At 71.9% G+C, this 112,640-nt stretch carries 111 protein-coding genes, 2 pseudogenes and 1 riboswitch (1 of these 114 running past the window's edge); of the genes and pseudogenes, 52 read left to right on the top strand and 61 right to left on the bottom strand.

All coding sequences use genetic code 11. The features are described from left to right. Together KBX08_RS09735 and KBX08_RS09730 are read right to left on the bottom strand one after the other, a co-directional pair. On the bottom strand, window positions 1-598 hold part of the coding region annotated (locus KBX08_RS09735; RefSeq protein ID WP_247669144.1) for an adenylate/guanylate cyclase domain-containing protein (this coding region is incomplete at its 3' end). 2,274 nt of the annotated region lie to the left of the window's left edge; 598 of 2,872 annotated nt are visible. 152 nt (window positions 599-750) lie between these two features. Continuing rightward, window positions 751-969, bottom strand: a complete 219-nt coding sequence (locus KBX08_RS09730) for a zinc ribbon domain-containing protein (protein WP_210782561.1) — start codon at window positions 967-969, stop codon at window positions 751-753. 37 nt (window positions 970-1,006) lie between these two features. On the opposite strand from KBX08_RS09730, the gene KBX08_RS09725 reads away from it, so the two are divergent. The 3 genes from KBX08_RS09725 (at window position 1,007) to KBX08_RS09715 (ending at window position 7,052) form a co-directional block, all read left to right on the top strand. Further along, on the top strand, window positions 1,007-2,569 hold the full coding sequence (locus KBX08_RS09725; protein WP_210782559.1) for a lytic transglycosylase domain-containing protein: 1,563 nt from the start codon (window positions 1,007-1,009) through the stop codon (window positions 2,567-2,569). A 72-nt stretch (window positions 2,570-2,641) separates the two neighbouring features. Further along, entirely contained in the window at window positions 2,642-3,658 is a 1,017-nt protein-coding gene (locus KBX08_RS09720) for a GNAT family N-acetyltransferase (protein ID WP_210782577.1), read from the top strand. Between the two features lie 91 nt (window positions 3,659-3,749). Next, window positions 3,750-7,052 (top strand): lamin tail domain-containing protein, encoded by a 3,303-nt coding sequence (locus KBX08_RS09715; RefSeq protein WP_210782558.1) that lies wholly within the window; start codon window positions 3,750-3,752, stop codon window positions 7,050-7,052. Window positions 7,053-7,118: 66 nt separating this feature from the next. Here KBX08_RS09715 and KBX08_RS09710 read toward each other — a convergent pair whose 3' ends face one another. The 6 genes from KBX08_RS09710 to KBX08_RS09685 form a co-directional block, all read right to left on the bottom strand. Further along, window positions 7,119-7,694 (bottom strand): helix-turn-helix transcriptional regulator, encoded by a 576-nt coding sequence (locus KBX08_RS09710; RefSeq protein WP_210782556.1) that lies wholly within the window; start codon window positions 7,692-7,694, stop codon window positions 7,119-7,121. A gap of 492 nt (window positions 7,695-8,186) precedes the next feature. Further along, window positions 8,187-9,170 (bottom strand): porphobilinogen synthase, encoded by a 984-nt coding sequence (gene hemB, locus KBX08_RS09705; RefSeq protein WP_210782554.1) that lies wholly within the window; start codon window positions 9,168-9,170, stop codon window positions 8,187-8,189. A 20-nt stretch (window positions 9,171-9,190) separates the two neighbouring features. Beyond that, the gene (locus tag KBX08_RS09700; RefSeq protein ID WP_112584249.1) at window positions 9,191-10,771 is read right to left on the bottom strand and encodes a uroporphyrinogen-III synthase; all 1,581 of its coding nucleotides are present in this window, start codon (window positions 10,769-10,771) and stop codon (window positions 9,191-9,193) included. Further along, entirely contained in the window at window positions 10,768-11,736 is a 969-nt protein-coding gene (gene hemC / locus KBX08_RS09695; protein WP_210782552.1) for a hydroxymethylbilane synthase, read from the bottom strand. Before hemC ends, KBX08_RS09700 begins: the two co-directional genes overlap by 4 nt. Then, window positions 11,733-13,130 (bottom strand): glutamyl-tRNA reductase, encoded by a 1,398-nt coding sequence (locus KBX08_RS09690; protein ID WP_210782549.1) that lies wholly within the window; start codon window positions 13,128-13,130, stop codon window positions 11,733-11,735. The genes hemC and KBX08_RS09690 overlap by 4 nt, the downstream gene beginning before the upstream one ends. Beyond that, a complete protein-coding gene (locus KBX08_RS09685) occupies window positions 13,127-13,897 on the bottom strand; it encodes a redox-sensing transcriptional repressor Rex (RefSeq protein ID WP_210782547.1) in 771 nt (256 codons plus the stop codon). The genes KBX08_RS09690 and KBX08_RS09685 overlap by 4 nt, the downstream gene beginning before the upstream one ends. Window positions 13,898-14,268: 371 nt before the next feature. Between KBX08_RS09685 and KBX08_RS09680 the strand changes: the two genes are divergently transcribed. Beyond that, window positions 14,269-15,573, top strand: coding sequence for a sensor histidine kinase (locus KBX08_RS09680; protein WP_210782545.1), 1,305 nt, complete (start codon window positions 14,269-14,271; stop codon window positions 15,571-15,573). Window positions 15,574-15,690: 117 nt separating this feature from the next. Further along, complete coding sequence (locus KBX08_RS09675; RefSeq protein ID WP_030329744.1) at window positions 15,691-16,344, top strand: response regulator transcription factor; 654 nt, start codon at window positions 15,691-15,693, stop codon at window positions 16,342-16,344. Here the strand turns inward: KBX08_RS09675 and KBX08_RS09670 are convergent. Genes KBX08_RS09670 through KBX08_RS09660 form a run of 3 tightly spaced genes read right to left on the bottom strand, consistent with a single transcriptional unit; the run spans window position 16,325 to window position 18,859 of the window. Next, a complete protein-coding gene (locus KBX08_RS09670) occupies window positions 16,325-16,987 on the bottom strand; it encodes an HAD family hydrolase (RefSeq protein WP_210782543.1) in 663 nt (220 codons plus the stop codon). The genes KBX08_RS09675 and KBX08_RS09670 overlap by 20 nt on opposite strands. A 20-nt stretch (window positions 16,988-17,007) precedes the next feature. After that, window positions 17,008-17,262 (bottom strand): glutaredoxin family protein, encoded by a 255-nt coding sequence (locus KBX08_RS09665; protein ID WP_030490173.1) that lies wholly within the window; start codon window positions 17,260-17,262, stop codon window positions 17,008-17,010. Beyond that, window positions 17,252-18,859: an AMP-binding protein gene (locus tag KBX08_RS09660; RefSeq protein WP_307850493.1), complete on the bottom strand. Its 1,608-nt coding sequence runs from the start codon at window positions 18,857-18,859 to the stop codon at window positions 17,252-17,254. Before KBX08_RS09660 ends, KBX08_RS09665 begins: the two co-directional genes overlap by 11 nt. 585 nt (window positions 18,860-19,444) lie before the next feature. Here KBX08_RS09660 and KBX08_RS09655 point away from each other — a divergent pair. The 3 genes from KBX08_RS09655 (at window position 19,445) to KBX08_RS09645 (ending at window position 22,556) form a co-directional block, all read left to right on the top strand. Then, window positions 19,445-20,401: an ECF subfamily RNA polymerase sigma factor, BldN family gene (locus KBX08_RS09655; protein ID WP_210782539.1), complete on the top strand. Its 957-nt coding sequence runs from the start codon at window positions 19,445-19,447 to the stop codon at window positions 20,399-20,401. A 289-nt stretch (window positions 20,402-20,690) separates the two neighbouring features. After that, the gene (locus tag KBX08_RS09650; protein WP_210782537.1) at window positions 20,691-21,560 is read left to right on the top strand and encodes a DUF5667 domain-containing protein; all 870 of its coding nucleotides are present in this window, start codon (window positions 20,691-20,693) and stop codon (window positions 21,558-21,560) included. Window positions 21,561-21,686: 126 nt separating this feature from the next. Continuing rightward, the gene (locus KBX08_RS09645; protein ID WP_210782535.1) at window positions 21,687-22,556 is read left to right on the top strand and encodes an HAD family phosphatase; all 870 of its coding nucleotides are present in this window, start codon (window positions 21,687-21,689) and stop codon (window positions 22,554-22,556) included. Between the two features lie 47 nt (window positions 22,557-22,603). Here KBX08_RS09645 and KBX08_RS09640 read toward each other — a convergent pair whose 3' ends face one another. The 9 genes and pseudogenes from KBX08_RS09640 to KBX08_RS09600 form a co-directional block, all read right to left on the bottom strand. Further along, window positions 22,604-23,464, bottom strand: coding sequence for a lysophospholipid acyltransferase family protein (locus KBX08_RS09640; protein ID WP_210782575.1), 861 nt, complete (start codon window positions 23,462-23,464; stop codon window positions 22,604-22,606). Between the two features lie 298 nt (window positions 23,465-23,762). Further along, entirely contained in the window at window positions 23,763-24,839 is a 1,077-nt protein-coding gene (locus tag KBX08_RS09635; protein WP_210782533.1) for an NAD-dependent epimerase/dehydratase family protein, read from the bottom strand. A 122-nt stretch (window positions 24,840-24,961) separates the two neighbouring features. Next, window positions 24,962-25,063, bottom strand: coding sequence for a 30S ribosomal protein bS22 (locus tag KBX08_RS09630; protein ID WP_007465623.1), 102 nt, complete (start codon window positions 25,061-25,063; stop codon window positions 24,962-24,964). A gap of 270 nt (window positions 25,064-25,333) precedes the next feature. Then, window positions 25,334-25,543 (bottom strand): helix-turn-helix domain-containing protein, encoded by a 210-nt coding sequence (locus KBX08_RS09625; RefSeq protein WP_007465625.1) that lies wholly within the window; start codon window positions 25,541-25,543, stop codon window positions 25,334-25,336. Window positions 25,544-25,755: 212 nt separating this feature from the next. Further along, window positions 25,756-26,940 carry an ABC transporter permease gene (locus KBX08_RS09620; protein ID WP_091402733.1) on the bottom strand — a complete coding sequence of 395 codons (1,185 nt, stop codon included), beginning with the start codon at window positions 26,938-26,940 and terminating at the stop codon, window positions 25,756-25,758. Between the two features lie 92 nt (window positions 26,941-27,032). After that, window positions 27,033-27,932: pseudogene (locus tag KBX08_RS09615) on the bottom strand (ABC transporter ATP-binding protein); the annotation flags it as partial. Then, window positions 27,929-29,275, bottom strand: coding sequence for an efflux RND transporter periplasmic adaptor subunit (locus KBX08_RS09610; RefSeq protein WP_210782573.1), 1,347 nt, complete (start codon window positions 29,273-29,275; stop codon window positions 27,929-27,931). The pseudogene KBX08_RS09615 and the gene KBX08_RS09610, both read right to left, overlap by 4 nt. A 79-nt stretch (window positions 29,276-29,354) precedes the next feature. Then, the gene (locus KBX08_RS09605) at window positions 29,355-30,644 is read right to left on the bottom strand and encodes a hypothetical protein (RefSeq protein WP_210782532.1); all 1,290 of its coding nucleotides are present in this window, start codon (window positions 30,642-30,644) and stop codon (window positions 29,355-29,357) included. Between the two features lie 193 nt (window positions 30,645-30,837). After that, the gene (locus tag KBX08_RS09600; protein ID WP_210782531.1) at window positions 30,838-31,758 is read right to left on the bottom strand and encodes a proline dehydrogenase family protein; all 921 of its coding nucleotides are present in this window, start codon (window positions 31,756-31,758) and stop codon (window positions 30,838-30,840) included. A 106-nt stretch (window positions 31,759-31,864) separates the two neighbouring features. On the opposite strand from KBX08_RS09600, the gene KBX08_RS09595 reads away from it, so the two are divergent. Genes KBX08_RS09595 through KBX08_RS09585 form a run of 3 tightly spaced genes read left to right on the top strand, consistent with a single transcriptional unit; the run spans window position 31,865 to window position 33,911 of the window. Further along, the gene (locus tag KBX08_RS09595; RefSeq protein WP_225855034.1) at window positions 31,865-32,137 is read left to right on the top strand and encodes a hypothetical protein; all 273 of its coding nucleotides are present in this window, start codon (window positions 31,865-31,867) and stop codon (window positions 32,135-32,137) included. Between the two features lies 1 nt (window position 32,138). Beyond that, window positions 32,139-33,305 (top strand): glutathionylspermidine synthase family protein, encoded by a 1,167-nt coding sequence (locus KBX08_RS09590; RefSeq protein ID WP_210782526.1) that lies wholly within the window; start codon window positions 32,139-32,141, stop codon window positions 33,303-33,305. An 18-nt stretch (window positions 33,306-33,323) separates the two neighbouring features. Then, window positions 33,324-33,911: a CGNR zinc finger domain-containing protein gene (locus KBX08_RS09585; protein ID WP_210782524.1), complete on the top strand. Its 588-nt coding sequence runs from the start codon at window positions 33,324-33,326 to the stop codon at window positions 33,909-33,911. A gap of 31 nt (window positions 33,912-33,942) precedes the next feature. Here KBX08_RS09585 and KBX08_RS09580 read toward each other — a convergent pair whose 3' ends face one another. Further along, window positions 33,943-34,749, bottom strand: coding sequence for a sugar phosphate isomerase/epimerase (locus KBX08_RS09580; RefSeq protein ID WP_091402756.1), 807 nt, complete (start codon window positions 34,747-34,749; stop codon window positions 33,943-33,945). Window positions 34,750-34,824: 75 nt separating this feature from the next. After that, window positions 34,825-35,769: a Ppx/GppA phosphatase family protein gene (locus KBX08_RS09575; protein WP_112584229.1), complete on the bottom strand. Its 945-nt coding sequence runs from the start codon at window positions 35,767-35,769 to the stop codon at window positions 34,825-34,827. An 80-nt stretch (window positions 35,770-35,849) separates the two neighbouring features. Between KBX08_RS09575 and KBX08_RS09570 the strand changes: the two genes are divergently transcribed. Continuing rightward, on the top strand, window positions 35,850-36,647 hold the full coding sequence (locus tag KBX08_RS09570; RefSeq protein ID WP_210782571.1) for a hypothetical protein: 798 nt from the start codon (window positions 35,850-35,852) through the stop codon (window positions 36,645-36,647). Between the two features lie 326 nt (window positions 36,648-36,973). Here the strand turns inward: KBX08_RS09570 and KBX08_RS09565 are convergent, their stop codons facing one another. Further along, complete coding sequence (locus tag KBX08_RS09565; protein ID WP_030329696.1) at window positions 36,974-37,657, bottom strand: response regulator transcription factor; 684 nt, start codon at window positions 37,655-37,657, stop codon at window positions 36,974-36,976. 24 nt (window positions 37,658-37,681) lie between these two features. After that, the gene (locus KBX08_RS09560; protein WP_210782521.1) at window positions 37,682-38,965 is read right to left on the bottom strand and encodes a cell wall metabolism sensor histidine kinase WalK; all 1,284 of its coding nucleotides are present in this window, start codon (window positions 38,963-38,965) and stop codon (window positions 37,682-37,684) included. Window positions 38,966-39,170: 205 nt separating this feature from the next. On the opposite strand from KBX08_RS09560, the gene phoU reads away from it, so the two are divergent. Further along, window positions 39,171-39,824 (top strand): phosphate signaling complex protein PhoU, encoded by a 654-nt coding sequence (phoU, locus tag KBX08_RS09555; protein ID WP_151496297.1) that lies wholly within the window; start codon window positions 39,171-39,173, stop codon window positions 39,822-39,824. A gap of 64 nt (window positions 39,825-39,888) precedes the next feature. On the opposite strand, the gene KBX08_RS09550 is transcribed toward phoU, so the two are convergent. Next, window positions 39,889-40,656: a phosphoglyceromutase gene (locus tag KBX08_RS09550; protein ID WP_091403562.1), complete on the bottom strand. Its 768-nt coding sequence runs from the start codon at window positions 40,654-40,656 to the stop codon at window positions 39,889-39,891. A gap of 152 nt (window positions 40,657-40,808) precedes the next feature. Here KBX08_RS09550 and KBX08_RS09545 point away from each other — a divergent pair, with 152 nt between their 5' ends. Together KBX08_RS09545 and KBX08_RS09540 are read left to right on the top strand one after the other, a co-directional pair. Then, the gene (locus KBX08_RS09545) at window positions 40,809-42,089 is read left to right on the top strand and encodes an MFS transporter (RefSeq protein WP_210782518.1); all 1,281 of its coding nucleotides are present in this window, start codon (window positions 40,809-40,811) and stop codon (window positions 42,087-42,089) included. Window positions 42,090-42,163: 74 nt separating this feature from the next. Beyond that, window positions 42,164-43,459 (top strand): MFS transporter, encoded by a 1,296-nt coding sequence (locus KBX08_RS09540; RefSeq protein ID WP_210782515.1) that lies wholly within the window; start codon window positions 42,164-42,166, stop codon window positions 43,457-43,459. Between the two features lie 365 nt (window positions 43,460-43,824). Here the strand turns inward: KBX08_RS09540 and KBX08_RS34660 are convergent, their stop codons facing one another. From KBX08_RS34660 to mshA, 3 genes are all read right to left on the bottom strand, one after another. Beyond that, a complete protein-coding gene (locus KBX08_RS34660) occupies window positions 43,825-44,877 on the bottom strand; it encodes a hypothetical protein (RefSeq protein WP_210782569.1) in 1,053 nt (350 codons plus the stop codon). A 361-nt stretch (window positions 44,878-45,238) separates the two neighbouring features. Continuing rightward, entirely contained in the window at window positions 45,239-45,754 is a 516-nt protein-coding gene (locus tag KBX08_RS09530; RefSeq protein ID WP_112605262.1) for a YbjN domain-containing protein, read from the bottom strand. 57 nt (window positions 45,755-45,811) lie between these two features. Next, window positions 45,812-47,176, bottom strand: coding sequence for a D-inositol-3-phosphate glycosyltransferase (gene mshA, locus KBX08_RS09525; protein WP_210782512.1), 1,365 nt, complete (start codon window positions 47,174-47,176; stop codon window positions 45,812-45,814). A 205-nt stretch (window positions 47,177-47,381) separates the two neighbouring features. Here mshA and KBX08_RS09520 point away from each other — a divergent pair, with 205 nt between their 5' ends. Together KBX08_RS09520 and KBX08_RS09515 are read left to right on the top strand one after the other, a co-directional pair. Next, a complete protein-coding gene (locus tag KBX08_RS09520; protein ID WP_210782508.1) occupies window positions 47,382-48,149 on the top strand; it encodes an SDR family oxidoreductase in 768 nt (255 codons plus the stop codon). Between the two features lie 21 nt (window positions 48,150-48,170). Further along, window positions 48,171-48,959, top strand: coding sequence for a class I SAM-dependent methyltransferase (locus KBX08_RS09515; RefSeq protein ID WP_210782505.1), 789 nt, complete (start codon window positions 48,171-48,173; stop codon window positions 48,957-48,959). A gap of 169 nt (window positions 48,960-49,128) precedes the next feature. Here the strand turns inward: KBX08_RS09515 and KBX08_RS09510 are convergent, their stop codons facing one another. Beyond that, on the bottom strand, window positions 49,129-50,166 hold the full coding sequence (locus KBX08_RS09510) for a UDP-N-acetylmuramate dehydrogenase (RefSeq protein ID WP_307850495.1): 1,038 nt from the start codon (window positions 50,164-50,166) through the stop codon (window positions 49,129-49,131). 114 nt (window positions 50,167-50,280) lie between these two features. On the opposite strand from KBX08_RS09510, the gene KBX08_RS09505 reads away from it, so the two are divergent. The 7 genes from KBX08_RS09505 (at window position 50,281) to KBX08_RS09475 (ending at window position 57,956) form a co-directional block, all read left to right on the top strand. Next, entirely contained in the window at window positions 50,281-51,039 is a 759-nt protein-coding gene (locus tag KBX08_RS09505) for a maleylpyruvate isomerase family mycothiol-dependent enzyme (protein ID WP_210782499.1), read from the top strand. 231 nt (window positions 51,040-51,270) lie between these two features. Beyond that, complete coding sequence (locus KBX08_RS09500) at window positions 51,271-52,575, top strand: ABC transporter substrate-binding protein (protein WP_210782496.1); 1,305 nt, start codon at window positions 51,271-51,273, stop codon at window positions 52,573-52,575. 69 nt (window positions 52,576-52,644) lie between these two features. Continuing rightward, the gene (locus KBX08_RS09495) at window positions 52,645-53,643 is read left to right on the top strand and encodes a carbohydrate ABC transporter permease (RefSeq protein ID WP_210782491.1); all 999 of its coding nucleotides are present in this window, start codon (window positions 52,645-52,647) and stop codon (window positions 53,641-53,643) included. Further along, window positions 53,640-54,473, top strand: a complete 834-nt coding sequence (locus KBX08_RS09490) for a carbohydrate ABC transporter permease (RefSeq protein ID WP_210782488.1) — start codon at window positions 53,640-53,642, stop codon at window positions 54,471-54,473. Before KBX08_RS09495 ends, KBX08_RS09490 begins: the two co-directional genes overlap by 4 nt. Next, window positions 54,470-55,882, top strand: coding sequence for a GH1 family beta-glucosidase (locus tag KBX08_RS09485; protein WP_210782487.1), 1,413 nt, complete (start codon window positions 54,470-54,472; stop codon window positions 55,880-55,882). The genes KBX08_RS09490 and KBX08_RS09485 overlap by 4 nt, the downstream gene beginning before the upstream one ends. 18 nt (window positions 55,883-55,900) lie before the next feature. Beyond that, the gene (locus KBX08_RS09480; RefSeq protein ID WP_091402797.1) at window positions 55,901-56,908 is read left to right on the top strand and encodes a LacI family DNA-binding transcriptional regulator; all 1,008 of its coding nucleotides are present in this window, start codon (window positions 55,901-55,903) and stop codon (window positions 56,906-56,908) included. A gap of 151 nt (window positions 56,909-57,059) precedes the next feature. After that, window positions 57,060-57,956 carry a GNAT family N-acetyltransferase gene (locus KBX08_RS09475; RefSeq protein WP_210782486.1) on the top strand — a complete coding sequence of 299 codons (897 nt, stop codon included), beginning with the start codon at window positions 57,060-57,062 and terminating at the stop codon, window positions 57,954-57,956. Between the two features lie 265 nt (window positions 57,957-58,221). Here KBX08_RS09475 and KBX08_RS09470 read toward each other — a convergent pair whose 3' ends face one another. Together KBX08_RS09470 and KBX08_RS09465 are read right to left on the bottom strand one after the other, a co-directional pair. Continuing rightward, window positions 58,222-58,746 carry an O-acetyl-ADP-ribose deacetylase gene (locus KBX08_RS09470; protein WP_210782485.1) on the bottom strand — a complete coding sequence of 175 codons (525 nt, stop codon included), beginning with the start codon at window positions 58,744-58,746 and terminating at the stop codon, window positions 58,222-58,224. A 1-nt stretch (window position 58,747) separates the two neighbouring features. Continuing rightward, window positions 58,748-59,539 (bottom strand): EI24 domain-containing protein, encoded by a 792-nt coding sequence (locus tag KBX08_RS09465; RefSeq protein WP_210782483.1) that lies wholly within the window; start codon window positions 59,537-59,539, stop codon window positions 58,748-58,750. 200 nt (window positions 59,540-59,739) lie between these two features. Here KBX08_RS09465 and KBX08_RS09460 point away from each other — a divergent pair, with 200 nt between their 5' ends. From KBX08_RS09460 to KBX08_RS09440, 5 genes are read left to right on the top strand one after another with little or no spacing between them, the layout of a single operon-like run. Beyond that, on the top strand, window positions 59,740-60,648 hold the full coding sequence (locus KBX08_RS09460; protein ID WP_210782480.1) for an ABC transporter ATP-binding protein: 909 nt from the start codon (window positions 59,740-59,742) through the stop codon (window positions 60,646-60,648). Window positions 60,649-60,660: 12 nt separating this feature from the next. Further along, entirely contained in the window at window positions 60,661-61,395 is a 735-nt protein-coding gene (locus KBX08_RS09455; RefSeq protein ID WP_210782478.1) for an ABC transporter permease, read from the top strand. Window positions 61,396-61,406: 11 nt separating this feature from the next. Further along, window positions 61,407-62,675: a sensor histidine kinase gene (locus tag KBX08_RS09450; RefSeq protein WP_238689054.1), complete on the top strand. Its 1,269-nt coding sequence runs from the start codon at window positions 61,407-61,409 to the stop codon at window positions 62,673-62,675. Next, entirely contained in the window at window positions 62,672-63,313 is a 642-nt protein-coding gene (locus tag KBX08_RS09445) for a response regulator transcription factor (protein ID WP_210782474.1), read from the top strand. Before KBX08_RS09450 ends, KBX08_RS09445 begins: the two co-directional genes overlap by 4 nt. 23 nt (window positions 63,314-63,336) lie before the next feature. Beyond that, window positions 63,337-64,305 carry a YafY family protein gene (locus KBX08_RS09440; RefSeq protein ID WP_210782472.1) on the top strand — a complete coding sequence of 323 codons (969 nt, stop codon included), beginning with the start codon at window positions 63,337-63,339 and terminating at the stop codon, window positions 64,303-64,305. Here KBX08_RS09440 and KBX08_RS09435 read toward each other — a convergent pair. The 6 genes from KBX08_RS09435 to KBX08_RS09410 form a co-directional block, all read right to left on the bottom strand. After that, window positions 64,296-65,210 carry an SDR family oxidoreductase gene (locus KBX08_RS09435; RefSeq protein ID WP_210782470.1) on the bottom strand — a complete coding sequence of 305 codons (915 nt, stop codon included), beginning with the start codon at window positions 65,208-65,210 and terminating at the stop codon, window positions 64,296-64,298. The two genes, KBX08_RS09440 and KBX08_RS09435, sit on opposite strands and share 10 nt — an antisense overlap. A gap of 55 nt (window positions 65,211-65,265) precedes the next feature. Continuing rightward, the gene (locus KBX08_RS09430) at window positions 65,266-66,003 is read right to left on the bottom strand and encodes an alanyl-tRNA editing protein (RefSeq protein WP_210782468.1); all 738 of its coding nucleotides are present in this window, start codon (window positions 66,001-66,003) and stop codon (window positions 65,266-65,268) included. An 11-nt stretch (window positions 66,004-66,014) separates the two neighbouring features. Next, window positions 66,015-66,902 (bottom strand): alpha/beta fold hydrolase, encoded by an 888-nt coding sequence (locus KBX08_RS09425; protein WP_091402823.1) that lies wholly within the window; start codon window positions 66,900-66,902, stop codon window positions 66,015-66,017. Further along, window positions 66,899-67,213, bottom strand: a complete 315-nt coding sequence (locus tag KBX08_RS09420; RefSeq protein ID WP_210782467.1) for a DUF2516 family protein — start codon at window positions 67,211-67,213, stop codon at window positions 66,899-66,901. Before KBX08_RS09420 ends, KBX08_RS09425 begins: the two co-directional genes overlap by 4 nt. A 71-nt stretch (window positions 67,214-67,284) precedes the next feature. Next, complete coding sequence (locus KBX08_RS09415) at window positions 67,285-67,920, bottom strand: hypothetical protein (RefSeq protein WP_210782464.1); 636 nt, start codon at window positions 67,918-67,920, stop codon at window positions 67,285-67,287. Continuing rightward, window positions 67,917-68,504, bottom strand: a complete 588-nt coding sequence (locus KBX08_RS09410) for a helix-turn-helix transcriptional regulator (protein WP_210782462.1) — start codon at window positions 68,502-68,504, stop codon at window positions 67,917-67,919. The genes KBX08_RS09415 and KBX08_RS09410 overlap by 4 nt, the downstream gene beginning before the upstream one ends. A gap of 112 nt (window positions 68,505-68,616) precedes the next feature. On the opposite strand from KBX08_RS09410, the gene KBX08_RS09405 reads away from it, so the two are divergent. Continuing rightward, window positions 68,617-69,414, top strand: a complete 798-nt coding sequence (locus KBX08_RS09405) for an alpha/beta fold hydrolase (protein WP_210782460.1) — start codon at window positions 68,617-68,619, stop codon at window positions 69,412-69,414. An 84-nt stretch (window positions 69,415-69,498) separates the two neighbouring features. Here KBX08_RS09405 and KBX08_RS09400 read toward each other — a convergent pair whose 3' ends face one another. The 4 genes from KBX08_RS09400 to KBX08_RS09385 form a co-directional block, all read right to left on the bottom strand. Further along, on the bottom strand, window positions 69,499-70,458 hold the full coding sequence (locus KBX08_RS09400) for an asparaginase (RefSeq protein WP_210782458.1): 960 nt from the start codon (window positions 70,456-70,458) through the stop codon (window positions 69,499-69,501). A 94-nt stretch (window positions 70,459-70,552) separates the two neighbouring features. Further along, entirely contained in the window at window positions 70,553-71,380 is an 828-nt protein-coding gene (locus tag KBX08_RS09395; protein WP_210782456.1) for a 3-keto-5-aminohexanoate cleavage protein, read from the bottom strand. Window positions 71,381-71,403: 23 nt separating this feature from the next. Continuing rightward, window positions 71,404-72,516 carry a folate-binding protein YgfZ gene (locus KBX08_RS09390; protein ID WP_210782454.1) on the bottom strand — a complete coding sequence of 371 codons (1,113 nt, stop codon included), beginning with the start codon at window positions 72,514-72,516 and terminating at the stop codon, window positions 71,404-71,406. Next, entirely contained in the window at window positions 72,513-72,917 is a 405-nt protein-coding gene (locus tag KBX08_RS09385; protein ID WP_210782567.1) for a Fur family transcriptional regulator, read from the bottom strand. Before KBX08_RS09385 ends, KBX08_RS09390 begins: the two co-directional genes overlap by 4 nt. Window positions 72,918-73,010: 93 nt before the next feature. Here KBX08_RS09385 and KBX08_RS09380 point away from each other — a divergent pair, with 93 nt between their 5' ends. Beyond that, window positions 73,011-73,889 carry an aminotransferase class IV gene (locus tag KBX08_RS09380; RefSeq protein ID WP_210782452.1) on the top strand — a complete coding sequence of 293 codons (879 nt, stop codon included), beginning with the start codon at window positions 73,011-73,013 and terminating at the stop codon, window positions 73,887-73,889. A 21-nt stretch (window positions 73,890-73,910) separates the two neighbouring features. Here the strand turns inward: KBX08_RS09380 and KBX08_RS09375 are convergent, their stop codons facing one another. Both KBX08_RS09375 and mtfM read right to left on the bottom strand, forming a co-directional pair. Then, a complete protein-coding gene (locus KBX08_RS09375) occupies window positions 73,911-74,501 on the bottom strand; it encodes an FABP family protein (protein WP_112584198.1) in 591 nt (196 codons plus the stop codon). After that, on the bottom strand, window positions 74,495-74,599 hold the full coding sequence (gene mtfM, locus KBX08_RS34405; RefSeq protein ID WP_030327764.1) for a small membrane protein MtfM: 105 nt from the start codon (window positions 74,597-74,599) through the stop codon (window positions 74,495-74,497). Before mtfM ends, KBX08_RS09375 begins: the two co-directional genes overlap by 7 nt. A gap of 12 nt (window positions 74,600-74,611) precedes the next feature. Here mtfM and KBX08_RS09370 point away from each other — a divergent pair, with 12 nt between their 5' ends. The 3 genes from KBX08_RS09370 to KBX08_RS09360 all read left to right on the top strand — a co-directional run bounded on the left by KBX08_RS09370 (window position 74,612) and on the right by KBX08_RS09360 (window position 77,497). Continuing rightward, window positions 74,612-74,986: a DsrE family protein gene (locus KBX08_RS09370; RefSeq protein ID WP_124820325.1), complete on the top strand. Its 375-nt coding sequence runs from the start codon at window positions 74,612-74,614 to the stop codon at window positions 74,984-74,986. 79 nt (window positions 74,987-75,065) lie between these two features. Next, complete coding sequence (locus KBX08_RS09365) at window positions 75,066-75,446, top strand: SCP2 sterol-binding domain-containing protein (protein ID WP_210782450.1); 381 nt, start codon at window positions 75,066-75,068, stop codon at window positions 75,444-75,446. Continuing rightward, the gene (locus KBX08_RS09360) at window positions 75,443-77,497 is read left to right on the top strand and encodes a glycogen debranching N-terminal domain-containing protein (RefSeq protein ID WP_210782448.1); all 2,055 of its coding nucleotides are present in this window, start codon (window positions 75,443-75,445) and stop codon (window positions 77,495-77,497) included. Before KBX08_RS09365 ends, KBX08_RS09360 begins: the two co-directional genes overlap by 4 nt. A 19-nt stretch (window positions 77,498-77,516) precedes the next feature. Here the strand turns inward: KBX08_RS09360 and KBX08_RS09355 are convergent, their stop codons facing one another. After that, complete coding sequence (locus KBX08_RS09355; RefSeq protein ID WP_210782446.1) at window positions 77,517-78,380, bottom strand: hypothetical protein; 864 nt, start codon at window positions 78,378-78,380, stop codon at window positions 77,517-77,519. 71 nt (window positions 78,381-78,451) lie between these two features. Beyond that, window positions 78,452-78,907: a winged helix-turn-helix domain-containing protein gene (locus KBX08_RS09350; RefSeq protein ID WP_247669150.1), complete on the bottom strand. Its 456-nt coding sequence runs from the start codon at window positions 78,905-78,907 to the stop codon at window positions 78,452-78,454. 368 nt (window positions 78,908-79,275) lie between these two features. Between KBX08_RS09350 and KBX08_RS09345 the strand changes: the two genes are divergently transcribed. Together KBX08_RS09345 and KBX08_RS09340 are read left to right on the top strand one after the other, a co-directional pair. Continuing rightward, entirely contained in the window at window positions 79,276-79,461 is a 186-nt protein-coding gene (locus tag KBX08_RS09345) for a hypothetical protein (RefSeq protein WP_196919975.1), read from the top strand. Further along, a complete protein-coding gene (locus KBX08_RS09340) occupies window positions 79,451-80,200 on the top strand; it encodes a hypothetical protein (RefSeq protein ID WP_210782443.1) in 750 nt (249 codons plus the stop codon). The genes KBX08_RS09345 and KBX08_RS09340 overlap by 11 nt, the downstream gene beginning before the upstream one ends. Before the next feature lie 71 nt (window positions 80,201-80,271). Here the strand turns inward: KBX08_RS09340 and KBX08_RS09335 are convergent, their stop codons facing one another. The 5 genes from KBX08_RS09335 to KBX08_RS09320 form a co-directional block, all read right to left on the bottom strand. Further along, a complete protein-coding gene (locus KBX08_RS09335; protein ID WP_210782441.1) occupies window positions 80,272-80,592 on the bottom strand; it encodes a DUF1416 domain-containing protein in 321 nt (106 codons plus the stop codon). A 2-nt stretch (window positions 80,593-80,594) separates the two neighbouring features. Further along, window positions 80,595-81,443 (bottom strand): sulfurtransferase, encoded by an 849-nt coding sequence (locus KBX08_RS09330; RefSeq protein ID WP_112584191.1) that lies wholly within the window; start codon window positions 81,441-81,443, stop codon window positions 80,595-80,597. 206 nt (window positions 81,444-81,649) lie between these two features. Further along, complete coding sequence (locus tag KBX08_RS34870; protein WP_310503780.1) at window positions 81,650-81,727, bottom strand: Ms5788A family Cys-rich leader peptide; 78 nt, start codon at window positions 81,725-81,727, stop codon at window positions 81,650-81,652. A 105-nt stretch (window positions 81,728-81,832) separates the two neighbouring features. Next, window positions 81,833-82,621, bottom strand: coding sequence for a DUF2993 domain-containing protein (locus tag KBX08_RS09325; RefSeq protein ID WP_210782439.1), 789 nt, complete (start codon window positions 82,619-82,621; stop codon window positions 81,833-81,835). 104 nt (window positions 82,622-82,725) lie between these two features. After that, window positions 82,726-83,784 (bottom strand): hypothetical protein, encoded by a 1,059-nt coding sequence (locus KBX08_RS09320; protein WP_210782437.1) that lies wholly within the window; start codon window positions 83,782-83,784, stop codon window positions 82,726-82,728. Window positions 83,785-84,025: 241 nt separating this feature from the next. Between KBX08_RS09320 and KBX08_RS09315 the strand changes: the two genes are divergently transcribed. The 7 genes from KBX08_RS09315 to pstB all read left to right on the top strand — a co-directional run bounded on the left by KBX08_RS09315 (window position 84,026) and on the right by pstB (window position 91,161). Beyond that, complete coding sequence (locus tag KBX08_RS09315) at window positions 84,026-84,745, top strand: response regulator transcription factor (RefSeq protein ID WP_181518701.1); 720 nt, start codon at window positions 84,026-84,028, stop codon at window positions 84,743-84,745. A 154-nt stretch (window positions 84,746-84,899) separates the two neighbouring features. Then, window positions 84,900-85,772, top strand: a complete 873-nt coding sequence (locus KBX08_RS09310; RefSeq protein ID WP_210782435.1) for a polysaccharide deacetylase family protein — start codon at window positions 84,900-84,902, stop codon at window positions 85,770-85,772. 58 nt (window positions 85,773-85,830) lie between these two features. After that, on the top strand, window positions 85,831-86,757 hold the full coding sequence (mshD, locus tag KBX08_RS09305) for a mycothiol synthase (protein ID WP_210782433.1): 927 nt from the start codon (window positions 85,831-85,833) through the stop codon (window positions 86,755-86,757). A gap of 291 nt (window positions 86,758-87,048) precedes the next feature. Further along, the gene (gene pstS, locus KBX08_RS09300) at window positions 87,049-88,155 is read left to right on the top strand and encodes a phosphate ABC transporter substrate-binding protein PstS (protein WP_196919982.1); all 1,107 of its coding nucleotides are present in this window, start codon (window positions 87,049-87,051) and stop codon (window positions 88,153-88,155) included. A 35-nt stretch (window positions 88,156-88,190) separates the two neighbouring features. Then, on the top strand, window positions 88,191-89,282 hold the full coding sequence (gene pstC, locus KBX08_RS09295; protein WP_210782431.1) for a phosphate ABC transporter permease subunit PstC: 1,092 nt from the start codon (window positions 88,191-88,193) through the stop codon (window positions 89,280-89,282). Beyond that, window positions 89,279-90,367, top strand: a complete 1,089-nt coding sequence (gene pstA, locus KBX08_RS09290) for a phosphate ABC transporter permease PstA (protein WP_210782429.1) — start codon at window positions 89,279-89,281, stop codon at window positions 90,365-90,367. The genes pstC and pstA overlap by 4 nt, the downstream gene beginning before the upstream one ends. 17 nt (window positions 90,368-90,384) lie before the next feature. Next, the gene (gene pstB / locus KBX08_RS09285) at window positions 90,385-91,161 is read left to right on the top strand and encodes a phosphate ABC transporter ATP-binding protein PstB (RefSeq protein WP_112584183.1); all 777 of its coding nucleotides are present in this window, start codon (window positions 90,385-90,387) and stop codon (window positions 91,159-91,161) included. A gap of 185 nt (window positions 91,162-91,346) precedes the next feature. Here the strand turns inward: pstB and KBX08_RS09280 are convergent, their stop codons facing one another. Next, window positions 91,347-92,180: an NUDIX domain-containing protein gene (locus KBX08_RS09280; RefSeq protein ID WP_210782427.1), complete on the bottom strand. Its 834-nt coding sequence runs from the start codon at window positions 92,178-92,180 to the stop codon at window positions 91,347-91,349. A gap of 82 nt (window positions 92,181-92,262) precedes the next feature. On the opposite strand from KBX08_RS09280, the gene KBX08_RS09275 reads away from it, so the two are divergent. Beyond that, window positions 92,263-93,231 (top strand): Gfo/Idh/MocA family protein, encoded by a 969-nt coding sequence (locus KBX08_RS09275; RefSeq protein ID WP_210782425.1) that lies wholly within the window; start codon window positions 92,263-92,265, stop codon window positions 93,229-93,231. 56 nt (window positions 93,232-93,287) lie between these two features. Here the strand turns inward: KBX08_RS09275 and KBX08_RS09270 are convergent, their stop codons facing one another. The 3 genes from KBX08_RS09270 to KBX08_RS09260 all read right to left on the bottom strand — a co-directional run bounded on the left by KBX08_RS09270 (window position 93,288) and on the right by KBX08_RS09260 (window position 95,995). Beyond that, a complete protein-coding gene (locus KBX08_RS09270; protein ID WP_210782423.1) occupies window positions 93,288-94,295 on the bottom strand; it encodes an inorganic phosphate transporter in 1,008 nt (335 codons plus the stop codon). A 4-nt stretch (window positions 94,296-94,299) separates the two neighbouring features. Continuing rightward, on the bottom strand, window positions 94,300-94,926 hold the full coding sequence (locus KBX08_RS09265; protein WP_030327784.1) for a DUF47 domain-containing protein: 627 nt from the start codon (window positions 94,924-94,926) through the stop codon (window positions 94,300-94,302). A gap of 127 nt (window positions 94,927-95,053) precedes the next feature. Continuing rightward, the gene (locus tag KBX08_RS09260; protein ID WP_210782421.1) at window positions 95,054-95,995 is read right to left on the bottom strand and encodes a PPK2 family polyphosphate kinase; all 942 of its coding nucleotides are present in this window, start codon (window positions 95,993-95,995) and stop codon (window positions 95,054-95,056) included. A 189-nt stretch (window positions 95,996-96,184) separates the two neighbouring features. On the opposite strand from KBX08_RS09260, the gene sigJ reads away from it, so the two are divergent. Continuing rightward, window positions 96,185-97,150 carry an RNA polymerase sigma factor SigJ gene (gene sigJ / locus KBX08_RS09255; RefSeq protein WP_210782419.1) on the top strand — a complete coding sequence of 322 codons (966 nt, stop codon included), beginning with the start codon at window positions 96,185-96,187 and terminating at the stop codon, window positions 97,148-97,150. Window positions 97,151-97,174: 24 nt separating this feature from the next. On the opposite strand, the gene KBX08_RS09250 is transcribed toward sigJ, so the two are convergent. Continuing rightward, window positions 97,175-97,681, bottom strand: coding sequence for a DUF402 domain-containing protein (locus tag KBX08_RS09250; RefSeq protein WP_210782417.1), 507 nt, complete (start codon window positions 97,679-97,681; stop codon window positions 97,175-97,177). 103 nt (window positions 97,682-97,784) lie between these two features. Here KBX08_RS09250 and KBX08_RS09245 point away from each other — a divergent pair, with 103 nt between their 5' ends. Next, window positions 97,785-99,989 carry an ATP-dependent DNA helicase gene (locus KBX08_RS09245; RefSeq protein WP_210782416.1) on the top strand — a complete coding sequence of 735 codons (2,205 nt, stop codon included), beginning with the start codon at window positions 97,785-97,787 and terminating at the stop codon, window positions 99,987-99,989. Window positions 99,990-100,087: 98 nt separating this feature from the next. Here KBX08_RS09245 and KBX08_RS09240 read toward each other — a convergent pair whose 3' ends face one another. Further along, window positions 100,088-101,452, bottom strand: a complete 1,365-nt coding sequence (locus tag KBX08_RS09240) for an AI-2E family transporter (protein ID WP_238689032.1) — start codon at window positions 101,450-101,452, stop codon at window positions 100,088-100,090. Between the two features lie 105 nt (window positions 101,453-101,557). Here KBX08_RS09240 and KBX08_RS09235 point away from each other — a divergent pair, with 105 nt between their 5' ends. Next, a complete protein-coding gene (locus KBX08_RS09235; protein WP_091402887.1) occupies window positions 101,558-101,896 on the top strand; it encodes a co-chaperone GroES in 339 nt (112 codons plus the stop codon). 93 nt (window positions 101,897-101,989) lie between these two features. Beyond that, on the top strand, window positions 101,990-102,157 hold the full coding sequence (locus tag KBX08_RS09230; protein ID WP_167337262.1) for a hypothetical protein: 168 nt from the start codon (window positions 101,990-101,992) through the stop codon (window positions 102,155-102,157). A 47-nt stretch (window positions 102,158-102,204) separates the two neighbouring features. Here the strand turns inward: KBX08_RS09230 and KBX08_RS09225 are convergent, their stop codons facing one another. Then, window positions 102,205-103,695 carry a PrsW family intramembrane metalloprotease gene (locus KBX08_RS09225; RefSeq protein ID WP_210782412.1) on the bottom strand — a complete coding sequence of 497 codons (1,491 nt, stop codon included), beginning with the start codon at window positions 103,693-103,695 and terminating at the stop codon, window positions 102,205-102,207. A 23-nt stretch (window positions 103,696-103,718) separates the two neighbouring features. Continuing rightward, window positions 103,719-103,839, top strand: a riboswitch (SAM riboswitch). Window positions 103,840-103,885: 46 nt separating this feature from the next. Here KBX08_RS09225 and KBX08_RS09220 point away from each other — a divergent pair. Continuing rightward, on the top strand, window positions 103,886-105,163 hold the full coding sequence (locus KBX08_RS09220; protein WP_374101934.1) for an aminotransferase class V-fold PLP-dependent enzyme: 1,278 nt from the start codon (window positions 103,886-103,888) through the stop codon (window positions 105,161-105,163). A 25-nt stretch (window positions 105,164-105,188) separates the two neighbouring features. Here the strand turns inward: KBX08_RS09220 and KBX08_RS09215 are convergent, their stop codons facing one another. Beyond that, the gene (locus KBX08_RS09215; protein WP_210782410.1) at window positions 105,189-106,424 is read right to left on the bottom strand and encodes an aromatic acid exporter family protein; all 1,236 of its coding nucleotides are present in this window, start codon (window positions 106,422-106,424) and stop codon (window positions 105,189-105,191) included. A gap of 106 nt (window positions 106,425-106,530) precedes the next feature. On the opposite strand from KBX08_RS09215, the gene KBX08_RS09210 reads away from it, so the two are divergent. Continuing rightward, window positions 106,531-107,187, top strand: a complete 657-nt coding sequence (locus KBX08_RS09210) for a metal-dependent phosphohydrolase (RefSeq protein WP_307850491.1) — start codon at window positions 106,531-106,533, stop codon at window positions 107,185-107,187. Here KBX08_RS09210 and KBX08_RS09205 read toward each other — a convergent pair. After that, complete coding sequence (locus tag KBX08_RS09205) at window positions 107,159-107,443, bottom strand: DUF4031 domain-containing protein (RefSeq protein WP_210782406.1); 285 nt, start codon at window positions 107,441-107,443, stop codon at window positions 107,159-107,161. The two genes, KBX08_RS09210 and KBX08_RS09205, sit on opposite strands and share 29 nt — an antisense overlap. Window positions 107,444-107,511: 68 nt before the next feature. On the opposite strand from KBX08_RS09205, the gene KBX08_RS09200 reads away from it, so the two are divergent. Then, window positions 107,512-108,912 (top strand): FAD-binding oxidoreductase, encoded by a 1,401-nt coding sequence (locus KBX08_RS09200; protein WP_210782404.1) that lies wholly within the window; start codon window positions 107,512-107,514, stop codon window positions 108,910-108,912. Window positions 108,913-108,922: 10 nt separating this feature from the next. On the opposite strand, the gene KBX08_RS09195 is transcribed toward KBX08_RS09200, so the two are convergent. Both KBX08_RS09195 and KBX08_RS09190 read right to left on the bottom strand, forming a co-directional pair. Continuing rightward, entirely contained in the window at window positions 108,923-109,459 is a 537-nt protein-coding gene (locus KBX08_RS09195) for a hypothetical protein (RefSeq protein ID WP_210782402.1), read from the bottom strand. Window positions 109,460-109,547: 88 nt separating this feature from the next. After that, window positions 109,548-111,413, bottom strand: coding sequence for a glycerol-3-phosphate dehydrogenase/oxidase (locus tag KBX08_RS09190; RefSeq protein WP_210782400.1), 1,866 nt, complete (start codon window positions 111,411-111,413; stop codon window positions 109,548-109,550). 142 nt (window positions 111,414-111,555) lie between these two features. Here KBX08_RS09190 and KBX08_RS09185 point away from each other — a divergent pair. Then, window positions 111,556-112,640 (top strand): annotated as a pseudogene (locus KBX08_RS09185) (peptidase S8); the annotation flags it as partial.

Genomic DNA, 112,640 nt, shown 5'->3' with positions numbered 1-112,640 from the left:
TCACCTGGGTGGGCAGGTTGTGCGCCACCGCGTCGGCGGTGCGGGGTCGGGGGAACTGCCGCTCCAGACCCGGGGCGACCAGTTGGAACAGTCGTTCCCGGTCGTCGAAGCCGCGCAGTCGATGCAGGCCCAGGTCGAGCAGGGTCGCACCAGGCGGCATCGGCTCCGCCCGACGTGCGGTGGACGCCGTGCAGAGCACCTGCCCGCCGTGGGCGGCGGCCGCCACCCGGGCGGCCCGGTGCACCTCGGGGCTGGCGTACTCGCCGTCGCGTGGCTCGGCATAGCCGGTGTGCAGGCCCATCCGCACCCGGGGCGCGGCTTCTTGGGTGGGCCAGTCGTGGCTGGACAGTGCCCGTTGGGCGGTCAGGCACGCGGTCATCGCCGCTGTCGCTTCCTCGAAGGCCAGGAAGAACGAGTCGCCCTCGGTCAACAGCTCCGCGCCACCCGTGCTGGCCAGCGTGCGGCGTAGCAGCCGTCGATGCTCGGCGAGCACCGGGCGGTAGTCGGGGCCGAGCAGTTGAGCCAGCCGGGTCGAGCCCTCAATATCGGTGAATACGAAGGTCACCCAACCGCTCGGGAGCTGGATCCGTGGCGACATGCGAGGAACCTCCGCCCGTGACGTCGGGTTCATGCTGCCTGAATCCGAACGATCACACATCGTGAGAACGGCCGGGCAAGTGCCGCCTCAACGTGCCACTCGGACCCGCTCCCGGCAAGGCCGGCCCACCAGGCGGCGGCGAATTGGCCCGATCAGCAGCCGCAGGCGCCGCCGCAGCAGCCACCACCAGCGGCGGGTGCCGGGGCACCACCGGCACCGCCACTGCGACCAGTGACCGCGACCGCGGAAAGAAGCTTGACCGTGTCGGCGTGTCCCTGAGGGCAGCTGGCCGGCTCACCGGCCGCCGCCATCGAACGGTTGACCTCGAAGGTGTCGCCGCAGGCGCGGCAGCGGAACTCGTACCGGGGCATGCCACCCAGGGTACGTGGATCTGGCGGTTCGCGGAGGATGGGTGATACTCGACAGGTGGTGGACGGCGAGGACGACAAGCGTGTGCAACCGTTACGACCGGCCGCGCCGCTGGACGGGCCGCTCGAAGGCTCCGGGGCCGCGCCCGACCCGGTGCGCAAGGTGCCCCGGCCCCGCCGCCCCTGGCTGAGCGGGCGTTCCGCTGGCCCGCCGGCCACGCCACCGGCCACCACGCCAGCGGCCACCGCGCCGGCTCCGCCAGCGGCGAAGCCCACCGCGCCCGACTCCGCCGGGTCCGAACCGGACGCGAGCGCCACCGGCACGAACATCCCGGCCGCACCCGTCCCGACCGCAAGTCCAGCAGCCGCCTCCCAGGCCGAGGCCGCGAAGGCCGGGACCGGTAAGACCGAGGACCTCAAGGCCGAGGCTGCTAAACCCGAGGATCAGAAGACCGACATCGTCAAGGCCGATGCCCCCAAGGTCGACGACGCGAAAGCCGACGACGCGAGAGCCGAGGACCCGAAGGCGGACGGCAGCGCCAGTGGCCCGGCCGCGTCGAAGACGGCCGGCGCGTCGAGCGCCGACAAGCCCGCTGACGACGCGAAGACCGGTGCCGCGGATCCGGCCAAGACCACTGTGGATGAGATCCCGGTCGTGCCGGCGCCCGACCCGGCCCGTCGGCGGCGGGTGCAGTTCGCCCACGCGGTACGTCTGCCGCCCCGCCGGGCAGCAGCCGCCGCGGCCCAGGCGACCCGTGCCTGGGCACGCCGGCCGAGTGGTCGGCTGACCCTGCCCGGCGTCTTCCTGCTGGCGCTGGTGGCCGCGACCGCCGCGGCGGGAGCGCTGCTCGTACCGGCCGCGATCCGCTCACCGCGCCCGGTAGCTGTCGACGCCTCGGCCGCGCCGAGCGGGGTCGCCGCGCCTGGGATGCCGACCAGCCCGCTGCCCACCGGGCCGCTGCCGACCCTTCCGCTGCCCACCGGCGGGTTGCCCGGCAACGGGCTGCCGACCGGGTCGGTGATCGGTGGCCGACCGTCGGACGCCCTGGCCGGCTGGGCGCAGCAGGTCGGTGCCAAGGTCGGCGTGCCGGCGGTCGCCATGCAGGCGTACGGCTACGCCGAGCTGGTGCTCGCCCAGACCAACCGCAGCTGTGCGCTGAGCTGGACCACGCTGGCCGCGATCGGGCAGGTCGAATCGGGACACGGCTCGGCCAACGGCGCGCGGTTGGGGCAGGACGGCAAGGCGGTGCCCAACATCATCGGGCTGGCGCTGGACGGGAAGGAGGGTCGGATGCGGATCATCGACACCGACCGTGGGGCGCTCGACGGGGACGCGACCCTCGACCGCGCCATCGGGCCGATGCAGTTCATCCCGACCACCTGGCAGGAGATCGGCGCGGACGCGGACAACGACGGCCGCAAGGACCCGCACGACCTGGACGACGCCGCCCTGGCAGCGGGAAACTACCTCTGCAAGGGCGGCCGAAACCTGAGCATTGCGGGCGACTGGTGGAACGCGATCCTCTCCTACAACGACGTACGGCGGTACGCCCAGGACGTCTACGACACCGCGAACCGGTACGGACGGGCCAGTCGGTCGTGAAGTGATCGTCTCGATACGTTGGAGAACTGGACACTTCCCCCGGGCCTCTGTTAGCGGCAAGCTAGACGGGTGATGGTGCGCGAGTGGGACCCCAGGACCGCGTCGTCCGCCGAGATCGCGTCGCTGTTGGCCACGCTGAACGCGGTCCTGGCGGCCGATCTGCCGCAGGATCCGCCCTGGCGGGTGGCTTCGTTGCGGGAATACCTCGCCGAGGTGATGCCCGGCGAGCGGCGGATCTCCTGGATCGCCCAGGCCGAGCCGACCGCTCCGGGCGACACGGGCGCGGTGCTCGGCCAGGTGCACGTACTCCTTCTGGGTGACATCGGTGTGCTCGAGGTGCTGGTGCACCCGTCCGCGCGGCGCACCGGCCTCGGTCGTGACCTGGTGCTGCGCGCCGCGCGCCGGGTCTACCAGGAGGGCTTCCGGTCGATCGGGGTCGAGGTTGTCGGCGACACGCCGGCGGTCGGGTTCTACGAGTCGCTCGGCTTCAACCGGGAGTACGTGGAGACACGCAGCGTGCTCGATCTGACCTCGGTGGACTGGGCCGAGTTGGCCGAGATGGCCACCGGCATCGGGACGGGCTACCAGCTGGAGTTCTTCCCGGGCGGGCCGCCGGACGACCTGATCGAGGCGTACGCGCGGGCCAAGGCCGAGGTGCGCGACGTCGACGACGGTGAGCTGCGCCCCAGCTCCTACGACCCGGAGCGGCTGCGGGACAGCCTCGACACGCTGCACCGGCGAGGCATGAAGCCGTACATCGTGCTCGCCCGTCACGAGCAGAGCGGCGAGGTGGCCGGCCTGACCGAGGTGGTGGTGCCGGCGCAGCACCCGACCCGCGCCGACCAGTACGACACGATCGTCGCGCAGGATCACCGGGGCTACGGCATCGATCGGGCGATCAAGGCCCGGATGCTGCTGGAGTTGCGCTCCGCCGAGCCGGAGTTGATCGAGGTGCAGACCTGGAACGCGCAGGCCAACGAGGCGATGTTGAAGGTCAACGCGGAGCTGGGCTACCGCCCCGACCGGGACTGGTGCGAATACAGCGTCGACGTCGCTGAGCTGGTGCACCGCCTCGATCCGCCACGCTGAGGAATTCACGAAACTGTCCATTAGGGGATGGACGGTGGACAGCCGCGCACCTTAACGTGCGTTGACCCCATCCACCCATCGTGGAGGCCCTATGCGCCCGCGCCGCTCAATCGCCGCGCTCGCGACCGCCACCGCCGCCGTGACCGTCACGGCGCTCGGCGTCGTACCCACCGCGGCCAGCGCCGCGCCCACCGACCTGTTCATCTCGGAGTACGTCGAGGGTTCGTCGAACAACAAGGCGATCGAGCTGTTCAACGGCACGGGCACCGCCGTCGACCTGGCGGCCGGTGGCTACCAGTTGCAGCTCCACTTCAACGGCTCCACCACGGCCACCACCATCGCCCTGACCGGCAGCGTGGCGGCCGGTGACGCGTTCGTGTTCGCCAGCGCCTCGGCCGGGGCCGCCATCCTCGCCCAGGCCGACCAGACCACCGGGGCGAGCCTCTTCAACGGTGACGACGCGATAGTGCTGCGCCGGGGCAGCACGGTGCTCGACTCGATCGGCCAGGTGGGCGTCGACCCGGGCACCGAGTGGGGCGCCGGCGTCACCAGCACCGCGGACAACACAGTGCGCCGGCTGCCGAGCGTGACGGCCGGTGACACCGACCCGTCGGACGCGTTCGACCCCGCCGCGCAGTGGGCCGGCTTCCCCATCGACACGTTCGACGGGCTGGGCGCGCACACGGTGGACGGCGGTGGCCCGGTCGACGCACCGGCCGCGCTGACGTGTGGCGGGCCGCTGGTCACCGCCGCCGGCACGGCCGCGAGCCGCGAGGTGAGCGCCACCGACCCCGACGACACGATCGTCGACCTGGCGGTGACCGCGATCAGCCCGAGCCCGACCGCCGGCTCGATCAGCCGTACCGCGTTCACTCCCGCCGAAGGGGTGGGCGGCACCGCCCGCGCCACGGTCGGCGTGAGCGCCGACCTCGCCGCCGGGGCGTACACCGTCACCCTCACCTCTACCGACGCGGACGGTGGCACCGCGAGCTGCGCGCTGGCCGTGCAGGTGACCCGGGAGCTGACCGTCGGCGAGGTGCAGGGTCCGACCACCGACAGCGAGTCCGGTCCGAGCGACCGGTCACCGCTCGCACCGGCGAGCGGCAACGGCACGAGCAGCACCCTGTACGACGTACGCGGCGTGATCACCCAGTTGACCCTGGCCCGCACCTCGGCCGGGGCGGAGCAGCACGGCTTCTTCCTGCAGAGCCGCGTCGGTGACACCGACGGCGACCCGACCAGCTCCGACGGCATCTTCGTGTTCATGGGTACGTTCACCTCGCTGATCGGCGGTTACGTGCCGACGGTCGGCGATGAGGTAGTGCTGCGGGCCCGGGTGTCGGAGTACTACAACTTCACCCAGCTCTCCGGCGCGTCGCTGGTCCGCCGGATCGGCGGTGGGCTGGTAGTGGACTCCGCGGTCGCGGTGGCCGACGCGGTGCCGCCGGCCGTTCTGGACGACGCGCAGCGCTTCTGGGAGCGGCACGAGGGCTCCCGGATGCGGGTACGCGCGGGCAGCGGCGCGGTGAGCGGCCGGGACGTCTTCTCCTCCACTGCCGACGCGGAGCTGTGGGTGGTCGACCGCGACGACCCGCTGCTGGACCGCGCCGACCCGTACTCCCGGCGGGTCTTCCGTGATTCGCACCCGCTGGACAACGACCCGACCCGCCGCTTCGACGACGGAAACGGCCAGCGGACGCTGCTCGGCAGCATGGGAGTGAAGGCCACCGCCGGGGACAGCGCCGCGCTGCTCCCGCCGACGCACACCTTCGACACGCTGCGGGCGGACGCGGTGGGCGGGGTCTACTACTCGTTCGAGAAGTACGGCGTCCAGGTCGAGCGGGCGGAGTTCGCCGCCGGGGCCGACCCGTCGAAGAACAACCCGCCCAAGCCGGCCGACCGGTCGCAGGAGGTGGCAGTGGCCACCTACAACGTGGAGAACCTGTACGACTACCGCGACGACCCGTTCGACGGCTGCGACTTCGCCGGGAACGCCGGCTGCGTGGGCGTCACCCCGCCGTTCGACTACGTCCCGCACAGCGAGACGGAATACCGCGAGCAGCTTGCCGCGCTCGCCGACCAGATCGTCACCGACCTGCACGCACCGGACCTGATCCTGGTGCAGGAGGCCGAGGACCAGGACATCTGCGCGGTCTCCGGGGCGACGCTGAGCTGCGGCGACACCAACAACGCCGATGGCGCTCCGGACAGCATCCAGGAGTTGGCGCTCACTGTCGCGGCGGCCGGTGGGCCCGCGTACGCCGCCGCCTATGACCGGACCGGCGCGGACGCCCGCGGTATCACCGCAGCTTTCCTGTATCGCACGGACCGGGTGTCGCTGGCGGCCGCGACGGCGGCGGACCCGCTGTTGGGGTCGGCACCGACCGTTCAGTACCGGGCTGCGGGGCTGCCGGCCAACGCCGACGTGCAGAACCCGAAGGCCCTCAACGCGGTGTTGCCGGCGGATGTGGACACCTCGACCGGTCGGGACGGGAGCAACGTCTTCACCCGTGCCCCGCAGTTGGGCAAGTTCAGCGTGGCCGCGGCGCCCGGCTCGACCGAGCGGTTCACCCTGTACGCCCTCAGCAACCACTACTCCTCCGGCCCGGACAGCCGGGTCGGGCAGCGGCGGGAGCAGGCCCGTTACGGCGCGGCTATCGTCACCGCGATCGAGGCGGCCGACCGGACCGCCCGGGTGGTCTACGGCGGGGACCTGAACGTCTTCCCCCGCCCGGACGATCCGTTGCCCTTTGGGCACCAAGAGCTCAGCGCCACCGGTGACCAGCCCACGCCGTCGGACCAGCTCGCCCCGCTCTACGAGGCGGGCCTGCACAACCTGTGGGACAACCTCGTCGCTGACGTGCCGGCCTCGGCCTACTCGTACAGTTTCGAGGGGCAGGCGCAGACCCTCGACCACCTGTTCGTCAACGACGCGTTCCACGGCGATTTGGTGCAGGTGCGGGCGGCGCACATCAACGCCGACTGGCCGGCGGAGTTCGCCGGTGACGGGTCGCGGGGTTCCAGTGACCACGACCCGCAGGTGGCCCGGTTCCGATCCCGGGCGTCGTTGACAGTGGCCGACTCGGCCGTGGCCGAGGGCAACCAGGGCACTCGGCAGCTCACCTTCACCGCCACCGTGTCTCGGCCGCTCTCTCAGTCAGTGCTGCTCTGCGCCGCCACCGTCGGTCTCACGGCGCAGACGGGTTCGGACTTCGACCCGTACGCCGGCTGCAAGGTCTTGCCCGCCGGGCAGACGTCGGTGGCGTTCCCGGTGTCGGTGCGCGGTGACCGCAAGCGGGAGGCGGACGAGAAGTTGACGCTGCTGGTGGCCGGCGTGCCCGGCCTGCGGCTGGCCGATCCACTCGCGACCGGAACGATCACCAACGACGACTGATCGTGAATGTGGTCGACGACGGCCCGCCGGACCCACCCGGGGCGGCGGGCCGTCGTCTCTCCTGCCTCACTGGTACCGCCAGAGCTGTGGCGGTGGCGGATCGCCGCGGTGCCTGGCTACCCGCACCTCCCATTGGCTGCGCCGACGCATCGCGTCCCGGACCTCCCGATTGCGGTAGAACGTCTCGGGCGGGCGGGCCAGCCCGTAGATGTCCGCCCACCACTCCCCCGGCTCAGGGTCGAGGATGGTGTCCAGGTGCGACGGGTAGCGGCGCCCCGCGCCGTCGCGCGTGTCTTCCCAGTCCCGCATCGGCCTGAGCACCCGGCCGAACTCGTCGACGACGGCCAGCCGACATCCGACGACCCCGACTATCCGGCGGAGCAGCTCAATGCTCGGCACAGTCCGACCGGCCTCGATGCGGCCGATGGTCGCGTGGTGCACTCCCGCCCACCTGGCCAGCTCACGTTGGCTCAGGTCGGCGTGACGACGGACCGCGCGGACGATGCCGACGACCGGCCATGGGGTGTCGGAGGGCTCGCTGAGTATGACTTTCCGCTGCGCGATGCTGGGGCTCGGACCGTCGGGGATCCAGTTGTCGGCGCTGGGTGCTCCTGCACCTGGGGGTGTCGGTGAGTCGTCCATGCCGCCACCGTCCCGGCTCGCTCCGTTCCTCGCAGTCCCGTTCGGCGGGCCTGTGGACAACGGAAGGACCTGTGGACAACCGTGCGTCCGTCACCGCGGGATAGGTGGCTCTCGCATAGCCGGCAAATCCGTGGGCATTGAGCAGCACGTCTCCACCGCGGACGACCAGGGACGCAACCCCTAACCCTTCCCCTTTGCTCTGCACCCCGATATGCACCGGTTGCGGTCCGTAGCCGTCGCATCGGCGGGTGCAGAGCAAAGGCTGGGATGGAGACGTCGGGCCAGGGATCCGCGAGCCAAGACGGCGTCGAGCCAGGGATCAACCAGCCAAGACGGCGTCGAGCCAGGAATCAACCAGCCGAAGCGGCGTCTAGGCCAGGAGTCCGCCAGACGCGGCAGGGAGCCCAGCCGTCACGGCCACGTGCGGTGCCCGCTTCGCCGCGCACACGTCACGAGGGTCCGCGGTCAGCCGACGGTCGCAGGCGGGGCCGCTCAGTAACGCTGGCGGAGCAGGCCGGCGGCCTCGACGGCCCAGTAGGTGAGGATGACCTGCGCGCCGGCCCGCTTGATCGAGGTGAGCGTCTCCAGCATCACCCGCTCGCGGTCGATCCAGCCGTTCGCGGCAGCCGCCTCGACCATCGCGTACTCCCCGGAGACCTGGTAGGCGGCGACCGGGACGTCCACCGCGGCCCGCACCGCCGACACCACGTCGAGGTAGGGCAGCGCCGGCTTGACCATCACCAGGTCCGCGCCCTCGGCCACGTCCAACGCGACCTCGCGCAGCGACTCACGCAGATTGGCCGGGTCCTGCTGGTAGGTGCGCCGGTCGCCCTCCAGCGCCGACTCCACCGCCTCCCGGAACGGGCCGTAGAAGGCGGAGGCGTACTTCACCGCGTACGCCAGCACGGAGACGTCCTGGTAGCCGGCGGCGTCGAGGGCCCGGCGTACCACGCCGACCTGGCCGTCCATCATCCCGGACGGCCCGACCATGCCGACCCCGGCGGCGGCCTGGGCCACCGCCATCTCGGCGTACGCGGCCAGGGTCGAGTCGTTGTCGACCTCACCGTCGGGGGTGAGCAGCCCACAGTGCCCGTGCGAGGTGAACTCGTCGAGGCACAGGTCGCTCATCACCACGGTGGCGTCGCCCACCTCGGCCACCACGTCACGGATGGCGACGTTGAGGATGCCGTTCGGGTCGATGCCACCGGAGCCGGTGGGGTCCCGCTTCTCCGGCACGCCGAACAGCATGATCCCACCGACACCGGCCTGGACCGCCTCGGCCGCCGCCTTGCGCAGCGAGTCCCGGGAGTGCTGGAGCACCCCCGGGAGCGACCCGATGGCGCGGGGCTCGGTCAGCCCCTCCTTGACGAACATCGGCACGACCAGTTCGGCCGGGTCGACCCGGGTCTCTGACACCAGCCGGCGGACCGCCGGGTTGCGGCGCAGCCGGCGGGGCCGGATCTCGGGGTACGACATGGCAGGCCCTCCTCGAACGACTACCGGAAGCGCAGAGCGGTCGGGCCCTGCACCTTCGAGCCACGGCGCTGCTTGGCCGGCATGGCGGCCAGCTTCTCCCGCAGCTCGACGGCGTAGGCGGCGAGCGCCTCCACCAGGTCGGGCACCGAGGCGTGCGGCGGCTGGACGTCGACGCGCAGGCCGAACTCCGTCGCGGTCTCCGCCGTCTTGGGCCCAATGACGGCAACAACGGTCCGGGCGTGCGGCTTCCCGGCGATGCCGACCAGGTTGCGCACGGTGGAGGACGAGGTGAAGAGCACCGCGTCGAATCCGCCCGACTTGATCGCGTCGCGGATCTCGGCGGGCGGCGGAGCGGCCCGCACCGTCCGGTACGCGGTCACGTCGTCGACCTCCCAGCCGCGCTCGGTGAGCCCGGCGGCGAGGGTCTCGGTGGCGATGTCGGCGCGCGGCAGCAGCACCCGGCCCACCGGGTCGAGGATCTCGTCGTGCGGCGAGAACTCGGCCAGCAGGCCCTCCGAGGACTGCTCCCCGGCGGGGATCAGCTCCGGCTGGATGCCGAACGCGCGGACCGCGTCCGCTGTGGCCTCGCCGATGCAGGCGATCTTGACGCCGCCGAAGTGCCGGGCGTCGAGACCGTGCTCGGCGAACTTCTCCCAGACCGCGCGGACCGCGTTCACCGAGGTGAAGATCACCCAGGCGTACCGGCCGTCGACCAGGCCCTTGACCGCCCGCTCCATCTGCGCCGGGGTACGCGGCGGCTCGACCGCGATGGTCGGCACCTCGCACGGGATCGCCCCGTACGCGCGCAGCCGGGCGCTCATCGCGCCAGCCTGCTCCTTGGTACGGGGTACGAGCACCTTCCAGCCGTACAGCGGGCGGTTCTCCCACCAGCTCAGCTTGTCGCGCTGCCCCACGCCGACACCGACGGTGAGCACCACCCGGCCGGTGAAACCGAGCGCGGCGGCCACGAAGCTGTCCACAGTCGACGTGGTCGTGTACTGGGTCTCGCCGGTGCCGTCGCCGGTCACCCCGACGCCAGTGGTGCCGTCGACCCCGGCGGCGAGCAGCCCGTCCCGGACGGCGGCGAGGTCACCGGCGTCCACGGCGAGCGCTAGCGAACCCCGGCCGACGGCCGTGGCCAGCGCCTCGAAGTCCAGTGCGCTGACGTCCTCGACGTCGGCTGCCGTACGCACACCCGGCAGCGGGACCCCGGCGTAGGTGGCCACACCCTCGGCCTGGCCGACGCCGGGCACCACCTCGAAGTGGGCGGCGGTGCGGGCCACCGCCTGCACCTCCTTGACCACCGAGTCGTGCCCGAACGGGTCGCCGGCGACCAGGTGCACCGCGTTGAGCCCGGAGCGGGCCGCGGAGATCAGCACCTTCGCCACGTCCCCCGGCGCGCCCTCGGCCGGGGTGAACTCGGCATCGTCCCTGGCCTCGGCGCGAACGACGGTGAGCAACGACTCCGGGACTCCCCGGTCGTAGATCACCTGGTCGGCGTCGACCAGGGCGTCGTGGGCCCGACGGGTCAGCAGGCCCGGGTCACCGGGGCCAGCCCCGACGAACGCGATACGGCCGACGGGCTTACGGGTGCGGGTCATTCTGTGCTCCCAAATTGCTGGGTCCCCGGGCCGGTGTGTCCTTCGTGGCCGAGGATCGAGTCGGCGCCGAGCTCGAGGAGTTCGGCGGCGAGTGCCTTACCGATCTCCGCCGCGTCGGCGGGCGTTCCGGTGCGGGACAGCCGGAGGTCACGAGTGCCGTCCGGGCTGATCACCGCCCCGCGCAGGTAGATCTCATCGCCGGTCTCGCCTTCGGCGAGTTCGGCATAGGCGGCGACGGGTGCGCTGCACCCGGCCTCCAGGGTTGCCAGAAACGCACGTTCCGCGGTGACTGCGGCACGCGACGGTGCGTGGTCGAGCACGGCGAGCAGCCCGACCAGGTCCTGGTCGTCGACCCGGCACTCCACGGCCAACGCACCCTGAGCGGGAGCGGGCAGCATGAGCATCGGGTCCAGCGACTCGGTGATCACGTCGAGCCGGCCGAGTCGGGCCAGACCGGCCCGGGCCAGGACGACGGCGTCGAGGTCGGCCTCGGGGCCGAGCACGCGCCCCAGGCGGGTGTCGACGTTGCCGCGGATCGGGGTGACCTCCAGTTGCAGGCCGAGGGCATGCAACTGGGCGATCCGGCGCAGCGCGCCGGTGCCCACTGTGGCCCCGGGCGGCAACTCGGCGAGCGTTCGGCCGTCGCGGGCCACCAACGCGTCGCGCGGGTCCTGCCGGGCCGGCACCGCCGCGATGTGCAGCCCACCGGCGGCGGCCGTGGGCAGATCCTTGTACGAGTGCACCGCGAAGTCGATCGTGCCGGCGGTCAGCGCGTCGCGCAGGGCGGAGACGAACACCCCGACGCCCAGCCGGTGCACCGGCGCGTTGGAGCGGTCACCCGCGGTGACCACCTCGACCAGCTCGACGGGGCGGCCGGTGGCGGCGGTCACCGCCTCGGCGACCTGGCCGGACTGGGCCATCGCCAGGGCGCTGCCCCGGGTGCCGAGGCGCAGGGGGGCGGTCATCGCGCACCTCCGGTGGGTGGGGTGGGCTCGGCGGCGTCGGCTCCGGACACCGGGTCGGTGCCGGGGAGCGCCATGCCGAGGTCGGGGGTCAGCACGTCCGGGACGGTGTCCACCGGCGAGGTCTGCGGCACCTCGAGGTCGAACAGCTCGCGCAGCAGTGCCGCGTACTGGTCGCCGCCGGGTTCCGCGGCCAACTGGCGGACCTTGACGGTGGGCTGGTGCAGCAGCCGCTGCACGACCCGGTGCACAGTGCGGGCCACCTCGGCCCGCAGGTCGTCGCCGAGGTCGGGGCGACGCTGGGCGAGTCGGCGCAGCTCGGCGGTGACCACGTCGTCGGCCCGGCCGCGCAGCGCGGCCACTGTGGGTGCCACGTCGGCGCCGCGCAGCCAGGTGAGGAAACCCTCGACCTCGCTGAGGACGATGCGTTCGACGGCTGCGGCGTCGGCAGCCGCCGGACCGTCGGCGAGCAGCGCCGCCATCCGGTCGATGTCGATCACCTCGACACCGGGCAGCTCGGCGACGCCCTCCTCGACGTCGCGCGGAACGGCCAGGTCGAGCAGGACCAGCGGGCCCCGGGACGGGTCGCGTTCGGCCAGCGCCGTGGTGACCACCGACCGGGTGAGGACCGGTTCGGTGGACGCGGTGGCGGCCACTACGATGTCCACTGTGGAGAGGGTGTCGGCCAGCTCGGTCATCGGCGCGGCACTTGCCCCGTACGACTCGGCGAGCCGGACGGCCCGGTCGGCGCCCCGGTTGCTGACGGTGAGCGGCCCGGCGCCCAACCGGGACAGCGTGGCGACCCCGAGCGAACCCATCGCACCGGCGCCGACCACCAGGGCCGGGTGGCCGACGAGGTCGCCGTCGAGGTGCCCGGCGGCCAGCTCCAGGGCGGCGGTGACGACGCTCTGGCCGGCCCGGTCGATGCCGGTTTCGGCGTGGGCCCGCTTGCCGACCCGCAACGCCTGCTGCATCAGCTCGTGCAGCAGCCGGCCGGCCGAGTCGGCGCCGGTGGCCCAGTGGTACGCGTCACGCAGTTGGCCGAGGATCTGCGCCTCGCCCACCACCATCGAGTCCAGACCGGTGGCGACCCGGAAGACGTGGTCCACGGCCGCGGTGTCGTAGTGCACGTACAGGTGGCTGGCGAGCGCGGTCGGCGAGCTGCCGGCCTGCTCAGCCAGCACGGCGCAGATGTCGCCGAGCCCGCCGTGGAAACCGGACACGGCGGCGTAGACCTCCACCCGGTTGCAGGTGGAGACGATCACCGCCTCGGCCACGTACGGCTGGGCGACCAGGCGGTCCAGTGTGCGGGTCAGGTCGGCGGGGGGCACGGCCAGCTGCTCCAGCGTGGCGACCGGGGCGGTCCGGTAGGACGCGCCGACGACGAGCAGTTTCACGTGCCTATCGCCTCCTGGGTGTCGGTGGCCGCGAACCCGCCCGGCAGGGCGGTGAGAGCGGTCCCGCCGGTGGCGGGCAGCGCGGTCAGCGACGCCTTGCGGTGCTCGTGGAAGGACAGAATCTGCAGCTCGATGGCGAGGTCGACCTTGCGCACGTCGACCCCCTCCGGAACCGAGAGTACGCACGGCGCGAAGTTGAGGATGCTCGTCACGCCGACGGCGACCAGTTGGTCGGCGACCTGCTGCGCGGCGGCGGCCGGGGTGGCGATCACGCCGATCGCGAGGGATTCCTCCGCGGCGACCGTCGGCAGATCGTCGACATGCCGGACTACCAGGCCGTTGATCTCCTCACCGACCCGGGAGGGATCGGCGTCGAGCAGTGCGGCGATCCGGAAGCCCCGGCTGGCGAAGCCGTCGTAGCCGGCCAGAGCGTGACCGAGATTACCCACGCCGACCAGGGCGACCGCCCGGCGTTGGGTGAGCCCGAGCACATACTCGATCTGCTCGATCAGCAGCGCGACGTCGTAGCCGACGCCCCGGGTGCCGTACGAGCCGAGGTGGGAGAGGTCCTTGCGGAGCTTGGCGGAGTTGACTCCGGCGGCGGCGGAGAGGCCCTCGCTGGAGACCGTCTCGTGCCCGGCGTCGGCGAGGTTGTGCAGCGCGCGCAGGTACTCCGGGAGCCGAGCGACGGTCGCCTCGGGCAGATCCGGGAGCGTCGGTACGGCACCGGCGCGGCCGGGCGCGCCTGGGTGACGGTGCTGACTCATGAGACTCCGTGCGGTGCGATCCTCGGCCAACTCCGCTGGTCGGCCGTTTGTGGACTCCCGCTGGCGACCGAGGTTGCCGGCTGTGCTAGCAGGGCGCGTCGGAGTCACAGCGTAGGCGCTTGTGAAGACGTGCACAAATCGCGATCTTGTCGCTGCGTGGCGCGACCTCACCAGCCCCTCCATTCCACAAGATCGATTGAACGCCCAGGTCCACCCACGGCCCCGGGCGATTATTGCTCAATCCCGACTTCTCTGACCAATCCCGCGCCGGCCCTGCCCCGGGCCCTCTTCGCGGTGGTAGGGGCAGCACTACGGAGGAGAGGCGGGGTTTCGGGATGGGGACACCGAGCCCAGATGCCTAGCCTTTGAGCATGACCGCCGTTGCCGCCACCAGCGACCGACCGACGCTGGCACCGAGCATCCCCCGCCAGCTCTTCGTCGACTCCGGGTACGTCCTGCTCGGCCTGCCCCTGGGGCTGGCCAGCTTCGTCGTCCTCATCGTCGGCCTCGCGGTCGGCATCGGCCTGGTGGTCACGGTGATCGGCCTGCCGATCCTCAGCGGCACCCTGTACACCGCCCGTGGCCTGGCCGACGTCGAGCGGCTGCGGCTGCCCGCTGTGCTCCACCAGCCCCGGATCCGGCCGCACTACCGGCTGCCCGAGGCCGGCGCGAACGCCTGGCGGCGGATCTTCGTACCGATGCGGGACGCCCAGTCCTGGCTCGACCTTGCGCACGGCATCCTGCGGCTGATCGCGGCGGCGGGCACCTTCGTGGTGACGCTGTCCTGGTGGGCCGCGGCGATCGCCGGGTCGCTCTACTGGGCGTACGACTGGGCCCTGCCCCGGGCCGACGGCGAGGGTGATCAGGACCTGGCGCAGCTGCTCGGCCTGGGCGACTCGACCACCGCCCGGATCGGCCTGTACACCGCGCTCGGGGTGTTCTTCCTGATCACCCTGCCGATCGTGGTGCGGGGCTGCGCGCTGCTCCAGGCCAGCTTCGCCAAGGCGATGCTGACCGGGGTTGCCGAGATGCGCGACCGGATCACAGTGCTGGAGGAGCAGAAGCGGGCCGCCGTCTCCGCCGAGGCCTCCGCGCTACGCCGGTTGGAACGTGACATTCACGACGGCCCCCAGCAGCGCCTGGTCCGGCTGGCGATGGACCTCAGCCGGGCCCGGATGCAGCTCGCCTCGGACCCGGAGGCCGCCGGCCGCACCATCGACGAGGCGGTCACCCAGACCCGGGACACGCTGGCCGAGCTGCGGGCGCTGTCCCGGGGCATCGCGCCGCCGATCCTGGTCGACAGGGGCCTGCCCAGCGCTCTCGCGGCTATCGCCGGCCGCGGGCTGATCCCGATCGAGCTCCAGGTGGACCCGCAGCTCGGCACCCCGGCCGGACGGCTCGACCCGGCGGTGGAGAACACCGCGTACTTCGTGGTGTCCGAGGCGTTGACCAACGTCGCCAAGCACAGCCGGGCCACCGAGGCCACCGTGGCCGTGGCCCGGCGGGACACCCGCCTGCAGGTGCGGGTCGGCGACGACGGGCAGGGCGGCGCGCACCTGGCCAAGGGGCACGGGCTCGCCGGCATCGCCGACCGGGTCCGGGCCGCCGGTGGCGAACTGGTGGTGGTCAGCCCGACCGGCGGCCCCACCGAGGTCCGCGCCGAGCTTCCCCTGTGAGCGCGAGGAGTGAGCCGGGTTTGCGAGCCCCGCAGTCGCGAACAAACGAGATGCTGTGACCGGTCCGGCACCGCGCCGAGCCCGCACGACGGGCCGGACGTGGTAGACAACACAGCCATGCGCATCGTGATCGCCGACGACGCCGTCCTGCTCCGGGAGGGGCTGGTCCGGCTGCTGACCGAGAGCGGGCACCAGGTGGTGGCCGCCGTCGGGGACGGTGACGCCCTGGTCGAGGCGGTGGTCGAGCACCGGCCCGACGTGTCGATCGTCGACGTCCGGATGCCGCCGTCGCACACCGACGAGGGGCTGCGGGCTGCGGTGGAGGCGCGCCGGCTGGTACCGCGTACGCCGATCCTGGTGCTCTCCCAGTACGTCGAGGTGTCGTACGCCGATGATCTGCTCGCCACCACCGGCGGCGCCGGCGGCGGGATCGGCTACCTGCTCAAGGACCGGGTGGCCGCGATCGACGAGTTCCTGGACGCGCTGCGGCGGGTGGCGGGCGGCGGCACGGTGCTCGACCCGGAGGTGGTCGGTCAGCTCTTCGCCCGGCGGCGCCGGGACGACCCGCTGCGCGAGCTGACCCCCCGCGAGCGCGAGGTGCTCGCGCTGATGGCCGAGGGGCGTTCGAACACCGCCATCGCGCGCGCCCTGGTGGTCAGCGACGGCGCCGTGGAGAAGCACGTGCGCAACATCTTCACCAAGCTCACCCTCCCGCCGGACACCGAACAGCACCGGCGGGTGCTGGCCGTCCTCACCTATCTGCGGAACTGACCTCCCGGGCCAGGGCAACCGCGTCGGTGAGGGTGTCGGCCACCGGGTGACCGGAGGCGCGCAGCCGGGCCGGGTCGGTGAACCCGCCGGTGTAGAGCACGGCACGGCCACCCACCGCGAGCGCCGCGTCCGCGTCGTCGATGGAGTCGCCGATCAGCACCACCGAGGCACCGTCCACGCCCAGTTCGGCCAGATGCTGCTGGAGCGACTCGGCCTTGTGGCCGCCGCCGACAGTGGCCCGCAGCCCGTCGACGCGGGTGAAGTGACCGGTCAACCCGTACGTGTGCACTGTCGGGACCAGCTCCTCGTGGAACCACATGGAGAGCAGGCTCTGGCTGCCCGGCCAGGCCGCCATCGCGTCGCGCGCGTCGGCAGCCAGCTCACAGGTGGTCAACCCGGTGCGGTACGCGTCGTGGAAGATCTTGTCCAGTCGGCCGAACTCGTCGTCGTCCACGGCCTGCCCGAGCACCTCGGCGTAGTACTCGGCGATCGGCCTGCGGAATCGCACCCGGTGCTCTTCGGGGGTGACCGTCGGCCCACCGAAGCTCGCGAACACGACGTTGGTGGCGGACACCACCAGGCTGAGGTCGTTGAGCAGGGTGCCGTTCCAGTCCCAGACGAGGTGCGGGAGCGCAGAGGTCATCAGAGCACCATAGGCACCCGTCAGAGCTGCGGCGTGGTCAGGTCCCGCAGCAGCCGGTCCTCCTCGACCCGCCAGTAGCCGTGCTCCTTGCCGTCGAGCATCACCACCGGCAGCCGGTCCCCGTACTCCCGCTCCAACCCCTCGTCGCCGGTGACGTCCCACTCGACCCACTTGTCGCCGGTGACCGCGACCACCCGGTCGAGCGCCGCCTTGGCGTCGTCGCACAGGTGGCAGCCGGGTCGGGTGATCAGGGCGAGTCGGGCGTCACTGGCCATCGGTTACCTCCGTGCGGTCGGTCGGCGTCGCCGACCGGAGTTGGGTCTTGCGTACCTTGCCGATCGCCGAGTGCGGCAGGGCGTCGACGAACTCGACAGCGGTCGGGCACTTGAACCGGGCCAGGTTCCGTGCGCAGTGGGCGAGCAACTCCTCGCTGGTCACCGGTCGGCCCTGCACCGGCACCACGTACGCCCGCACAGTCTCGCCGGTCCGCGGGTGCGGCACACCCAGTACCGCCGACTCGACCACCCCGGGGTGCCCGGCGAGCACCAGCTCGACCTCGTGCGGATAGACGTTGAACCCGTTGACCAGGATCAACTCGCCGAGCCGGTCGACCAGGAAGAGGTCCCCGTCCTCGTCGGCGTACGCGATGTCACCGGTGCCCCACCAACCCTCGGCGTCCGGGCCGCCCCGACCGTCGGGCCAGTAGCCGGTGAAGAGGTTGGGGCCGGACACCACGATCTGCCCCGGGTCGGTGCCCGGCGCCACGTCGGAGATGTCCAGCTCGTCCGGGTCGTCGTCGGGGACGGTCAGCCCGTCGCGCCACAGCTCCGTCCCGTCGGCGCCGACCAGGCGTAGCCGCACCCCGGGCAGCGGCCGGCCGATCGAACCCGGCTTGGCCACGCCGCCGACCAGGGTGGAGGTGAGCACCGGCGCGGTCTCGGTGAGGCCGTACCCGATGTGCACCTGATGCCCGGTGACCTCCGCGAAGCGCGCCGCGACAGCGGGTTCGAGCGGTGCCGCGCCGCAGACCGCTACCCGCACCGCCGCGGTCGCCGCGCGGGCCGTGGCCGCGCCGGCCCAGGTCAGGAACATCGACGGTACGCCGACCAGCACGCTGACCCGGTGCCGCTCGACCTCGTCCAGCCCCGCCGTCGGGCCGGGCTCGTCGAGCAGCACACCGGTCGCGCCGTGGTGCACGACCGCGCCGAGCCCCGAGTTGAGCCCGTACGCGTGGAACAGCGGCAACGCCAGGAGAACAGTGTCGGTCGGCCCGACCACCGGCGGTTCGATCTCCGCGACCTGTTCGTGGTTGGCGAGCAGCGCCTGGTGCGAGAGCATCGCCCCCTTGGGTCGCCCCTCGGTGCCGGAGGTGTAGAGCAGTACAGCCAGGTCAGCGCCGCCGCGTCGAGGGCGGAATGCCGGTCCGGGCGCCTCGGCGGTCGGTGGCGTGCCGTACACCGAGGCGAGTGCGGGCAGTTCGGCGGCCACGTCGGCGACCAGCGCTCGAACGTGGTCGGTGGCGATGAGCACCGACGCGCCGGAGTCGGCCAGCACGTGCCGCAGCTCCGGGGCGGTGAGGCCGGGGTTGACCGGCACGGTGACCAGCCCGGCGCGGAGGGCGCCGAGCCAGGCGATCACGAAGTCCGGCGTGTTGGGCAGCGCGATGGCGACGCGTGGCGGCGTACCGCCGGGGTCGGTGGGTGGCGCTGCGGCGGACAGGCCGCGCGCGGCGGCGTCCACCGCGGCGTCCAGTTCGGACCAGCTCACTGTGTGCTCACGCCAGTGCAGCGCGGGCCGGTCGGCGCGGTCGAGAGCCGCCCGGCGGACCCGGTCGGCGATGTTCGGCGCGGGGCTTTCCGAGGCGTCCTGCACGGTGATCGAGTCTGGCACAGCGGACAGCGACGGGCCACGCCCGATGGTGGGGCCCACGCCCGGAGGGCGACACCGCGACAGTCCCATGTACGGGACTGTCCGGTGTGCCACCGGCGATCCGATCAGGTCCTGTCGATGGGACGTGCGACGCTGACCACAGGCAGTTCGGCCGCCACCGTCCGGCCGCCCGGCGCGTCGGGTCGGCCGAATGGTGGTAAGCCTCCGACCTGGGGATCCACCCTGGAACACCCGACCGGCGGAAAGTCAATCGCACACGACGGACAACCGGTCCGCCACCGGTGCGACGGAGCGGGAAATACTTCCGCCTTGTGTAACGGACTTGCCACGCGCGGGTGACGTTGGCCCTATCATCACTCGGGTCGGCTCACCCCATTTGCCGTGAGTCGACACCCCTCAGCCCGAGGAGGCCCCCGTGCCTGTGAGCGCATTGGACCAGCACCTCCAGGGGAATTGCCGCCCGTCGGCAACTCCCGTGACCGTCCTGCCCGACCGGTCAACCGGTCGGTCCGCCCCGACGAGACCTAGACCGGCCCGCCCGGCGACCGACGGGACGGGGGCAACACGGTGACCACCTTCGGTTACGCGGAACGCCCGGTCGGCCTGACCGGTCAACCCGCCCGCTCCCACGTGAACGAGCGGCCAGCGGCCCGTGCCCCATCGGACGAACAGCACGGCGGCGTCGTGCGGGGTGACGGCGCGGCGCAGCGGATCCGCAGCCGGCCACACCACAACGAGCCACCGCCGCGACCCGCGGTGCCCGGTGGCAACGCGAAGCCGGCCGGCGGCCGGGTCGCCGTACCGTCTCGACCCACAATGCCTGTGCAGGGTCGTCGGGTAGCCGACACACCGGCGGTCACCACCGACCCGGCGGCGGGTGAGACAGCGGTGATCCCGGCGGTGCCGGCCACCACCGCGACCACCCCGACCGGTTTCCCGAGCCGCCCGGACCCGTCCGACCCGGCAACCGAGGTCTGGACGCTGATCGAGCGGGCCCAGGCCGGCGAGTCCGAGGCGTTCGGTCTGATCTACGACCGCTACGTGGACACCGTCTTCCGGTTCGTCTACTTCCGGGTCGGCAACCGGCAACTCGCCGAGGATCTCACCTCGGACACCTTCCTGCGCGCGCTCAAGCGGATCGGCAGCTTCACCTGGCAGGGCCGCGACCTCGGCGCCTGGCTGGTGACCATCGCCCGCAACCTCGTCGCGGACCACTTCAAGTCGGGCCGGTACCGGCTCGAGGTCACCACCGGCGACGTCCTCGACGCCGACCGGGAGGACCGGGGCCCGGAGGGCAGCCCGGAGGCGGCGGTGGTGGAGCACATCACCAACGTCGCGCTCCTCACCGCCGTGAAGCAGCTCAACCCGGAGCAGCAGGAATGCATCGTGCTCCGCTTCCTCCAGGGCTTCTCGGTCGCCGAGACGGCCCGCGCGATGGGCAAGAACGAGGGAGCCATCAAGGCCCTCCAGTACCGCGCCGTCCGCGCCCTGGCCCGGCTGCTGCCCGACGGCTTCCAGCCGTAGTTTGTTACGGCGGGACCGACGGGCGTCGATCAACGTCCGCACAGCTCAGAGTCGGTCCCGCCCGGTGATGCCCATCACTTTCTGTAATTTCCGCTCCGCCAGGCCCGTAACCCGTGCCCCGTCCGCCGCGTTTCTCCGGGTGCGACCGGTGGATGTCCCGGCAGGCCCGGGTCACCGAGGTCCGACCGGCATGCCGGCGGCACCTCACCTCCGTGGTGTCACACTGCCGCCCGGTCGCTGGCAACGACGGCGGCCGACCGGCCGTGACCAGCGAGAGGAGGTGCCTGCGGTGGACAACACCCTCTTCTCCCGCCGGCGCGCGGAGCGCTTCGCGCAGCTTCTCGACGAGGCCAACGGCGCTCGACGACACCACGTGCGATCCCGGGTGGACGGCCAACTGGCGCCGCTCGTCGCAGTGGGTCAGCGGCTCAGCGTCGACCCCCCGGCTGTCGAGGTGGACCAGGACTTCCGTACCGGCCTGCGGGCGATGCTGCTCGCAACCGCCGAGCGGGAAGGGCTGGGCAGCACACCAGCGGCGGTCAGCGAACCGGCCGCCACGAACACCCGCGGGCGGCTACTGCCGGCCGTCACCGCACGGCGGGCCCGAGCCCGGGGCGCGATCCTGGTCGGCATCGCCGCCGGGGCCATCGCCGTCTCCGGGATCTCCGCCGCCAGCGAGAACGCGGTGCCCGGTGACGCGCTGTACGGCATGAAGCGCTCCACCGAACGGGCACAGCTCGCCCTGGCCAGCTCCGACATCAGCAGGGGCCAACTCTTCCTGGACTTCGCCCGGACCAGAGTCGGCGAAGCCGCCAAGCTGCGCGGCGACCGGATCGGCTACAGCGCGGTCCTCGACGACATGGACGCCGACAGCCGGCAGGGAGTCCGCCTGCTGACCTCGGCCGCTGTGCAGCGGGCCGAGCCGGGCAGCCTGGACACTCTCAACACCTTCGTGTCGAGCCAGCGCCGGGCCGTACGCGGTCTGCTCGACGGGAGCACCCGGGTCGACCGGGAACGGACCCAGCGGTCGCTGGTGTTGCTGGACGGCATCCGGGAACGCTCGGACGACCTGCGCGCGGCGATCGCCTGCGGCCTGCCGGCACCGACCGCCAGCGACGCCCTCGGGCCGAACCCGGGCACCTGCCCCGGGGCCCGCTGACCCGCGTCCCCATACCGCACGTCCGACCGGCCGCGCCACAGTTCGCTGTGTGCCCGGCCGGTCGCCCGTCTACGGCGGATACCCTCGCGGGGGAGCATCCGTCGTACCGGTGAGGAAGGGATTCGCGTGGCGCGTAGCCGTAAGGTGACGGTCAGCACCGACGCCGAGGGGCACACCGCAGCCTGGGCGGAGACCGACCTGGCCCCGGTGAGCGCACCCGACCCGACCGGCGCGGCGTTCTTCGACGTGGACAACACGATGATGCAGGGCGCGTCGATCTACTGGTTCGCCCGTGGTCTCGCCTCCCGAAACTACGTGACCACCGCCGACCTGGCCCGATTCGCCTGGCAGCAGCTCCGCTTCCGGCTGCTGGCCCGGGAGCACGCCGGTGACATGTCAGTGGCCAAGGAGGCGGCGCTGGCCTTCGTCCAGGGCTGGCGGGTCAACGAGGTCGAACACCTCGCCGAGGAGATCTTCGACGAGATGATGGCCCCCCGGATCTGGGCCGGCACCCACCAGCTCGCTCAGCGTCACCTGGACGCCGGTCAGCGGGTCTGGCTGGTCAGCGCCGCCCCCGTCGAGATCGGCCGGGTGATCGCCGCCCGGCTCGGCCTGACCGGTGCCATCGGCACTGTGGCCGAGGTGCTGGACGGGGCGTACACCGGGCGGTTGGTGGGTGACCTGATGCACGGGCCGGCCAAGGCCGAGGCGGTCACCCAGCTCGCCGCCGTGGAAGGGCTCGACCTGTCCCGCTGCGCGGCCTACAGCGACTCGGCGAACGACCTGCCGCTGCTCTGCGCGGTGGGCCGGGCAGTGGCCGTCAACCCGGACGGCGCCCTGCTGCGGCAGGCCCGCCAGCACGGCTGGGAGGTGCGGGACTTCCGCACCGGCCGCCGAGCGGTCAAGATCGCCGTACCGTCGACCGCGGCCGCCGGGCTGGTCGCGGGCGCGGTCACCGCCGGACTGGCCCTACAGCGCCGCCGCCGCGCCGGCTGAGACGCCCGCCCAGGGCGGGTGCCAAAGCGTCAGGTCGGCTGAGGCCCCTAAGGGCCGAACGGGTCGGGCCGTCGCTCCAGCAGCGTGTGCAGGGTCTGCTGGATGGTCTCCCGCACCTGGTCGGCGAGGTTGAAGACCACCAGCGGGTCGTCCGCCGAGTCGGTCAGGTGTGCGGTGGGAATCGGCGGGCAGAACTCGATCAGCCACTTGCTGGGCAGCGGCACCATGCCCAGCGGGCCGAGCAGCGGGAACGTCGGCGTGACCGGGAAGTAGGGCAGCTTCAGCAGCCGCGCCAGGGGCTTGATGTCGGCGAGCATCGGGTAGATCTCCTCGCCGCCGACGATGGCGACGGGCACGATCGGGGTGCCGGTGCGCAGCGCCGCCGAGACGAACCCGCCCCGCCCGAAGCGTTGCAGTTTGTAACGGTCGGCGTAGAGCTTGCCGATGCCCTTGAAGCCCTCGGGGAACACACCGACCAGATCGCCGCCGCCGAGCAGCCGCTCGGCGTCCGGGTTACAGGCCACAGTGCCGCCGGTCTTGCGGGCCAACTCGGAGACCACCGGCATCCGGAAGACCAGGTCGGCGCCGAGCAGCCGCAGGTAGCGATGGGCGGGATGCTTGTCGTGCAGCGCCGCCGAGAGGATCAGGGCGTCCAGTGCCACCGTCCCGGAGTGGTTGCCGACCACCAGGGCGGGCCCGTCCACGGGGACGTGCTGCACCCCACTGACCTCGGTGCGGAACCAGTCCCGGTAGAGCAGCCGCAGCAGTGGGTGGAAGACCGCGTCGGTCAACTCCGCGTCGAAACCGAACTCGTCGACCTCGTAGTCACCGGAGAGCCGCCGGCGCAGGAACGCCAACCCGTTCGCGACCTTGCGGTCCCAGTGGTCCCCGGGCCGGTCCGACACCACCGGCTCGGTGCCGCCGGGCAACGCGGCGTCGACCTCGCCGGCCGGCGTCCGAGCCGGGGTCGGGGTCGGGGTCGGGGTCGGCGGTGCGCTGGAGACCGGCGGTGCGGTCGGGGTCGGCGCGGCCTGCGCGGCCGGTCGATGTCCGTTGCGCCGCGCCGGTTCCGCGTCCGGCGCGGGCACCTGCTGCGGTACGTCGAAACGCCCGACCGACTGCGGGTCGCGCCCCTCCTCCGGCCCACTCATGATGCCGCCTCGGTTCGCGGATGCGGGGCTCGCAAGACCGGCTCGCTCCTCGCGCTCACGATGACCGCTCCCGGACCGCTGAGCGGACCTGCCGGATGCCGTCCAGGACGAGTTGCTCGGCGGCGGCCAGCTGATCCCGGGTGACCACCACCCCACCATGATGGGCGCGGATGAAGTCCTCGAACGCCTCGGCGGTCGACCGGGGTGTGAAGCCGTACTCCTGCTCGAGCCGGCTGGTGTCGACCACCCGGCCGTGCACGAAGAGGTCGACCTGGTCCAGGCCGTAGCGGCCGAAGCCCATGGTGCGGGCCAGCGCGGCGGCCCCGGAGAGACCCGGCTCCAGCACCGGGACGGCGACCCGTCCGGCGCGCCGGATCGCCTGGGACAGCGACAGCACCCCGGGGCCGGCGACGTTGTACGTGCCGGGATGGTCCTCCACGATCGACCGGTGCAGCACCTCCAACGCGTCGTCGAAGTGCAGGAACTGCAGGCGGGGATCACGGCCGAAGACGGTCGGCACGAACGGCTGCGAGAAGTAGCGGGTCAACGTGGTGTCGGCGGTCGAACCGATGAACGGGGCGAAACGCAGCACCGTGGCGGTGACGTCGGACCGGCGGCGGCGGAAGCCGCGCACGTACCCCTCGAGGTCGAGGATGTCGCGGCCGAAACCGCCGCGCGGCACCTCGCGGGGTTCGGTTTCCTCGGTGAAGACCGCCGGATCCCGGAACGACACCCCGTACGCGGCTGTCGACGAGCGGACCACGAGCTTGCGCAGTCGGGGTGCCCGCTGGCAGGCGGCGAGCATCTGCATGCTGCCGATGACGTTCTGGTCCTTCATCGCGGACCGGCCGCCGTGCTGCGGGTCGGGTGAGGTGACGAGCGCGAGGTGCACGACCGCGTCGACGTCCAGGTCGGCGAGGAGGCCACCGAGGGAACCGCTGTCGACGCGGATGCGTTCGACCCGGTCCAGCAGGTCGGTGAACTCGGTGCCGGAGTCCGGTGCGTCGACGCCGATGACCCGTTCGATGCGCGGGTCGGCGGCCAGTCGGGCCGCCACGTGGGCGCCCAGGTAACGGCCCACTCCGGTGACGACGACGACCCCCGGAGCACCTGAGGTGCCACCGGGGGTCATCTGACGCACCTACGCCGGCAGGATGGACCGAGCCGGGACGACCACGGCCTGATCACCTGAGCCTCCGGAGGTCGACAGTTTGGCAAGTGACGCCGAACGCCGGGCCGACAGCCCGGCGGCGATCACTTGCCGAGACGGCGACGCTGGACGCGGGTCTTGCGCAGCAGCTTGCGGTGCTTCTTCTTAGCCATGCGCTTACGGCGCTTCTTGACCACCGAGCCCATACGACAGCCTTTCGATACAACGTGCGGGGCGGACCGGATGACACCACGCAGGTGGCGACGGCGACCGCTTGCGGACAACGGACCGGACCAGTCTGGGCGGCGGGGCGCACCGGTGGGGTCTCGGTCGGGCTCCAGGGTAGCCGGAGGGCGTCAGCCGGACCAACGCGCCCCCGTCGCGACCGCCTCCGGTTCGCGACCGCGGGGCCCGCGAGCTCACTCCTTACGCCCACCGATGCCGGTCAGCCGGCGATCGGAGGGCGGGGCGGTGGCTCAGGCGGTCTCCTGAAAGGCACCCCGCAGATATTCGTGCACCGCATGCTCGGGCACCCGGAATGACCGGCCGACCCGGACGGCGGTGAGCTCACCGCTGTGCACCAGGCGATAGACAGTCATCTTTGACACCCGCATGACCGTCGCCACCTCCGCGACGGTCAGGAACTTGACCTCCGACAGCCGTCCGTCGGACTGTGACCCGGCCATGGCTCACCGACCCATCCCATGCCCGGCGCGTGCCAACCCGACGGATGCTCCGGGCCGGGCCGGCGACGCGCGTGTTACCAGTACGGTAGCGGGGCGGTTGTGACCGGCGCGATCCCTTCCTGCAACTGATCATGTTTCGGTGGCCGGTTCACCCGGTCCGCGCTCCCGGTATCCGCCCGTGCGCGCCGGTCGTCCGGTTGTTCCGGCGCTGCTCATTCGGTGCGCAGCGCGACCACCGGGTCGAGACGGCCGGCGCGCTGCGCGGGAACCACACCGAAGACGATGCCCACGACCGCCGACACCCCGAAGGCGAGCGCCAACGACCACCAGGTGATCGCCGCCGGAATTGGCGACAGCGCGTCGACCAGCAGGGCGGTTCCCACGCCCAGCGCCATCCCGGTGAGCCCGCCGATCGTGGTGAGCAGCACCGCCTCCAGCAGGAACTGCACGCCGATGTCGCGGGGACGTGCCCCGACGGCCTTGCGCAGCCCGATCTCCCGGGTCCGCTCCCGGACGCTGACCAACATGATGTTGGAGACGCCGACTCCGCCGACGAGCAGCGAAATGCCGGCGATGGCCGCCAGCACGCCGGTGAGGACACCGAGGATGTCGCCGAGCACGCCGAGGATCTGCTGCTGGGTGACGGCGCTGAACTCGGTGTCCGGGTGACGGCGGTTCAGCTCGGCGACGATCCGTTCGCCCAGCTCGTCGATCCGCTCCCGGTCCGGCGCCTTCACCGCGATGCCGTCGACCCGCTGGGTGCCCCAGAGTCGTTGCGCTGCGGTCACCGGCACGTGCACCTCGTCGTCCCGGTCGACGCCGAGGCTCTGCCCGAGGGGCGCGAAGACCCCGATCACCCGGAACCGCACCCCGGCCAGCGCCACCTGCTGGCCGAGCGGGTCCCGGTCGGGGAAGAGCGCACGGGCGACCGAGTCACCGAGCACCGCCACCCGTCGGCTGGTGTCCACGTCGGTGCCGGTGAGGTACCGTCCCCGCGCCAGCGAGCGGGTGAACACCGCCGGGGTCGTCTCCAGGACGCCCTGCACCGTGGTGAAGTCGGAACGGGCGCCGGCCCGCGCTGTCGCCCCGGAGGCGACGGTGACCGCCACCCGATCGGGGTCGCCGACCACCCGGGTGACGGCGTCCACGTCCTTGAGGGTCAGCGGCGAGACGACCGGCGCGTTGCCCACCTCGATCCGGCCGGGGACGACCAGCAGCAGGTTGGAGCCGAGGCCCTCGACCTGTTGCTCGACCTTCTGTTTGGTGCCGGTGCCGATGGCCACCAGCAGCACCACCGAGGCCACCCCGATGATCACCCCGAGCATGGTCAGCGCGCTACGCAGCCGGTTGGCCCGCAGGGCGTCCAGCGCCACCCGCCATGCCTCGGCGACCCTCACGCCGTACCCCCGGGTCGGTCGGCTTGGCGCGCGCCCGCAGCGCCCTCGCGCGCAACGGCATCGCCCCCGGCGGCGTCGCGTGAGTGGGCCTCGGGCCGCTCGACCTCGCGCGGAAGGCGCCCGGTGGCTCCGGCGGCGCCACCGGAGCCACCGGACGGGTGCCCCGGACCGCTTCCGGACGCGGACCGGGGCTCCGCGCTGGGAGCGGGGACCAGTGTCGCAGGTCGACCGTGATCAACGGACGGCGGTCGATCATGAGCAGAGCGCGGGTCGGCGCTGTCCGCCACGACCACCCCGTCGCGCATGGTGATCCGGCGGTGGGCGCGGGCCGCCACCTCCTGGTCGTGGGTGACCATCACCAGCGCCACCCCGGACTCCGCGTTCAACTGCTCCAACAGCTCCAGCACCGCGGCGCCGGTGACGCTGTCCAGGTTGCCGGTGGGCTCGTCGGCCAGCAGCACCGTCGGCTCGGTGACCAGCGCGCGAGCGATCGCCACCCGCTGCTGCTCACCGCCGGACATCTGGTTGGGCCGGTGGTCCAGTCGGTGCCCGAGGCCGACCCGGCCCAGCATCGCCGCCGCCCGCTCCCGCCGCTGCCGGGCCGACACCCCCCGGTAGACCAGGGGCAACGCCACGTTCTCCACCGCCGAGGTACGCGGCAGCAGGTGGAACGCCTGGAAGACGAAGCCGATCGTCTCGTTGCGCAGGGTCGCCATCTCCGGCGGCGCCAGGGCGTTGACGTCCCGCCCGCCGATCACCAGGCGGCCACCGGTGGGCCGGTCCAGCCCGCCGAGGAGGTGCATGAGGGTGGACTTGCCCGAGCCGGACGGGCCGACCAGGGCCACGTAGTCCCCCGACTGCACGGTGAGCGACACCCCGCGCAGCGCCTCCACCGACACCCCGTCGAGCTGGTACGTCCGGGACACGTCCACCGCCTCGATGGCCGGGACACGCTCCCCTGCCGGCGGATCTGCGACGGCTGGTTCGGTCACCGGACTTCCTGGCCGTCGCGGACCTGGTCGGCGCCGCGCACCACGATCCGGTCGCCGGGCTGCACGCCGTTGAGGATCTGCACGAGGTCGGACCCCTGGACGCCCACGGTCACCGACGCTCGGCCCGCCTTGCCGTCACGGACCACCCAGACCGCGTCGCGGCCGTCGGCGGAGAACACCGCCGACGCGGGGACGGTCACCGCGTCCACGGCCTCACGTACCCGCAGGTGCACGATCGCGTTCATTCCGGGGCGGGGCGTCGGGGCCGGCTCGTCCTCGGCCAGCTTCCCGGCGCCCAGCGCGAGGCGGACCCGGTAGGTGACCCCGCCCTGCGCGGAACTGGTGGGCAGCACGTCGACCGAGCGGACGGTGGCGTCGTAGCTGGCGCCGGTGACGGCGTCCAACTCGACGGTGGCCGGCACGCCGGCCTTGACCAGCAGCACGTCGGTCTCGTCCACCTCGGCGAGCAGCCCGAGCTGCCCGGTGTCCACCACGGTCAGCACCGGCGTGCCGGCGGTGACCAGCCCACCGACGACGACGGCGTCGTCCACCCCGGCGGGCGGCCCACCCTGAGTGGGGGCCAGCACGGACGGGTCGAGGCCCGCGCCACCGGCCTGCTCCAACAGCCCGGCCAGACCGGCATTCGCGCCACCGCCGGCCCGGGTGCCGCCGGGCTGCACCACCCCGGCGATCGGGGCGCGCAGGGTCAGCGCGTCGACTGTCGCCTTCGCCAGGTCGTACGCCTGCTGGGCCTGGAGCCGTTGCGCCGCGGAGAGCGCGCCGACGGCGGAACTCAACCCGTTGATCCCCCGCTGCACAGCGCGGACCGCCTGGTCGGCGCTGCGCGCGGCGGCCGCGTACTGGCGTTGCGCGGACGTCACCTGGGTGAGCAGCGCGTCGCGCAGTTGCGGGTCGGCGATCTTCTCGGCGGCCTTGCGGGCCGCGTCGAAGGCCTCGTCGGCGGCCTTGTCGGTGCCACGCCGGCTGCTGGTCAGGCTGCCCGCTCCGACGCCCCGGCCGGCACGCTTCGCGGCGGCCAGCGCCTCCTTGGCCTGACGGAGGCGCTGTTGCGCGCTCGGCGAGTCGACCACCGCCAGCACCTGACCGCGCCTGACCCGTTGTCCAGGTTGGACGCGCAGGCTGGACAGGGTGCCGTCGGCGGGAGCGGTGAGGGTGGCGGCGGCACGGGCGGTCACCGTGGCGGGTGCGTCGATCACCTCGGTGACCGGGTTGCGGGCGGCCGACGCCAGCGCGAGATCGGGGCCTTCGTCGCCGCAGGAGGCGGCGGTGGTGGCGGTGAGGACGACGACGGCGGTCAGGGCGATGAGCAGGCGGGGCCGCATGGTGCTGGCGGGCCGTGACGACTGGGAACGGCGCACCCATCGATGGTACGGCGCACCGCCGCAGCGCCTCCGAGCTGCGTCAGGCGGCGGTGGCGCGGACGTACGCCACGCACTCGTCGTGCAGTGTCGACCACTGCTCACCGAACGCCTTCTCGGAGGCCGCGTCGATGGTCCTGCCGTCGTGCACCACTGTCTTGAAGAAGGTGAGCAGCCGCAGCGGCCCGTACCTGTCGACGAGGTGCCGAACGGCCAGGTAACCGATGCCGTAGCTGGCGGCTACCCGTTCGGCGGACGCGTCGTCGGCGGGGTTGACGCCCTCCAACTTGCCGTCCCAGCCGCCCCGGACCATCTTGCGCACGTCGGCGATCCCCTCGTACCGGTCGACCGCCTGGCCGCCGGCACCGGCGAACTCGGCCAGGCCCTCGACCAACCACCAGGTGAGCTTGCCCGGGTAGCCGCGCTCGGGCAACGACGCCGCGTGGGTCAACTCGTGCCGCAGCAGGTCGTCGGTGCCGCTGTTGGAGAGCCCTTCGGCGTTGAGCACCACCTCGTGGTGGCCGCCGCCCACTGTGACCGCGTAACCGCCGGTCCATTCTGGGCGTTCCCCGCCGTACCAGCGCTGCCACTCGGTGCGCCCGGCGTAGAAGATCCGGTATCGGTCCGGCGGTGAGCCGGTCACCGCGTACCCGTCGGCGACCCTTGCCGCCGCCTCGGCCTGCGCGAGCAGGCCGGGCAGCTTGCCGCGCAGCGCCGGGGTGGTGGCGACGATGGTCCGGGCGCCGATGGCGACCGCCAGGTCGCTGATCTCCCAGGGTCGGGTGCCGGTCTGCACCGACTTGGATTCCTCCATGGCGACCATCCGGGGCTGGTCGCCGTTCTCCCGCCACCGGGTGCCGATCAGCACCGGGCTGGGCCGGCAGTTCGGCGTGACGAAGCAGTACTGGAAGCGCACCAGCAGCCGCCACTCGCCGGGCTTGCCGATGATCGGCACGGGCAGGCCACTCGGCTCGGCCCGCCAGCCGGTCACCTTGAGCTCGCGTAGCGCGGCGAAGCGTCGGCGCAGGTCGTCGTGGGCGGCGGGATCGGCGACGGCGAGGAAACCGGCGCGGTCGCCAACCAGGAGCGCCGCCGACTGCCGGTGGAGCTGGGCGGTGATCCGGTCGGACAGCCCCCGGGCCACGGCGGTGGCCGGGTCGTCGGCCGCCGAGGCACCGACCCGGCTGACAGTGGGGCGCGAGCCTGTCTCCCGGATCACTCCGACGACGAGCGCCGCCGGCAGGCCGCAGCCCAGCAGCAGGACGACAACCACGAGCACCGTCCACAGCGGCCAGAGCCGCCGTGGTGCTGGCTGCTGCACCTCGTCAGTCACCCGCCGAAGGGTACGACCACTACCTGGATACGGCGAGGCCGCCCCGGGCCGATCGGCCCGGCCGCTCGCGCACCTGGCTAGTTGTCATAGCTTTACAGCTAATTCGCTTAGCCAACGTTCACCAGCCGGATACGCGAAACGGGCCGGCGGTGACCCGAGGGTCGCCGCCGGCCCGTCGGCCGAACCGGAGGAACTACTTCTTGGAGATCAGGGCACGGCCGAAGAAGACCAGGTTGGCGGGGCGCTCGGCGAGCCGGCGCATCAGGTAGCCGTACCACTCGTCGCCGTACGGGACGTAGGTGCGCACCGTGTAGCCCTCGCCGACCAACCGGGCCTGCTCCTCGGGGCGAATGCCGTAGAGCATCTGGAACTCGAAACGCTCGGGACCCCTGTCGAACCACCGGGCCCGGTCCTCACCGATGGCGATCATCCGCGGGTCGTGGGTGGCCAGCATCGGGTAACCGTCGCCGGACATCAGGATGTTCATGCAGCGCACGTACGACTTGTCCACCTCACGGGCCGACTGGTACGCCACCGACTCCGGCTCCTTGTAGGCGCCCTTGCACAGCCGCACCCGCGACCCGGCCGAGGAGAGTTCCCGGCAGTCCGACTCGGTCCGCCGCAGGTACGCCTGGAGCACCGCGCCGGTCGACGGGAAGTCCTTGCGCAGCCGGCTCAGCACCTCCAACGTCGAGTCGGTGGTGGTGTGGTCCTCCATGTCCAGGGTGACAGTGGTGCCCGCCGCGTCGGCCGCCGCGCAGATCGCCCGCGCGTTGTCGTACGCCAACTGCTCGTCAAACATCTGGCCGAGGGCGGAGAGCTTCACGCTCACCTCGGCGGCCGGGGTGAGCCCCGCGTCGCCGAGCATCTTCAGCAGTTTCAGGTATTCGTCCCGGGTGGCGGTGGCCTGCTCGGGGCGGACGGTGTCCTCACCGAGGTGGTCGAGGGTGACCGCGAGGCCGTCGTCGACGAGCCCGCGGGTCGCGCGCAACGCGTCGTCGGTGGCGGCGCCGGCGACGAACCGGCGGACGACGTCCCGGGTGTACGGGGCAGTCGCGACGAGCCGCTCGACCTGGGATGACCGGGAGGCGGCGAGGATGACGGAACGGAGCATGAACCGAGCGTAACGCCCCTGCCAGGGGCCCCGCCGAGGGGCGGCCGGGCCACCTCGACATGGGGGCGGGGCGGCGGCGGTGGCGTCGATCGGCTACAACGATGCCGTGGACCAACGCCCCCGCCGCCGACTCCGCTCGGCCTCCGTGCAGCTCGGCGCGCTCACCGCTCTCGCGCTCGCCCTTTCCGGCTGCAACATGACCTCGGACGACGACGATGACGACGACTGCGCCCTCGGGCCGGTCGGCGGCGGCGACACCGTCGCGCTGGCGATGCGGGTCACCGACCCGGCCGCCGGTCGCACCGCCCCGGAGCCGACCACCGCCGCCCTGCCCGAACGCGGCGGATTCGGCACCCACCTCGCCGCCTGCGGCGGCTGACGTGCGCCGCGAGACGGTTGCGCCTCGCCCCGACTGGGACGCCACCATCCGGTCGCAGGGGCTGGTCTACGTCGACACCGAGCTGCCCGACGGCGGGGTCATGTCGTACTGGGACGAGACCGCCGCGTACGCGTTCGACCTGGACGAGGTGCTGCGGCTGGAGGAGGCCACCGAGGAGCTGCACCGGATGTCGGTGGCCGCCGCCGAGCACGTGGTGGCGCAGCGCCGGTACGCCGAGTTCGGCATCCCGCAGTGGGCGGCCGACGCGGTGGCCCGGTCGCTGCGGGAGGCGCCACCGACCCTGTACGGGCGCTTCGACCTCGCGTACGACGGCACCTGGCCCCCGAAGATGTTGGAGTACAACGCGGACACCCCCACCGCGCTTGTCGAGGCGAGCATCATCCAGTGGTACTGGCTGGAGCAGACCCGGCCGGAGCTGGACCAGTGGAACAGCCTGCACGAGCGGCTGGTCGGTGCCTGGGCCAAGATCGGGGCCGGGCTGCACGACCCCCGGGTGCACGTGCTCTGGTCGAACGAGGAGGAGTCCGGCGAGGACCACATGACCGCCGGCTACCTCGCCGAGACCGCCCGGCAGGCCGGCCTGAGCGTCGAGCTCCAACCCATTCAGGAGATAGGCTGGGACGGCCGGCGCTTCGTCGACGCCGACGACAACCCGGTGACCACCTGCTTCAAGCTCTACCCGTGGGAGTGGATGCTGGCCGAGCCGTACGGGCCGGCGGCCCTGGCCCCGGGCACCCCGACCACCTGGATCGAGCCGGCCTGGAAACTGCTGCTCTCCAACAAGGCGCTGCTCGCGGTCCTCTGGGAGCTGTACCCCGGCCACGAGTACCTGCTCCCGGCGTACCTCGACTCGCCGCGCGGCATGCCGGAGTACGTCGCCAAGCCACTACTCGGCCGCGAGGGCGGATCAGTACGCATCGTCACCGCCGACGAGGAGATCACCAACCCGGGGATCTACGGCGACGAGGGCTGGTGCTACCAGGAGTTCCGGGCGTTGCCGCAGTTCGCCGGCAACCGGATGGTGCTGGGCAGCTGGATCGTCGACGGCGAATCGGCCGGCGTGGGTGTGCGGGAGAGCGCGAGTCTGATCACCGACGGCTACGCGCGGTTCCTGCCGCACTACATCGACGCGCCGCGCACCCGCTGAGTCGTCTACCGTTGGGGCGTGAACTTCGACGCGTACGCCCGGACCGGCGTTGACCTGGTCAACGCCCGCCTGGACGACCTCGACGACCTGCGGGCCCTCTTCCCCGACGAGAACGCCTGGATGCGCGACGAGGTCGCGGACCGGGACGTGGCGATTTTCCGCCGGGCGCAGAAACGCTTACGCGACGTCTTCGAGTACGGCACCTCGGGGCGAGACGGCCAGGCGGTCACCGAGCTGAACGCGCTGCTCGAGGCGTTCCCGGTGCAGCCGCGCATCTCCGGGCACGACTCCAGCGACTGGCACATGCACGTGACCAGTCGAGGTGCCTCGGTCAGTGCCGAATACCTGGCCGGCGCGGTCTGGGGGCTGTCGGTCTGGCTCTGCGAGTACGGCAGCGCCCGGTTCGGGGTCTGCGCCGACGAGCGGTGCGGCAACGTCTACCTGGACACGTCGTCCAACTGCTGCCGGCGGTTCTGCTCGGAGCGCTGCGCCACCCGCTCGCACGTCGCCGCGCACCGGGCCCGTAAGCGGGCGGCGGTCGGCGAGCAGGTGACTGTCGCCCCGCAGCCGACGTCCGCCGCCGATTCCCTCTCACCGGTCAGCTGACACCGCCACCGCCCGGTCCCGGGCGGACGGGTCAGGCGTCGACCGGTGACGACGCGGTCAGGTGCTGGCGGGCGAACTCCAGCGCGGCGCGCAGGTCCGCCTCGCGCACCGCGCGGCTCTTCGCGCCCCGGGTGGCGACCTCCACCGCCACCGCACCGGTGAAACCCCGGCCGGCCAGCGAGGAGAGCAGTTCCCCGCAGGGCTGGGTGCCGCGCCCGGGCACCAGGTGCTCGTCGCGGCCCTCGCCGGTGCCGTCGCCGAGGTGCACGTGCGCCAGCCCGGCGCCCATCCGGTCGGCCATCTCCAGGGGGTCGCTGTGCGAGGCCGCGCAGTGCGACAGATCCAGGGTGTACGACGGGTAGCCGGCGTCGGTCGGGTCCCAACCGGGCACGTACGGGACGAACTGCCGGCCCGCCATCCGCACCGGGTACATGTTCTCCACAGCGAAGCGCAGCCCCGTGAACCGGTCCGCGACGGTGGCCAGACCCTCGGCGAAGTTGCGCGCGTAGTCCCGCTGCCAGGTGAACGGTGGGTGCACCACAACGGTCGGCGCGCCCAGCGTCTCGGCCAGCTCGGCGGCCTTGCGCAGGCGCTCCCACGGGTCCGGGCTCCACACCCGCTGGGTGACCAGCAGGCAGGGCGCGTGCACCGATAGCACCGGCACGTCGTAGTGCGTGGAGAGGCCGCGCAGCGCGCCCGCGTCCTGGCTGACGACGTCGGTCCAGACCATCACCTCGACGCCGTCGTAGCCGAGCGCCGCGGCCAGTTGGAACGCCGCCGCGGTCGGCTCGGGAAAGACCGACGAGCTGGAGAGGAGCACGGGAACGCGGGAAGTCACATCAGCCAGCGTAGCCCGGCAGCGCCGGGGGCATCGTGACGAGCGCCGGCAAACCTACCGAAAACGGCCGCCGGATCAGATCGGCTCCAGTTGATCGAGCCGGCGGAGGATGACACCCTCCCGCAGCGCCCACGGGCAGATGTCCAGGGAGTCCAGGTCCAGGCGGCGCATCACCGCCTCGGCGACGACGGCACCGGCCAGCAACTGGTGGGCCCGACCCGCGCTGACCCCCTCCAGCTCCATCAACTGCGCCGGTGGGATGTGCCGAATGAAACCGATGACCTGCCGCAGGCCGGCCCGGGTCAGGCTGCGTCGCACCCACAGCCCGGAACCGGACGGGGCCGCCCCGGCCAGTCGGGCCAGGGTGCGGAACGTCTTCGAGGTGGCCACCGCCCGACCCCAGCCCACCTCGGTCATCTGGTCGACGACCTTGTCCAGCCGGCCGTCCACGTACTCCCGGAGCTTGTCGACGGCCTCCGCCGACGGCGGGGCCGCACTGGCCGGATCGACCCGCAGCCGCTCGCGGGTCAGCCGACCGGCCCCGAGCGGCAGGGAGACCGCGACGTCCGGGTCCTCGTCGATGCCGGCGGCGATCTCCAACGAGCCGCCACCGATGTCCAGCACCAGCAGCCGGCCCGCCGACCAGCCGAACCACCGCCGTACGGCCAGGAACGTCATCCGCGCCTCGTCCGCCCCGGAGAGCACCGCCAGGCGTACGCCGGTCTCGTCCCGGACCCGGGCCAGCACCTCGGCCGCGTTGGTGGCGTCGCGCACCGCGGACGTGGCGAAAGCGATCAGGTCGTCGGCCGCCAACCCCGTGGCCGCCGCCTTGGCCATGCCCACCGCCTTGACCAGGCCGTCCGCGCCCGCCTCGGTCAGCGCGCCGTCGGGGCCGATCTGCTCGGCCAGCCGGAGCACCACCTTCTCGGAGTGCGCCGGCCACGGGTGTGCGCCGTGGTGCGCGTCCACCACGAGGAGATGCACCGTGTTGGATCCGACGTCGAGGACACCCAGTCGCATGGTGAAGACAGTAGGCGCAACACGTTTGCGCGGCTCACCGGCCTGCGGACGTCACCGCGCGTACGCTGGGCCGAGTGACGATGGAGCTCCGTGTGCTGGTGGACGACCCGGGTGACCCGCGCAGTCGCGAGGTGCCCCTGGACTTCCCTCGGGAGTGGATCGAGTTCACCGACCCGGCCGACGAGACGCACCTGATCCGGGCCGACCTGACCTGGTTGCTCTCCCGCTGGACCTGCATCTTCGGCAAGGGCTGCCACGGCATCATCGCCGGCCGGGCCGCCGACGGTTGCTGCTCGCACGGGGCGTTCTTCACCGACTCGGACGACGAGAAGCGGGTTCGCAACGCCGTCCGGCGACTCGCCCCGTCGACCTGGCAGCATTTCCGGCGCGGGTTCAAGAACTGGACCGACGAGGACACCATCGACGGCAAGAACCCGGCCCGCCGCACCGCCACCCAGGGCCCCGACGGTCCGTGCGTGTTCCTCAACGACGCCGACTTCGCCGGCGGTGGCGGTTGCGCCCTGCACGCCCAGGCGCTGCGCGACGGGGTGCACCCGTTGGAATACAAGCCGGACGTCTGTTGGCAGCTGCCGATCCGCCGCGATCAGGACTGGGTGAAACGACCGGACAACAGCAAGGTGCTGGTCTCCACCCTGTCCGAGTTCGACCGGCGGGGCTGGGGAGCCGGCGGGCACGACCTGGACTGGTGGTGCACCTCCTCGACGGACGCGCACGTCGGCACCGAGCCGATGTACCTGTCGTACGGGCCGGAGCTGACCGCCCTGATCGGCGCTCCCGCGTACGAGCGGCTGGCCGAGCTGTGCGCGACCAGAACGAAGCAGGGCATGATCGCCCCGCACCCCGCCGACGAGGTCTAGCCGTCTCGGTGACAATCCAGTGACTGCGACACTTCCACCTGACAACGGCCGAGGGCAAGGAGCCGGCGCGTCGGGCGGGACGCCTTTGGAGCTGACTCGTTTACGGCATCGGCTCTACGGACGTCAGCTTTACGGACGTCAGCTCTACGGACGTCAGCTCTACGACGTCGGCGGATGACTCGTCTGTGACATCAGCTCCAAAGGGCCGCATCAACTGACTCGCCCAAGCCGCGCAGGTGGCTCAGCTCCCGTAGCTGGCCCGCCGCTCAAGGCGGACAGGCCGAAGGGGGCCCGCGTCGAGCGCAGACCCCCTTCGGGTACGCCGATCACGGCTCGAACTTGTAGCCCAGACCCCGCACGGTCACGATGAAGCGCGGCGCGGACGGCTCCGGCTCGATCTTGGAGCGCAGCCGCTTGACGTGCACGTCCAGCGTCTTGGTGTCACCGACGTAGTCGGCGCCCCAGACCCGGTCGATGAGCTGACCGCGGGTGAGCACCCGGCCCGCGTTGCGCAGCAGCAGCTCCAGCAGTTCGAATTCCTTCAGCGGCAGCTGTACGGCCCCGCCGTCGACGGTCACCACGTGCCGCTCGATGTCCATCCGCACCGGCCCGGCGGCCAGCGTCGGCGCGCCCGCCTCGGCCACCTCCGGGCTCTGCCGGCGCAGCACCGCCCGGATCCGGGCGACCAGTTCCCGCGGCGAGTACGGCTTCGTGACGTAGTCGTCGGCGCCGATCTCCAGCCCGACCACCTTGTCGATCTCGCTGTCCCGGGCGGTGACCATGATGATCGGTACGGCGGAGCGCTGCCGCAACTGCCGGCAGACCTCGGTCCCCGACATCTCGGGCAACATCAGGTCGAGCAGCACGATGTCGGCGCCGGTCCGGTCGAACTCGGTGAGGGCGTCGGTGCCGGTCGCGGCGACCGAAACCTCAAAGCCCTCCTTACGGAGCATGTACGACAAGGCGTCGGAGAACGACTCCTCGTCCTCGACCACGAGAACGCGGCTCAACGGGGATTTCCTTTCCATTTGCTGTCAGACCTGCCGTAGCCCAGTCGGACCGGACTCGATCCCAACCGGCGGCAGTGTCGCCAGGAGGTCGTCCGGTGGACTGGCGGGCAGCCGGAGGGTGAACGTCGATCCACCACCAAGAGTGCTCGACACCTCGACCCGTCCGCCATGGTTGCTCGCAATGTGTTTCACGATCGCCAGGCCGAGCCCGGTGCCGCCGGTGGCACGCGAGCGGGCCTGGTCGGCCCGGTAGAACCGCTCGAAGATCCGGTCGACGTCGGTGGGGGCGATACCGATGCCCTGGTCGGAGACGGCGACCTCGACGTGCTCGTCGTCGCCGCGGAGGGTCACCCGCACCGTGGTGTCCTCGCCCGAGTAGTTGATGGCGTTCTCCACCAGGTTCGCCACCGCGGTGGCGAGTTGGGAGTCGCTGCCGTACGCGGTGAGGCCACGCGCCCCGTCCACTGTCACGGCGACACCCCGAGCGGAGGCCGTGGTGCGGGTCCGGTCGACCACCTCGGCGATCACCCAGTCCAGCGCGACCGGCTCCGGTGGCGGCTGCGGCTCAGCCCCCTGCAACCGGGTCAACTCCAGCAACTCCTGCACCAGCCGACCCAGCCGGGTCGACTCGTGCTGGATCCGCTCGGCGAACCGGCGGGCGGCCACCAGGTCCTCGGAGAGGTCGGGTGCCGCGGCGTCGGCCGGCTCGGTAGCGTCCAGCAACGCCTCGGCGAGCAGTTGCAGGGCCCCGATCGGTGTCTTCAGCTCGTGGCTCACGTTGGCCACGAAGTCGCGTCGTACCCGGGTCAGCCGGTGCGACTCGGTCACGTCGACCGCCTCGACCGCTATGAAGCCGTTGCCGAGACCCATCGCCCGCAGGTGCACGCCGAGCGGGTTCTCCCCCGCACTGTCGCGACCTCGGGGCAGGTCCAGCTCGATCTCGCGTCGCACGCCGGTGCGCCGCACCTGGCCGGCAAGGGTACGGATCAGCGGGTGCGCGGCGATTGAGCCAGGGGTGCTGCCGGTACGCAGCAGCCCCATCGCGCGGGCGGCCGGGTTGATCAGCACGGGGACGTCGTCGTTGTCCAGGACCACGACACCGGCCCGGAGTGAGTCGATCGTCCGGCGGCCGAGCCCGGCCTGCTGCTCGTCGGCTATCGCGGGCCTCCCACTGCTCCAGCGGAAGCTGACGCTCCCCGTCGACGTGGAGTGACCGTCCCGCCTCGGCAGGAACCGGGGCAGCAGCAGACCGGCGGCCATCCCGGCCACCAACGCCAGGGCCACCACGACCGCCACCGCCCACTCCACCCGGCGATCGTAGGGTCATTGTTAACCTGGCTACCACACAGAACGGGACGAACTACCCTCACTTACGGAAGTGTTCACCCCCACGTCTGGCGTCGTTCACCGTGGTTCATCCGGGATCCGTCCGCGCGCCCCTACCGTTGGCGTCGCACCTGCTCAACCCCCTGCGCCGGCACCCGTCGGCGGCGACCGACCACAGGACGTGATGATGCGCGACGAGTTCCGGGCCGACCTCCAGATCGTCAGCCAACTGCTGGTGGACATGGCGGAGGGCGTCCGCGCCGCCATGCGCCAGGCCACCCGGGCCCTGCTCACCGCCGACCGGCAGGCCGCCGAGACGGTCATCGAGCGGGACGCCGAGATCGACGACCTCTACCGGCACGTCGAGGAGCGGGTCTGCGACCTGCTCGCCCGACAGGCGCCGGTCGCCTCCGACCTCCGGGCGATGATCACCGCGCTGCACGTGGCCGCTGATCTGGAGCGGATGGGCGACCTCGCCGAGCACGTGGCGAAGACCGCGCTGCGCCGGCATCCCTCCCCCGCCGTACCGGCCGAGCTGCGGACGGTCTTCACCGAGATGTCCGAGATCGCCGACCGGATGGCCGTGAAGATCGGTTCGGTGCTGGCGAAGCCCGACGCCGACCTCGCCGGCGAACTGGACCGCGACGACGACGCAATGGACGAGCTGCACAAGAACCTGTTCGCCGTGCTGCTCGGCGACGACTGGCCGTACGGGGTGGAGACGGCGATCGACGCCACCCTGCTGGGCCGCTTCTACGAGCGCTTCGCCGACCACGCGGTCAACGCCGGCGAGCACGTGATCTACCTGATCACCGGGGAGAGCACGCCCAGCAGTAACTGACCGACACGCGAAGGGGCCCCTCGCCATCGCGGGAAGCGATGGCGAGGGGCCCCTTTCTGGTGGCTCAGCGCCCCTGGTTGGCCACCGCCGCGGCGGCTGCCTTCGCAGCGGTCGGGTCGAGGTAGGTGCCGCCCAGAGTGAGCGGGCGCAGCTGCGGGTCGAGGTCGTAGCGCAGCGGAATGCCCGTCGGGATGTTCAGCTTGGCGATCGCCTCGTCGGAGATCTGGTCGAGGTGCTTGACGAGGGCGCGCAGCGAGTTGCCGTGCGCGGCCACCAGCACCGTCCGGCCGGCCAGGATGTCCGGCACGATCGAGTCGTACCAGTAGGGCAACATCCGGTCGACGACGTCCTTGAGGCACTCGGTGCGCGGCATCAGCTCGGTCGGCAGCAGCGCGTAGCGCGGGTCACCCACCTGCGACCACTCGTCGTTGTCGTCGATGGGCGGCGGTGGCGTGTCGTACGACCGGCGCCAGAGCATGAACTGCTCCTCGCCGTACTCGTCGAGGGTCTGCTTCTTGTTCTTGCCCTGCAGGGCGCCGTAGTGGCGCTCGTTGAGCCGCCACGACCGGCGCACGGCGATCCAGTGCCGGTCGGCGGCGTTGAGCGCCAGCTCGGCGGTGCGGATCGCACGGCGCATCACGCTGGTGTGCACGACGTCCGGTAGCAGGCTGTGCTCGCGCATCAGCTCGCCGCCGCGCCGCGCCTCGCCCTCGCCCTTCTCGGTCAGGTCGACGTCCACCCAGCCGGTGAAGAGGTTCTTGGCATTCCAGTCGCTCTCACCGTGTCGCAGCAGGACCAGCGTCCCGACGGTGGGCCCTTCGCTCGCAGTCATGCGGATCATCCTGCCTCAACCGCCTGACGGACACGCGGGCAGCCGTCGTGACGACCACCACGTGAAAAAGCTGATGACCAGCGGATCCGGCCGCCACTAGGGTTGTAAGGCACGCCAGTCACATCGGTCATTACTTGCAAGCGGGGCGCCATATGCGGACGATGCGGAGTTGGTTCCGGGACACCACCGGCGGCCTACCGACCACCTTCTGGTACCTGTGGTCGGGCACCCTGATCAACCGACTCGGCTCGTTCGTCCTCGTCTTCCTCGCCATCTACCTGACCCAGGAACGTGACTTCTCGGCCTCGCAGGCCGGCCTGGTGATCGGCCTCTGGGGCGTCGGCGGGGCGTTCGGCACGACCGCCGGCGGCACCCTCGCCGACCGGTGGGGTCGCCGACCGACACTGCTCACCGCCCACGTGGGAGCGGCGGCCATGATGCTCGGGCTCGGGCTGGCCCGGGATCTCTGGGCGGTGGCGCTGGGCGCGCTGCTGCTCGGCATGTTCGCCGAGGCGGCCCGGCCCGCGTTCGGGGCGATGATGATCGACGTGGTGCCGGCGAAGGACCGGCTGCGCGCCTTCTCACTCAACTACTGGGCGATCAACCTGGGCTTCGCCTGCGCCGCCGTCCTCGCCGGCCTCGCCGCACAGGCCGATTACCTGCTGCTGTTCGTGGTCGACGCGGCCACCATGCTGATCACCGCGCTGATCATCTTCAGCAAGGTGCCGGAGACCCGACAGGCCGGCCCCGCCACCGCCGTCGCGGCAGCAGCGGCTCCGCGCGGGGCGCTGCGCACGATCCTCACCGACCGGGTCTACCTCGGCTTCGTGGCACTCAACCTGTTCGCCGCGCTGGTGTTCCTCCAGCACATCTCGATGCTGCCGATCGCGATGGGCGACGACGGTCTGAGCCCCGCCACCTACGGCTCGGTGATCGCGCTCAACGGCATCCTGATCGTGGTCGGCCAACTCTTCGTGCCCCGACTGATCCGGGGTCGGAGCCGCTCGCACGTGCTCGCGCTGGCGTCCGTGGTGATGGGCGTGGGGTTCGGGCTGACCGCGTTCGCCGGCACCCCCTGGTTCTACGGGCTGACAGTGCTGATCTGGACGGTCGGCGAGATGCTGAACTCGCCCTCCAACTCCACGCTGATCGCCGAGCTCTCCCCGGCCGAGTTGCGCGGTCGCTACCAGGGCGTGTTCTCCCTCTCGTGGCAGATCGCCGGGGCCAGCGCGCCGATCCTCGGCGGCCTGGTACGCGAGCACGCCGGCAACGACACCCTCTGGTACGGCTGCGCCGCGCTCGGCCTCCTGACCGCGGTGGCCCACCTGGTGTCGGGGCCGGCCCGGGAACGGCGTGCAGCCGCGCTGCGCCGCTCCGGTGAGGCACTGGCAACGACCACCGCGTCCCGTGCGCCACAGCCCGCCGAGGCGTAATGAGTGGCGCGGCCGTGCCGGAGTTCCTACTGTGCGGTGGAAACAGTTAACAACCTGAACTGTCGGGAGGTCGGGTGCACGCCCTGCGGCGCTGGTGGCACGACACCGCAGGCGGGCTACCCGCCACCTTCTGGTACCTCTGGGCCGGCCTGCTGATCAACCGGGCCGGCGCGTTCGCCATGCTGTTCCTCTCGCTCTACCTCACCGACGTACGCGGCGCGAGCGAAGCCCTGGCCGGCACAGTGGTCGGCGCGTACGGGGCCGGCGGAGCGGCCGGCGTACTGCTCGGCGGGGTGCTCGCCGACCGGTGGGGACGCCGGGCGACCCTGCTCGCCGCGCACCTGGCCACAGTCGGCCTGATGGTGGCGCTCGCCTTCACCCGACCCCTGCTGCTGATCGCCGTGCTCTCCGCGCTGATCGGCGTGGTCCACTCGATGCCCAGCCCGGCATTCGTGGCGGCGATCGTCGACGTGGTGCCCGCCGAGCGCCGCTCACGCGCGTTCAACCTTCAGTTCTGGGCGTTCAACCTGGGCATGGCGGTCGCCTCGCTGCTCGCCGGGGTCCTGGCCGAGGCGAGCTTCACCGCACTGTTCCTGGTCGACGCGGGCGCCACCCTGACCGCCGCCGCCGTGATCGCCTGGAAGGTGCCCGAAACCCTGCGGTTGGCCCGGCCAGCAGCCAGCCCACCGCCCGCCACAGACGCGGCACCGAGGTCCGTCCGGACCCGCCGGCCGGGACTGCACACCGCGCTCACCGACCGCACCTTCCTGGTCTTCGTCGGGCTCACCTTCGTGCTGGCCGTACTCACCATGCAGACGTCGACCATCATGCCGCTGGCCATGCGCGCGGACGGCCTGGGCCCATCGGCGTACGGGCTGGTGGTGGCGCTCGGCGGCGCGCTGATCGTGGTCGGGCAGTTGTTCGTGCCCCGGCTGATCGACAGGCACCGCAAGGACGTCGTGCTGGCCGCCTCCACGGCGCTGCTCGCGCTCGGTTTCGGGGCGCTCGCCATTGCCGACAAACTGGCCGTCTACCTGGGTGCCGCAGTGGTCTGGACGGTCGGCTCGATGCTCGCCGCCCCGCCCAACGCGCAGATCAACGCGGACCTGGCACCACCACAGCTACGAGCGCGCTACCAGTCGGTCTTCTACCTGACGTTCCCAGCCGCGGCGTTCGTCGCGCCCACCCTCGGCGGGGTGAGCCTCCAGCACCTCGGCGACCGGCACTGGCTGATCGTGGGCGGGCTGGGCCTGCTGGCCGCGCTCGGGCACCTGCTCGCCGGACCACCCCGGGAGCGGCACGTCGCCGCGCTGCGCCGGGTTGTCGCCCCGGAGCCGACAACCTCCGCAGACCGCGTACCGACCGGATAACCGACGCAAAGCGCCCACCACGTCCCTGAGGTCGTGGTGGGCGCCCGCCGGTGGGGCCGGCGGCGGCGGGCAACACTCACCCCCGTAAGCATCGCCCGCTCACGCCGCCGGTCCAAACAGGTGGGAACCGTCCCCCAACGGTTATTCCACCCGTCCCCTCGCGCCTCGTCTGGTGCGCGGATCTGATCGATCCGCCGCTCCCCCGAACGTTTCCAAACGTGGCGCGGTGCAATAAAGCTAGTTCGCCCGGATTCTGGATTCAACCCAGAACGGCTGTCTCGCCCGTCACAACTGGCGAGTATCCGCTGCTCCGGCCTCGTCCGTTGGCAACAGCCGGGTACCCGTCGGCCATTCCCGCAAACACCTCAACCGTCTTCCCGATCGGGTGACTCGGTCCGGAAGAAGTTGCTCTGCCGGCCGTCCCGCAGCTGTTCCTGATAAATCAGGTTCAAGCGCCGCAGGTCAAACGTGTAGAACCACTCATCCCAGGTGATCTCGCGAATCCGGCTGCTTTCCCGGTATCCGGGAATGTTGAAGGTCAACACACCCGCCCGGCCATCCCGCTCGGTGCCGGCGATGGTCGCCGGCCGGGCCCCGCGTTCCCGGGCCCACCGCTGGATCACCTCGTGGTTCGCCGTGATCAAACTCCGTCCCGGCCGCTCCGGCCGGTCCGTGATCGACGAGATCACCTGCGAACTGCGGACCGACCGCCCCGTACCCCGTCCGGTCCGGATCCCGCCGGCCGCCGTCCCGCCACCGGTCGACGGCGTCAACGTGCGCTTGGCCGCCGCGCTCTTGGCCGGTGCCGCGCGCTTCGCCGTGGTGCTCTTGGCCGGTGCCGCGCGCTTCGCCGTGGTTCGCTTCGCCGCCGCGCTCTTGGCCGGTACCGCGCGCTTCGCCGCCGGCCGCGCCGGTGCCTTCTTCGCCGGTGCCTTCCGCGCGGGCGCCGTACGCGCCGTCGCTGTCTTACGGGCCGCCGTGGTCTTCCGCGCCGCGGCGGTCTTCCGGGCGGCCGTGGTCCTGCTCGTGGCCGTGCTCTTGCGGGCCGCCGTCGACGTCGCCGCTGTGGTTCTCTTCGCGGCGGTCGCCTTCTTCGCCGGCGCCCTCTTCGCCGCCGCCGTCGACTTCCGTCCGGCGGTCGCCTTCGTTGCGGCGGCCCGCTTCGCGGGCGCGCTCTTGTTCGCCGGCGCGGCCTTCGCGCGGCTGGACGCCGGCCTGGCCGCGGACTTCTTGGTGGCGGCGGCACGACCCGCCGATGCCCTGGTGCCGGCGGCTCGACCCGACGGGCCGGTGCTGCTCCGACCGGCGCCGGCCCGCATCGAGCGCACCAGCTGTTTGACCAGCTCGGGCTTGCGCAATGCGGAGATCCCGGAGACCCCGCGTTTGCGCAGCTGCCCGCGGATGTCGTCCACCCGCATCCGGGAAATCTCCGACTCGGAGACTCCGGGCGTACCCGGCGTCTGGTTGCCGGCCTGTCGCTTCGTCCTGGTCGCAGTCGCGCCGCGACCTGAGCTGTTCCGCTGAGCCATGGGACGCTCCGCTCCTTGGCACTCCGTCATCGGCGCGCGGGGGTCCCTTGCCGCACCGCGCGGTGCGGCATACCCGTCAGGAGCACTCCGAACCACAGTCAACTCGCCATGATCGTGCTGGATCCAGGATCGAGTGGCATCGCCGCGTCGGCGACACCACTACGTCGTGGTTCGAGCACGACCAGGGGAGGCGGCCCCGGCGCGCGGGCGCGGGACGGCGCGGGGTGGGGGCGCGGCCGGGGGCGGTGGGTCAGGTTGGGTCGGGGCCGGCGCCGGAGGGCTCGAAAAGGTGGGCGAAGGCGGCCAGGTTGGCGGTCGACTCGCCCCGCTTCACCCGCCACTCGTACTCGCGCCGGATCGAACTGCCGAAGCCGATCTCCAGCATCGTGTCGAACGACTCGTCGGCGTACGTGAGCACCGCGCCGAACAGTCGGTCCAACTCGTCGGCGTCGACGCCGGCCGGGTTGACCCGACCGGTCAGGTACACGTCGCCGACCGCGTCGGTGGAGAAGGAGACGCCGTACATCCGGGCGTTGCGCTGCAACAGCCAGGCCCACAACTCCTCGCGGCGCTCGTCCGGCTGGCGCATCACGAACGCCTCGATCCGCAGCGCGTGCTCGCCGACGATCAGGTTGCAGATCGTCTTCAGCTTGTGGGTGCCCGGCAGCGTCACCGCGTACGAGCCGGGGCCGGTCGACTCCCAGGCCAGGTCCCGCTCGGCGCAGACCGACTCGATCAGGGTCGCAAGATCGCTCTTCGGGCTCACCGGACCCACTCTACGACCGACCGGGCTCGCGCACCCTGTGACAAGCGGGCCCCCGGGTCACCAGGAGCAGGAGAGCGCCGGGTCACACGCCAGGTCGGCCGCGAGACGGGCGCGGTGCCCGGCGATCGCCTCGCCGTAGACCCCGAGCAGACCGGCGACCGTACGGTCCCAGGAGAAATGCCGAGCGTGCTGCTCGGCGCCTCGGGCCAGCACCGACCGCAGCGCCCGGTTCGGCAGCAGGCTGCCCATCGCACGGGCCCAGTCGACCGGGTCGTGACCGTCGATCAGTACGCCACTGACCTGGTCCCGGACGGCGGTGACCAACCCTCCGACGGCGGCGGCCAGCACCGGCGTACCGCAGGCCTGCGCCTCCAGGGCGACCAGCCCGAACGATTCGTTGTGCGACGGCACCGCGACGAGATCCGCCGCCCGGTACAGGGCCGGAAGGTCGTCCCCGGTGAGCGGCGGCAGGAACCGCACCCCGTCGCTGACCCCGAGCCTGGCGGCCAACTCGATCAGGGCGGTCGGCCGGTCCAGCCCACTGCCGCTGGGCCCGCCGCAGATCACCACCGTCACCTGATCGGCCAGTGCCGGGTCGCGCTCCCGCAGCGCGGCGATCGCGCGGATCAGCACGTCGGGGGCCTTGAGTGGCTGGATTCGACCGACGAAGGCAACTACGTACCCGTCGACGGGAAGCCCCAGCCGACGACGGGCCTGGCGGGCGGCCGCGGACCTGTCACCCGGCGCGGGCCGGAACCGGGCCAGGTCGACGCCCGGCTGCACGACGGACACCCGGGTCGGGTCGGCGTCGTACCGGTCGACCAGGTCGCTGGCCTCGACCCGGGTGTTGGCGACCAGCCGGTCCGCCTCGGCGACGACCTGCTCCTCGCCGATGACCCGGGCCTTGGGCTCCGGCCGGTCCCCGGCCGCGAGCTGGGCGTTCTTGACCTTCGCGAGAGTGTGCGCGGTGTGCACCAGCGGCACCCCCCAGCGCTCCTTGGCCAGCCAACCAACCTGGCCGGAGAGCCAGTAGTGGGAGTGGATCAGGTCGTAGTGGCCGGGCGGACGGGACGCCTCGGCGCGCAGCACCCCGGCGGTGAAGGCGCAGAGCTGACCGGGCAGCTCCTCCTTGGTGAGGCCCTCCAGGGGGCCGGAGGTGATGTGTCGGACCTGCACCCCGGGCGCCATCTCGACCACCGGGGGAAGGTCACCGGAGGTGGCCCGGGTGAAGATCTCCACCTCCACGTTGGCCTCGGCGAGACGCCGGGCGACTTCGAGGATGTAGACGTTCATTCCGCCGGCATCACCCGTGCCGGGCTGGTGCAGGGGGGAGGTGTGTACCGACAGGGTCGCGATGCGGCGAGGCCGGGGCCACGGTCGGGCACCTCGCTGACGCCCGACACCGGCGTGCATTTCCGCCACATCCGCTCCTTCTTCACGGTTGATGCCGTCTCGCACGACCGGCGCTTCTCGGTCAACCTGTACGCCGGATGTCATCTTCCCCATCGGGCTTCGGAAATTCCCCGGCGCGGCCCCTCGGCGTGACGGACCTCATCACCGAACGTCCGCCGATGGCTGCCCTACGCCCGGTCGGGGCGGGTCGTACGCCCGCTGTGACAATGTCGGAATGACCTCAGTCGCCATCGTCACCGGAGCGTCCAGCGGGATCGGCGCGGCCACCGCCCGCCGGCTCGCCGCCGAGGGCTTCCATGTGCTCGCCGCCGCCCGCCGCGCCGAACGGCTCACCGAGCTGGTCGCCGAGATCACCGCCGCCGGCGGGCAGGCCACCGCCGTGACCTGCGACGTCACCTCGGACGAGTCGGTGGCCCGGCTGGCCGACGCCGCCGCCCAGGCACCCGGGCCGGTCACCCTGCTGGTCAACAACGCCGGCGGAGCGCGCGGGCTGGACCCGGTGGAGTCCGGCTCGGTCGCCGACTGGCAGTGGATGTACGACGTGAACGTGCTCGGCACCCTGCGGGTCACCCAGGCGCTGCTGCCGGCGCTGGAAGCCTCCGGCTCCGGCACCATCGTGGTGGTCTCCTCCACCGCCGGACTGACCGTGTACGAGGGCGGGGGCGGCTACACCGCCGCGAAGCACGCGCAGACCGCCATCGCCGGCACGCTCCGCCTGGAGCTGTGCGGCCGGCCGCTGCGGGTCGTCGAGATCGACCCGGGCATGGTGAAGACCGACGAGTTCGGGCTGGTCCGCTTCGAGGGCGACGCGGAACGGGCCGCCGCCGTCTACGCCGGGGTGCCGGGGCCGCTGGTCGCCGAGGACGTCGCCGACTGCATCGCCTGGTGCGCCACCCGCCCCGAGCACGTCAACATCGACCGCCTGGTGGTCCGGCCCCGGGCACAGGCCGCCCAGCACAAGGTGCACCGGGTCGACCAGTGAAGCCCGGGCAGTGACGTCGGGATGAGCGGCGTGGCGCGGCGCCGGCCGGTCGGCGTGGTCACCCGCGGCACGACGAACCCGAACCGGCTCCGTCGGGTGGACAACTGGATCGTCGCCACCTGCGCCGACCGGCTGTCGGCGGCGGACGACCCCCTGGTGGTCGACCTCGGCTACGGTGCCACCCCGGTGACCGCTGTGGAGTTGCGCGCTCGGCTGGCGGCCGGGGTCCGTCCGGACGTACGGCTGGTCGGGTTGGAGATCGACGCGGCCCGGGTGGCGGCCGCGGCGCCGGCCGCCGACCCACCCGGGCTGACGTTCGCCCGGGGTGGGTTCGAGTTGGCCGGGCTCCGGCCGGTGCTGGTCCGCGCGTTCAACGTGCTGCGACAGTACGACGAGAGCGAGGTAACCGAAGCCTGGCAGACGATGACCGCCGCGCTCGCCCCCGGCGGAGTGCTCGTCGAGGGCACGTGTGACGAGTTGGGGCGGCTCGCCAGTTGGCTGCTGATCGACGCCGACGGCCCCCGGACGCTGACCCTGGCCGCGAAGCTCACCACGCTGGGCAGCCCTGCCGAGCTGGCCGAGCGGCTACCCAAGGCGCTGATCCATCGCAACGTTCCCGGTGAGCCGGTGCACGCGCTGATCCGCGCCCTGGACGACGCCTGGCAGGCCGCCGCCCCGTACGCCACCTTCGGCCCCCGCCAACGCTGGCTGCACGCGGTGACCCGCCTCCGCGAAACAGGCTGGCCCATCCTCGACAACGCCACCCGCTGGCGCCAGGGCGAACTAACCCTCCCCTGGCCCCTCCCCTAACCCGGCACCCCGCACGCCGCACGCCGCACGCCGATCTTGCACTTTCGGTTGGCTATTTGCCCTTTTGTGGCCCTTATGTCACCGCAGAAACTGCAAGATCGCGGGGCGCGGGCGGGATGGGCGCGGGGCGCGAGGGCGGGGCGGGGCGGGGGGCGGGAGCCCGACCGGGTTAGAGGGTGCAGTTGATGAGGACTGGTTCGGGGTGCAGGGTTACGCCGAAGCGGGCGTGGACCTGATCGCGGATGGTGGCGGCCAACGCGAGCAGGTCAGCGGTGTGGGCGGTGCCGCTGCGGTTGGTCAGGGCCAGGGTGTGTTTGCTGGAGATGGCCACCCCACCCTCGCCGGGGTGACCCTTGGCGAAGCCGGCCTTGTCGATCAGCCAGGCGGCGCTCACCTTGACCAGGCCGTCCGCCCCGGGCCAGGCGGGCGGGTCACCCAGCTCGGCGGAGCGTTCCAGGAGCTGTTCGTACGTCGCGCGGTCGAGCACCGGGTTGGTGAAGAAGGAGCCGACCGAGCGAGTGTCCGGGTCGTTGGCGTCGAGCACCATCCCCTTGCCCGCCCGCAGTCGCAGCACCACCGCTCGGGCGTCGGCCAGCGGCACCTGGTCGCCCACCTCGACACCGAGGGCTCGGGCCAGCTCCGCGTAGCGCACCGGCCCTGACAGCGAGGACCTGGTGAGTCGGAAGTCGACCGAGAGCACCACCCAGCGGTCCACGTACTTGAAGATGCTGCCCCGGTAGGCGAAGCCGCAGTCTGCGGCGGGGATGACCTGACGGGTGCCCTCGACCCTGTCGTACACCTCGACGCCGGTGATCGTCTCGGCGACTTCCTGGCCGTACGCGCCGACGTTCTGGATGGGGGTGGCGCCGGTCGAGCCGGGGATGCCGGAGAGGCATTCCAGCCCGGCCCAGCCGTTGGCGATGGTGGAGGCGACCAGGTCGTCCCACGGCTCGCCGGCGTCGACCCGTACGGTGACCGAGGTGGCGTCCTCGGCGATGACCCGCATGCCACGGGAGCGCACCAGCACGACGGTGCCGGGGAAACCGGCGTCGCCGATCACCACGTTGCTGCCCCCGGCCAGGATCAGGACCGGCTCCGCCGCGGCGCGTACCGCCTGGACGAGCTCGTCGGCACTGCCGGCGGCCACGATCCGCTCGGCCGGCCCACCCGTTCCGAGGGTGGTGTAGCCGGCGAGTGGACCGGGGATGGCACGATCGGCGTCGGTTGTCGGCTGGGCGGAGGCGTCTGGCACGCCCTTCACCTTAGGCTGACAAGTAGCCGTGGCACCCACTGGTCGCCCGGCACCCCCGGGAGGATGGCGATGAGCAGACTGCAGGGCAGCAAGGATTTCTGGATCGGGGCGCTCCGGACGGAGGGTCCGGCTTTCGCGGCAGCGGTGGCCGAGGCGCCGCCGGAGACACCGGTGCTGTCCTGTCCGGGCTGGACGGTCAACGACGTCACACTGCACATGGCCGGCATCTACCACTGGGTGTCGTCGTTCGCCGGTTCCGGCCAGACCAGCCAGCCGCCTCGGCGGGAGAAGATCGAGGCCGACCCGGGCGTGAACGCGCTCCAGCTGTGGCAGCAGGGTTACGACCGGGTGATGACCCTCTTCGACGGGCTCGACCCCGAGGCACCGGCGTGGAACTGGGCCCCGCAGCCGAAGAAGGCCGGTTTCTGGCCGCGTCGGATCGCGCACGAGACGGCTGTGCACCGCTGGGACGCCCAGCTCGCCATCGGGGCTGGTGATCCGGTCGAGGCGAAGCTCGCGGCCGACGGGGTGAGTGAGGTGCTGGACACCTGGCTGCCGGCGGGCCGGCGGCAGGTGCCCGGTGACTGGCACGGGGTGGTGCAGCTCTGCGCGACCGATGCGGCCCAGGAGTGGTATCTGCGGTTGCGCGGCGAGGGGGTGGCGCTGCTCGACACCGCGACCATCTTCGACCACGACGATCACCACGCCCGCGCCCAGGTCAGCGGCACCGCGAGCGACCTGCTGCTGGCGCTCTGGGGTCGGGTGAGCTTCGAGACGCTGGACGTCGCCGGTGACCGCACCCTGTTGGACGGTCTGCGCACCGGCTGACCGACCCATCACGAACGAGGGCGTCACCCCCCATCCGGGGGTGGCGCCCTTCGCCGATGTCGGGGGTTCCCTCGCCTGCTGGACGCCGTGCCGGCGGGAGCGTTCATCACGGGACCACAACGCTGAGAGAGCGCTCTCTTGACAGTCGGTTGGCGACCCACCACCCTGTCGTGAGAGCGCTCTCTTAGCCATCTGCCATCACCCGCCCGCCTTGAGAGAGGTCGATAACCCATGGCTGTCTTCCCGCGCCGCCGCCTCGCCGCGGTGGCCCTCGCCGCCGCCACCGCCCTGCTCGTCACCGCTGGCTGCGGCGGCGGCGACGAGCCGGGCGACGGACCGGTCACCCTGACCGTCGATGTCTTCGGCCAGTTCGGCTACGAGCAGCTCTACCAGGAGTACATGAGCGCCAACCCCGGCGTGAAGATCGTCGAGCGCGGCACCGGCACCAACCTCGACGAGTACTCGCCGAAGCTCACCCAGTGGCTCGCCGCCGGCCGGGGCGCCGGCGACGTGGTGGCCATCGAGGAGGGTCTGCTTGTCGAGTACAAGGCCAATCCGGCGAACTTCGTCAACCTGCTGGACCACGGCGCCGCCGACCTCAAGGGCAACTTCCTGGAGTGGAAGTGGAACGCCGGCCTGACCGCCGACGGCAAGCAGCTCATCGGCCTCGGCACCGACGTGGGTGGCATCGCCATGTGCTACCGCAAGGACCTCTTCCAGAAGGCCGGCCTGCCCACCGAGCGCGACGAGGTCTCCAAGCTCTGGCCCACCTGGTCGGACTACATCGCCACCGGTGAGAAGTTCGTCGCGGCCAAGACCGGAGCGTCCTTCCTCGACGCGGCCACCAACACGTTCAACACGATCCTGCTGCAGACCGCCGGCAACAGCAGCGGCTACAGCTACTACGACACCAGCGAGAAGCTGGTGGTCGACAGCAACCCGGCCGTGCGACAGGCCTACGACGTCACAATGGACATCATCGACTCCGGCCTCTCCGGAAAGTACGGCTCCTGGTCGGAAGAGTGGGTCTCCGCCTTCAAGCAGTCGAAGTTCGCCACCATCGCCTGCCCCGCCTGGATGACCGGCGTCATCGAAGCCAACGCCGGCACTGGCGCCCAGGGCAAGTGGGACATCGCCCAGGTGCCCGGCAACGGCGGCAACTGGGGCGGATCGCACCTCGCCGTGCCCAAGCAGAGCAAGCACCAGGCCGAGGCGATCAAGCTGGCCAAGTTCCTCACCAGCGCCAAGGGGCAGATCGGGGCGTTCAAGGCCAAGGGCCCGCTGCCCTCCTCGCCGCAGGCGCTCGACGACCCGGCGATCACCGGCGCCACCAACGCGTACTTCTCGGGGGCACCGGTCGGCACCATCTTCGGCACCGGCGCGAAGAGCCTGAAGCCGGTCTACATGGGCCCGAAGAACCAGGCCGTACGGACCGAGGTGGAGAACGCCGTACGGACCGTGGAGCTGGGTCAGCGCAGCCCCGCGCAGGGCTGGACCGACGCGGTGGCCAACGCGAAGAAGGCCGCCGCCAAGTAGCCCGAGCGAGCGTGCGGGCGGGCCTCGGAGCAGAGGTCCCGCCCGCACGACGGAAAGGAGTTCTCGGGCATGACCGTCCAGCTCGACGCCCGCCCGCCGGCCACACCGGCAACCGGTAACAGCCGCCAATCCTCGGGTCGACTCAGTCGATTCGACACGCGCTTCTCCCCGTACCTCTACATCGCCCCGTTCTTCCTGATCTTCGGCATCTTCGGGGCGTACCCGCTGGCGTACACCTTCTGGGTCTCGCTGCACGACTGGGACCTGCTCGGAGCCGACCACCCCTTCGTCGGGGCGGAGAACTACACCCGGCTGCTGGCCGACGTGGACTTCTGGCACGCGCTGGTCAACACGCTGGGAATCTTCGTCATCTCGACCGTTCCGCAGTTGCTGGCGGCGCTCTGGTTGGCCAACCTGCTCAACCGGGGCCTGCGGGGGCGCACCGGTTGGCGAATGGCGGTGCTCGTCCCCAACGTCACGTCCACCGCCGCGGTGGCGATCGTGTTCGGGGTGCTCTTCGGCCGTGAGTTCGGCATGATCAATTGGCTGCTCGACCTGGTCGGGCTGGACGCGATCGAGTGGAAGTCCAACCGGCTGGCCTCCTGGGTGGCCATCTCCGCCATGGTCGACTGGCGGTGGACCGGCTACAACGCGCTGATCCTGCTGGCCGCGATGCAGGCCATCCCCCGCGACCTGTACGAGGCGGCGGCGATCGACGGCGCCAGCCGGGCCCGACAGTTCTGGTCGGTCACCGTGCCGCTGCTCAAACCGACGATCATCTTCTGCGCCATCATCGCCACCATCGGCGGACTGCAACTCTTCACCGAGCCCCGGATGTTCCACTCCGGCACCAACCCGATCCGCGGTGGGCCGCTGCGCGAGTCGCAGACCCTGACCATGTACATGTTCGAGAACGCCTTCGCCCCGCACTACAACTTCGGGTACGGCTCGGCCGTGGCCTGGCTGCTCTTCGCGCTCATCGCGATCGTCGCGGCGGTCAACGTGCTGCTCCTGCGCCGACTCGGCGGCGGAGCGCGCCCCAACGCCCGGAAGGGAACCACCCGATGAGCCGGCTCTGGCGGGCCAGCCCGCTCACCTACCTCGCCCTGGTCGTCGCCGCCGGCCTGTCGGTCTTCCCGATCTGGTGGATGTTCGTCGTCGCCAGCCGCAGCAACGACGCGATGGGCCAACTGCCACCCCCGGTCACCCCCGGCGGCAACCTGGGCGCCAACATCGCCCGCCTGTTCGACAACACCGACGCGTACTTCCTGACCGGCCTGATCAACTCGGCTGTCGTCGCGACCACTGTGACCGTCTCCGTGGTGTTCTTCTCCAGCCTGGCCGGGTTCGCCTTCGCCAAGCTCAGGTTCCGTGGCCGCAACGCCCTGCTGCTCGTCATCATCGCGACCATGATGGTGCCGACACAGCTCGGCGTGATTCCGCTCTACCTGCTCATGACCAAGCTGCACTGGAACGACCGGCTGCCCGCGGTCATCGTCCCGGTGCTGGTCACCGGGTTCGGGGTGTTCATGATGCGGCAGTACGCCGGCCAGGCCATCAGCGACGAACTGATCGAGGCCGCCCGGATGGACGGCTGTGGCACCGCCCGGATCTGGTGGCACGTCGTGCTGCCCGCCCTGCGTCCCGCCGCCGCCGTCCTCGGTCTACTCACCTTCATGACCACCTGGAACGACTTCCTCTGGCCGTACGCTGTATTGAACGATCCGGCGAATCCGACAGTGCAACTGTCCCTACGAGCACTGTCGGACGGGTATTACCAGGACATGTCGCAGGTGTTCACCGGAACGGCCATCGCGACGCTGCCCCTGCTACTGGTCTTCGTGTTGTTCGGCCGACAGATCATCGGCGGAATCATGGAAGGTGCGGTCAAGGCGTGAACGAGCGGAGCGAGCCAACCAACCGGCCCGACAACGAGATCCGGTTTCCCGAACACTTCCTCTGGGGGACAGCCACCGCCGCGTACCAGATCGAGGGTGCGGCCCGCGACGACGGTCGCGGTCCGTCCATCTGGGACACCTTCAGCCGTACGCCGGGCAAGGTGTACCAGGGCCACACCGGCGACGTCGCCTGCGACCACTACCACCGGTACGCCGACGACGTGGCGCTGATGGCCGAGCTGGGCCTGCGGGCGTACCGGTTCTCGGTCGCCTGGCCGCGAATCCAGCCCGACGGCACCGGCCCCGCCAACCCCCGTGGGCTGGACTTCTACGACCGGCTCACCGACACGCTGCTCGACCGCGGAATCGACCCGATCGTCACCCTCTACCACTGGGACCTGCCGCAGGCCCTGGGCGACCGGGGCGGCTGGACCAACCGGGACACCGCCGAACACTTCGCCACCTACGCCACCGCGGTGTACGCCCGCCTCGGCGACCGGATCGACGTGTGGACCACGCTCAACGAGCCGTGGTGCTCGGCCTACCTCGGTTACGCCAACGGCCTGCACGCTCCCGGCGAGCAGGACCCGGCGGCGGCCTTCACCGCCGTACACCACCTGCTGTTGGGCCACGGCCTGGCGGCGCGGGCGTTGCGGGCGGCCGGCGCGCGCAGCGTGGGCGTCACCGTCAACCCGGCCGACGTACGCCCGGCCGACCCGCAGAGCGCTGCCGACGCCGCCGCGGTCCGCCTGGTCGACGGCCTGCACAACCGGATCTTCCTCGACCCGCTGCTGGCCGGCGGCTACCCGGACGACGTCCGCGAGCACGTGGCCCGGCTCGTCGAGCCGACGTTCATCCGCGACGGCGACGAGAAGGTGATCGCCGCCCCGATCGACCTGCTCGGCATCAACTACTACGCCCCGAGTTACGTGGCCGGTCGGCCCGACGGCGCCGGCAACGGCGCGTATCCGGGCACCGAGGGCGCTGTGCACTTCCTGCCGCCGGCCGGGCCGCTCACCGACATGGGTTGGATGATCGAACCGGCCGGGCTCACCCGGCTGCTGGAGCGGATCGCCGCCGACTACCCCGGTGTGCCGCTGCTGATCACCGAGAACGGCGCGGCGTTCCCCGACAAGCCCGGCGCCGACTCGCCCGACGGCCCGACGCAGGTGATCGACGCCGATCGCATCGCCTACCTCGACGGGCACCTCCGTGCGGCGCACGAGGCGATCTCCCGGGGCGTGGACCTGCGCGGTTATCTCGTATGGTCATTCCTGGACAACTTCGAGTGGGCGGAGGGTTACCGCAAGCGGTTCGGGATCGTGCACGTCGACTACCTGACCCAGCGGCGCACACCGAAGGCCAGCGCCCGGTGGTACCAGGAGGTGATCTCCCGGAACGGGCTGTGACGAGCGGGGGAAAGCGCGATGACGACGGCGCAGCGGCCGACGCTCGAAGCGGTGGCAGCGCGGGCCGGGGTCTCCCGCGCCACCGTTTCGCGGGTGGTCAACGGCTCCACCACCGTCGCCGAGCCGATCCGCGAGGCGGTCACCCGGGCGGTCGCCGAGCTGGGGTACGTGCCCAACCTGGCGGCCCGCAGCCTGGTCACCCAGCGCACCGACTCGATCGCCCTGGTCATGCCGGAGGCGGCCACCCGGGTCTTCTCCGACGACCAGGTCTTCCCCGGCATCATCCGGGGCGTCAGCCAGGAGTTGGAGGCGGCCGACAAGCAACTGGTGCTGATGCTCGCCGGCTCGCCGGCCGGGCACCACCGGGTCGAGCGGTACACCACCGGCCGGCACGTCGACGGCGTGCTCTTCGCGTCGCTGCACGGTGCCGACCCGCTGCCCGGCACGCTGGCCCGACTCGGCATCCCGGTGGTGGTCAGCGGTCGGCCGCTCGGCGACGTGCCCGTCCCGTACGTCGACGTCGACCACGTGGCCGGGGTGACCGCAGCCGTCCGGCACATGATCGACAGCGGTCGTCGACGGATCGCGACCATCGCCGGGCCACAGGACATGGTCGCCGGGATCGAGCGGCTCAGCGGCTACCGCAGCACGGTCGCCGACGCGGGGCTGCCCGAGCTGATCGCAATCGGCGACTTCACCCGGGAATCCGGGTCGGCGGCGATGCGCCGCCTGCTCGCCGAGCATCCCGACCTCGACGGCGTCTTCGCCGCCTCCGACCTGATGGCGCACGCCGCCCTGCGGACGCTGCGCGAGGCGGGTCGACGGGTGCCCGACGACGTGGCGGTGGTCGGCTTCGACGACATCGAGACCGCCGCCTACACCGAGCCGCCGCTGACCACCGTCCGGCAGCCGATCGTGGAACTCGGCCGCCGGATGACCCGCCAACTGCTCCGGCTGGCCGCCGGGGAGAGCATCGAGCAGGCGATCATGCTCCCCACCGAACTGATCCGCCGCGCCTCCGCCTGACCGTACCGGGCGGTTAATGCGTCGCTCGGGCGGACGATCGTCGCTAGCCTCGCCGACATGCCGAATCCTGTCGCGCTGCTGCACGTGCTCCGCTGTTACCACCAGCGCGTCGAGATCGAGGCCGTCGCGGCCGTATGGATGGGGGCCTGACATGCGCATTCGTGAGGCACAGCCGGACGACGCTCCGGGCGTGGTGGCGCTGCGGACGATCGTCTACCCGTACCTGGTGCGCGGGGTCGAGTCGACCCGAAAGATGATCGCCGAGCCCCCACCCGAGGAGGGCTGGACCGCCTTCGTGGCCGAGGTCGACCACCAGGTGGTCGGCTGGGTGTCGGCGCAACGCTCGGGCTGGACCTCAACGCCGAACTTCGGGGAGGTCTCGATGCTGCACGTGCACCCGGAACACCGGAGGCGCGGCGTCGGCACGGCGCTGCTGACCGCTGTCACCGACCACCTCCGCCAACTGGGAATCCGCCGGGTACGTGCCATGGCCCAAACGGACGGGCTGCCGTTCGCCCGCCGACACGGCTACGAGCCCAGCCGCGAGGTGCGCTACTCGGCGCTCGACCTCGACTCGGCGCCCGCGCTACCCGAGCTGCCCCCGGGCGTACGGCTGCTGCCGATCTCCGACTTGGACCCGCACCTGCTGTACGCGGCGGACGTGGCCTCGGCCGCCGACGAGCCGGGCGACGTGCCGGTCGACTCGATCAGCTACGAGAGCTGGCAGTACGACGTCTGGGACAACCTCGGCCTGGACAAGTCGGCCAGCACCGCCGCCCAACTCGATGGTGAGGTCGCCGCCTTCAGCCTGGTGAAGCGGGACGGGGACCGGATGTGGTCGGACTTCACCGGCACCATCCCGGCCTACCGGGGGCGGGGCCTCGCCCGGCTCACCAAGACCGCAGCGCTGCACCGGGCCGCTGGGGACGGCGTGCGCGTCGCGTACACCTCGAACGACGAGGAGAACGGGCCGATGCTCGCGATCAACACCCGACTGGGCTACCGACCGGTGGCATCCCAGTGGACCTGCCTGGCCGACCTGAAGTGACCTGCAGTCCGGGAATGCGTTAGCGATCTGCCCCGCCCGCGCCGATCTTGCAGTTTCTGTCGTCGGAATGCGCGGAATGCCCCCTACGCCGCGACAGAAAGTGCAAGATCGCGGAAAGGACGAGCCAGACCTCGTCGATCATGGAGTTGTGGTGCCCGTTTTGTTGCAACAAAGGCACTTTGTCACTCACCACAACTCCATGATCAATGGGGCGGCGCCGGGGCTGAACTGCTCAGCATCAAGTGATCAAGGACAAGGTCGGTGTTCAAGGCGAGGGCCGCTCCTCGAACACCCGGCGGGCGACAGCGTGGGTGTCGGGGCCGAAGAGCACCAGGCGGGCCTCGGTGACGGTGGCCGGGGTGGCCGCGCGCAGCACCGCCAGCGCCTGACCAACCGCGTCGTCGACCGGCCAGCCGTAGATGCCGGCCGAGATCAGCGGGAACGCCACAGTGGTCGCGCCCACCTCGTCGGCCACCCGGAGGCTGTTGGCGTAGCAGTCGCGCAGCAGCGCCGACCGGTCCTCGGTGGCCGACCAGACCGGCCCCACGGTGTGGATCACCCAGCGGGCCGGCAGTTCCCCGGCCGTGGTCGCCACCGCCTGGCCGGTGGGCAGGCCCCTGCCGTAGCGGGACGCCCGCAGCGCCCGGCACTCGGCCAGGATCGCCGGCCCGCCGCGCCGGTGGATGGCACCGTCGACCCCACCGCCACCGAGCAGCGACGAATTCGCGGCGTTCACCATGGCGTCCACCCGCTGGGCGGTGATGTCTCCCTCGACCAGGCTGATCTCCATGTCAGCTCTCCTCGATCGGTTGGCCCATCGAGCGACGGGCCAGCAACGTGGCACCGGCGACTGCGGCCGGCATGATCAGCACGGCGCCGAGCGGAATCAGGAAGCAGAGGAAGACGGCCACTCCGAAGCCGAGCGCCGTGGGTCGGTCGGCCTTCAGGATCGTCCGGCGCTGCGGCAGCCGCATCCCCCGTCGGTAGAACGGTGCGCCCACCAACTCCACGGCGAGGAACCACCCGCCGACGGCCGCCCCGATGACCGGGACGACCGTCTGGCCGACCACCGGAATGAAGCCGGCGACGAAGAGCGGGATGCCGACCAGCGCCGTGAGCGCCACCAGGCGTACCGAGTCGGCGAGGCTGCGGCGCAGCGACGACCAGAAGGGCACGTCCACAGCGCCCGGCGTGCCGCCGTACCGCTGCTCGACGTGCTCGGAGATCTTCTCGTAGAACGGGTCGCCGATGACCAGGGTGACAGCGGTGAAGGTGAGCACGCCGAGCAGGCCGCCGAGCCCCAGGAAGGCCAACCCGGCGATCACCCGGACCAGGCTGCGGCCGGTGCTCGACCAGTCGTCGGCGAACGGGGTGACCAGCGCGGCGAGATCGTCCACGAAATACACGAGCGTGGCGAGCGCGGCCAGGAAGAGCACGCCGGAGATCAGCGCCGGCACGATGCCGAGCAGCATCAGCCCCGGGCTGCGGACGTAGAGGCCCAACCCGCGCAGGAGCAGCCCCGCCCCGGCGAGGAAGCGTCCGACGACCCCGGTCACCGGGCTGGCGATTCTGCTGGCATCCACGATCGAGCAGCCTAACCAGCCGTGATCGGATCCGCCGGACGGAGCGCTAGCAGCGACTCACCACGTACACATCAACCGGTTGACGGACGGCAGTGATCCACCGGGCACACCGGGGTTCGTCGCTGACCGGTCGATTCGCCGGCGGGCCACCCCGACAACCATTGAGGGGTACGAAGTCAGCGGCGGCGGAAGGCGGCACGATGCCGGTCATCGAGGTGACCCACCTGAAGAAGCGGTACGGCGACCTGGTGGCGGTGGACGACGTGTCGCTCTCCGTGGAGGCCGGGGAGATCTTCGGGGTCCTCGGTCCGAACGGCGCCGGCAAGACCACCACGGTGGAGTGTGTCGCGGGGCTGCGTGTCCCCGACGGGGGCGGGGTGTCGGTCCTCGGGCTCGACCCCCGCAGGGACGCGGCCCAGCTACGCCAGCGGGTCGGGGTGCAGCTCCAGGAGAGTCAACTGCCGGACCGGTTGCGGGTGGCAGAGGCACTGGAGCTGTACGCCTCGTTCTACCGCAACCCGGCCGATCCGGCCGAGCTGATCGACAAGCTGGGCCTCGGCGAGAAGCGGAACACCGCGTACAAGAAGCTCTCCGGCGGTCAGAAGCAGCGGCTGTCCATCGCGCTGGCCCTGGTGGGCAACCCGGAGATCGCCATCCTCGACGAGCTGACCACCGGGCTGGACCCGCAGGCCCGCCGGGACACCTGGGGCCTCATCGAACAGGTCCGTGACAGCGGGGTGACGATCGTGCTGGTCACCCACTTCATGGAGGAGGCAGAGCGGCTCTGCGACCGGGTCGCGGTGATCGACCGGGGCCGGGTGGTCGCCCTGGACAGCCCGGCGGGCCTGGTGTCGACGGTGGCTCCGGAGCAGCGGATCCGGTTCCGGCCCTCGGCTCCGGTCGACGACCGACTCCTCACCGACCTGCCCGAGGTTTCCGCTGTGCAGCGCACCGGCAGCCAGGTGGTGGTGACCGGCACCGGTGAGTTGCTGCACGCCGTCACGTCGGTGCTCGCCCGCCACCAGATCGTCGCCGCGGACCTGCGGCTGGAGCAGTCCACCCTCGACGACGCCTTCGTCGAGCTGACCGGGCACCGGCCCGCCAACTGAGAAGGAGCCAGCATGCACGCCTTCCGCAACATCCTGCGAACCGAGGCGCGGCTCTACCTGCGGGACCTTCCGACGCTTCTCACCACGATCGGGCTGCCCACAGTGATCCTGGTGGTGCTGGGGCTGATCCCCTCGCTGCGCAAGCCGGATCCGACCTTCGACGGGCAGACCTTCGTCAGCTATTTTGCCCCGTCGCTGCTTGTGGTCACCCTCGCCATGGTCGGGGTGAACATCCTGCCCGCCGTGCTGGCCACCTACCGGGAACGCGGCGTGCTGCGCCGACTGGCGACCACCCCCGCGCACCCGGCCGCTCTGCTCGCGGCCCAACTGGTGCTGGCCCTGGCCGGGATCCTGGCCAGCGCGCTACTGCTCATCGTCGTCGCCCGGCTCGCGTTCGGGGTGCCGCTCCCCCGGCACCCGCTCGGCTTCACGCTGGCGTTCATCCTCGGCACGGCCGCCCTGCTGTCGCTCGGTCTGCTGGTCGCCGCGGTGGCCCGGACGACGAAGGCGGCACAGGCCCTGGCCGTGCCGCTGTTCCTGGTCACCATGTTCTTCGGCGGGGTCTACCTGCCCCGGTTCCTGCTTCCGGACTTCGTGGCGCGGATCGGCGACTACACGCCGCCCGGGGTGCAGGCGCTCCTCGACGCCTGGACCGGCACCCCGCCGCAGCCGCTGCACCTGGGGATAATGGCGGTGATCGCCGTGGCGGCCGGCGCCGGCGCGGCGAAACTGTTCCGCTGGGAGTGAGCGGAGATGCGATGATCTGCAACGGTGGGCACGACCGTCTGACCAGTTGGCGAGAGCGCGAAGCGAGCCTCTATCGGGTGTTCCCCTTCGGCGGGCTGACCCTGGGCACCCTGCTGGCCCTCGTCGCACCGGCACCCGATCATCTCGGGACACTGCCCACCCTCGCCGTCGCCGTGGCGGCCGGATGCTGGGTCGCCTGGTTCGTCACACTGCACCCCGGCTGGCAGAGCCGGCGCACGCTGATGGCGGTCTACTACGCCGGCCTGCTCACGTTCGCCGCCGCACTGGTGGCCGCCAGCCCGTGGTACGGCTTCTTCGCCTGGATCGGCTACATCCACGCCTTTCCGGTGCTACCCGGGCGCTGGCGGGTCGCCGGCGTGGTCACCACTGCCGCCCTGGTCGCCACGTCTCAGGGCGGCGGCCTGTCGGTGGTGGTGTCGCACCTGCCGCTCTGGCTGGTGCTGGTGCTGTTCAACCTGGTGGTGGCCGGCTCGGTCACCTGGTTCGCGATGGTCGCCGAACAGGAGGACGCCAAACGCAAGCGGTTGGTGGCGGAACTCGGCGAGACCAACCGCCAACTCACCGAGACGGCCAGTGAGAACGCCGGGCTGCACGCCCAACTACTCACCCAGGCCCGGGAGGCCGGCGTGCTTGACGAACGGCAACGGATGGCGCGCGAGATCCACGACACCCTGGCGCAGGGGTTGACCGGCATCATCACCCAGTTGGAGGCGGCCGAGCAGACCCGCGACCGGTCCGCCGACTGGCGTCGGCACGTCGACAACGCGCTCGCCCTGGCCCGGGAGAGCCTCACCGAGGCCCGCCGCTCGGTACAGGCGATCCGTCCGGAACCGTTGGAGACGGCCCGACTACCGGACGCGCTGGTCGAGCTGGGCGGGCGCTGGGCGGCCCTGAACGGGGTACGGGCCGACGTGGCCACCACCGGCACGCCCCGCCCACTGCACCCGGAGGTCGAGGTGACACTGCTACGGGCCGCCCAGGAGGCGCTGTCCAACGTGGCCCGGCACGCCGCCGCGTCGCGGGTCGGGCTGACCCTGTCGTACATGGCGGACGTGGTCACGCTCGACGTCCGCGACGACGGGGCGGGCTTCGACCTCACCGACCAGCCGATGCCCCGTGAGCCGGGCGGCGGGTACGGACTGACCGCCATGCGGCAACGGGTGGCGAGGGTCGGTGGCGAGTTGGCAGTCGAATCCGAGCCGGGCGGCGGCACCGCCATCTCGGCGTCCGTCCCCGCGCTACCCGGAGGTGCCGGTTGACCGCCCCGGTTCGCCTGCTGATCGTCGACGACCATCCGGTGGTGCGGGACGGCCTGCGGGGGATGTTCACCGGCGACCCCGACTTCGAGGTGGTGGGCGAGGCGGCGGACGGTTCGGAGGCGTTGGCCCTGGTCGCGACGCTGCGGCCGGACGTGGTGCTGATGGATCTGCGGATGCCCGGGATGGACGGCGTCACCGCCATCGGCAGACTGGCTCGCGCCGGCAGCACCGCCCGGGTGCTGGTGCTCACCACCTACGACACGGACGCGGACGTGCTGCCGGCGATCGAGGCCGGTGCTACCGGTTACCTGCTCAAGGACGCACCTCGGGAGGATCTGGTTCGGGCGGTCCGGGCCGCGGCCCGAGGCGAGTCGGTGCTCGCGCCGAGCGTCGCCGGCCGGCTGATGGGTCGACTGCGCGCTCCCGCCGAGGAGCCGCTCAGTCAACGGGAGTTGGAGGTGCTCACCCTGGTGGCCCGGGGCGCCTCCAACCGGGAGGCGGCGACCCGACTGTTCATCAGCGAGGCCACCGTCAAGACGCACCTGCTGCACCTGTACGCCAAGCTCGGAGTCAACGACCGGGCTGCCGCGGTGGCCACCGCGTACGACAGGGGGTTGCTGACGCCCGGCGGGCGGTGAGCGGCACCGGGCAGGATGGGCGGATGCGCGCGTCCCGACTGATCTCGTTGCTGTTGCTGTTGCAGTCGCGCGGGTCGATGACCGCGAGCGAGCTGGCGCGGGAGCTGGAAGTCTCCGAGCGGACCGTCTATCGGGACGTCCTGGCGCTCTCGGCGGCGGGCGTGCCGGTCTACGCCGACCGGGGGCGGGCCGGTGGTTACCGCCTGCTCGGCGGGTATCGCACCCGACTGACCGGGCTGACCCGGGACGAGGCGGAGGCGCTCTTCCTCGCCGGGCTGCCCGGGCCGGCCGGTGAGATGGGGCTCGCCGACGCGGTCGCGTCCGCCGAGCTGAAGGTGCTCGCCGCGCTGCCACCCGCCCTGCGCGACGCGCCGGCTCGTGCCGGGCAGCGGTTCCACCTGGACGTGCCGGGCTGGTTCCGGGAGACCGCGCCACCGCTCTGGCTGCCCGAGCTGGCCCGGGCGGTCTGGGGCGACCGGGTGGTGGAGCTGCGCTACCGACGCGGCGACCGGGAGGTGACCCGCCAGGTCCAGCCGTACGGTCTGGTGCTCAAGAGCGGGGTCTGGTATCTGGTCGGCCGGGTCGGCGACGATGTGCGCACCTACCGGGTGGACCGGGTCACCGGGGTCGAGGTGGGCGACGAGCACTTCGACCGCGACGAGGGCTTCGACCTGGCCGGGCACTGGCGCGGACAGGCCGGGTCGTTCCTGCGGACCATGCTGCGGGCCGAGGTCGCCGTCCGGCTGAGCCCCGCCGGCCTGCGCCAGCTCCGGCACCTGGTCGATGCCCCCTTCGTGTACGACGAACTGGTCGCCGCCGCCAGCCCGCCCGACGGGCAGGGCTGGGTGATGGCGCGGCTGCCCGTCGAGTCGGTCCAGGTGGCGTACCACCAACTGCTGGGGCTCGGCCCCGAGGTCGAGGTCCTCGGCCCACCCGAGCTGCGGCGGTTGTTCGCGGAGGGCGCCGACCGGCTTGCCGCGCTCTACCGGTAGCCGGTCACGTCCGACGGCTTGCCCGCGTCGACCACCTCGGTGATGTAGCGGAAACCCTCGGGTTGGCTGCCGTCGAGGTCGGTGAAGCCGTACACCTTGGACAGCGTGCCGGCGTCGACGGATTTGCCGCTCCAGCGGGCCTTCTCCTCGTCGGCGGCGAGCGCGGCCACCGCCCGGCCGACGAAGGCCGGGGTTTCCGAGATGAGGAAGTTCGGGTCGGTGGCGGCACCGTCGCGCCAGTTCTCCTCGGTCACGCCGAAGTGCTCCAGCATCGCCTCGGAACGGATCCAGCCGGGGGTGAGCGCCACGGCCGTGCAGCCGTGCGGCTTCAGCTCGTGGGCCTGGCTGAAGGCGAGCCGGTTGACCGAGACCTTGGCCAGGTCGTAGAAGACCGACAGCCGGTAGTTCTCGTCGTTGTACGCCTTGGTGCCGTCGCCCATCTCCACCACCAGGCCGCCGGGCTTGCGGATCAGCAGCGGCAGGGCGAAGTGGCTGGTGATGATGTGCGTGTCGACGGCCAGTCGCAGGGTACGGAAGCCGGCGTCGAGCGGCTGCTCCCAGACCGGCTTGTTCCAGGTGACCAGTGGGTCGCCGCCCCAGATGTCGTTCACCAGCACGTCGAGTTGGCCCTGTTCGGCGTCGATCCGGGCGACCAGGTCGCGGACCTGCTCGGGCACCAGGTGGTCGACCTGAACGGCGATGCCGGTGCCGCCGGCCGCGCTGACCAGCTCGGCGGTCTCCTCGATGGTCTCCGGTCGGTCCATCTCGGAGCGGCCGGCCCGGGAGCTGCGACCGGTGGCGTAGACAGTGGCACCGGCCGCGCCGAGCTGAACGGCGATCTGCCGTCCGGCACCACGGGTGGCACCGGCGACGAGCGCGATCTTTCCTGTGAGCGGTTGTGTCATGCCTGCGACGTTGTCAGGAATACCTGACAACCGACGTCCGAATTCGGTACTCGATCTAGTCGACCAGTCGGACCCGGACCCGACGGTTGGCCCGGCCCTTGCTCTCCACCTTGACCACCTGGACCTTGCCGATCTGGGCGGTGGAGGCGACGTGGGTGCCGCCGTCGGCCTGCACGTCGAGCCCGACGATGTCGACGATCCGGACCTCCTGCTCATCCGGCGGGATGAGGTTGGACTGGGTACGGATGATGTCCGGCAGGGCCAGCGCCTCGGTGCGCGGCAGCACCCGGGTGGCGACCGAGCGGTCGGCGGCCACCTCGGCGTTGACCAGCTCCTCGATGCGACTCTTGAAATCCGGGGGCACCTCGGGGAGGTTGAAGTCCATCCGGGCCTCGCCCGGTTCCATGGAGTTCCCCGTCACCAGCGCGCCGAAGTCGCGGAACACCACACCGCAGAGCACGTGCAGCCCGGAGTGGGTGCGCATCAGCCGGGTGCGGCGCTCGTCCTCCACCGCGCCGACGACCTCGGTGCCGACCGGCGGCAGCGGGTCACCCTCGGCGGGAACCAGGTAGGGGTCGTCGCCCTTGCGGGTGCCGACGATCCGGGTCTGCACCCCCTGCCAGAGCAGCACGCCGTGGTCGGGTGGTTGACCACCGCCGCCCGGGTAGAACGCCGAACGGTCCAGCACGATGCCCTGCTCCGCGTCGGAGTGCAGGACCGTGCACGTCCATTCGCGCAGTGTCGGGTCGGCAAGGTCCAGCCGGTGCGTCCGGCCGTGCTGTGTGACGCCCATGACAGGGCAGGTTACTCGTTCAGGAAGCCGGAGATGCGGTCCCGCAGGTCGGCGCGTTCCGACCAGAGCACGCCGGGCCTGTCGTACACGTGCAGGGTGGCCTGGGGCAGCGCGACGGCGAGCCGCTCGGCGACCTCGACCGGGTGCAGGTCGTCGCCCGCGCAACCGATCACCAGCGCCGGCGCGGTGACCGCCGTCAGGTCACCGATCTGGCGCAGCGGTGTCTGGTCGGTGAGCGTGGCCAGACCGTCGGCCAGACCGTCGCGAAGCAGTTGGTCGAGCCGTTGCCGCAGGTAGGCCCAGCCGGCCGGGGTGTTGCGCACCGCCGGGGGCAACTCCAGCGTGACGATGTCGGCGACCGCCGAGGCGTCCCCGCTCTCCACCGCCTCCAGCAGGTCGGTGACGCGCTCCCGGGCGAGCGGCCCGCGTGGCTCGTCGAGGACCGCCGGCAGGAAGAAGACCAGCTTGTCGAAACGCTCCGGGCTCTCCACGAGGAGTCGGCAGAGGGCGCCCGCGCCGAGGCTCGCGCCGAACGCGCGGCTGGCGCCGCCGAGGTCGGCGATCGCCCGCAGATCCCGGGCCAGGTCCAGGTAGTCCCACGGCCCGTCCGGGGCTTCGGAACGGCCGTGCCCGCGGAACTGGAAGAACACCTTGCGCCCGTTCACCCCACTGCCGAACGGGCGGGTGGTGGCGATGCCGTTGCCCAGCCCGTGCGCGAACACGGTGACCGGATCACCGGTGCCGGTGACCAGCCGCTCCAGCCGTACGCCGTGCGGAGTGGTGACCAGCTCGGTCTCCGGCTCCGGCAGCGCCGGCCGGCCGGTACGCGGCCCACCCGGCCCGGGCCCCCAGGTGCGGGGCCCGCTGTCGGGCGGAGGCGGCCAGCGAAAACCTCTCACCAGAACCCTTTGCCGTCGCTCAGGTCGCGCAGACCGACCCGGACGTCGAGCAGGTAGATCAGACCGGCGGCGATGCCGACCAGCCCGAAGAGGCTGATCGGACCGAAGCCGAGCAGGGTCAGCACGAGGCAGACCGCCAGGATGGCGATCCAACCGCCCTTGGGCAGCGTCCCGATGGCGGGGAAGGCGTCGGAGCGCTGGGTGACGGCGTGCACCAGGGCGACGCCCTGAACGATCAGCGCGAAGACGAGCAGGATCAGCTCGATCACGTCACGGACGGCATAGGCGAAGATCGGCGCGGCGTTGGCCATGTCGGCCAGTTTATGTCCACGACCCCGGCTACGTCCGACAAGGACGCCGCCGGGGTCGTGGACCCGACGAGCTACTCGGCGGCCGGGCGGGTCCGCTTGGTGGCCCGGGGAAGCTTCGCCGACGGGGTCTCGGCCGGCTTGGCGGCCTTCGGCGCGCGGGCGACCTTCTTGACCGCGGCCGGCTTGGCCTCGGCGATCCCCGCCACGTCGGCCGGGGTCGGCGCGTCGGCGGGGGCCGCAGCGGTCGGGGTGATGACAGCCGCGGTGGTGGCCGGCGTCACAGCCTCGGTGGCCTCGATGTCGGCGTTGACGGTCTCGGCGGCCTCCAGCACGCCGGCACCGACGACCCGCTCGCCCCGGGCGACCAGCGCGCCGTACGCGGCGAAGGCGCGTTCCTGGGCGACCTGGGCACCCGCGACCACCAGGGCGGCGTTGCGGGTCGCGGCGGCGCGCAGCTTGTCGATGTCGGCCACCTCGCGCAGCTTCGCCAGGTCGGCGGTCTCGTTGGCGGTTCGCAGCGTCTCGGTGGCCTTCTGCTTCAGCTCGAAGCCGGTCAGCACGGCCCGGCCACCCAGGTCGGCGACGACCCGGGTGCTGAGGACGCCGACCACGGCCGGCAGCTTGCGCAGCTGCTCGATGGCCAGCTCACCGGCGCCGGCTGCGGCGTAGATCGGGGCGGGGATGCGGTTGGTCTTCGGCTCGCTCATGACGTCTCCTCTTCGGCCGCCTCGGCGGCCTTCTTCTTCTGGGGGATGCTGGTGCTGCCCGGGGCGGGGGCGGTGCCCGCCTCGGTGACGGCTACCGACTCGAGCACGGCTTCGGTCGGGGTGCCGCCCACGGTGGTGGGGCCGGTGGCGGCCACATTGGCCAGGTCCGCGGCCTGGCTGGCGGACGGGCTGGCGGGCTGGTCGGCCTGCGCCGTCTCGGCTTCGGCCTGGGCCTCGGCCAGCCGGGTGTTCTCCCGGCGGAACGTCTCGTAGATCTGACTGAGCGACTGCTTCTGCGCCATCGTCAGGTCGGCGTCCACGGCGATGGCGGCGAGCACCCCGTGGCCTTCCTTATCGTCGAGCAGACCGGCGCGCAGGTACATCGCCGGCGTGGAGACCCGCAGCGCGCTCGCCAGTTGCTGGAGCACCTCGGCGCTGGGTTTGCGCAGGCCGCGCTCGATCTGGCTGAGGTACGGGTTGCTGACCCCCGCCTGCTCGGCGAGCTGCCGTAGCGAGATCTTGGCGTTGCGCCGCAGATCGCGGATGAACCCGCCGACGTCGGGAAGGTCCTTGGGTGTGGCCATGGCAGCGACGCTAATCGTCCGCGCTAGCTGTTGCAAGCAAAACGCTAACCATAGTTAGCAAGGTCTCAGCACCCCGTTTGCGCGCCACTCGGCCGATCCGTACGGTCCGTCCGTGCACAAGATCACAGTCAATGGAGCAAGCATCGCGTACGACGAGGCCGGCACCGGTTCGCCAGTCGTCCTGCTGCACGCCGGAATCGCCGACCGGCGGATGTGGCGGGGGCAGGTGTCCGCGCTCGCCGCCCGGCACCGGGTGATCGTCCCGGACCTGCGTGGCTACGGAGACTCCGAGCTGCCCCCGACGCCGTTCGCGCACCACGACGACGTGGCCGGGCTGCTGGACGCGCTCAATCTGCCCCGGGCCGCCCTGGTCGGCTGTTCCTTCGGCGGGGCGGTCGCCATCGACACCGCGCTGGCCCACCCCGACCGGGTGAGCGCCCTCGCGTTGTTCGACACGGCGGTCTCCGGCAACGAGTGGTCCGACGAGGCGAACGACCTCTGGGACGGCCTGGTCGGCGAGGTCGACCCGGACGACTTCGTGGCCGGCGCGGCCGGTGAGGTGCGGTTCTGGGTGGTCGGCCCGCGCCGTCAGCCGGAGGACGTCGACAGGGAGCTGGTCGCGTTCGCGCAGGAGATGGACCAGCGTGCCCTCGCCGCCGAACTGGCGCTCGGCGCGGTCGAGGTGGGAGAGCTGTCGCCACCGGCGATCGGCCGTCTCGGGGAGCTGAAGATCCCCGTCCTGGTCACCGCCGGCGCCGCGGACGTGCCGGACATCAGTCGGCTCGCCGACCGGATCGCCGCCGAGGTCCCCGGCGCGGTGCGACTGCCCGACGTGCCGGACGCCGCGCACCTGCTGCCGCTGGAGCGTCCGGAGCCGGTCAACGCCGCGCTGCTCGACTTTCTGAGCTAGCCACCACCGCCGCCGACGGGCCTGACGTCGCTCGATCCGGAGTTGGCCGCCGGGTCGGGCGGCCGGGCCGGTGGGCCCGTGGTGTCACCAGAGCGGGCGGACCGCCCCGACCGGGACCCCGCCACCGAAGAGCGGCACCTCGGCGTACTCGGTCAGCACCGGAGCGTCCACGCCGAGCCGGCGCAGCGCCGAGACCAGTACCGGCATCCGGGCCCGGTCGGCGCCGTCGTCGATCTTCAGTGCGACAGCGCCGACGCCCGCCAGCGCCACGGCGATCACGCCCTCGGCACCGACCTTGGCCAGCAGCCCCGGGACACCGCGCATCAACCGGGTGTCGTCGGCCTGGGTGCCACCCACGATCTCCGGGTACGCCCGCATCGCGTCGGCCACAGTGCGCGGCACCGAGCCGGGCTCGGCGTCGACCAGCCGGAGGTACGCCCCGGCCAGGCCGGTCAGCGACACCGCGAGGACCGGGGCGCCGCAGCCGTCGACCCCCACCGCCGCCGCCTGCTCGCCGGTGAACTCCTCGATGGCGGCCCGCAGCCGCTGCTGAAGCGGGTGCTCCGGCCGCCAGTAGCCCTCCCGGGACCAACCGGCGGCCTCGCAGGTCAACAGCATCCCGCTGTGCTTGCCGGAGCAGTTCATCTGCACCCGGCTGGGGGCGCCACCGGCTCGAAGCACCGCCTCCCGGGCCGCGGCCCCCACCGGCAGGTCGGGCGGGCAGTGCAGCGCCGACGCGTCCAATCCGGCGCGCTCCAGCAGCGCACCGACCCGGGAGATGTGGAATTCCTCGCCGGCGTGGCTCGCGGAGACCAGCGCCACGTCGGCCGGGTCGGTCAGGGCCAGGCCGGCCCGGAGCATCCCGATCGCCTGCATCGGCTTGCTGGCCGACCGGGGGAAGATCGGCGAGGTCACGTCCCCGGCGGTCGCCACCGCGGCACCGGCGGCGTCCAGCACCACCACCGAGCCGCGGTGCGCACCCTCCACGAACCCGGACCGGACCACCTCGGCGAGCGGCGCGCCGCCCTCGTACGTCTTCGTCACGCGCTGGACGGTACCGACGGTCCGGGGGTGCCCGGCGGCGGGGTGACCAGGAGGTCCACCGCCCGGGTGACAGGGGCGCGGGACAGACCCGGCCTTACAGCCCGAGCAGCTCGCGGGCCTCGGTGGTGGTCAGCGGCGGGCGCTGGGCGAGCTGGGCGAAACCCACAGCGCGGGCGACCAACTGCATGTTGGACTCCACCGGGCGGCCCTTCGCGTAGGTCACGGTGTCCTCCATGCCGACCCGCAGGTGCCCGCCCGTCGACAGCGAGGCCAGCAGCACCGCGATGGTGCTCCGGCCGACGCCGGTGGCCGAGAAGGTGGTGCCCTCGGGCAGGTCCCGCAGCATCCGGTGGGCCGCGACCAGGGTCTCGGTGGTGCCCGGCATCCCGCCCGGCACGCCCATCACGAAGTCGACGTGCACGTGCCCGCCGGCCGGCAGCCCGTACTTGCCGAGCAACCGCTGCAACGCGGACAGGTGGCCGAGGTCGAAGATCTCGTACTCCGGCACGATCCCGCGCTCCTGCATCCGGGTGTGCAGGTCGACGATGAACTCCCAGCGGTTGAGGAAGACGTCGTCGCCGAAGTTGACAGTGCCCATGGTGCAGGAGGCCATGTCCGGACGGGCGTCCAGCACGGCGAGCCGGGCGGCCTCCGGGTCGGTCACCGCACCACCGGAGGAGAGCTGCACGATCAGGTCGGTGCTCTCCCGCAGCGCCGCCACCGTGTCGGCCAACCGCACCGGGTCGAGCGTCGGCCGGGCCTCGTCGTCGCGGATGTGGACGTGGATCACGGCGGCGCCGAGCGCCTCGCACTCCTTGGCGGTGAGCAGCAACTCGTCGAGGGTCACCGGCAGCGCCGGCACCTCCGCCTTGGCCGACTCAGCGCCGGTCGGGGCCACCGTGATCAACGTCCCTGTCGTCATGCCGGCGATCCTAGACGGCCCGCTCAGGACGGGTCGATCGCCGCCGCGGTCTCGCCGATCAGCAACGCGGCGTCGTCCGGGACGTTCCGCTTCAGCACCGCGAGCGCGACCTGGCCCAGCTCGTGGTGCAGCACTGCGGTGCCGACGAAACCGACCGCCCGGCCGTCGAGCGTCACCGGCGTACCGGCCACCGGCGGCTGATCGGTGGTCACCCCGTCCAGATGCAGCAGTACGAGGCGACGCGGCGGCCGGCCCATGTTGTGCACTCGCGCCACCGTCTCCTGCCCCCGGTAGCAACCCTTGTCCAGATGCACCGCCGGGGCGATCAGGTCGACCTCGGCCGGAATGGTCCGGTGGTCGGTGTCCACCCCGACCCGGGGCTGCCGGGCGGCCACCCGGATCGCCTCGTACGCCCACAGCCCCGCGACCGGCACCCCGGCACCGCGCAGCTCCGCCACCACCTGGTCCATCGCCGACCGGGGCACCAGCAGGTCCACCCCGAGCGGACCACGTCGGGCCCAGCCGCCGATCGGCAGTGGCCGTACGTCGTACCGAGCGCTCGCCCGAGGTGGCACGGCACCGTGCGGGAACTTCGGACCCGGCACCGCGACCACGTCCGGTGCGGCGAGCCCGGTCACGCCGAGCGTGCCGAGCGCCTCCATGGCCGCCGGCCCGACCAGCGACAACAGCGCACGCTCGGCCGTCGCGTCGCGTGGTTCGACCTTGCTGAAGAACCGCATCTTCTCCAGGTAGGTCAGCAGGCCCTCGGTCGCGCCGGGCTCGGTGTCGAGCCAGGTGGTCTCGCCGTCCTCGGCGACCATGGCGTGCTGCTCGACGTGGCCGTGCGGCGACAGCACCAGCAACTCGGTGCCCTCACCGGCGGCCAGCGCGTTCAGGTGCTGCGAGGTGACTGTGTGCAGCCAGCTGGCCCGTTCCTCCCCGGCCACCGCGATGACCCCTCGATGCGACCGGTCGACCAGACCGACAGCGGTGTCGAGGGTGCGCTGCTCGCGCAGCGGGTCGCCGTAGTGCGCGGCCACCCCCCGCACCCCGGCCGCGACGTGCGCCGGATCCGGCTGGTCACGGCTGGCCTCGTCGATGCCCTCGACGGCCACCGCACCCGCGATGTCGATCATTTTTCGTCCCCGTTCTCGCAGCGTACGCAGACGCCGAAGAGTGACACGTGCCCGATGTCCACCCGGAACCCGCGCTGCGCGGCCAACTGGTCGGCGAGGGGGCAGAGCAGCTCCGGCTCGATCTCGTCGATCGCGCCACACTCCCGGCAGACCAGGTGGACGTGTTGGTGCTCACCGGCGGCGTGATAGGTCGGTGAGCCGTGCGACAGGTGCGTGTGGGTGACCAGACCGAGCCGTTCCAGCAGCTCAAGCGTGCGGTAGATGGTGGTGATGTTGACGCCGGCGGCGACCTCCCGGACCGCGGTGTGCACCTGCTCCGGGGTGGCGTGGCCCAGATCGAGCACCGCCTGGAGGACGAGCTGCCGCTGGGCCGTCAGCCGCAGCCCACGGGCCCGCAGCATTTCCGCGAGGGAGGATTCGGACACCGTCCGATCATAGTTCGGCCACCGGGCTGTTCCCCGCACCGCGATCGATCACCGCTACGCTCGACGGTCATGGTGAGGTCGTCCGTCGAGAAGGTCGGAGCCGACCCGACCGCGCGGATCGCCGTCCTGGGGCGTGGCCCGGTGCCACCCGGCGACCCGGTGCTCCGCGGTGACGACCTCGGGGTGCTGCACGGCGACGGCCTCTTCGAGACCATGCACCTGCGGGACGGCCAACCGTGGCTGCGCGACGAACACCTGGCCCGCCTGGCCACGGCGGCGGCCGCCGTGGAGCTACCCCTGCCCCCCACCGCCGCGCTGGTCGACCTGCTGGACCAGGTGCGAACAGGCTGGCCAGCGGCTGTGGAGGGGGCACTTCGGTTGGTCTGCACCCGAGGCCCGGAGGCCGGCGGTCCGCCCACGATCTACGCCACGCTGGCCCCGGTGCCGGCGGCCTCCCGGGCCGCCCGGCGGGACGGGATCACTGTGGCCACCCTGCCGCTGGGGCTGCCCGCCGCCGCCCGCAGCGGGCTGACCTGGCTGCCGGCCGGCATCAAGTCCACGTCGTACGCGGTCAACAGCGCCGCCCGCCGCTGGGCCCGCCGGGCCGGCGTGGACGACGTGCTCTGGATCTCCTCCGACGGGTACGCGCTGGAAGGCCCCACCGCCAATGTGGTGTGGCTCACCGACGACACGCTCTGCACGGTGCCGGCCGCCAGCACCGGCATCCTCGCCGGCACCACAGCGGCCTGGCTGATCGCCCACGCGAGCGAGCTGGGCCTGGGCGCCGCCGAACGGATGGTCACCCCCGCCGAACTGGACGCGGCGGACGGCGTGTGGTTCACCTCGTCACTGCGCGGAGCCGCCGAGGTCCATACGCTGGACGGGGTACGGAGGGCTCGCTGCCCGCGTACCCCCGCCCTGCAGGCCCTGCTGGGTTTCCCCGTCTAGTGCTGTGACCGACCGTCGGGGTCAGCCGCCGACCCGGACGAGTCGGGCGGAGAGGTGCGGGCTGAGCCCGTGCCCCATGGCGGCCATCTCCTGGGCGTAGAGAAGCGCACCCTCGACGATGCCGAAGAGCCGGTGCCCACCGGTGACCTCCTTGGCGGTCGGAGTCCGGATCACCGCGTCGGTGGCGAACTCGAGCTGCGTGCCGGTGCGCTTGCCCAGGTGCAGCTCCATCACCCCGGTCGGGGTGGTCAGCAGCGCCTCCAGCTCGTCGGTCGCCCGCCCGTCCACCAGCACCGGCCGCCACCAGCCCACCTCGCGGCCGGCCGGACGGACCGGCTTGCTCTGCTCGTCGAGGATCCACGCACGCGACTCGTAGTGCAGAAACGGTCGGCCGTCGTGGCTGATCCGGATCTCCTGCGCGTAGTCGAAATCCTCAATGGTGGGGAAGCCGCCCTTGCCCCGACCACGCCACAGACCGATGTACGGCAGCAGGGCATCCAGCGCGGGGTGCAGCTTCGGCCCGACCCGCAGGTCGTGGCTCTCCTCGAACGGGTACTCCTCGACCGGCGGCGCGTTCAGCCACGGCGGCTGCAGCGGGTTCTCGCTCACCAGCGTCCTCTCGAAATGCGTACGGCAAGGTAGACCAGGCCACCGGCGAGCCCGCCCAGGCCAGCGACCAGCAGGCTGACAAACCCGATCTCGGTAACCATCCCGGCCATCCTATGCTGGGCCACATGGCCCGCAATCTCGTCGTCAAGGCCACCGCAGGGGCGGACGCCCCGGAGCGGTGCGCGCAGGCATTCACCGTCGCCGCGACGGCGGTAGCGGCCGGGGTGGACGTCTCGCTCTGGCTGACCGGTGAGTCCACCTGGTTCGCGCTGCCCGGTCGCGCCCAGCAGTTCGACCTGCCGCACTCCGCGCCCCTGGCCGAGTTGTTGCACGTCATCCTGACCAGCGGCCGGGTGACCGCCTGCACGCAGTGCGCGGCCCGACGGGAGATCGGCCCGGACGACGTACTCCCCGGGGTCCGGATCGCCGGTGCCGCGGTCTTCGTCGAGGAGGCGTTGGCCGAGGGCGCGCAGGCACTCGTCTACTGACCGCACGGCGGCGGTGGGCCGATCCGAGCGGAGTGTCGATACCGACCCGACATCTCGGACGGCTGCCTACGATTCGGATGTGACCGAGGCGGCGGAGAGGTTCTTCGAGGCACTGCCGTCGCGCGCACCCGACGTCCTGGGCGGCCTGGCCGACGGCACCCTCCAGATCGACCTCGGCGAGGACCACCGCACCGAACACTGGCTGGTCCGGATGCGGCCCGGGTTCGTGGAGGTCAGTCGTGGGCGTGGCCCGGCCGACGCCATCTGGTACAGCAGCGCCGCCCTCTTCGACCGACTGATCACCGGCGAGGCCCAGGGGGTCGCGGCGGTGCTGCGCAACGAGAGCACGTTCAGCGGGAACGTGGTGCTCTTCCTCGCCTTCCGCCGGTTCTTCCCGAACCCGCCCGGCACCCGGGACCCCCGCGAAACGGCCCGCCGAGCAGCCGGGCGACTTCGGTGAAGGACCTCGTCAGCATCCTGGACGGCAACACCTTCCTGGTCAGCGATCGGCGCGGGGACATCGAACCGTCCTACGACTTCCCCACCGGGCTGTTCTCCTTCGACACCCGCTTCCTGTCCACCTGGGTGCTCACCCTGGACGGCGAACGGCTGCACGCCCTCTCCGTCGACGACACCGAGTCGTACCGCACCAAGTTCTTCCTCGCCCCCGGCGAACCCACGCACTACCTGGACGCCAAGGCGTCGGTGATCCGCAGCCGGGCGATCGTCGGCAGCTTCGAGGAGGAGCTGACAGTGCTGAACCACCTCGGCGCGGAGGTCGAGTGCACCCTCCGGATCGAGATCGGGGCCGACTTCGCCGACCTCTTCGAAATCAAGAACTCTCGACAGAAGCGGGGGCGGACCACAGTCACTGTCGCCGAGAACGAACTGCGGCTGACCTACCGGCGGGAGGCGTTCCACCGGGAGATGACGGTCAGTACCACCGCGCCGGCGCGGATCGACGAGACCGGAATGACCTTCCGGGTCCGGATAGCCCGCAACGACAGCTGGACCACCAGGCTGCACGTGTCCAGCGTCGTCTACGGGGCCCGGGGCGAGGACATCCGGGCCACCCTCCCGTACGGCGGCAGCCGCAGCGCCGACGTCATCCGGGCCGAGCAGCAGGAGCTGATGGACCGGGCGCCGAAGCTCGGCTGCGACTGCGAGCCGCTGGCCGGGGCGTACCGGCGCAGCCTCAACGACCTGGCCGCGCTGCGCTACGAGTCGATCGCCCTGGGCGTACGGCTGATCGCCGCGGGACTGCCCTGGTTCATGACCCTGTTCGGCCGGGACAGCATCATCACCTCGTTGCAGGTGCTGCCGTTCCTGCCGGAGCTGGTCCCACCGACCATCCTGATGCTGGCCGGCCTTCAGGGGCAGCGGGTGGACGACTTCCGGGACGAGGAACCCGGCAAGATCCTGCACGAGCTGCGGTACGGGGAGACCGCCGGCTTCGAGGAGCAGCCACACTCGCCGTACTACGGGTCGGCCGACTCGACGCCCCTGTTCATCATCCTGATCGACGAGTACGAGCTGTGGACCGGTGACGCCGCACTCGTCCGCAAGCTGGAACCGCAGGTCCGCGCGGCGTTGGAGTGGATCGACACCTACGGCGACCTGCTCGGCACCGGCTACCTCTGGTACCAGACCCGAAACCCGGAGACCGGCCTGCAGAACCAGTGCTGGAAGGACTCCTGGGACGCCATCTCGTACGCAGACGGTCAACTGCCCGGCTTTCCCCGGGCCACCTGCGAGTTGCAGGGCTACGCCTACGACGCGAAGGTCCGGGCCGCCCGGCTGGCCCGGAAGTTCTGGAACGACCCGGAGTTCGCCGACGAGTTGGAGCGGCAGGCCGCCGACCTGAAACGGCGGTTCGACAGCGACTTCTGGATCGCCGACCGCGAGCACTACGCGCTCGCGTTGGACGCCGACGGCCGGCAGGTGGACGCGCTGACCTCGAACATCGGGCACCTGCTGTGGAGCGGCATCGTGGACGAGTCGCGCGCCGGCAAGGTGGTCGAGCACCTGCTCGGGCCACGACTGTTCTCCGGCTGGGGGGTGCGGACGCTCGCCGCGGACGAGGGGCGGTACAACCCGATCGGCTACCACGTGGGCACCGTCTGGCCGTTCGACAACTCGATCATCGCCTGGGGGTTGTGGCGGTACGGCTTCCGGGAGGAGGCCGGGCTGATCTGCGACACGATGCTGGCCGCGTCCCGGTACTTCGAGGGTCGGCTGCCGGAGGCGTTCGCCGGCTACGCCCGCGACCTCACCGACTACCCGGTGGAGTACCCGACCGCGTGCAGCCCGCAGGCCTGGTCGACCGGCACCCCGCTGCTGCTGCTGCGGGTGATGCTGGGGTTGGAGCCGCAGGGCGAGCACCTGATCATCGACCCGGCCGTGCCACCGGGGATGGGCCGGGTCGAGCTGCTGGACATCCCCGGCCGGTGGGGCATGGTCGACGCGTTGGGCCGCAGCCGTGACCCGGAGGACCAACCGGACGACGGCTGAGCCGAGCGGGCTGCCCCGCTCAGCTCGGGCAGCCGACGGTGGCGGCCAGTCGGGTGGCGTCCGGGCCGATCTCGGCCAGCACCGTGACGGCGCCGCTGCGGTACGCGTACACCGGGGGTTGGTCCAGCAGTGGGGCGTTACCGGCCAGCGGGGCGAGTGCGGCCGTCGACGCCGCCGGGCCGGAACCGCTCGCGGACCACGCGGTACGGGCGAGCCCGCCGCCCGGGCAGGGCGCGGTGACCTGCTCCGCCGCGGCGTCACCCGGTCGGTCGAGGGCCGTCAGTGCGGCGGCCAGCGCGGTGGTCTCCGGGCCGGCAGCGGTGGCCGGGGACGGCGTGTAACCGGCGCCGACCGGTCGGCAACCGGTGTCGACGACCAGCCGCACCCGGCCGTCGACGGTCGGCCTGCTCTCGACGGCCACGAACTCTCCGGCGTCGGCGCGCAGCTCGGGGCCGTCCACCCCGGGCCCGACCCCGGCCCGCCAGCTCGCCGGCAGCCGCTCGGCGATGCCGGTCAGCACGGCCCGCTCGTCACCGGTGGCAGCGAGCACCCCGACCTCGCGTCGCAGCCTCGCCCCGTCGGCGAACGGGGTGACCCGGCAGCCGGACGCGACCCGCGCGGGGCTCAGTTCCAGCAGACCGGCCGCACCGGCCGCGCGAGCCAGCTCGCCGACCGCCCGGTCGACCACCGGGCCGGCCTGATCGAGGGAACGCTGTTCGCGCACGGTCGGCGGGTCGTTCCGCACCGATATCCAGGTGAGCCCGGCCAGCAGCACCGCCCAGGCCACCGTCACAGCCAGCAGCCAACGCCGCCGCGACCGGGCCGGTGTCGGCGCGGCAGGGCCGGCCGAAGAGGCCCAACCCGTCTGCACAGCACCGCTCACCCGGCCATGGTGTCACGCGCCCGCCGCCGGGCCGGCAGCGGAGGCGGTCGGCCCGACGGAGCGACAGCGGGTCAGTGGTCGTGCAGCCGGGGCGGCGGGTCGAGCCGATAGCCGATCCCTCGCACGGTGTGCACCTGCGGCCCGCCCGGCAGGCCCCGCAGCCTGCGACGTAGCCGTCTGATGGTGGATTGCAGCGCTGCGGTGTCCGCGCCACCCAACGCGGAGGCGCAGAGCCGTTCGTAGCTCCACACCACCAGCGGTGGGCCGATGAGCAGGGTGAGCAACTCCCGTTCGGTGGGGGTCAGCGGGAGCGCCTCGCCGCGCCAGGTGACCCGGTGTCCGGCCCGGTCGACGACCAGCTCACCCCACTTCACCAGCCCCCGCGGTTCCAACCCTGGGGAGACCGGCCTGACGGCCGGCGTCGGGGCACTCGGCGACGAGAACAGCAGTGCCCGTAACTGGACCAGGTCTTCGCAGCTCACCACCTGACCAACCCCGTCGAGCTGTCGCCGCACCCGCTCAATCATCAAGGCATCCGCGCTGACGCAGACGATGATCGGAACCCTTTGACCGGACACGTCGCTGTCCGCACCAACCGTGATCTCCACTCTTAGATAGTGACGCACACCGATGGATTTGATTGGACCGTCCGCGCCGTCGGCAACACCCAACTTTCTCCCGGTACCCACAAGGCCATCCGCTCGCGCCTCGCGTCGCCGCATCACTCGCGCCGACTGTCGTGGAACCGACACCAGCGCAACCGAAGAGCGGGTGCCATCGATTGACAGTGGGTAGTGGACTAGTGACGCGAGGATCCGCAATGCGGTCCGCGTCGTCGGAGGGAGGCACTAGGGTGACGCCAACAGCGACGTCGTCGACGGCGAGAGGACCAGCAATGGGCACCGCCATCGTCAAGACCCAGCAGGAGCTGCGAGAGTGGCGAGCGCGGCTCCTGGAGCGTGTCCACATGAACAAAGAGACGCTGTATGACCTGGGGCGCAACTTCGAACTCCGCGCCGACGAGCGCAGCGTCTACGAGATGGTCCGCTCCATTGACTACCTGCTCGGCGATGACGACTGACGGGACTCCCGTCTCTTCGGACCTGATCGCCCGAGCCAGCGCTTTCGCCGACGACATAACCAGCCGAGTGCAACGAGTGGTGAGGACAGAGAAGCACCTGTCCGCGCTGCTGATGCCTGGCAGGAACGGCGGTCGCGTCATGGTGGGCATCGTCGAGGGAGACGATTTCGGCACGTTTCCGCTGTACATCGACAACAAGCACCGCCTTGACCTGCTAATCAAGTTCAACTGCTGCATGGATTCAACCGGCAGGCACCTTGCCACGGATGCCTCCTGGCTCCATGTCACGCCCAAGGGTGAAAAGGCGCCTTTGTTCCGCTACGAGTACGTCCGGGAGTTCCAGCCCGGCGTGCCCTGCGCCCACCTTCACGTGCATGGTCACCGCGACGAATTCGCCTTTGTCATGCAGGACGGGCCAAGCGGACGCCCGAGAGCCCGTAAGCGCAGACACGAGGTACCGCGGCTTGCCAAGTTCCACTTCCCGCTGGGCGGGCACCGTTTTCGGCCCTGTGTCGAGGATGTCCTGCAGGCCGTGGTGGAAGAGTTCTCCGTCGACACGGTCGACGGATGGCGGATGGCAGTCGACGAAGGTCGGGAGGAGTGGCGCAAGCTCCAGTTACTGGCTGCTGTACGCGACGCTCCGGGCATCGCCGCTCAGGCGCTGGAGGAGCTGCACTACAAGGTGGTTCCGCCCGACTCGGCCCCTGCCGACAACCAGAGCAGGATGCGAGCTTACTAACGCTGCGAAGAAACGACCGGGGCCAGCCACCCCCGGGAGGGTGACCGGCCCCGGTCGATCAGAGCGGTGGGTCAGGCGACGGTGACGGCAACCTCGTTGACGCCTCGGCCGGCAGTGACAGCGGTGTCGCCGTTGCCGTGCCGGGACAACGCCCGCAGCGTCCAGGAACCCGGCGCGGCGAAGAACCGGAACTGCCCGGCGGCCGAGGTGACCACCTCGGCGGTGAACTCACCGGTCGAGTCGAGCAGCCGGACGTACGCGCCCGGCACCGGGTCGGCCTCGGCGGAGCGGACGATGCCGGTGATGACAGTTTCCTTCTCCAGATCCAGGCTGGCCGGCAGCGGCGCGGCCTGGTCCGGTGCGGCGCAACCCGCGGCGGTGGGAAGAGTCATGATCAGGCCTCCCCGGGTTCGTCGCCGAGCGCGACCGGCACACCGACCAGCGAGCCGTACTCGGTCCAGGAGCCGTCGTAGTTCTTGACGTTGCGGTGACCCAGCAGCTCCTGGAGCACGAACCAGGTGTGCGACGAGCGCTCACCGATCCGGCAGTACGCGATGGTCTCCTTGCCGTCGTCGAGCCCCGCGTCGCCGTAGATCTTGCGCAGCTCGTCGTCGGACCGGAAGGTGCCGTCCTCGTTGGCCGCCTTGGACCACGGAACGCTGATCGCGGTGGGGATGTGGCCGGCCCGCTGCGCCTGCTCCTGCGGCAGGTGGGCGGGGGCGAGCAGGCGACCGGCGAACTCGTCGGGGCTGCGCACGTCGACCAGGTTCTTGGTGCCGATCGCGGCGACGACCTCGTCGCGGAAGGCCCGGATGGAGGTGTCTGGCTCCTGCGCGACGTACTGCGTCGCCGGGCGGGACACCGCGTCGGTGACGAGCGGGCGGGCGTCCAGCTCCCACTTCTTGCGGCCGCCGTCGAGCAGCTTCACGTCGCGGTGGCCGTAAAGCTTGAAGTACCAGTAGGCGTACGCGGCGAACCAGTTGTTGTTGCCGCCGTACAGGATGACGGTGTCGTCGTTGCTGATGCCCCGCTCGGAGAGCAGCGCCTCGAACTGCGTCTTGTTGACGAAGTCCCGGCGGACCTGGTCCTGGAGGTCGGTCCTCCAGTCGATCTTGATGGCGCCGGCGATGTGGCCGGTCTCGTAGGCCGAGGTGTCCTCGTCGACCTCGACGAAGACGACGCCCGGGGCGTCGAGGTTCTTCTCGGCCCACTCGGCCGAAACGAGTGCGGTGTCGCGACTCATCGAATCACTCCCTGGTGAGGATGGATGGTGAGCCAACGCGCGCGAATCGACCGGTGTAACTGTCGCACCACGCGCGGGACCCAGCGGAAGGACGGGATCACGGGTTCGTGCGACGGCGCCGCTGCCGGGCGTTCGGTGGGATAACCGGAGGGTGCGAGAACCCTGTGCCGGTGGCCGCCGTCAGGCGGCCGGAGACAGCCCCGCCGTCAGATGACGGGGCGACACAGGCAGGTGGCCACGCGGCACAGGTCGACCGCGCGCCGTTTGGTGAGGTGGGTCCCCATGGCCAGGGAGCTTACCAGCCAGTGACCGTGCTGCCACTGCGCCGACCACCATCCGGGAATCGCCGGGATCGCCGAGGATTTCGGCGTCCCGCCGCGCCTCCGGCGTCAGCCGGCGGAGTTGATCGGCACGTTCTTGGCGTCGGCGGTGACCGCCAGCCCTTCCGGGAGTGGACGGACCTCCCGGACCGCAAGCTGGAACGGCAACTCCGGCAGGGGTACGTCGATGGAAATGCTCTTGGCGTAGTTGCTCAGGAAGGCCCGAGCCAGCGGCAGGTTCGGCAGACCCGCGGCGTCCAGGTCGTTGAACCGCAGGGCGACCGCACCGTTGTCGGCGACGGTGACGTCGGCGGTGCCGCTGATGGTGAGCTTCTGACCGAGGATGTCGGCCGGGGCCTTGACGGTGAGCTTGCCGTTCTGCTCGCCGAGGGTGAGGCCCGGGCGGTTCAGCAGCGCGGCCAGGCTCTCGTAGCTGATCGTGCCGGCACCGTTGACGGTGTCCGCCACTACGTCACCCTGGCCGGTGCGCAGGGTGTCCAACGAGGCCCGAACGTTGCGGGCGGTCACGTCGAGCACCGGCAGCCGGACGGCGTCACCCTCGACCGAGGCCTGCACGTCGCGCAGGTTGATGGTGATCCGCTGGTAGCGGCCATCCAGCACCTGGGTGAGGAACGGAGTTCCGCCCACCTCCACCTCGGGTGCCGCGGATTGCGCGCCCTGCTTGGCGATCTCCTGGCGTACGCGGTCGCCGATCATCCGCTCGGCGACACCGACCGCGACCCGGTCGGCGACCACCAGCAACCCCGCCAGCAGCAGGAGCAGCACGAACAGCCCGATGAGCAGCTTGCGGCCACGCCGTCGGGGTCGCGCCTGGTCCACCGGATAGTCCTGCGCCACGCCGCCTCCTGTCTCCGCCCGTCGCGCCGCGACGGGTCGTTCGTTCCGACGCCGCAGGGCGGCGCACCCGTAGGTACCCGACCGGCTCAGCGCTCAACCGTGCCTCAGAGGAAGAGCATGCACATGGCGTACGCGGCGGGCGCGGCCAGGGCGAAGCCGCCGAGCGGGCCCTGCATGTGCCGGGCCACCCACATCGTCGGCGGTTCGCCGGCCATCAACCGGCCCGCCTCCGCGTACCCCACGGCGAGGTCGGAGAGGACGGCGGTGACCGCCGCGACCAGGCCGATCACGGCGGCCCGGGTCGGCGTGAAGGGAGCCACCAAATAGCTGCCGAGGAGGGCGCTGGTCAGTGTGCCGACCATCGCGCCGGCCACCACGCCGGCGGCGCCCCGGGGCACCTGCGGTGCGAGCCGGGGCCAGGGCAGTACGGCGTCGGTGAGCCGAGCGACGGTGAGCGCGACACCGCTCGCGGTCAGGCAGACGGTGATCGCCTGGGTGCCGGCCGGGATCCGGCTGAGCACGATCAGGGTGCCGAAGGCCACCACCCCGACCACGATGAGCAGCGTGGAGCCGAGGGAGTCGGTGACCCGGACCCGGTCGACCCGACGAACCAGTTGGCCGAGCACCGCGGCGAGGAACCCACCGGCGGCCAGGTAGCCCAACGGCGCCAGGCCGGCGACGCCGGTCTGCACCGCCGCGATGTCGACAAACGCCGCGACCGCGGCGCTGATCCCGGCGACCACAAACAGCGCGGGCGGACGCATGGCCATCGTCCAGGCGAGCACGAACAGCAGTTGGACGCCGAAGATGATGAAGGCGAACGGCAACCGGTGACCGGGGCCCGACGTCTGCGCGCCGAGCACCAGGCCGACACCGAGCAGCGCGGCGAAGCCGGCGATGGTCAGCGCCAGTTGACGGTGCACCGCGACCGGGGGAACGACCTCCTCTTCCGGCTCGTCGATCTCGTCCTCGGATCGGCGGGCCGGCTCGCCGGCGCGGCGGGCACGGCGCGGCCCACCCCGTTCGCGGCGGTCGCCATCGGTGGTGGCCGGGCCGGTACGCGGCGCGGGCGGTTGGCCGCGCGTCGCTGCGGCGGCCGGACCCGGTTGGGGCCCAGCGGGCCACGATTCGCGGCCGGCCTCGGGCGATGTGGAGGAAAACACGACCCGATCGTGCCAGACCGACGGCCCGACGCGGTGGTCACGGGTTTCGGCGACGTTAAAATCCGGGCCACGATCAGGGGCAAGGTAGACAAACGGGAAATGGCCTGACGGCGCGGCCGAGGCGATCGGTTAGGCTCAACGCGTTACCCGCCCGTCAGCGACGCCGGGACCACGCAATTTCTCAGCGCACTCCTTGATGAGTGCGACTGGTCGCGTGCGGCCTCGCGCCGCCGGGACGGAGGTGATCGTGGAGATCCTGCTGCTGGTGACCGCGCGTGCAGGAGAGCCGTCGGCTGTGCTGCCGGCGCTCGACCTGCTGCCGCACTCGGTCCGCACCGCGCCGCGTGATGTTCGCACCCTGGTCGCGGGCCCCAGCCCGGACGCGGTGATGGTGGATGCCCGATCGGAGTTGAGCGAGGCTCGCGCGACCTGCCGAATGTTGCACGCCACCGGGCTCGGCGTGCCGTTGGTCGCGGTGGTGACCGAGGCCGGCCTGATCGCACTCAACGCCGACTGGGGCGTCGACGACGTCATCCTCGCCTCGGCCGGCCCCGCCGAGGTCGAGGCGCGGCTGCGGCTGGCGGTGGGCCGGCTCAGCAACGCCACCGCTGGCGCGGGTGGCTCGATCCGGGCCGGCGAGTTGACCATCGACCCGGACACCTACGCGGCCAAGCTCAAGGGCCGTCCGCTCGACCTCACGTACAAGGAGTTCGAGCTGCTGAAGTTCCTGGCCCAGCACCCGGGCCGGGTGTTCACCCGGGACCAACTCCTGCGCGAGGTCTGGGGCTACGACTACTTCGGCGGCACCCGCACTGTGGACGTGCACGTCCGGCGACTGCGCGCCAAGCTCGGCTCGGAGTACGAGTCGATGATCGGCACCGTCCGCCAGGTCGGCTACAAGTTCGTCGTTCCGCCGTCGCGGTCGCTTCCCGAGGCGGAGCACGCGCCCCTACCGGTCTGATCCGGAGATCTCTCCGGGCGATTTCCCATATGCCCTTTTTGCGCAGCTTGGCAGTTCTATTCTGACTGCCGGGTTTGTCGGAGAAAGGGGCGACGGTGCGCGCACTGAACACGGGGGCGACGGGCCGGCGTGACCGGCAAGCCAGGCGGAAGTCGTGACGCGGGGCAGCTCCACCGCGCGTGCCGCGGGGATCGTGACGCTGGTGGTGGCGGGGCTGCTCGGCTCCGCGTACGTGCTGGGCCGCAGCCTCGTCCCCGACCAGACACCTCAGCAGTCAACCGGTGTCACCACGAGCGCCGACGGGCCGCACTACGCCGACCAACCCAGCGTTGGCGAGCCGGGCGGAGCCCCGAGCGGCAGCGCGGCTGAGACCGGCCCAGTCGAGACCGGCCAGGACGGGTCCGGACGGGACGCCGGAGACGACAACCTGTTCGGCGCGTACACCACCACCGGCACCCCCCGGCTCGCGCTGACCTTCGACGACGGGCCGGACCCGCGCTACACGCCGCAGGTCCTCGCCCTCCTGCGCGAATACGACGTGCGCGCCACGTTCTGCGTGGTCGGCGAGAACGCGCAGAACCACCCCGACCTGGTCCAGTCGATCGTGGACGCCGGGCACACCCTGTGCAACCACTCCTGGCACCACGACGTGGGCCTGGGCGCCCGGTCGGCCGACGCGATCCGCTCCGACCTCCTGCGCACCAACGCGGCGATCCGGGCGGCGGTGCCGAACGCGCCGATCGTCTGGTACCGCCAGCCGGGCGGAGCCTGGACGTACCCGGTGGTGTCGGTGGCGCGGCAGCTCGGCATGACCCCGCTGCACTGGTCGGTGGATCCGTCGGACTGGGAGCTACCCGGCGCCAGCAAGATCACCGCGACGGTGCTGAGCCAGGCCGAACCGGGCTCGGTGGTGCTGCTGCACGACGCCGGCGGGGACCGGCAGGGCACGATGGAGGCGCTGCGCCGGATCCTGCCCGACCTGACCGCCCGGTTCGAGCTGGAGGCACTCCCCACCGACCCGACGTGAGCCCCGCCTTTACGGCGACGCTCCGGGCGCCACGACACGCAACGGATACGGTGGCGGGATGAGCAGCGCGGAGCCGACCAGCGACCAGGTGACCCGGAGCGACCAACTGGCGCCGGCGGAGATCGCCGAGGTACTCGCCCTCGCCAGCGCCGCCGGTGACACGGACGGAGCGGACCCGCTCGACGAACACGTCCTGCTGCGGCTGCGGGACCCCGACGCCCCCGCCGTTCATCTGGTCGCCCGCGCCGACGACGGCACACTCACCGGGTACGCGCACCTGGACACCACCGACCCGGTGGGTGGGATCGGGGTCGAGCTGGTGGTGCACCCCGCGTACCGGCGGCGGGGCACCGGACGGGCGCTCGCCCGGGGCGTACTCGCCTCGGCCACCGGGCCGCTGCGGGCGTGGGCGCACGGCGACCACCCCTCGGCCGCCGCGCTCGCCGTCGACCTCGGCTTCGCCCGCGCCCGGGTGCTCTGGCAGTTGCGCCGGCCGTTGGCGGCCCCGCTGGGTGAGCCGCGCCTGCCCGACGGGGTGGCGCTACGCGCGTTCCGGCCCGGGGCGGACGACACCGCCTGGTTGGCGCTCAACGCACGGGCCTTCGCCGAGCATCCCGAACAGGGCCGGTGGACGTCGGACGACCTGCGGGTCCGCCTCGCCGAGTCGTGGTTCGATCCGGCGGGCTTCCTGCTCGCCGAGGAGACCGCGACCGGCCGACTGCTCGGCTTCCACTGGACCAAGGTGCACGAGCGGCCGGGGTCGGCCCGAATCGGCGAGGTGTACGTCCTGGGGGTGGAACCGACCGCGCACGGCGGCGGGCTCGGCCGGGCCCTGACCACCGCCGGGTTGGCACACCTGCGGGACAAGCGTGGCCTCGACCGGGTGATGCTCTACGTGGACGACTCGAACACCGGGGCCGTCGCGCTCTACGAGCGGCTGGGCTTCGCCCGCTGGTCCGCGCACATCAACTACCACCTGGGCTGACCGTCGGCCGTCGCCCCGACCGCATCACCGGTGGGTAACGGTCGAGCGTCGGCGGGATAACGCCGAACCGGAAATATACCCATACTTCCGACAGGTGTACCCCGGTTCACTTAACGGACAACTCACCCTCAGCAAGCGGTCACCTCAGGGGCCGTACGTGTTCACCTTGCGTTCACTTGCGACCGGCGAACCGGCTACCTGGCACTTCTAACTTTCGTGTCAGCCGGTCAGTGCCGGTCCTCGGGCCCCGGGATCGGGGCGCCAAGTCAGACGCGAAGGGAAACCCCTCAGGTGAAGCTCCAGCGGTACGGCGCGATTGCCGGCCTCGCCCTTGCTGCGACGCTCGGTCTCAGCGCATGCGGCTCGGACAACAACGAGCCCACCCCCGGCGCCAGCGCTTCGGGCTCGGCCGCCGCGGTCGACTGCGCTACCGGCACGCTGAACGCCCAGGGCTCGTCGGCGCAGAAGAACGCCATGGCCGAATGGATCAAGGCGTACCAGCAGAAGTGCCAGGGTGTAACGATCAACTACGAGCCCAGCGGCTCGGGCGCCGGCATCCAGGCGTTCATCGCCGGGACGGCCGACTTCGCCGGCTCCGACTCCGCGCTCAAGCCGGAGGAGCAGCCGCAGGCCGACGCCAAGTGCGTCGGTGGCAAGGCCATCCACCTGCCGATGGTGATCGGCCCGGTGGCCGTCGCCTACAACGTGAGCGGCGTGGACAACCTCCAGCTCAAGCCGGCCACCCTGGCGAAGATCTTCGCCGGCAAGGTGACCAAGTGGGACGACGCGGCGATCAAGGCCGACAACCCGGGTGCCACCCTCCCGGCGACCACGATCCAGACCGTCCACCGCTCGGACGAGTCGGGCACCACCGACAACTTCACCAACTTCCTCTCCAAGACCGCTGAGGCCGACTGGACCCTCGGCAAGGCCAAGGCGTGGAAGGCCCCGGGCGGCACCGGCGCCAAGGGCTCGGACGGCGTGGCCAGCCGGGTCAAGGGTGCCGACGGCTCCATCGGCTACATGGAGTGGTCGTTCGCCGAGAACGCCGGCCTGAAGATGTCCAAGATCGGTAACGGTGCGGGTGAGTTCGCCGCGCTGACCGCCGAGGCCGCCGGCAAGACCATCGCCGGCGCCAAGGTCGAGGGCCAGGGCGACGACCTCAAGCTGTCGATCGACTACAACACCAAGGAGGCCGGGGCCTACCCGATCGTCCTGGCGACGTACGAGATCGTCTGCAGCAAGGGCCTCGCCGCCGACAAGCTGCCGCTGGTCAAGGGCCTGCTGGGCTACGCCGCCAGCACCGAGGGCCAGGCTGCCATGACCGAGCTGGGCTACGCCCCGCTGCCGGAGAGCGTCCGCACCAAGGTCGAGGCCGCAGTCAAGAACATCTCCTGACCGACACCAACTCCGCAATCGAATCGAGCGAGCAGATGGGTGACACCCCCCACCGCTCGGCCGACGCCGGCACCGGCGGGACGCGCGTGACCCAGAGTCACGAGTGGCCCGCCGGTGCCTCGGCGCGTGTGGCCGAGGCACCAGTCAGCACCCGTTCCCCGGGCGGCACCGGGCTGGGCGGCGGCGGCGCACTGCCGCGCAGCCGTAGGTTCGGCGCCGAGCGGGCCTTCCGCGGTCTCACCCTGGCCGCCGGCACCGCCGTTCTGGTCATCATCGCCGCCATCGCGATCTTCCTGGTCGTCAAGGCGGTGCCGGCCCTACACGCCAACACCGAGAACTTCTGGTCCTACGAGGGCTGGTCGCCCAACGAGACGGAGCCGAAGTTCGGCATCGGTGCGCTCGCCTTCGGCACCGTGCTCAGCTCGGCGCTGGCACTGCTCATGGCGGTGCCGGTGGCGCTGGGCATCGCCCTCTACCTCTCGCACTACGCGCCGCGCCGGTTGGGCACCGCGCTCGGCTTCCTGATCGACCTCCTCGCCGCAGTGCCGAGCGTGGTCTTCGGCCTCTGGGGGCGGGACGTCTTCAGCAGCCCCGTCCGGGACTTCTCGGTCTGGCTGAACCAGCACTTCGGCTGGATCCCGCTCTTCGGCGGCGACGGCCCCTTCGGGGCGTCCGTCATGCTCGGCGCCCTGGTACTCGCGATCATGGTGTTGCCGATCATCACCTCGCTCTCCCGCGAGGTGTTCCTCCAGACGCCCACCGCGAACGAGGAGGCCGCCCTCGCCCTGGGCGCCACCCGCTGGGAGATGCTCCGCACCGCGGTGCTCCCCTACGGCCGCCCCGGCATCATCGCCGCGATGATGCTCGGCCTCGGCCGGGCGCTCGGCGAGACCATCGCCCTGGCGCTGACCCTCGGCATCACCTTCGGCATCTCGTTCAACCTGATCCAGAACGGCGGCAACACCATCGCCGCCAACATCGCCAACGCGTTCGGCGAGGCGAACGAGACCGGCCGGGGCGCGCTCATCGCCTCCGGCCTGGTGCTGTTCGCCATCACGCTGATCGTCAACATCACGGCGCGGGCGATCATCTACCGCCGCCGGGAGTTCACGGAGTCGGCCGCATGACCACAACCGCCACCTCCCACCGCACCCGGCCGCCGGCCCAGCCCGACTCGCTGCGGGCCAAGCGGCTGCCCTGGTACGCCGCCCCGGCCATCGCCGTGGCGGCCCTGGCGCTCTCCGCCGTGATCGTCTACGGCACCGGCATCGGCGGCCCGGTCCTCGTGGTCGTCCTCGGCGCGATCCTCTACCTGGTCGGGCTCTTCGCCGCCGCCAACGCGGTCGAGGGGCGCCGATCGGCGCGCAACCGCACCTGGAGCGCACTGATCCACTCCGCCTTCGTGCTGGCGGTGCTGCCGCTCGTGTCGGTGGTCTGGACGCTGGTCAGCAAGGGCGCCGACCGACTGGACGTCAACTTCTTCCAGACCTCGATGAACAACATCGGGGCCCGGGACGCCAACGGCGGCGCGTACCACGCGATCGTCGGCACGCTGGAGCAGGTCGGCATCGCCACCCTGATCACCGTCCCGCTCGGCGTTCTCTGCGCGATCTACATCGTCGAGTACGGGCGCGGCAAGTTCGCCTTCGCGATCCGGTTCTTCGTGGACGTGATGACCGGCATCCCGTCGATCGTCTCCGGCCTCTTCGTGCTGGCGTTCTGGGTGCTGATCGTGTCGCCGTGGTTCAACGACGGTCGGCCCAGCTTCTCCGGCTTCGCCGCCGCGCTCGCGCTGAGCGTGCTCATGCTGCCCACCATCGTCCGGTCCACCGAGGAGATGCTCCGCCTCGTACCGGCACCACTGCGCGAGGGCGCGTACGCGCTCGGCGTACCCAAGTGGAAGACCATCCTGCGGGTGGTGCTGCCGACGGCGCTGCCCGGCATCGTCACCGGCGTCATGCTCGCCATCGCCCGCGCGGCCGGTGAGACCGCGCCGGTGCTGCTGGTCGCCGGCGGTGGCGCCGCGATCAACACCAACCCCTTCGAGAACAGCCAGTCGTCGCTGTCCCTCTTCGTCTACCAGCAGGCCGGCGACGCGTCGAAGTACGCCCCGGCACGGGCGTGGACCGCGGCACTCACCCTGGTCGCCCTCGTGCTCATCCTGACGATCGCGGCGAAGCTGCTGGCCCGTCGCAACAGGCTCAGCCGATGAACCCCGGAGGTACCACCATGGCCAAGCGCGTCTCCGCCTCGAACGTCACCGCGTACTACGGCGGCTTCAAGGCAATCGAGAACATCAACCTGACTGTCGAGCCGAAGACGGTCACCGCTCTCATCGGGCCGTCCGGCTGCGGCAAGTCCACGTTCCTGCGGTCGATCAACCGGATGCACGAGGTGCTGCCGGGGGCCCGGGTCGAGGGCAGCCTGACCATCGACGACCAGGACATCTACGACCGGGACGTGGACGTCACGGCGGTCCGCCGCACCATCGGCATGGTCTTCCAGCGGCCGAACCCGTTCCCCACCATGAGCATCTTCGAGAACGTGGTGGCCGGGCTGAAGCTCAACGGGGTCCGCAAGAAGTCGATCCTGGAGGACGCGGCCGAGAAGGCCCTGCGCGCCGCGAACCTGTGGGGCGAGGTCAAGGACCGGCTCGGCAAGCCCGGCGCGGGCCTCTCCGGCGGTCAGCAGCAGCGGCTCTGCATCGCCCGGACCATCGCGGTCGAGCCGCAGGTCGTCCTGATGGACGAGCCGTGCTCCGCCCTGGACCCGATCTCCACGCTGGCGATCGAGGACCTGATGTTCCAGCTCAAGGACAAGTTCACGATCATCATCGTGACGCACAACATGCAGCAGGCAGCGCGTGTCTCGGACCGGACCGCCTTCTTCTCGATCGAGAAGACCGGCGACCCGGGCCGGCTGATCGAGTACGACAACACCCAGAAGATCTTCAGCAACCCGAGCGTGAAGAAGACCGAGGACTACATCACCGGCCGCTTCGGCTGAGCCGACCTGGTCCGGTCACCGGCGCCCCGCCTCCTGGCGTGGGCGCCGGTCCCATCTCCAGCACCAGTACCGCCCCGTCGAGCAAGATCGCGCCGATCTTGCAGTTTCGGTTGTCGAGATGAGTGGGATGCCCCTTATGTCGCGACAGAAAGCGCAAGATCGCGGAGCGGGGGCGGTGCGTGGAGTCAGCCCAGGACGAAGCGGGGTTCGCCGTCCGGGGGTAGGTCCAGGCGCGGGGTCACCGGGGTGGCGGCGTCCCGACCGGCCGCCGCCCGCGCCACCCCGGCCAGGTCACCGGCCGCGGCCACCTGGGCCAGCGTGACGACTGTCGGTGGCAGCATGGTCAGCTCGCCGGCCTGCGCGCGGGCCAGCGCGTCCGCCGGCCGGATCCACAGGGTGTGGTCGGCCTCGCCGGAGACGTCGCGGGTCCGCTGGCCCGCCGGCAACAGGGCGATGAAAAAGTACGTGTCGAAGCGGCGCGGCTCGAACTCGGGAGTGATCCACCGGCTCCACGGCAGCAGCAGGTCCGATCGAAGGGTGAGCTGACGGTCGGCGAGCAGCGCCGCGAAGCCCAGCCGGCGCCCCTCCAGGTCCTGCCGTGCTGCCTCCCAGTCGTCGCCGCTGACGTCGCCCACCACGGTCTCCCGGTTCGGACCGGCGAGCAGGACGCCGGCCTCCTCGAAAACCTCCCGTGCGGCGGCGCAGACCACCGCCTGCGCGGCCTCCGGGGCGACGCCGAGCCGGTCCGCCCACTCGCCCGGCGTCGGGCCGGCCCAGTCCAGGTGCGCCTCCGAGTCGGAGCGGTCCACCCCGCCCCCGGGGAAGGCGTACATCCCGCCGAAGGTCATCGCGGCGACCCGGCGGATGACGTACACCTCGAAGTCGGCCTCGCTCGGACGCAGCAGCAAGACGGTGGCCGCGACCCGCGGCGTCGCCGGAATGCCACCCTCTGCCTGAAACCGGCGGGCGTGCTCGACCAGGGCGGCCGGGGCGGCGAAGCCGTCACTGTCGATCGTCATGCCCGCGAGCCTAGTTCCCGCCGGATGAACTGGTCGTCGGCCGGGCAGTGGGGGGTTCACCTGGCTCGGCTAGCGTTCCGGCATGACTCGTTGGGGCATCCTGGCCACCGGCCACATCGCCAGCCGTTTCGCCGAAGACCTCCGGCTGGTGCCGGACGCCGAGTTGGTAGCGGTCGGTTCCCGCGCCGCGGAGAGCGCGCGGCGCTTCGCCGACACGTACGGCGCGAAGCGTGCCTACGGCTCCTGGGTGGAGTTGGCCGCCGACCCGGAGGTGGACGCGATCTACGTGGCGACCCCGCATTCCGCGCACTACGAGGCGGCGATGACCTGCCTCACCGCCGGGCGGGCGGTGCTGTTGGAGAAGCCGTTCACCCTCGACCTGGCCACCAGCACCGAGTTGATCGACACTGCCCGCGCCGCCGGGGTCTTCCTGATGGAGGCCATGTGGATGCGGCTGAACCCGCTGATCCTGCGGGTGGTCGAGCTGATCGCGGACGGGGCGATCGGCACGGTGACCGGCGTCCGGGCCGACTTCGGGGTGGCCGGGCCGTTCCCGCCGGAGCACCGGATGCGCAACGCGGCGCTGGGCGGGGGCGCCCTGCTCGACCTGGGGATCTACCCGATCAGCCTGGCCCACCTGCTGCTCGGGGTGCCGCAGCACGTCCGGTCCTGGGCGCAGCTCGGCCCGGAGGGGACGGACGAGAACACGGGCATGCTGTTCGGCTACGACACCGGAGCCCTGGCAACGCTGAGCTGCGGCATGGTCGGGTTGAGCGGGCAGACCGCCTCGGTAACGGGCACCACGGGGCGGATCGACCTGCCGGAGCCGTTCTTCCGGCCGGGTTCGGTGACCCTGCACCGGGCCGGCGCGGAGCCGGAGACGATCGTCGCCGACGGGGCCGGCAACGGCTACCAGTACGAGGCGATCGAGGTGCAGCGCTGCCTGGCCGCCGGCCTGACCGAGAGCCCAGCGGTACCGCATGCCACGACCCTCGAGGTGATGACCCTGCTGGACACGGTCCGCGAGCAGATCGGCGTGCGCTACGTCTGAACAGCGGAAGGGCCCCCGGCCACGGCTGGACCGTGACCGGGGGCCCTTCCGGAAACTCAGCCGAAGAGCGGCCGGACCAGCAGGTAGGTGACGCACGCGATCAGCGCGGAGGCCGGGAACGTGATGATCCAGGCGAGCACGATGTTGCCGGCCACGTTCCAGCGGACCGCGGAGAGTCGCTTGGTCGCGCCCACACCCATGATCGCCGAGGTGATGGTGTGGGTGGTGGAGATCGGCGCCTTCAGCACCAGTGCGTTGAAGTAGAGCACTGCGCTGGCGACGGTCTCAGCGGCGAAGCCCTCCGGCGGCCCCAGGTCGATGATCTTGCGTCCGAGGGTACGGATGATCCGCCAGCCGCCGGCGTACGTGCCGAGGGCCAGCATCGTCGCCGAGGTCCAGAACACCCAGCCCGGGATGTGCGTCTTGCTCTCCTGGAAACCACCGGTGTAGAGCGCCAGCACCACGATGCCCATGGTCTTGGCGGCGTCCTGCATGCCGTGGCCGACCGACATGGCGGCCGCCGAGGCGGTCTGCGCCCAGCGGAAGCCCCGGTTGAGTTTGCCCGGCTGCCCCTTCCGGAACAGCCACAGGATGGCCAGCATCAGCAGGTAGCCGAGGGTGAGGCCGACGATCGGCGACAGCACCATCGGCAGCAGCACCTTCTCGCCGATGTTGACCCACTGCACGATGCCGCCGGTGGAGAGCAGGGTCGCGCCGACTAGGCCGCCGAAGAGCGCGTGCGAGGACGACGAAGGTAGACCGAAGTACCAGGTGATCAGGTTCCAGGCGATCGCGCCGAGCACACCGGCGAAGACCACCCCGAGGCTGCTCACCCCGGTGGGGAGGGTGACCAGACCGTCGCCGACGGTCTTGGCCACGCCGGCGCCGAAGTGGGCGCCGACGAAGTTGCCGACCGCGGCGAGCCCGAGGGCGATCCGAGGTGTCAGTGCACGGGTGGAGACGCTGGTGGCGATCGCGTTGGCGGCGTCGTGGAAGCCGTTGGTGTAGTCGAACGCCAGGGCCACCGCGATCACCGCCAGCACGGCGATGAGTTCGGGAGTCACCGGCTCAGGACTCCTTGACGGCGATGGTCTCGACGGTGTTGGCCACGTGCTCGAAGGCGTCGCAGGCGGCCTCCAGCTCGTCGGCGACCTCCTTCATCTTCAGCACCGTCAACGCGTCGTACTCACCGGAGAAGAGCCGGACGAGCAGTTGCCGGTTGATCCGGTCGCCCTCGTTCTCCAGCCGGTTGCACTCGATCCAGTAGTCCTCGAGGTCCTTCATCGACTTCAGCCGGGGCATCGCGTCGGCGGTCAGCTTGGCCTGCTGGTCGAGCACGTTGACCATCTCGTGCAGCTCGCGGGGCAGCGCCGGAAGCTCGGTCAGCCCGTACAGGTAGAGCAGGTCACCGACCGCTTCCAGGTGGTCCATCACGTCGTCCAGCAGCGAGCCGAGCCGGTAGATGTCCTCCCGGTCGAACGGGGTGATGAACGTTGAGTTGATCTTCTTGTACAGCTCGTGGGTGATCTGGTCGCTGTCGTGCTCGACCTCGGTCAGCCGCTCGCTGACGGACTGCACGTCCACGCCGGGCAGGGCCAGCTCGTTGAGCAGCGCGGTGCCCCGGACCAGGTTCTGCGCGGCCCTGGTGAAGAGCTCGTAGAAGGCGCCCTCGGTGGGGCGGAAGGAAAACTTCACAGCACAGACCTCGTCGCGTCGGTGGAAGGGTGGCGGCACCCGAGAGCGCCCGCTCGGTGAATGCTAGGAAACGCCAGAACCGGGAATTCGCCGGCCCACCCCTGGCCAGGCACCATTCACCGCTCGTTCACCTGCCGTTCATCTCGGCCGCCCCACCCGCACCCACTCCCCCAGCCAACAGGCGCTTCCGCTCCCGCGCGACGTCGAAATCGGCAGCCGGATACCCCAGTTCGAGCGTGTCGAACGTCTCACGAAGCAGGTGGGCCACCGCCCAGTCCCGGTACCACTTGCGGTCCGCCGGCACCACGAACCAGGGCGCGGCGTCCGTGCCGCACCGGCTCAGGGCCTCGGCGTACGCGGCCTGGTAGTCGTCCCAGTGCCCTCGCGAGTCGATGTCGGAGGGGTTGTACTTCCAGTGCTTGCGCGGGTCGGTGAGCCGGTCCATCAGGCGCTTGCCCTGCTCGGCGTACGAGATGTGCAGCATCACCTTGATCAGGGTGACACCGCTCTCGGTCAACTCCCGCTCAAACGAGTTGATCTCGTCATAGCGGGCTCGCCAGGTCGCCTCCGGCACCAGCGAGCCGACCCGGGCGATCAGCACGTCCTCGTAGTGCGAACGGTTGAACATTCCCACGTACCCCGGCGGTGGCAGCTCCCGGCGAATCCGCCAGAGGAAGTCGTGCCGCAGCTCCTGGCGGGTCGGCGGCCCGAACGAGCGGATGTGCAGGCCCAGCGGGTTCATCGCGCCGGCCACCCGCTTGATCGTGCCGTCCTTGCCGCCGCAGTCCATGGCCTGGAGCACCAGCAGCACCCGGTGCGCCGGCCGCTCCGACCCGGTCTTGGCCATCGCGAAGAGCATCTCCTGCTGCCGGCCCAACTCCTCGCCGACCAGCTCCACCTGCTCCCGCGCCCAGGTCTTACGGTGCTCGCCGCGGCCTGCGGGCTCCGGCAGGCCGGGCATGGACCGCGGGTCGATCGCGCCGAGATCCACCGGCGCGGTGACCCGCAGCAGGTCCCGCACGGAACCGCCGTCCGGTGCCACGATCTGCTCTTGCTGGGGTGCGCTCATGCACGGATCATCGCCCACTCACAACCGTTCCGCCCGCCGAGGCTCACCTCCGAACCTGGCCCGCTGATCGGCACCGACCGATCTGCGCCCACGGCAGGCACCGGTCCACCGGGCCGTTTCGGGGCTGCCGGCGGGCCCACTCGGCGGGAGGATGTAGGCCGGGACGCCGACCGGAAGGGGTGATGGGTCGTGCGGGAGCTGGCGACGGAGTTCGAGGCCGAGCGGGGCCGGCTGCTCGCTGTGGCCCACCGCATGCTGGGCAGCCGCAGCGAGGCGGAGGACGCGGTGCAGGAGACCTGGCTGCGCTACGCCGGGGCGCTGGCCGACCCGGCGGCCCGCGCCGAGATCCGGGACCTGTCCGCGTGGCTGACCACCACCTGCGCCCGGATCTGCCTGGACGTGCTCCGCTCGGCCCGGGTGCGCCGGGAGGCGTACCCGGGGCAGTGGCTGCCGGAGCCGGTGGTGAGCCCGTTGGGCGGCCGGTCGCCGGCCGACGGCTACGCGCCCGACCCGGCGGAGCGGGCGGTGCGCACCGACGAGGTCGGCACGGCGCTGCTGGTGGTGCTGGAGCGGCTCGCGCCGGAGCAACGGGTCGCCCTCGTGCTGCACGACGTGTTCGCGCTGCCGTTCGCCCGGGTCGCAGGGGTGCTCGGCACCACCGAGGTGGCGGCCCGGCAGCTCGCCTCCCGGGCCCGACGGGCGGTCACCTCGCCGGACGTACCCCGACACACCGCCGACCCGGCCGAGCAACGTCGGGTGCTCAAGGCGTTCGTCGCCGCCACCGAGTCCGGCGAGCTGGACCAACTGCTTCAGGTGCTCGCGCCGGACGTGGTCTTCGTCGGCGACTCGGGCGGGCACTTCCCGGCGGCCCGCCGGCCGGTGCTCGGGGCGGCCTCCGTGGCTCGCCTCACGCTCGGCCTGTTCGGCCGGACCGGTCGGTACGCCGACCGGGTGCTCGCTCGGCCAGTGCTCGTCGACGGCATTCTCGGCCTGCAGCTGGAGACGACCCACAGCGACGGACGACCGATCCGCCTGGTCACCGCGTTCGCTGTCGACCAGGGCCGGATCACCGCCGTCTACAACCAGCTCAACCCGGAGAAGCTGACCGACCTGCCGCCGCTGACGGCCGACGACGGCTGGCCTCCACGCTGGTGAGCCGGCCCGAGCGGGCGTGCGGCCTCAGACCACCAGAGCCAACCACTTGCGGTACGCGGTGGCGAACGGCTCGGTGCCGTCGCCCAGGGCCCCCAACAGCCGCTGTGCCGCGGCCTCGGCCTCGGCCACCACGTCGTCCGGGTAGCCGAACCGGGCCCGGTGCTCGGCGAACTCGTCCTCGTCGAGCAGCTCCACCCGGCCGGTGGCCCGACGCCGAACGACGTCCAGGTCCAGGTCGATCAGGTGGACGATGTCGTCGGACTCCCAGCGGGCCGGGGTCGTGATGTCGCAGTAGACCTCGCTGGTGCGGGGCGGGGGGTTGAACATGGCCGTCCACCAGGCGCGGTGTGGCACCAACAGCACGAACGGAATCTTCTCCACCGAGGGCCGGCCGTGGTAGACCGACTCGGTGCCCTCGGGCACCCCGAGCCAGATGCCGAGATCGTCCTCGGTGAGCCGGCGGGCCGGGTAGTCGCGGTGTGCGCTGCCGTCGTACTTGCGGTAGATCACGCGGACCATGTCGCTCGGCATGATTCGCACCCTAACCGATACAGCCCAACGCGTCGTAGCGCGGCCGTAACCGGACGGGGTCGGCCGCAACGCCCGCCGCGGTCGGCGTCGCGCCACGCGGCGGATGGGCGCTGTCGGTGTCGGCGGCGCCGGGTACCGTCGCACGGTGACTCCGCCCCGCACCGCCACCGGTTCCGCCACCCCGTCGGCCCGTGCCAAGGGCCGGCGGCGGGGTGCCCGACCCAGTGGCACCGAGCTGCTGGCGGCGGCGGTCGGCGCGGTGCCCGGCGGCGCGGAGCGCCCTGGCCAGTTGCAGATGACCACGGCGATCGAGGAGTGCGTGGCCGGCGGCGAGCATCTGCTCGTGCAGGCGGGCACCGGCACCGGCAAGTCGCTGGCGTACCTCGCGCCGGCGCTCACTGTGGACGGCCCGGTGGTGGTCTCCACTGCCACCCTGGCGTTGCAGTCCCAGCTGGTCGACCACGACCTGCCCCGGCTCGCCGACGCGGTCGAGCCGGTGCTCGGCCGTCGGCCCACCTTCGCCGTGCTCAAGGGCCGCCACCACTACCTCTGCCTCGCCCGACTGGACAACTCCACCGAGGAGGAGCCGGAGGACACTCTCTTCGACACCCCCGCGGCGCGACCCGGCGGCGGAACGAAGTGGCTCGGTGAGGCGGGACGGCTGGGCAAGCAGGTCGAGCGGCTGCGCGACTGGGCCGAGAAGACCGCCACCGGCGACCGGGACGAGCTGGACCCGGGCGTCGAAGACCAGGCCTGGCGGCTGGTGTCGATGCCGGCCCGCGAGTGCGTCGGCGCGGCCCGTTGCCCGTTCGGGCAGGAGTGCTTCGCCGAGGCGTCGCGGGCCCGCGCCCGGGAGGCCGACATCGTGGTGACCAACCACAGCCTGCTCGCTGTCGACATGCTCGCCGACCGGCACATCGTGCCGCCGCACAAGCTGCTCATCGTCGACGAGGCGCACGAGCTGGCCGACCGGGTCTCCTCCGCCGCCCAGGCGGAGCTGGTGCCGGAGCTGATCGACCGGACCACCCGTCGGGCCCGTACGCTGCTGCGCCCGGAGACCGCCGAGGCGCTCACCGCCGCCGGCGACGCCCTGGCGGTCGGGCTGGCCGAGGCGCCGGCCGGGCGGATCACCGCAGGGCTGCCGACGCCACTGCGGGAGGCGTGCACGCTGCTCGACGCGGCGACCCGCTCCGCCCTGGACGCCATCGGCGACATCAAGTCCGACGACCCCGACCCGGTCCGCAAGCAGCAGGCCAAGGCCGCCCTGGACGAGCTCTCCACCACCGCGCAGCGGCTACTGGAGGAGGGCGACCACGACGTGGCCTGGGTGGAGAAGAACGACAGCGGCAACCGCCGGGCACTGGTGGTCGCGCCGCTGTCGGTGGCCGGCACCCTCGCCACCCACCTGTACGACGAACGCACAGTCGTGGCCACCTCGGCGACCCTGGCGCTGGGCGGCCGGTTCGACACTGTCGCCCGCGCCCTCGGGCTGGACGCGCCACCGCCCGCCCCACCGACCCCCGCCGCGGCCGCACTGGCCGCCCGCACCGGTCCCGGCCGGCCGGCTGCCGAGGCGCCGGGCCGTCGCCTCGCCGGCGACGTCACACCGAACGCCGTCGTCCCGGCCACCGAGGGCCCCGGGTGGCGGTCACTCGACGTCGGTTCGCCGTTCGACTACGCCCGGCAGGGCATCCTGTACGTCGCCGCGCACCTCCCCCGCCCCAGCGTCTCCGGGCTGCCCGAGGCTGCCGGAGAGGAGCTGCTCGGGCTGGTCGAGGCGCTCGGTGGTCGTACTCTCGGGCTCTTCTCCTCCCGGCGGGCCGCGCAGCAGGCGGCGGAGCTGTTGCGCGCGCGGACCGACCTGCCGGTGTTGCTCCAGGGCGAGGAGGCGCTGCCGCTGCTGGTGCGTCGCTTCCGCGAGGAGCGCGCCAGCTGCCTGTTCGGGGTGATGTCGCTCTGGCAGGGGGTGGATGTGCCGGGCGACGCCTGCCAGCTCGTCGTCATCGACCGGCTGCCCTTCCCTCGCCCGGACGAACCGCTGGCGGCGGCCCGCGCGGCGGCGGTGGACGCGGGCGGTGGCTCCGGCTTCTCCGCCGTGAGCGTGCCGATCGCGGCGGTGCGGCTGGCCCAGGGCGTGGGTCGGCTGATCCGGGCGACCGGCGACCGGGGCGTGGTAGCGGTGCTCGACTCCCGGCTGGAGACGGCTCGAGGCTACGGGCCGTTCCTACGCCGCTCGCTGCCGCCTTTCTGGTACACGACCCGCCCCGAGGTGGCCCGGGGCGCCCTGGAACGCCTGGCCAAGTCCTGACCCGCTTGGGCAGGACCAGGATCGCGCTACAACATGAAAAGAGTGGTCTCCCGCTGGCGGGAGACCACTCTTTTCATGGTCCTGCGTGATCTGCGGGTCTAGGGGGCCTGGGAGGCGACGACAACGGCGTCGGGCGGGGTGTCCGGCACCCTGCGGGCGGCAAGCCGGCGGACCGCTGTGTTCAGCACCGCGATGAGCGGCACGGAGACCAGCGCGCCGGTGATCCCGGCGAGTACGACACCGGCGGCGATACCGATGATCACCGCGAGCGGGTGCAGGGCGACCGCCCGGCCCATGATCAACGGTTGGAGCACGTGCCCCTCGATCTGCTGTACGCCGATCACCGCGCCAAGGATGATCAACGCGGTGACCGGGCCGCTGTCGACGAGGGCCACCAGGACCGCCACGCCGCCGGAGAGCGCCGCACCGACGATCGGGATGAACGCGCCGAGGAAGACCAGCGCGGCCAGCGGGAAGGCGAACGGGACGTCGAAGATGACCAGGAAGATGCCGATGCCGACAGCGTCGATGAAGGCGACCAGCACTGTCGCTCGGACGTACGCGCCGAGCGTGTGCCAGGAGGCGCGGCCGGCGTCGTCGACCTTCCACCGGGCGGCGACCGGCAGCAGCCGGACCAGGAAGCGCCAGATCCGGTTGCCGTCACGCAGGAAGAAGAACGTCGCGAAGAGCACCAGCAGCGTGCCGGTCAGCACCTCGGCCAGCGTCGCGGCGGTGCTCAGCGCGCCGCTGGTGAACTTCGAGGTGTTGTCGTTGATCCAGGCCTGCGCCTCGTCGATGTAGCGGTCGAGTTGCCCGTCGGAGAGGTGCAGCGGGCCCGTCTTCAGCCAGTCCTGGATCTGCCGGACACCCTCGGACGACTTCTCGCTCAGTTCCGGCACGCCGCGGATGAACTCGTTGACCACCAGCGTCAGCGTGCCGATCACCGCGACCAGGCCGCCGACCAGCACCACCGCCGTCGCCAGCGACCGGGGGAACCGGGCCCGCAGCAGCCAGCCCACCGCCGGCGCGAGCAGCGCGGAGAGCAGCAGCGCGATGGCCAGCGGGATGATCACGATCTTGATCCTGCTGACGATCATCAGCAGGGCCCAGGCCACCACGCCGATCACGATCAGTCGCCAACACCACGCGGCGGCGATCCGCAGCCCGTGCGGGACGTCGGCGTCGTCCCGACTGGCGGTGGAGCTGTGCAGGTCCACCGGGGGCTCCGCGCCGTAGACAGTGGCGCTCGACGGCGCGGTCGGCCCCGGTACGGCCGGCGACGCCACCCGGGCCGCCTCCGACGCATCGTTCAGCGCGTCAGCGGAGACGCCCTCGTCGGCGCGCGCCGACTCCTGTCGTGACTGGTAGGCGCGGCGAAGCCGCCCGCGTACCCGCTCGAAGCGGCTCAAGCGCACCTCCTGGCAGAAAACCCGGCCCGCCGACGGCGACAGGTCGGACAGCATACGTCCGTTCCCGACACCGTAGGGCGGTTCCGCCACACAGTGCCCCGACCACCTCCGGCGTAACCACCGGCCAGCCACCGTCGGCCACACGGTAGCGTCTGCGACGTGACCGCCGACAACGATCTCGACGCCGGCCTGCCGATCCGCCTGCTGCACGACCGCGTGCTCGTGCGGATGGAGGGCAGCGAGGGCGAACGCCGCTCCACCGCTGGCATCGTCATTCCGGCGACCGCCGCGGTCGGCAAGCGCCTCGCCTGGGCCACAGCGGTCGGGGTGGGGCCGAACGTCCGCGCCATCGTCTCCGGCGACCGGGTGCTCTTCGACCCGGACGAGCGCTCCGAGGTCGAGCTGCACGGCCGCGGTTACGTGCTGCTGCGGGAGCGGGACGTGCACGCCGTGGCCGCCGAGCGGATCGAGAACGACTCGACCGGCCTCTACCTCTGACGCACCTCCCCCGGCCACCAGGCCCCGTCGCGCACCGTTTGCCCAGCCGCACGACGGGAAGCCATCCGGCGACCGTGGCCCTGGGGAGGGACGATGCCGGTATTCGTGAAGAAGCTGTTGACCTGGGGCAGTGTCGCGTTCCTGATCTACTTCATGGCCTTTCGGCCGGACGGCGCCGCGCAGATGTTCCGGGCGATCGGGGCCGCGCTGATCGCGATGTTCCAGGGCCTCGGTGACTTCCTCACGTCGCTGATGACCTGAGCCGCACTGCTTGCCTACCGTCGGCCGCCGGCCGCCAGTTGCCGCTGTCAGGGGTGCGTCGGCGGCCACTGGGACGCCGGGCGCAGGCCGGGCCAACCGGGCGGGGCATACCCCACCGGAGCCGGGGCGGGAGCGAGCACCACCGGGATCGGCACCACCGGCTCGTCCGGGGCGTCCACCGCGCGCTGCGTGCCGTCCGGGAAGCGCAGGTGGTAGCGGCTGCCGTCCCAGACCCCCGCCGGGGCCTGCGGGTCCCGACCCACGAAGAACGACCGGTATTCGGTGATCGCGTCCAGCAGCTCCCGCTCCTCGCGGGCGGTCCGCTCCTGGTCGGCGGGTTTGCGGTCCAGGCCACGCAGCGCCCCGTCGCGCAGCAGGGCCAGCCGGGTCGCCGCGGACTGGTAACCCCGCATCGCCCGCACCCCGGCGTCACCGGCCACCCGCCGCGCCCAACTGCGGGCGGCGTGCCGCCGGCCGAGACTGCTCAGGGCAGCCACCTCGGGCGGGCTGAGCCAGCCGGCGCTTACGTAGTCGGGTAGGACCCGCTCGGTGAGCCGCCCCTCCCAGGCGCGCAGCCACAGCGCCAGCCCCACGGTGCCGAAGAAGACCGGCACCATGAGGCCCAGGAAGCCGTACAGCATGATCATGGCCTCGCCGGTGGCCTGGGTCAGCGTGGGCAGCAGGTTCCACGTGCCGTGCAGCATCATCGCCAGCAGCAGGCCGGCGATCGGGGCGAGCACCCGGATGCGCCGGTCCGCCGTCCGGGAGGCGATACCCAACCCCACACCGGTCATCGCTGTGAAAAGGGGATGGGCGAACCCGAACAGCAGGATCCGCAGGATGAAGATCGCGATGACCTGCTGGATGCCGGTGGCCGGGCCGTACCGGTCGGCTCCGGACGCGTACCCCAACCCGCCCAGGTAGAGGATGTTCTCCACCATCGCGAAGCCGACCGCGGCGAGCCCGCAGTAGACCAGACCGTCGGTGATCCCCGACCACTCGCGGCGGCGGAACACCAACAGCAGGATCGGGCCCAGCGCCTTGGTCAGCTCTTCGATGAACGGCGCCACCAGCACCCCGGTGAGCGCGGACGGCAGGCCCCAGTCGGCGAAGCGGTTGGCCGCGAAGTCGTTCACAGTGAGCGAGGCGGCGGTGGAGACGAACGCCCCCCAGGCGAAGCAGAAGATCAGATACTTCAACGGCTCCGGTTCGTACCGGTCCAGCCAGAGGAAGCAGCCGACCAGCACCGGCACCGGCAGGATGGCGGCGACCACCCCGATCAGCAGGGCCTGCACACCGAGCGACTGGCCGAGCGTGAAGACCATGAAGACCGCGCACGCCGCGATCAACAGCACCACCCCGGCCAGCACCAGGAACCGCCGCCAGCCCAGTCGGCGCAGCGGCATCCGGGGCGTCTCACCCATGGGCGGGACGGCGGGCGCAGGCGCGGCGGCGGGCGACGGCGGCAGCGGTGAACCGGGCGGGGTGTCGGCCATGCGGTCAGCGTAGCCATCCGCCGCCGGCTGGTTCGGTCGCATCGGTAGCCGCTATGCTGCCGGCAGGTCACGAGCGCCAGCGTCAAGCCCCGGCTTGCTGGCCGGCAACCCTCGTCGAGTTCGCGGTGGGGTGCCCCGGGTGATGACCGGGCCCAGCCCGATCGGTGTGCTGGGCAAGCGCGGACCCCGTCCCGATGTCGCACCCGGGGTCCCTGACCCCGGAGGTTCCGGCGTGTCCGTCACTCTCGTCCCCTCGCTGCCCAGCCTGCCCAGCCTGCCCACAGTGCCGTCGGCGCCGTCCGCGCCGCTCGACGTCCTCGGTGTGCCCGGCGAGATCAACCTGGACTACGCGGCCAGTGCGCCGTGCGCGCGGGTCGCCGCCGACGCGGTGGCCGAACTGCTGCCCTGGTACGCCAGCGTGCACCGCGGAGCGGGAGCGCTGTCGCGGCGGTGCACCCTCGCGTACGAGCAGGCAAGGCAGACGATCGGCGACTTCTTCGGCGCTCGCGCCGACGATCATGTGATCTTCACCCGCAACACCACTGACGCGCTCAACCTGCTGGCGCGAGCCGTGCCGGCCGGCACGACTGTGGTCACGAACGCCTCCGAACACCACGCCAACCTGCTGCCCTGGCCGCGCGGGTCGGTGCGGCTGCCGGTGCCCAGCGACCCCGACGGGGCGGTACGCGATCTCGCCGCCGCCCTCACCGAGCTGCGCCGGGGCAGCAGCCCGGCGTTGCCGGTGCTGGTCGCGGTGACCGGTGCCAGCAACGTGACCGGTGAGCGGTGGCCGGTCGCCGAACTGGCGCGGGTGGCCCACCGGCACGGTGCCCGGATCGTGCTCGACGCCGCGCAGCTCGCCCCGCACGCCCCGGTCGACCTGCTCGCGCTCGACGTCGACTACCTGGCCGTGTCCGGCCACAAGCTGTACGCGCCGTTCGGCGCGGGCGTGCTGATCGGTCGGGCCGACTGGCTGGACGCCGCCCCGCCCTACCTGGCCGGCGGCGGCGCCACCAGCCACGTCGGGCCGGCCACCCACGACGTGACCTGGGCGACCGGCCCGGCCCGACACGAGGGCGGCACCCCGAACCTGCTCGGAGCGGTCGCGCTGGCGGCGGTGTGCAAGGCGCTCGACGAAGCGGATCAGGGCGCACTGGCCGCCCACGAGCAGGGCCTGCTGGCCCGGCTACGGACCGGCCTCGCCGCCCTGCCGCACGTCGTCGAGCTGCGCACCTTCGGCCCGGACGCGCCCCGGGTCGGCATCGTGTCGTTCGTGGTCGCCGGGTGGGACTCCACCGAGGTGGCCACGCGGCTGGCCGCCGAGCACCACATCGGCGTACGGGACGGGTTGTTCTGTGCCCACCCGCTGGCCCGGCGTCTGCTCGGCGAGGCGGCGGAACGGACCGGCCGGCGGGACCTGCCGCCCACCGCGCTGCGTGCCAGCATCGGGCTGGGCAGCACGGCCGCCCAGGTGGACCGGCTGCTCGCGGCGCTGGCCGAGCTGGGCTGAGGCCAGGCCGGCGCAGGCCCCCCGCTCAGCCGACCGGCGGGGCGGTGGGTGGCTTCGGTGTCTCGCCAGGCTCGGCGGGCTCACCGACCGGGCGCTCCTGCTCTCCGAAGGCGGTGCGGATCCACCGGTTCGCCTCCTCCTGCTCGATCCCGGAGGCGACCAGCAGGTCACTGGCGGTGGTGCGGATCTGGGCGATGACCACGCTGCCGGAGAAGCCCACCCCGTCGCCGTACGCCCGGCCGGCCTCACTGACCGCCCGCAGCGACCGCTCCCGGGCCTTCTCCGGCTCCTCACCGGCGGCGAACTCGTGCTTGAGCAGCCGGACCGACTCGGCGAGGTGGCCGATCGCGTCCGGCATGGGATCGGGCACCGGTTCCTCGTCCTCGACGAGCGTGACGGACCGGCGGATCAGCGTGCCGCTGTTGCGCATCGCCCGGTCGATCGGGTCGGCCGCCTCGGCGTAGTGGGTCAGTTCGTCGCGGCGGTGCCAGCGGGCCGGGGAGAGGGTGGCGGTCTCCTTCGCCCCCTCGATCGCCTCGCCCAACGTGGCCAACTCCTCCTTGTTGTTGCGCAGCCTCTCCAGTGCGCCCTGGATGGCGGCGCGGTCCCGGTTGCGCAGCCCGTCGGCGGTGGCGTCGAGTTGGGCGGCGAGCAGGTCCAGGGCGGGGCGGGCCGCCCGGTTGATCACTCGGAGTGGGTTCAGTGGCAGCAGGACCGCCGTGACCAGCAGCGCGATCCCACCGCCGAGGAACGCGTCGACGAAGCGGGGGATCTCCAGATCCTTGGTGGAGGGGCTCAGCGTCACGATCAGCACCGCCGTGGCCGCCGCCTGGATGACGATGGCCACGCTCGCTCCGGCGAAGATGGTGAGCAGGATCGCCACTGTGACCACCAGGCCGAGCTGCCACGCCCCGGTGCCGAGCAGGTAGATCAGGAGGTCGCCGACGGCCACCCCGACCCCCACCCCGACGATCAGCTCCACCGTGCGGCGGAACCGCTGGCCGACCGACGCGGCCAGGGTGCCGACCGCGGAGATCGGCGCGAAGACCGGTTGCGGGTTGCCGAGCAACTTGTGCGAGATCAGGTACGCGAGCCCGGCGGCCAGCCCGGCCTGGACGGCGAGTCCGCCGGCCATCCGTACCCGGTGCAGTCGGTCGTGCAGGGTGGCCCGGCCGCGGTGGCGCAGTTGTTCGGTGGCCTCGGCGATCCGCGCGCCGTCGATGTCCACCAACCCGTTGCGCAGCGCGGTACGTCGCACCATGGGCTGTCGCTTGTCCCGGGCCACGGCCATGGGCGCGACTACCCGTGGTGGGCCCGCTGAACCCTCCCTTCCCGCGCGTCGCGGGCGGATGCGGCAGACTCGGACGGTGGTTGATCTGTTGGATCGCTGGCGGGCGGCGGCCCGAGGTGCCGGCGCGAGGCCCGACCCGAGCACGACCAGGGCCGGTGAGCAGGTAATCGTCCGGTGGCGGGAGCCGCACCGGCAATACCACACGGTGGCCCACCTGACGGCGGTGCTCGATGTGGTGGACCAGCACGCCTACCTGGCCGCTCGGGCCGACGCGGTCCGGCTGGCGGCCTGGTTCCACGACGTGGTCTATGACCCCCGTGCCGCCGGCGACACCAACGAACGGGACAGCGCCGCACTGGCCGAGAGCGTGCTCACCGGGCTCGGGGTGCCGGCGCCCACGGTGGCCGAGGTGCGCCGGCTGGTGCTGCTCACCGCCGGGCACGCTGTGGCACCGGGAGACCGGGACGGCGCGCTGCTCTGCGACGCGGATCTGGCCGTGCTGGCCGCGCCGCCGGCCCGCTACGAGCGTTACGCGGCGGCGATCCGCCGGGAGTACGCCCATGTGCCGGAGCCGGCCTTCCGGGCTGGGCGGGCCGCCGTGTTGACCGGCCTGCTGTCGCTGCCCGCGCTGTTCCGGTCGCCACCGCTGGCGAGCCGGTGGGAAGAGCCCGCCCGGGACAATGTGCGCCGCGAGCTGGCCACCCTCACCGGGGCACCGGAGACCGCGGACTGACCAGGTGCTTCGGCCGACGCAGACCGGCGGCGCGGAGCAACCGGACCAGTTCCCGGCTCGGCACCACCTGGGCGCCGAGCCACACCGCCGCCGCGAACCGGTCGGCCGGAATGTCGTAGTGGTCCCGGTCGAATCCGCGCCGGGGCGCGCCGAGCGCCTCGGCGAACGCGTGCAGCTCGGCGTACGAGACGTCACTGATCAGGTGCGACCAGAGCCGACCGCGCCACGGCCAGGCAGGCCGGTCCAGGTAGAGCATGCTGCCCAAGTTATCCCGCCCAGTCGATCATGTTGATGATCGCCGGTCGGCGACCTAGCCTCGGCTGCATGGCCCCCACCGCGCTCCTCGACGACCTGCGCGCCGCGCTCGGTGACGACGCCGTGCTCACCGACCCGGACCTGCTGCGCATGCACCAGCGGGACGAGGCCGACCTGTGCGCCGCCGGCGTCCCGCTGGTGGTGACCCGTCCGCGCGACACCGAGCAGGTGGTCGCCGTGATCCAGGCGGCGGCGCGGCACGGCGTACCGGTGGTGCCGCAGGGCGCGCGGACCGGGCTGGCCGGCGCGGCGAACGCTGTGGAGGGCGCGGTGGTCCTCAGCACCGTCGCGATGAACGAGATCCGGGAGATCGACCCGGTGAGCCGGATCGCGGTGGTCCAACCGGGGGTGGTCAACGCGGCCCTGGCCGGGGCGGTGGCGAAACAGGGCCTCTGGTACCCGCCGGATCCCGGCTCCTGGGAGTCGTCCACCATCGGCGGGAACGTGGCCACAAACGCCGGCGGCATGTGCTGTGTGAAGTACGGAGTAACCACCGAGTACGTGCTCGGCCTGGAGGTGGTGCTCGCCTCCGGTGAGGTGCTGCGCACCGGCCGGCGTACGGCCAAGGGGGTGGCCGGCTACGACCTGACCCGACTGTTCGTCGGTTCGGAGGGCACCCTCGGCGTGATCACCGAGGTGACAGTGGCGCTGCGGCCCGCCCGGGCCGACTCACTGACCCTGGTGGCGGTCTTCGGATCCACCGCCACGGCCGGCGCGGCGGTGGCCGAGATCGCGGCTCGCGGGCTCACCCCCAGCCTGCTGGAGTTGCTGGACCAGACCCACCTGCGGGCGATCGAGGCGTACCAGCCGATGGGGTTGCGGACCGACGCGCAGGCCCTGTTGCTGGCCGCCGCCGACACCGGCTCCCGGGCGGCGGACGACCTGGCCGTGCTGGCCGAGGTGTGCGAGGCCGTCGGTGCCGACGAGGTCTACGCGGCCACCGACGCGGTGGAGGCGGCGGCGCTGCTCCAGGCTCGCCGGCTGGCCCACCCGGCCATGGAGAAGTTCGCGGCGGACGCCTACCCGGGCGGCAACGGCGGTCTGGTGATCGACGACGTGGCGGTGCCGCGCGGCGCGCTCGCCGCGCTCCTGGACGGGGTCGCCCGGATCGCGGCCGAGTGTGAGGTGCCGATCGGCGTGGTGGGGCACGCCGGGGACGGCAACATGCACCCGAACATCGTTGTCGACCGGGCCGACCCGGCGAGCGTGGAGCGGGGTCGGCGGGCCTTCGACGAGATCATGCGGCTCGGCCTGGACCTGGGCGGCACCTGCACCGGCGAGCACGGGGTGGGGCTGCTCAAGCGGGACTGGCTGGCCCGGGAGATCGGGCCGGTCGGTGTCCGGGTGCACCAGGCGATCAAGTCGGCGCTCGACCCGGCCGGCCTGCTCAACCCGGGCAAGGTGCTCTGACCGGCTGCGGTCAGCCCTTGACCTCGGCCGGGGTCGCCTGGGTGAGCAGCAGCAGGATCTCCCCGGCGACCGGCGTGAGCTCCTCGCCAGGGCAGTCCTGCGAGGTGATCAGCCCGGCCGAGGTGATGAGGCTGGACGTCAGCGCGTCGATGCAGGTTGTCCGGTACCGCCGGGCCTGGTCGGTCTCGTCGGCCAGCGCCGGGTTGGCGAGCAGCACCTGGAGCCGTTCGGTCAGCTCCGGTGCGAGGGTGCCCCGGGAGGTCACGCCGTCGCCGGCGCAGTCGACGCACTGCCACGCGCCGTTCCGCTCGACGCTCAGGGTGCGCATCGGCCCGTCCTCGCCGAGCCGCTGGAGCAGGCTGACCTGACCGGCGGCGACAGTGGTGGGGATCTCCAGCTGCGAGCCGCCACCCGCAGTGCCGGCGGTCGGTTGCGCCACCGGGGTGCTCGGCTTGTCTCCGTCGAAGAGGGAGCACCCGGTCAGGGCGCCGACGAGCGCGACGGCGAGCAGGGGTACGAGCAGACGAGGGTGCGCGCGGGGTAGCACGCGCGGAAACCTACCCCACCGTAGGTAGCGTTCGAAACCACCATCCGGGCCGGTATCGATGGTTACCCATCGGTAACGTCGCAATTCGTCATCGAGCGGACGGGCGCAGCTCCGCCTGATCGTCGTCGCCCCGGTCGGCCGCGTAACCCCGGACGTCCGGAGCACCGAGGCGGGCCGCGTCCGCCGCCGCGTCGTCCGGCATCAACTGGGACTGCCGCTCCGCCTCCACCCGGGCCCGGTAGTGCTCGACCTCGCGCGCCCGGGTCGCCGCGTCCCAACCGAGCACCGCGCCCATCAACTCGGCGGTGTGCTCCGCCGACTCCAACCCCCGGTGGCTGGTCTCGAACGAGATCCGGGTCCGCCGGGTCAGCACGTCCTCCAGGTGCAGCGCGCCCTCGGCCCGCGCCGCGTAGGCGACCTCCGCCGCCAGATACTCCGGAGCACCAGCCAGCGGGGACGCCAGCAGAGGATCGGCGTCGACCAGCGCCAGCAGGTCCAGGGTGAGGGTGCCGTACCGCTCCAGCAGGTGCTCCACCACGCCCACCGGCACACCGTGCCGGCGTGCCAGGTCGGCCCGGTCCCGCCACATCGCCGGGTACCCGTCGGCGCCGAGCAGCGGCAGGTCGGCGGTACGCGACGCGCGAGCGCCACCGAGTCGGCGAGCGGCCCGGTCGACCACGTCGGACGCCATCACCCGGTACGTCGTGTACTTCCCGCCGGCCACCAGCAACAGCCCGAGCATCGGCTCGAAGACCGCGTGCTCGCGGGAGAGCTTCGAGGTCGAGTCGGCCTCGCCGGCCAGCAGCGGACGCAGCCCGGCGTACACCCCCTCGATGTCGGCGGTGGTCAGCGGCCGGTCCAGCACTGTGTTGACCTGCTGGAGGAGGTAGTCGATGTCGCGGGCCGAGGCGGCCGGGTGGGAACGGTCCAGCCGCCAGTCGGTGTCAGTGGTGCCGATGATCCAGTGCCCGCCCCACGGGATGACGAAGAGCACCGAACTCGCCGTACGCAGGATGAGCCCCGTCTCGCCGGTGATCGCCGAGCGGGGCACCACCAGGTGCACCCCCTTGGAGGCGCGCACCCGGACGCCGGGCCGCAGGCCCACGTCGTTGAGCATCCGGGACATGTCGTCGCTCCACACGCCGGTGGCGGCGATGACGGTGCGAGCCTGCACCTCGAACTCCGCGTCCGGCGAGCCCGACGGCGCCTCCAGGTCCCGGACGCGGACGCCGGTCACCTCGCGCGCCTGCCGGATCAACCCGACGGCGCGGGCACTGCTCACCACAGTGGCGCCGAGGCTGGCCGCGGTGCGGGCCAGGGTGACCACCAGCCGGGCGTCGTCGACCTGCCCGTCGTAGTAGCGGATCGCCCCGGCCAGCGCGTCGGCCCGCAGACTCGGGAAGATCCGCCGGGCACCCTCCCGGGTCAGGTGACGGTGCAGGGGCATGCCCCGGCCACCGCCGAAGATTCCGGCGAAGGCGTCGTACGCGGCCACCCCGGCGCCATAGTACGAGCGGCGGAAGACCCGGGCCGGCAGGTCCCGTAGGCCCCGCCCGGCCGGCAGCGGCACCATGATCGGCACCGGGCGTACCAGGTGCGGCGCGAGCCGGGTGGCCAACAGGCCGCGCTCGGTGAGCGCCTCGTGGACCAGGTGGAACTCCAACTGCTCCAGGTAGCGCAGGCCACCGTGGATGAGTTTGCTGGACCGGCTGGAGGTCCCGGAGGCAAGATCACGCGCCTCGACCAGCGCCACCTTCAGGCCACGGGACGCCGCGTCCAGGGCGGCACCGGCTCCGGTCACCCCGCCCCCGATGACCAGCACGTCGAAGCGCTCGGCACGCAGTCGGCGCAGGTCGGACGCACGGCGGACCGGTGAGAGCTGACCGGCGACGGATCGGGAGACATTGGGGTCGCGCACCTGTCCACCGTAACCGTCGAGCCACCGTGTCGACATTCGCCGCCCGCCCCGCACCGCGCCCACCTGCTCCGAAGCGCACGACACGTCTCGCTACCCGATCCAGGCCAACCGATAGGAGATCTTCCCCGGAACCCGACGGTCGGGTCGAAACCCTTCGTCGTAGTCGTAAGGTTCTCGGATGCAAGGTCAACCTGTGCACCCCGGCCTCAGCGACCGTGGTTCCCCGTGGCCGGTGGTCGCGGCCGTGCTGGCGGGCTGCTGGACGCTTGCGGTCACAGTGGGCACCCAGACCGGTGGTTGGCTCACCGATCAGGTGCTGCTGGGCTTCGGGCGGGACCGGCTCGGCTGGCTCTGGCCGGTGCTCGGCCTGGCCACCGTCGTACTGGCCGGCACGCCCGCCCTGCTGCTGGCCCTCCTGCCCCGGTCGGGCGCGGTCCGGGCCACCGGGCGGGCCTGGTTGATCGGGGCACTCGCCCTCGGCGTGCTCACACTGCTGCGGGCCGTGCCGCCGGTGCACCACGAGGCGTACCTCGCCGCGCTGGCCGGCGCCGCGTTGCTCGGTGCCCTCGCCGTGCGCTGGTCGGCGCGCCGGTGGGCGTACCCCGGGCTGGTTGGCTCGGTCGGCGGCCCGGCACCCACCGGAAACGGCGACGCCGCCCCGCCCGAGGCCAGCGCAGACGGCGACGCCACCCCGCCCGAGGCCACCGGGACCGGCGACGCCGCGCGGCCCGAGGCCACCGGGAGCGCGGAGCCGGTCGGACGGCGCGTTCGCCGACCCGGCCCGGTGCCGCTGCTCGCGGTCGCCGCCGGGTTGGCGCTGCTGCTGCCGTGGGCCTGGCTGGGCGCGCTCGGCGGCCTCCTGGAGACCGCGCTCGCGGTGCTGGCGGCCGCCGCGCTCGGGGTGCTGGCCGCGACTCTGCTGGACACCCCCTTCTGGGCCCAGTTCGCGGTAGGGCGACCGCCTCGGCCGGCTCGGCTGGTGCTGGTCGGCGGCCTGGTCGCCGGGGTGACGCTGCTGCTGCTCGCGGCCGGGACCGGCCAGTCCGGCGCGCAGTTGCCCGCGCTGCTGACAGTGCCGCCGGTGGGTTTCGCGCTGGCCGCGCTCTGGGCCGCGACCTGGCGGCCCGCTGCCGACCCGGCCGGCTCCGACCCGGCCGCTGCCGACCCAGCCGGCTCCGACCCGGCCACCTCCGATCCGGCCGCCGCCACCCGCGCCGGCCGAGCGGCGACCGGCGGGCGCGTGGGCCTGGCCGCGCTCGGCCC

The sequence above is a fragment of the Micromonospora sp. H61 genome (genome assembly GCF_018070325.1).
Classification (GTDB): Bacteria; Actinomycetota; Actinomycetes; order Mycobacteriales; family Micromonosporaceae; genus Micromonospora; species Micromonospora salmantinae.
Note: the sequence above shows the minus strand (reverse complement) of the source record. Positions and strands in the feature narration are given on the sequence as shown.

Coding starts and splice junctions, on each gene's coding strand:
- KBX08_RS09730 (WP_210782561.1), bottom strand. CDS start 969: ATGCCCCGGTACGAGTTCCGCTGCCGCGCCTGCGGCGACACCTTCGAG.
- KBX08_RS09725 (WP_210782559.1), top strand. CDS start 1,007: ATGGGTGATACTCGACAGGTGGTGGACGGCGAGGACGACAAGCGTGTG.
- KBX08_RS09720 (WP_210782577.1), top strand. CDS start 2,642: ATGGTGCGCGAGTGGGACCCCAGGACCGCGTCGTCCGCCGAGATCGCG.
- KBX08_RS09715 (WP_210782558.1), top strand. CDS start 3,750: ATGCGCCCGCGCCGCTCAATCGCCGCGCTCGCGACCGCCACCGCCGCC.
- KBX08_RS09710 (WP_210782556.1), bottom strand. CDS start 7,694: ATGGACGACTCACCGACACCCCCAGGTGCAGGAGCACCCAGCGCCGAC.
- hemB (WP_210782554.1), bottom strand. CDS start 9,170: ATGTCGTACCCCGAGATCCGGCCCCGCCGGCTGCGCCGCAACCCGGCG.
- KBX08_RS09700 (WP_112584249.1), bottom strand. CDS start 10,771: ATGACCCGCACCCGTAAGCCCGTCGGCCGTATCGCGTTCGTCGGGGCT.
- hemC (WP_210782552.1), bottom strand. CDS start 11,736: ATGACCGCCCCCCTGCGCCTCGGCACCCGGGGCAGCGCCCTGGCGATG.
- KBX08_RS09685 (WP_210782547.1), bottom strand. CDS start 13,897: ATGAGTCAGCACCGTCACCCAGGCGCGCCCGGCCGCGCCGGTGCCGTA.
- KBX08_RS09680 (WP_210782545.1), top strand. CDS start 14,269: ATGACCGCCGTTGCCGCCACCAGCGACCGACCGACGCTGGCACCGAGC.
- KBX08_RS09675 (WP_030329744.1), top strand. CDS start 15,691: ATGCGCATCGTGATCGCCGACGACGCCGTCCTGCTCCGGGAGGGGCTG.
- KBX08_RS09670 (WP_210782543.1), bottom strand. CDS start 16,987: ATGACCTCTGCGCTCCCGCACCTCGTCTGGGACTGGAACGGCACCCTG.
- KBX08_RS09665 (WP_030490173.1), bottom strand. CDS start 17,262: ATGGCCAGTGACGCCCGACTCGCCCTGATCACCCGACCCGGCTGCCAC.
- KBX08_RS09635 (WP_210782533.1), bottom strand. CDS start 24,839: ATGACCCCCGGTGGCACCTCAGGTGCTCCGGGGGTCGTCGTCGTCACC.
- KBX08_RS09630 (WP_007465623.1), bottom strand. CDS start 25,063: ATGGGCTCGGTGGTCAAGAAGCGCCGTAAGCGCATGGCTAAGAAGAAG.
- KBX08_RS09625 (WP_007465625.1), bottom strand. CDS start 25,543: ATGGCCGGGTCACAGTCCGACGGACGGCTGTCGGAGGTCAAGTTCCTG.
- KBX08_RS09610 (WP_210782573.1), bottom strand. CDS start 29,275: ATGCGGCCCCGCCTGCTCATCGCCCTGACCGCCGTCGTCGTCCTCACC.
- KBX08_RS09600 (WP_210782531.1), bottom strand. CDS start 31,758: ATGCTCCGTTCCGTCATCCTCGCCGCCTCCCGGTCATCCCAGGTCGAG.
- KBX08_RS09575 (WP_112584229.1), bottom strand. CDS start 35,769: ATGCGACTGGGTGTCCTCGACGTCGGATCCAACACGGTGCATCTCCTC.
- KBX08_RS09570 (WP_210782571.1), top strand. CDS start 35,850: ATGGAGCTCCGTGTGCTGGTGGACGACCCGGGTGACCCGCGCAGTCGC.
- phoU (WP_151496297.1), top strand. CDS start 39,171: ATGCGCGACGAGTTCCGGGCCGACCTCCAGATCGTCAGCCAACTGCTG.
- KBX08_RS09550 (WP_091403562.1), bottom strand. CDS start 40,656: ATGACTGCGAGCGAAGGGCCCACCGTCGGGACGCTGGTCCTGCTGCGA.
- KBX08_RS09545 (WP_210782518.1), top strand. CDS start 40,809: ATGCGGACGATGCGGAGTTGGTTCCGGGACACCACCGGCGGCCTACCG.
- KBX08_RS34660 (WP_210782569.1), bottom strand. CDS start 44,877: ATGCGGGTGGACGACATCCGCGGGCAGCTGCGCAAACGCGGGGTCTCC.
- KBX08_RS09520 (WP_210782508.1), top strand. CDS start 47,382: ATGACCTCAGTCGCCATCGTCACCGGAGCGTCCAGCGGGATCGGCGCG.
- KBX08_RS09515 (WP_210782505.1), top strand. CDS start 48,171: ATGAGCGGCGTGGCGCGGCGCCGGCCGGTCGGCGTGGTCACCCGCGGC.
- KBX08_RS09505 (WP_210782499.1), top strand. CDS start 50,281: ATGAGCAGACTGCAGGGCAGCAAGGATTTCTGGATCGGGGCGCTCCGG.
- KBX08_RS09500 (WP_210782496.1), top strand. CDS start 51,271: ATGGCTGTCTTCCCGCGCCGCCGCCTCGCCGCGGTGGCCCTCGCCGCC.
- KBX08_RS09495 (WP_210782491.1), top strand. CDS start 52,645: ATGACCGTCCAGCTCGACGCCCGCCCGCCGGCCACACCGGCAACCGGT.
- KBX08_RS09490 (WP_210782488.1), top strand. CDS start 53,640: ATGAGCCGGCTCTGGCGGGCCAGCCCGCTCACCTACCTCGCCCTGGTC.
- KBX08_RS09480 (WP_091402797.1), top strand. CDS start 55,901: ATGACGACGGCGCAGCGGCCGACGCTCGAAGCGGTGGCAGCGCGGGCC.
- KBX08_RS09475 (WP_210782486.1), top strand. CDS start 57,060: ATGCGCATTCGTGAGGCACAGCCGGACGACGCTCCGGGCGTGGTGGCG.
- KBX08_RS09470 (WP_210782485.1), bottom strand. CDS start 58,746: ATGGAGATCAGCCTGGTCGAGGGAGACATCACCGCCCAGCGGGTGGAC.
- KBX08_RS09460 (WP_210782480.1), top strand. CDS start 59,740: ATGCCGGTCATCGAGGTGACCCACCTGAAGAAGCGGTACGGCGACCTG.
- KBX08_RS09455 (WP_210782478.1), top strand. CDS start 60,661: ATGCACGCCTTCCGCAACATCCTGCGAACCGAGGCGCGGCTCTACCTG.
- KBX08_RS09450 (WP_238689054.1), top strand. CDS start 61,407: ATGATCTGCAACGGTGGGCACGACCGTCTGACCAGTTGGCGAGAGCGC.
- KBX08_RS09440 (WP_210782472.1), top strand. CDS start 63,337: ATGCGCGCGTCCCGACTGATCTCGTTGCTGTTGCTGTTGCAGTCGCGC.
- KBX08_RS09435 (WP_210782470.1), bottom strand. CDS start 65,210: ATGACACAACCGCTCACAGGAAAGATCGCGCTCGTCGCCGGTGCCACC.
- KBX08_RS09430 (WP_210782468.1), bottom strand. CDS start 66,003: ATGGGCGTCACACAGCACGGCCGGACGCACCGGCTGGACCTTGCCGAC.
- KBX08_RS09420 (WP_210782467.1), bottom strand. CDS start 67,213: ATGGCCAACGCCGCGCCGATCTTCGCCTATGCCGTCCGTGACGTGATC.
- KBX08_RS09415 (WP_210782464.1), bottom strand. CDS start 67,920: ATGAGCGAGCCGAAGACCAACCGCATCCCCGCCCCGATCTACGCCGCA.
- KBX08_RS09410 (WP_210782462.1), bottom strand. CDS start 68,504: ATGGCCACACCCAAGGACCTTCCCGACGTCGGCGGGTTCATCCGCGAT.
- KBX08_RS09395 (WP_210782456.1), bottom strand. CDS start 71,380: ATGACGACAGGGACGTTGATCACGGTGGCCCCGACCGGCGCTGAGTCG.
- KBX08_RS09390 (WP_210782454.1), bottom strand. CDS start 72,516: ATGATCGACATCGCGGGTGCGGTGGCCGTCGAGGGCATCGACGAGGCC.
- KBX08_RS09385 (WP_210782567.1), bottom strand. CDS start 72,917: ATGCTGCGGGCCCGTGGGCTGCGGCTGACGGCCCAGCGGCAGCTCGTC.
- KBX08_RS09380 (WP_210782452.1), top strand. CDS start 73,011: ATGGTGAGGTCGTCCGTCGAGAAGGTCGGAGCCGACCCGACCGCGCGG.
- mtfM (WP_030327764.1), bottom strand. CDS start 74,599: ATGGTTACCGAGATCGGGTTTGTCAGCCTGCTGGTCGCTGGCCTGGGC.
- KBX08_RS09370 (WP_124820325.1), top strand. CDS start 74,612: ATGCTGGGCCACATGGCCCGCAATCTCGTCGTCAAGGCCACCGCAGGG.
- KBX08_RS09350 (WP_247669150.1), bottom strand. CDS start 78,907: ATGATTGAGCGGGTGCGGCGACAGCTCGACGGGGTTGGTCAGGTGGTG.
- KBX08_RS09345 (WP_196919975.1), top strand. CDS start 79,276: ATGGGCACCGCCATCGTCAAGACCCAGCAGGAGCTGCGAGAGTGGCGA.
- KBX08_RS09340 (WP_210782443.1), top strand. CDS start 79,451: ATGACGACTGACGGGACTCCCGTCTCTTCGGACCTGATCGCCCGAGCC.
- KBX08_RS09335 (WP_210782441.1), bottom strand. CDS start 80,592: ATGACTCTTCCCACCGCCGCGGGTTGCGCCGCACCGGACCAGGCCGCG.
- KBX08_RS09330 (WP_112584191.1), bottom strand. CDS start 81,443: ATGAGTCGCGACACCGCACTCGTTTCGGCCGAGTGGGCCGAGAAGAAC.
- KBX08_RS34870 (WP_310503780.1), bottom strand. CDS start 81,727: ATGGGGACCCACCTCACCAAACGGCGCGCGGTCGACCTGTGCCGCGTG.
- mshD (WP_210782433.1), top strand. CDS start 85,831: ATGAGCAGCGCGGAGCCGACCAGCGACCAGGTGACCCGGAGCGACCAA.
- pstC (WP_210782431.1), top strand. CDS start 88,191: ATGGGTGACACCCCCCACCGCTCGGCCGACGCCGGCACCGGCGGGACG.
- pstA (WP_210782429.1), top strand. CDS start 89,279: ATGACCACAACCGCCACCTCCCACCGCACCCGGCCGCCGGCCCAGCCC.
- pstB (WP_112584183.1), top strand. CDS start 90,385: ATGGCCAAGCGCGTCTCCGCCTCGAACGTCACCGCGTACTACGGCGGC.
- KBX08_RS09280 (WP_210782427.1), bottom strand. CDS start 92,180: ATGACGATCGACAGTGACGGCTTCGCCGCCCCGGCCGCCCTGGTCGAG.
- KBX08_RS09275 (WP_210782425.1), top strand. CDS start 92,263: ATGACTCGTTGGGGCATCCTGGCCACCGGCCACATCGCCAGCCGTTTC.
- KBX08_RS09260 (WP_210782421.1), bottom strand. CDS start 95,995: ATGAGCGCACCCCAGCAAGAGCAGATCGTGGCACCGGACGGCGGTTCC.
- KBX08_RS09250 (WP_210782417.1), bottom strand. CDS start 97,681: ATGCCGAGCGACATGGTCCGCGTGATCTACCGCAAGTACGACGGCAGC.
- KBX08_RS09245 (WP_210782416.1), top strand. CDS start 97,785: ATGGGCGCTGTCGGTGTCGGCGGCGCCGGGTACCGTCGCACGGTGACT.
- KBX08_RS09240 (WP_238689032.1), bottom strand. CDS start 101,452: ATGCTGTCCGACCTGTCGCCGTCGGCGGGCCGGGTTTTCTGCCAGGAG.
- KBX08_RS09230 (WP_167337262.1), top strand. CDS start 101,990: ATGCCGGTATTCGTGAAGAAGCTGTTGACCTGGGGCAGTGTCGCGTTC.
- KBX08_RS09225 (WP_210782412.1), bottom strand. CDS start 103,695: ATGCGACCGAACCAGCCGGCGGCGGATGGCTACGCTGACCGCATGGCC.
- KBX08_RS09215 (WP_210782410.1), bottom strand. CDS start 106,424: ATGGTGCGACGTACCGCGCTGCGCAACGGGTTGGTGGACATCGACGGC.
- KBX08_RS09205 (WP_210782406.1), bottom strand. CDS start 107,443: ATGCTCTACCTGGACCGGCCTGCCTGGCCGTGGCGCGGTCGGCTCTGG.
- KBX08_RS09200 (WP_210782404.1), top strand. CDS start 107,512: ATGGCCCCCACCGCGCTCCTCGACGACCTGCGCGCCGCGCTCGGTGAC.
- KBX08_RS09190 (WP_210782400.1), bottom strand. CDS start 111,413: ATGTCGACACGGTGGCTCGACGGTTACGGTGGACAGGTGCGCGACCCC.